The sequence below is a fragment of the Mycobacterium celatum genome, from assembly GCF_002101595.1.
GTDB lineage: Bacteria > Actinomycetota > Actinomycetes > Mycobacteriales > Mycobacteriaceae > Mycobacterium > Mycobacterium celatum.
The window spans coordinates 1-102,678 of sequence record NZ_LQOM01000044.1 but is presented as its reverse complement, the minus strand read 5'-3'; the positions used below and the strand labels follow the sequence as shown (position 1 = coordinate 102,678).

Here is a 102,678-nt window from a genome sequence, read left to right as displayed (position 1 = left end):
ATCGCATTACGCTGACCCGCCAACTCCGCCAACTCCTCAAACAACACCTCCACACGCTCGGCAGGGCTCAGCGCCGCGGCAGGCGAAGCGGTAGTCGACGACATAACCGCATCATTACAGCCAGGTCCGACAAGCCGCCGCCACCGATCCGCCCCGGTCGGTTGCTGATACGGCGATTCGGCGCGCAGGCTACGGTCGGCTTCGTGCGCCGGGCCGGAGCTGCCGGATACGGCGAGGTGAGTAGTACGGGTACTCCGGTCGTGTCATTCCCCAACCATCCCGCGTCGACGCCACCCTGACCGGGCGAATTTCGGTACCAGTAGACGAATAAAGGCCGCGGAACCCAATCCTTGCGCGCGTCTGTCTCAGGCTGCGCCTTGGCGTCAGCGCCGGATCTCATGTACTGCCGGCGTGTCGATTGAAAGGATGGGTTGATGCAGAGCCCGCATGCGATGCTGCGCCTCTTGGAGACGAAGCGACTCGGGCTGGCCCTTCAAGAGCCCGGTAATCACGGCGTCAGCGACGCCCTGTTCTATGGCTCACCCGGTGTCGAAGCCTCCACGCCGGCCCAGCTGCACCTGCAACCTGGCCACGTTTACGCCATGGAAGCCCCCGACGACCCCATCCAAAAGGTGTATGAGCTGAGGGCCATCGCCCAGGGCATCCCGATCGTCGGATCGTACGCAGACGCCGAGTTGGGCAACTTCGGCCCCAACCCAGCCACTAACCCCAACTTCACGCACTTGGCCACCGGTCCCTCCACACTGCCCGACGGCCGCAGCCTGGAAGGTGTGAGTGGGCCGCATGCACACAGCCAATACCCCCAACAAGGCGACAATGGCCAGCCCCGCACCAGCGGCTACAACATCGCCGCGGTGGTCGCAGGACTCAAGCCGATCGGCGGAAACTGAACACCGCGAGATGAAACAACACACCCGCCCCGTCCGCAGCCTTCTTCTGTCGACCGCCATCGCCGTCATCGCACTAGCTACATCAGGATGCCACGTGTCCCAGCCATACGAACCGACCCCGTCCACCGAGGCCGCAAAAGCCCTCGAGCAACTCAAAGCCCTGCCCTCCTTCGAGGACACCAAGACCCAAGTGCAGGCTGCGCTGAACGAAATCACCACGGCCGTAAGCAAAATAATTCCGTCGATCACCTGGGAAACGCTCGACGAAGGCTCTGGTGGAACCTGCATGCGGCCCTACGAGCAAACCGGCGGGAAAGACTACTTCCTGCCGAACGAAGTTGCGGAGAACGTCGCCGTGTCCGAGCAAGATTGGGCGAAGATCTTACAGATTGCGAAGGAGGCGGCCGCCAAGCTAGACGCCACCGAAACCCAGGTCATGAAAGACCAGCCCGGGAACCACGACGTAGGCTTCTACGGCCCCACAGGAATTTTCATCAAGATCTCGTACGGGGGCAACCTCGTTGTTTCCGGCTATACCGGCTGCCGACTACCGCACGGCAAGAAGTGACGCGCCCGCACTCTACCCAGGCTCCGCGGAAAACCTCCCGGGCCGTCGACACCGTTGTCACCGTGGTACTTATCCTGATTCAGGGTGGCATCGGGGCGCTGACGTTCGCAAGCCTCATCGTTTTGCCGATGACGATCGACGAGTGCGCTTATCAACCCTGCGGCGACGAGCAATGGATCACCGAGGGCATGGTGGGTAGCAATAGGCTCCGGCGTCGTCGGCATCTCCTTCGCATCGGCGGCATGGTTCTCCTTGGCCGACGCAAGGTCTCGTTTGGGCTGCCGCTATTTGGCCATTGTGCAGGTGTCACTAATCGCAGCCGCCTGGTTCATGGCAAGCGAAGCCGGCCCCATCACCTGAACTCGACGTCACACCACCGACCTCACGGTGCCCACAGTCGCCATGTCGACCGCGCACATCGGCATACCGACCGCCGCTGCCGAACCGACAACTCCGGATTACGGCTGTGCGAAGCCTGAAAAATGACCTACTTCGACCTGCCACCACCCAACGACAACGACGAACCCCCACCGTTTTAGTTGCGGCTCAACCGGTTACGGCTTGCGTCCCACGGTCAACTTGTCCCGCAACGTCATCGAGGCCACTGTGCCGCCGTCGCACAGGATGTCGGTACCGGTGAGATAGCCCGCTTTCTCGCTGGCGCAAAACGCCAGCAGCTCGGCGATCTCCTCGGCCTTGCCGAACCGCTTCAACGCGGCGTAACGGATCATTGCACCCGCTCCGCTTTGCTCTTCCAGCCTGCCCATCACAGTGTCGATCGACCCCGGCGAGACCGACAGGATGCGCGCCCCGCGACTACCGAATCGGGCCGCCTGCGACGTGCAATACCACCGGACGAAGCTCTTGCTGATGCTGTACGCCATGCCGGGTCGCGCCCTCTCCGGAACCAGGCCGCACACCGCCATCATCTTCTTCATGAACGCGTGCTCGTCGCGCAAAGCGGTCCCAAATCGCTTTGTCGGAACAAACGATTCAGGGAGCATATGTGCAGCCATGGAAGCAACGTTGACAATCGCGGAACCCTCACCGACGACCTTGAAGAAACTCTCGTTGACGTGGACCGTGCCCACCGCGTTGATCCGCATGATCATCTCGGCGCCGCCCATGCTTGGGCTCACGCCTGCGGTGTGTATGACGGAAGCAACGGTCCCCAAGGCGCTCGACGTCTCGACAAGTTCCGCGACGGACTCCCGATCGGTGATGTCGCAGACCACCGGCGTACAAGCGATGCCCGAGTCCTTGAGCTCGGCTGCCGCGGCGTCCAGCCGATCACGGTCGACATCGCTGATGACGACGGAGTACTCGCGGCCGACGATCTTCGCCGTGGCAAGTCCCATGCCGCCGGCGCCGCCGGTGATGACCGACACTCCGCGCATGGTCACGCAAGACCGGAGAGGATGACCGCGTTGCAGTCGGCGGCCGCCTGTCGCATCTTGGCGGCTTTCTGATAGCCCTCGGACTCGTACCAGGCGCGGGCGGCGTCGACCGATTCGAATTCCAGCACGACGGTCTGATCGCCGTGCCAGCTGCCCTCGAGCACTGCAGGAGCGGTGTCCACCGCCAGAATGTTGACGCCGGCCATCGCTCCGCCCGCCGCCTTAGCGTAGGCCTTCATCCCCTCCGGGTCTTTGATGGCTTCGGTGAGGATTACATATCCCTTTGGCACTGGATCTCCTTGTGTTAGAGGCTAACTCGCCTCGATGGCTTGCTCAGGGCAATCCTTGACGGCGTCGCGGACCGCGTCCTCGAACTCGGCGGGAATCTCGGACACGGTCACCACCGAATAGCCGTCGTCGTTGATTTCGAACACCGACGGGCAGATAGTGGTGCAGATCCCGTGCCCGCGACAGCGCTCCTCGTCGACTCTGGCCTTCACTGAGCGCCCTCCACGTCGAATTCCAGGTGCAGTTCGGTCAGACCGCGCAGGATATACGTCGGCACATACTGATAACGCCGCTCGCCGGCTGGCCCGTGCTTGCTCTCCGAAATCCTGATGTCGGTAGTGCGGTCGAGCAGCCGCTCGATCGCCACCCGCGTCTCGGCGCGGGCCAGCGGCGCCCCGGGGCAGCTGTGAATCCCCCGGCCGAACGCGATGTGCTGGCGCGCATTCTTACGAGCCGGATCGAAGGTGTCCGGGTTTTCGAAGCGGCGCGGGTCCCGGTTGGCCGCACCGTTTACCACCATAACCGTTGTGCCGGCCGGGATTTCGACCCCGCCCACGCTGGTCGACACTCGGGACAGCCGGAAGTCGCCCTTCACGGGACTCTCGATGCGCAGCGCTTCTTCGATGAAGTTCGGGATCAGGCTGCGGTCGTTGCGCAACCGCTCCTGGATGTCGGGGCGCTCGCCGAGGACTTGCAGCGCGGCGCCGAGCAGCCGCACCGTGGTCTCCTGGCCCGCCGAGAACACGTTGGTTGCGACGCGGGCCACGTCGGTCACATCGGGAACCGACCCGTCGGGGAACGTCGCGCTCGCCAGCCCGGTCAGCACGTCGTCGCGGGGCGCGCGGCGCCGGTCGGAGATGTAGTCCGAGAAGGTTCCGTAGAGGAACTCAAGTGGACTGTGCGACAAGGACTTTTCGCCGGTGCTGCCCACCCCGCCGCCGGCATTGCGGTGAATGCCTTTGACGAACTCGTCGCGGTCTTCTTCCGGCACACCGAGCAGATCGGCGATCACCAGCAGCGTGAACGGGCCCGCGAAGCCCTTGATGAAATCGCCCTCCCCCGGCGCCAAAAAATCATCGAGCACGCGATCGGCCAGCACCCACATGGCGTCCTCGTTTTCCTTGAGACGCTTGGGAGTGATCAACCGCATCAGCAGCGCACGGTGATTGGTGTGCACCGGCGGGTCGAGCGTGGGCAGCTGGTCGCTGAACGGCAGCTCGTCGCGGTGCTGCTCGATCAGCTCCGTGACGTCACCGCCCTCGAGCGGCACCGGAAAGCCGGGAAACGGACCGGTCACCGAGATGCACGACGAGAACGTCTCGGCGTTGTTGGCGACCTCGACGGCCTCCTCCCAGCCGGTCACCATCGTCACCCCGTGATGCGGTTCGCGGGTGACCGGGCACTTGCGGCGCAGCGCGTCGAAATAGGCGTAGGGGTTTTCGAGGAGCCGGTCGTCCCGGAAGAAATCCATCGCGGTCAAATCGTCCGCCATCTGCTGCTCCGTTCGCGCAATCTCGGCTAGTGAGAACGTCCCTCTCAGCTATGAGTATTACATTTCCATAGGGATCGCTTCGACGTCAACGGAGCGGAGCAGGCACCGGTTAGCCGGCCGGGATGAGGTCGGCCGCGACCGACGGGGACACCATCGCGCCGCTGCGGAAGGTCTCGGCATCGCCAATCGGGCGTGCCGGCACTCCGGCCGCGGCGAGGGCCTGAGCCTTGAACGCCTGCGCGGCGGCGCTGAGCCGATGCTGGACAAGTCCGACATTGTCGTTCAGCTCGGGCGGCCAGGTCTCGCCCCACAGGGTCACTTCGGTGACGCCGTGGTCGAGGGCCTGCAGCACGCCTTGGCGAACCCGTGAATCGCATCCGATGAGATCGGCGGCGGCGGCCAGTGTCTGCGGCCGCGGACGCCGGCCGACCGTCGCCAGCGCGTATTCGAGGTCGACGACCCGCGCGCCGAGAATTTGCAGCGGTCGCTCGTCGGGGTGGTCGGCGACCAGGACCGTCACGTCCCAGCCGGCCATCGCCCGGTCGAACAGCCAGCCGCCGGCGAACTTCACCACATCGACGACGTCTGCGGCGACCACATCGAGCTGGTATCTCATGTCGTTCTCGGCGGCGCCATGTCCCGAGCGAGCGATTCCGCGTACTCCTTGAAGGCTTCGGTCAGCGGTATCGAAGGGTCGAGCAGCCATGTGGTCTCCATTCCGGTGATGAAGGCGAGAATCTGCACCGCCTTGACGGTGACGTCTATATCCATACGGAATTGGCCGGCCTCCTGGCCGCGCCGGATGAGGCCGGTGATGATGCCGACGGCGTCTTGGTAACGGGTGAGCAGACGGTCGTGCAGCGGCGCGTCGGGGTCCATGTTCTCGGCGAGCAGCACGGTGTAGGTGCCCACCAATTCGGGTGAGCGGTGGAAGCGATCCGCCACCGCCGCGATTTCCGAAATCAAGTCGCCGGCGCGGTCCGCGTGGGCGTCGTCGTCGGCGTCGCGGGCATCGACCACCGCGTGCAGCAGCTGTTCCTTGGACTCGAAATGGTGCAGCAGGCCGGCCGGGCTGACGCCTGCCTCACGGGCGATCTGCGCCAATGTCGTATTGCGCCAACCGTTTCGGGTCAGCAGCCGCTGCGCGACCTTGAGAATCCGCTGTTTGCGATCCTCGCCCTTGGCCAGCAGCGTCTCATACGGCCGTGTGTCGGGCACCGGACTCCTTCGTCCAACTAACCGGTGGCGATCGCCAGCGCGGCGGAGCCGGGCGCAGCGGGTCGCCACCAACTAACCTAGTGAACACACAGTAGGTTGGTTTGGCGCGTGTGACAAGGGTCTCAGGCCGGTCATTTCCACCCGGCGATCACAGCCCGAGCGACTTGGCGATGATCACCTTCATCACCTCGCTCGTTCCCGCGTAAATGCGGGCCACCCGCGCATCGGTGTACAGCCGCGCGATCGGATACTCCATCATGTAGCCGTAGCCGCCAAACAGCTGCAGACAGCGGTCGACGACGCGGCCCTGCATCTCGGTGCAGAACAGCTTCACCCTCGCCGCATCCGCACCTGACAGCTGGCCCGCGACCAGTTCGGCGACGGCCCGGTCGCACATTGTCTGCGCGGCCTCGATCTCGGCGGACATCGCCGCCAGCTCGAACTTGGTGTTCTGGAATGACGCCACCGGGGTGCCAAAAGCCTTGCGCTCCTTGACATAGTCGATCGTGGCGGCGACGGCCGCCCGGGCCTGGGCCACCGACCCGACGGCGACGGTCATCCGCTCCTGCGGCAGGTTGTGGCCGAGGTACCCGAACGCCTCACCCTCCTCACCGAGCCGATTGGCCACGGGGACACGAACATCGGTGAATGACAACTCGGCGGTGTCTTGCACCTTGCAGCCCATCTTGTCCAGCGCCCTGCCCTTGACGAAGCCCGGCATTCCGTCCTCGACGACCAGCAGCGTCAGTCCGCGACGGCGGTTGTCCGGATCGGTCGACGTCCGCGCCACCACGATGACGAGGTCGGCCAGCAGGCCGCCGGTGATAAACGTCTTGGCGCCGTTCAGCACGTAGTGGTCGTCGTCGCGGACCGCCGTGGTGCGGATCCCGGCCAGATCCGAGCCGGTGCCGGGCTCGGTCATCGCGACCGCGGTCAGCAGCGTGCCGGCGGCCAGACCGGGAAACCAGCGCTGGCGCTGCTCGTCGTCGGCGTAGTGCAGGAAGTACGGCAGGATCACCTCGAGCTGCGTGCGGACGGTGCCCATCGTGACCAGCGCCCGGGCGGCTTCCTCTTGCAGGATGACGTTGTAGCGGTAGTCGTTCAGCCCCGAGCCGCCGTACTCCTCCGGGATGGCCATGCCCAACATGCCCAGCGCGCCGAGCTTTTCGAAGATCTCCCGCGGCATCCGGCCGGCCTTCTCCCAGTCGGCATAGTGCGGTTCGATCTCTTTTTCGACGAAATCGCGGGCCAGCCGCCGAAACGCCTCGTGGTCTTCGGTGAACAGATCTCGACGCATGTGTCAGGCCACCAGTTCCACCAGCGTGGCGTTGGCGGTGCCGCCGCCCTCACACATGGTCTGCAATCCGTAGCGAATCCCGTTGTCCCGCATGTGATATGCCATGCGGATCATCAACACCGCGCCGGACGCGCCGAGCGGGTGGCCCAGCGCGATGGCGCCGCCGAGCGGGTTGAGCCGGTCCGGTTCTGCGCCGGTTTCGGCGAGCCACGCCAGGGGCACCGGCGCAAACGCCTCGTTGACCTCGAACACGCCGACGGCGTCGAGCGAAATGCCCGCCTTCTTCAGCACTTTCTCGGTGGCCGGAATGGGGCCGGTGAGCATCAGCACCGGGTCCGCTCCGGTCACCGCGCCCGCGCGGTAGCGCACCAGCGGCGTCAATCCCAGCTCGATCGCCATCGCCGACGTGGTTACCAGCAGAGCTGCCGCCCCGTCGGAGATCTGCGACGAGTTCCCGGCGTGGATGACGCCGTCGTCGACGAACGCGGGCTTGAGCCCGGCCAGTTTCTCCACCGTGCTGCCGCGCCGCACCCCCTCGTCCTGGGTGACGACGTGGTCGTCGACGAACACCGGGACGATCTGCGCGTCGAACGCGCCGTTGTCCTGCGCGGCGGCGGCCAGTTCGTGCGAGCGCACCGAGTACTCGTCCAGTCGGGTGCGGGAAAAGCCCCATTTTTTGGCGATCATCTCCGCGGAGATCCCCTGGTTGAAGGAGAAATCGTTATAGCGCTCAAGGACTTTTGGCCCGTACGGCATGCCGGTGGCCCGGGCGGCGCCGAGCGGCACCCGGCTCATCACCTCCACGCCGCCGGCCACCACGACGTCCTGCTGGCCGGACATCACCGCCTGCACTGCGAAGTCGAGAGCCTGCTGGCTGGAACCGCACGCCCGGTTGATCGTGGTGCCCGGAATGCTCTCCGGCCAGCCCGCCGCCAGCACCGCGTAGCGACCGATGTTGCTCGACTGGTCGCCAACCTGCGACACACAGCCCCACACCACGTCGTCGACGATCCCGGGATCTATCCCGGTGCGCTGAACCAGTTCGTTCAGCACAATCGCCGACAGGTCCGCGGCGTGCATGCTCGACAGCCCGCCGTTGCGCTTGCCGACGGGGGTGCGCACCGCCTCGGCGATGACTGTTTCACGCATCTGTCTGCTCCGATCTCGAAACCGCCCACCGACCAGTAAACGACGGCTCCCGCTTCTCGGCGAACGCGGCATAGGCTTCCGCCGCGTCGGCGGTGGCGAAGTTGACGGTCTGCGCGCGGGCTTCGTTGGCCAGCGCGTCGCGCAGCGTCCGGTCGACGCCCTCGTTGAGCAGTGCCTTGGTTTGCGCCAGCGCAATCCGCGGCCCGGCCGCCAGGTTCTCGGCGAGGTCGGTGACGAAGGCGTCGATCTCGTCGGCCGACACCACCCAGGTCACCAGGTTCAGGGCTTGTGCTTCGTCGGCGTCGATCGTCTCGGCCAGCAGCGCGAGCCGCTTGGCCTGTTGGAGCCCAACAATTTTCGGCAACAACCACGACCCGCCCAGATCCACCGACAGTCCGCGTTTCGCGAAGATCTGGCAGAACCTCGATTCCGGGGTGGCCACCACGAAGTCGCAACCCAGCGCAAGGTTCCACCCGGCACCGACGGCCACGCCGGTCACCTTGGCGATCGTCGGCACCGGCAACTCGTGCAGCGCCAGTGCGACGTCGGTGAGTAGGCGCATCTTGTGCGCCGGATGGGTGTCGTCGAGCGTGGAGATGTCGGCGCCGGAACAAAACGCCCCGCCCGCTCCGGTGATCACCACCGCACGCACGCCGGAGTCGTTGCGGGCGGCGGTGAGCGCTTCGGCGAGCGCGATCCACAGCTCCCGGTTGATCGCGTTCTTGCGCCGCGGCCGGTTGAGCGTCAGCGTCCGTACACCGTTGTGGTCGCCGGACAGCAGCACGGGCTCAGGCATATGCCGGTCCGATGGCGCCTTGCGCACGCAGCGCGGTGATGTCGTCGTCGGCCAGGCCGAGCTCGGCGAGCACGGCGTCGGTGTGCTGCCCGAGTCCGGGGACCGCGCCCATCGGCGCCTGGTAGCCGGCGATGACGGGCGGCGGCAGCAGAGCCGGGATCGGGCCGGCCGGGGTGTCGACCTGGCGCCAGCGGTCGCGGGCGCTCAACTGCGGGTGTACCAGCACTTCGCTGGGAGTGTTGTAGCGCGCGTTGCCGATGCCGGCGGCGTCCGCGGTCTTCTGGATGTATTCAAGGTCGTGCTCGGCGCACCAGGCGCCGATGGCCTTGTCGAGGATGTCGCGGTACGCGACGCGGCCCGCGTTGGTGGCGAACCGGGGATCGTCGGCCAGGTCGTGCCGTTGCAGGATCTCGCGGGAAAGTCGTTGCCATTCCTGGTCGTTGGTGGTGCCCAGCACCACGGTCTGGCCGTCGGCGGTGGCATACGCGCCGTACGGCGCCACCGCGGGCGAGCTCATGCCGAGCGGCTGCTGGTCGATACCGGAGTGCTGCGTGTAGGTCAGCGGGTAGCCCATCAGATCCGTCATGGTGTCGAACAGGCTCACGCTCACGGCACGTCCGCCGCTTCGCGAATAGAGCAGCGCAAGGATCGACAGCGCCGAATACAGCCCGGTGCTGATGTCGGCCACCGGCGGGCCGGGCTTGGCCGGCGCGCCGGGATGACCGGTCACGGCGCACGCACCGGATTCGGCTTGGGCCAGCAAGTCATAGGCGCGTTTGTGCGACAGCGGGCCGCCGGCGCCGTAGCCGTCGATTTCGACGGCGATCACGTCCGGGTGCCGCGCCGCCAGATCATCGGGCCCGATACCGAGCCGCGCGGTGGAGCCGGGCGCCAGGTTGGACACCAGCACGTCGGCCCGGTCCAGCAGCCGGTGCAGAAGATCCAGCCCCGCAGGGGTTTTCAGGTCGAGTGTGACCGACTCCTTACCCCGGTTGGCCCAGACGAAGTGGGCGGCAAGCCCGTTGACGACATCGTCGTAGTGGCGGGCGAAGTCTCCGCCCTTGGGGTTTTCCACCTTGATGACCCTGGCGCCGAAGTCGGCGAGCACGCGGGTGCACATCGGAGCCGAGACGGCCTGTTCCAGCGCCACCACGGTGACTCCCGCGAGCGGCGCCTGTGATTCGGCCATCTACATCACCATGCCGCCGTCCACCGGCAGCACTTGCCCGGTGATGTAAGACGCTGCGTCCGAGGCGAGAAACACGAACGCGCCGGCGACTTCGTCGGGCTCGGCCCAGCGCTTGAGCGGGATGCGGTTCATCATATTGGCCGCGAATTTCTCGTTGGTGCGGATAGTTTCGGTCATCGGCGTGGCGGCCAGCGGGGCCAGCGCGTTGACGAGGATGTTCTTTGTCGCGAACTCGCGCGCAAGGGATTTGGTGAACCCGATGATGCCCGCCTTGGCCGCGGAGTAGTTGACCTGACCCAGCGTGCCGGTCAGCCCGGCGGCCGATGTGACGTTGATGACGCGCCCGGTGCCGTCGGTGGGAATGTAGGGCAGCGTGGCCTGCGTGCAGTTGAAGGCCCCCATGACGTGGATGTCGAACAACAACCGGAACGACTCCGGCGTGGTCTTCTCGAACATCGCCGGCCGCGTCACACCCGCGTTGTTCACCAGAATGTGCAGCTTGCCGTCGGCGAGGGCAGCCGCCTGGGCGGCCGCGGCGTCGGCCGAGTCGCGATCCGACACATCCAGCGCTGCGGCCTCCGCACGTCCTCCCGAGGACGAAATACGTTCTGCCACAGCGTTCGCCGCGTCCTTGTCGACGTCGGTGACAAGGACCGCCGCGCCCGCGTCGGCCAACGCCGCGGCCACGGCGGAGCCGATGCCGCCCGCAGCGCCCGTGACCAGCGCGGCGCGGCCGGACAGATCGAAATACCGGCTCATCAATAACTCCTCGGCAGTTTGAGCGTGTGCGATCCCAGGAAGTTCAGGATCATCTCCTGGCTGATCGGCGCGATCTTCATCAGTCTGGCCTCGCGGAAATAGCGGGCGACGTGGTATTCCTCGGCGTAGCCCATGCCGCCGTGGGTCTGCAGCGCTCGGTCGGCGGCGGTGAACCCGGCGTCGGCGCACAGGTATTTCGCGGTATTGGCTTCGCGCCCACAAGGTTTGCCGTTGTCGTAGAGCCAGGTGGCCTTGCGCAGCATCAGCTCGGCGGCGTCCAGCCGGGCCAGCGAGTCGGCCAGCGGGAACTGGATGCCCTGGTTCATGCCGATCGGCCGGCCGAAGACCTCCCGCTCGGTGGCGTATTTCACCGCACGGTCCAGCGCGACCCGCCCTATGCCGAGCGCCTCGGCGGCGATCAGCATCCGCTCCGGGTTCAGCCCGTCGAGGATGTACTGAAAACCCTTGCCTTCCTCGCCCACTCGGTCCTCGACCGGCACCTCCAGGTTGTCGATGAACAGCTCGTTGGAGGACACCGCGTTGCGGCCCATCTTGCGGATCGGCCGGACGTCGACCCGGCTGCGGTCCAGGTCGGTGAGGAACAGCGTCATGCCGTCGGTCTTCTTGGTGACCTCGTCGTAAGTTTGGGTGCGCGTCAGCAGCAGGATCTTCTCCGACTCCATCGCCTTGGAGATCCACACCTTGCGACCGTTGACGACGTAGTGATCACCCTGACGCTTGGCGAACGTGGTGATGCGCGAAGTGTCCAGCCCCGCACCGGGTTCGGTGACGCCGAAGCAGACGTGCAGATCACCGGTCGCCACCCGCGGCAGGGTGCGCGCTTTGAGCTCGTCGGAGCCGTGCACCACCACCGGCTGCATCCCGAAGATCGACATGTGGATCGAGCTGGCGGCGTTCATCCCGCCGCCGGACTTGGCGACCTCCTCGGCCAGCAGCGTGGCCTCGGTGATGCCCAGGCCGTGACCGCCGTGCTCGACCGGGATCGTCATCCCGAGCCAGCCGCCGTCGGCGATGGCGCGGTAGAACTCCGTCGGGAACTCGTGCGCCTGGTCGCGCTCCATCCAATAGTGGTCGTCGAACTTCGCCGCCAGCTCTGCGACCGACCTTCGGATCAGCTGCTGATCATCGGTCAGCTCGAAATCCATGCTCTACTCCTTAGCGCGAGAAGACGCAGAATCGCACGATTGTCGCCCGAAACCTGCGATTCTGCGTCTGCTCGTGCGGTATGGCGCGCGTCAGTCGGTGTTGCCGGTCAACGACTTGGCACTGGCAGCGAACTCCGCGAACGACGAGCCGGACCGCTCCTTGTGGTGGCTCAGCGCCCGGATCGAAACGTCATGCCCCTCAGCGGCTTTGCGCAGCGCGCCGACCGTCGCCTGCTCGCGGGAGATGTGGCTGAACGGGTCGAACGAGTACCAGCGCATCGCGTTCTCGTGGGTCATCTTGTTGATCTCGTCGTCGGGCACGTTGTTCTCCGAGAGCACCTCCCACAGCTCCTCGGGAGCGCCCGGCCACATCGAGTCACTGTGGGGGTAGTCGGCCTCCCAGCAGATGTTGTCGACGCCGATCATGTTGCGCAGCTTCACACCTACCGGGTCGGAAATGAAGCAGGTCAGGAAGTGCTCGCGGAACACCTCGGAAGGCAGCTTGCCGCCGAAGTTCTGATGCGTCCATGTCGAATGCATCTCGTAGGTGCGGTCCACCCGCTCCAAAAAGTAGGGAATCCACCCGGTGCCGCCCTCGCTCAACGCGATCTTGAGGTCCGGGTACTGCTTGATGGGCTTGGACCACAACAGATCCGCGGCCGCCTGCACGATGTTCATCGGCTGCAGCGTGATCATCACGTCCATCGGTGCGTCCGGCGCGGTGATGGCCAATCGGCCCGACGAACCGATGTGCACGTTGAGCACGGTGTTGGTGTCGCACAACGCTTTCCACAATGGGGTCCAGTAGTCGTCGTGGAAGCTGGGGTAACCCATCGCGGCCGGGTTCTCGGTGAACGTCAGCGCGTGCACACCCTTCTTCGACACCCGGCGGACCTCGGCGGCGCACTTCTCGGCGTCCCAGATCACCGGCAGCGCCATCGGGATGAACCGTGCCGGGTACGCCCCGCACCATTCGTCGATGTGCCAGTCGTTGTAGGCCTGCACCAGCGCCAGCGAGAAATCCGGGTCCTCGGTGGCGAACAGCCGCCCGGCGAAACCCGGGAACGACGGGAAGCAGATCGACCCCAGGATGCCGCCGGCGTTCATGTCCTTGACCCGCTCGTCGACGTTGTAGCAACCGGGCCGGATTTCGTCGAGGCCCTGCGGCTCCAGCCCGTACTCCTCCTTGGGCCGGCCGGCCACCGCGTTCAGCGCGACGTTGGGAATCACGGTGTCGCGGAACTGCCAGGTGTCGGAGCCGTCCGGGTTGTGCACCAGCCGCGGAGCGTCGTCGATGTACTTCTTCGCCAGGTGGTTCTTGAACATGTCGGGCGGCTCGACGATGTGGTCGTCGACGCTGATCAGGATCATGTCGTCTTTGTTCATTGGACGGTCCTTTCCATGACTATGAAAATTAGCTTCTCAGATCGCGAGAATCAACATCTTGCCCGGACCACCAGGGCGGTGCCCGTGATCCGACGGTACCCGCGAGCCGGCCTGTCCGGCTGTCGTTTGCGCAGGTGGCGACCACCTTCTTTGCCGGTATTGACCAATCGGCTGGATCGTGGAAATCTATTGGTCAAATATGAGAATATGATTCTCCAAACCGAGGAGGGCTCTATGCGTCTGTCCCCGCTACCGGCGGACGAGTGGGACGACGCCGTCCGGCACGCGGTGGCCGGCATGTTGCCCGAGGAACGGCGAAACCCCGACGATGCGGGCAACCTGCTGGCCACCCTGGTGCGCCATCCCGACCTGACCCGCGCATTTCTGCGGTTCAGCTTTTACCTGCTGTCGGCCTCCACGCTGCCGCCACGCGTCCGCGAGCAGGTGATCCTGCGGGTCGCGCATCGGCGGGGCTGCGCCTACGAATGGACGCACCACGTGAAGCTGGGCAAGAAAGCGGGGCTGTCGGACAGCGATATCTCCGCAATCCAATCCGGCGACCCGGCAGACGAATTCGACCGCGCGGTGGTGGGCGCGGTGGACGAGCTCGACGAGAAGTCCAACCTGTCGGATGCGACCTGGGCCGCGCTGAGCGAGCGACTCGACGAAAAGCAGCGGATGGATCTGGTCTTCACGATCGGGGGCTACACCGCACTGGCGATGGCGCTGAACACCTTTGGTGTCGAAGTGGAACAAGGCTAGGAACAAGAGAGGTAATACCGTGCCACATTTCACCAAGCCGGCTGCGGGAAGCTGGACGGAGAGCTATCCGGAACTGGGCACCGGGCCGGTGGACTACACCGACTCGATCGACCCCGCGTTTTTCGAAGCCGAGCGCGAGGCAATCTTCAAGCGGACCTGGCTCAATGTCGGCCGGGTGGAACGGCTGCCACGCACGGGCAGCTACTTCACCAAGGAGCTGCCGTCGGCCGGACCGGGCATCTCGGTGATCGTGGTCAAGACCAAGGACGGGTCGATCAAGGCGTTTCACAATGTCTGCCGTCACCGGGGAAACAAACTGGTGTGGAACGACTATCCGCATGAGGAGACCTCGGGTACCTGCCGCCAATTCACCTGCAAGTACCACGCCTGGCGCTACAGCCTCGACGGCGAACTGACCTTCATCCAGCAGGAGGACGAGTTCTTCGACGTCGACAAGAGCCAATATGGGCTTGCGCCGGTGCGCTGCGAGGTGTGGGAAGGGTTCATCTTCGTCAACCTCGACGACAACGCGCAGCCGTTGACGGATTACCTCGGCCGGCTGGCTAAGAGCATCGAGGGCTACCCGTTCCACGAGATGACCGAGACCTACTCCTACCGGGCCGAGGTCGGCAGTAACTGGAAGCTGTTCATCGACGCGTTCGTCGAGTTCTACCACGCGCCGATCCTGCACCAGGGGCAGTACACCAAGGAAGAAGCCGCCAAGATCCAAAAGTTCGGCTACGAGGCGCTGCATTACGAATTGGCCGGCCCGCACAATCTGCAGTCGACCTGGGGTGGTCAGGCACCGCCCCCGGACATGTCCATGGTCAAACCGATGGACCAGGTGTTGCGCAGCGGGTTGTTCGGCCCGTGGGACAAGCCGGAGATCATCGAGAACCTGGAGCTGCCACCGGGTGTCAACGTGAAGAGGGTGCCGCAGTGGGGCATCGACTCGTGGCTCTTCTACCCGAACTTCATGCTGCTGATATGGGAGCCGGGCTGGTTCCTGACCTACCACTACTGGCCTACCGCGGTGGACAAGCACATCTTCGAGTGCACGCTGTATTTCGTTCCGCCGCGTAACGCGCGGGAACGCCTGGCCCAGGAACTGGCCGCGGTGACGTTCAAGGAGTACGCGCTGCAGGACGCCAACACGCTGGAAGCGACCCAGACGATGATCGGCACGCGGGCCGTCAAAGAGTTCCTGCTGTGCGACCAGGAAGTCTTGATCCGTCATCTGCACAAGACGACCGCAGACTACGTGAAGGAGTACCGCAACAATGGCCACCGCAAGTAAGCTCCCGACCGAATTCGCGGACCTGGAGCCATTTTTGGAGTGGGATCTGGCCACCGAGCCGGAGCGCTACGCCAAACGGCTGGCCTCGTCGATGAGCGAGCTGCAGGAGTTCTACGACGCCGCCTTCCCCCGTCTCAACGACGTGATCGCCTACTGTGACAAGTTCCCATTGGATGACCTGCCCGAGGACGCCCGCACGCTCATGCATCTGATGCAGTCGCTGATCATGGTGTCGTTTCCGGTGGAGGCGTGGAAGCAACCACGAGTCCCCGACAGCGGCGCCGCATGGGTGGAGCTGGTCAAGGAACCGGTGATCTGAGCCGTGTTGACGCTCAAGGCAGCTGGGCTTCTCGACATCGACGCCGGCGAGATCGTCCGGCCGGGCGTCTTGCGGATCGACGGTGAGCGCATCGTCGGCGTCGGTGGCGCACCGGAAGGTGACGTGATCGACCTCGGCGACCAGATCCTGCTGCCCGGGCTGATGGACATGGAGGTCAACCTGCTGATGGGCGGCCGCGGGGAAAAGCCCGGGCTGTCCCAGGTCCAGGACGACCCGCCGACCCGCGTCTTGCGCGCGGTCGGCAACGCGCGCCGCACGCTGCGGGCCGGGTTCACCACGGTGCGCAACCTCGGGCTGTTCGTCAAGACCGGCGGCTATCTGCTCGACGTGGCGCTCGGCAACGCGATCGACGCCGGCTGGATCGACGGTCCGCGGGTGGTGCCGGCCGGGCATGCGATCACGCCCACCGGCGGGCACCTGGATCCGACGATGTTCGCCGCATTCGCACCCCACGTGCTGGACCTGACCGTCGAGGAGGGCATTGCCAACGGCATCGACGAAATCCGCAAGGCGGTGCGCTACCAGATCAAGCACGGCGCGCAGCTGATCAAGGTGTGCTGCTCGGGCGGTGTCATGTCAATGACGGGACCGCCTGGCGCCCAGCACTATTCCGACGACGAGCTGCGCGCGATCGTCGACGAGGCGCATCGCCGCGGCCTGCGGGTGGCCGCGCACACGCACGGCGCCGACGCCGTTCGGCATGCGGTGGCAGCGGGCATCGACTGCATCGAGCACGGCTTCCTGATCGACCACGACGCCATCGCGAGGATGGTCGAGCACGGCACCTTCCTGGTCACCACGCGGCGGCTGGCCGACGCGATGGATGTCTCGCACGCCCCGCCCGAGCTGCAGGAGAAGGCCGCCGAGATGTTTCCCCGGGCCCGCAAGTCGGTGCTGGCCGCCTATGAGGCCGGCGTCAAGATTGCCGTCGGCACGGACGCCCCGGCGATTCCCCACGGCCGCAACGCCGACGAGCTCGTCACGCTGGTGGAGCTGGGATTGCCGCCGCTGGCGGTGCTGCGGGCGGCGACGGTCACGGCGGCCGAACTGATCGACGCCACGGACCGGGGACGGCTGGCCGAGGGACTGCTCGCCGATGTCATCGGCGTGCCGGGAGATCCGTTGTCCGACATCAGCGTTACCCAGAATGTGCAGTTCGTCATGAAAGGCGGCAAGGTGTATGCCAACAAGAACTGACGACCTCGTCGAGATTCAGCAGCTGCTCGCCCGCTACGCGGTCACCATCACCCAAGAAGACATCGACGGGCTGGTGCAAGTGTTCACACCGGACGGCACGTACAGCGCCTTCGGCGAAACCTATTCCCTGGACCGGTTTCCCGTACTGGTGGACGCCGCCCCCAAGGGCTTGTTCCTGACCGCGACACCGGCGATCGAGCTGGACGGCGACACCGCGACCGGCACGCAGCCGCTGTGCTTCATCGACCATGCCACCCACGACATGCGGATCGGCTACTACAACGACACCTATGTGCGCACGGCCGACGGCTGGCGGCTGAAAACCCGCGCGATGACGTTCATCCGGCGCAGCGGCGCGCACGACTCCGGGCGGCCGCATGCCGTCGGGCGTCCACCTGCATGAAAGTCGAGCAGTTCCGGGCCGATCTGCGCGCCTGGCTCGACGAGAACGACCTGACGCCGGGGCCGGATCGTTCGCTGCAGGGAAACCTGCGTCAGCTCGCCCGGGTCCACCGGGCGCTATACGACGCTGACTGGATGCGATACGGCTGGCCCGTCGAAGTCGGCGGATTGGGCGGGCCCGCAATGCTTCGCGCGGTCGTCGGCGAGGAAGTGGTCGGCCGGGGCCTGGCCGAGCCGGGGCCGTATTCAATGGTCGAGGTTCTCGCCCCGACGATGATCGATTACGCCCCACCGGAACTCGCCGCGGAAATGGTGCCGCGGCTGCTGTCCGGCCGCGAGCAATGGTGTCAGGGCTTTTCCGAACCGGGTTCGGGTAGCGACCTGGCGTCACTGACCACCCGCGCCGTGCCCGAAGGAGACGACTGGATTGTCAACGGGCAGAAGGTGTGGACAAGCTTTGCCCAGTACTCGACCCGTTGCGTCCTGCTGACCCGGACCGCACCCGGCTACGGCGGCATCACGGCGTTCTTCGTCGACATGGACACCCCGGGCATCACCATCCGGCCGCTGCGCACCATGCACGGCGTCGACGAGTTCTGCGAGGTGTACCTCGACGACGTGGTGGTGCCCGGCGACCGGATGCTCGGCAAGCCGGGAGACGGCTGGCGGCTCGCGATGGACTTGCTGCCCTACGAGCGTTCCACCTGCTTCTGGCAGCGCATCGCGTACCTGTATGCGCGCTTCGACCGGCTGATCGCCGAGGCGACCGATACCGACGACTCCGCTTTGGGGGCAGCGTTTTTGGCGTTGCATACGCTGCGCTGCCGGTCCCGCGCCACCCTGCACCGGCTCGCCGACGGTGCGCGGCTGGGGCCGGAAACCTCGATCGACAAGGTCTTGCTGGCCGGCGCCGAGCAGCGCCTCTACGACACGGCCCGCGACCTGCTGCCCGGTGTGGTCGAACTCGACGAGTCGGAGTGGCGCACCGAGTACCTGTATTCCCGCGCGGCGACCATCTACGGCGGCACCGCCGAGATCCAGCGCAACATCATCGCGCGCCGGCTGTTGGATCTGGGCAAGGAGTGAGCGTGGACATCGAATCCTTGCAGCTGCTCGAGGAGGGGTTGCGCAAGACGATGGCCGGCGCTTCGGGCGGGGAGCTCGACGCGGCGTTGAGCGACCTCGGCTGGCTCGACATGCTCGACGAGATGCCCGACACTGCAATCCCTTTGGTGTTTCGTCTGCTCGGCGAAACCGGCGCCCACGCGCCGGTGCTCAACGACGTCGTGCTGCGCGCGGCCGGTCACGATAGCGGTGGAACAGTGCCGCTGCCGTACGCGGGCGGTTCGTGGGTCGTCTGGGACCGCAACGGTCCGCCCGGCCCGGCGCTCGGCGGCGATTTGCCGATACAGCGGGTGGCCGCGGGCGAGCCGGTGCCGCTGGCCGCCGGACGGCGCGCGCTGGGCTGGTGGCTGGTCGGCGCCGGCCGGGCGATGCTGTCGCTGGCCCGCCAACACGCCGTGGACCGCGTGCAATTCGGCCGGCCGGTCGCCTCGTTTCAGGCGATCCGGCATCGGCTCGCGGAAACTCTCGTCGCGATCGAAGGGGCGGAGGCGACGCTGCTGAGCGCGTCCGACGAGCTGGGTTGCCTACTGGCCAAGGCCGCCGCCGGCCAGGCCGCGTTGACCGCTGCCCGGCACTGCCAGCAGGTGCTCGGCGGGATCGGGTTCACCGCCGAGCATGAGTTGCATCGCCACGTGAAGCGCGTCCTGGTGCTGGACGGATTGCTCGGCAGCACAAGGGAACTCACCCGGGAGGCTGGAGCCATCCTGCGGGCCAACGGATCCGCGCCGCGACTTGTGCACCTCTAACCGCGAGCGTGCGTGTCCCCGGCCGACACGCCGCGCTCAACGCCGGGTTTGCGCACGCTCGCGCTCAGAGGTGCGTCAGTTAGCGGGGCAAGCCCAGGATCCGCTGGGCGATGATGTTGCGCTGGATCTCCGACGTGCCGCCGGCGATCGTGCCGGCGAAGCTGCGGAAGTAGCGGTCGAACCAACTGCCGTAGTGGGCGTCGAGGTTCAACGGGGCGTACGGACCGGTGACGTCGGGGTGAACCAGGCCGTCGGCGCCCGCGGCATTCAGCGCATGCTCGGAAGCAATCTGCACGGCTTCCGAGCCGAGCAGCTTCAGCACCGACATGCCGGCCACGTCCTCCTCACCACGGTCCGCGCGCGCAAGCGCTGCGGAACCCAGCAGACTCAATGCCTCGAAATCCATGGCTAGCGTTGCGTATTCGTCGCGTTCCACCACGCCCGACGGACAGAAATCGGCGATCAGTTCGCGCAGCCGGTCGGCGTAGCTCAGCCACAGCATCGTGCGTTCGTGACCCAGCGAGCCGTTCGCCACCCGCCACCCTTCGCCCAGTGGGCCGACCAAATTCTCGACGGGCACCCGCGCATCGCTGAAGAACACCTCGTTGAAATCGACGTCGTCGCGATCCGACGCCGATGCGAACGGCCGGCGCGTCACACCCGGGGTGTCGGTCGGGATCAGCAATACGCTGATGCCCTTGTGTTTTGGCGCGTCGGGATCGGTGCGCACGAACGTCAGCAGCACGTCGGCGTCGTGGGCACCCGACGTCCAGACCTTCTGCCCGTTGACCACGAAGTGATCTGCGTCGCGCACCGCCCGCGTCCGCAACGAGGCCAGATCCGAGCCCGCGCCGGGCTCGCTCATCCCCAACGCGGCGGTCATCTCGGCACGCAGAATCGGCACCGCCCACCGCTGCTTTTGCTCGTCGGTTCCGAACGACAGCACCGACGCCGCGATGATGCCGATGCCCTGTGGGTTGAAGCTCTGGTAAACCCGTCGCCGCGACAGCTCCGCCAAATGCACGTATTGCTGCAACACCGTGGCATTGCGTCCACCAAACTCCGGCGGGTTGCCGGGCACCAGCCAGCCGTGGTCGAACAACAGCCGCTGCCACTGCCGCGCCCACTCCGGAATATGCGCTGTCGAGCGGGGACGTTCGGCGGCGCTCGCTTCGTCGGGCGAATGCTCGTCGAGAAACGCCACGAATTCGGACCGGAACGCCTCGACCTCGGCGTCAAACGCGAGCTGCACGGCTACTCCTCGGCGACGGCGCCCGCCGCGGAGCATGTTGAGCATTTCGCTTCCGCGGACACGGCGAAGAGAATACTATTCTCACGATGAGAAAGTTACAATCTCGGACACGTCGTCCGTGAGGGGGTCTAGACACCAATGGCACGGCGTTCTCCGGTACAGTCCAATCATGTTCTCCCCTCACGGCAATCGTCCGGACCGCCGGTGACAAGCCCGAGCGAGGAGCCTGCCTGGAAGCAGCGCGCAGTCGAGCGGTCGATCAAGACGGCGAAGCTGCGGGCGGCGCAGCGCGTTCAACGCTTCCTGGACGCCGCCCAGGCCATCATCATCGAAAAGGGCAGCACGGACTTTACCGTTCAGGAGGTAGTGGACCGCTCACGGCAATCGTTGCGGAGCTTCTACCTGCAGTTCGACGGCAAGCACGAGCTGCTGCTGGCGCTGTTCGAAGACGCGTTGAGCCGGTCCGCCGACCAGATCCGCGCCGCGACCGCCAGTCACGCCGATCCCCTCGAGCGGTTGAAGGTCGCCGTCGAGTTGCTGTTCGAGGCGTCGCGCCCCGACCCGACGGCCAAGCGGCCGCTGTTCACCGACTTCGCGCCCCGGTTGCTGGTGTCCCATCCCGCCGAGGTCAAGGTGGCCCACGCACCGCTTCTGGCGTTGCTGACCGAGCTGATGGAAGAGGCTGACGCTGCCGGGCAACTACGCGCCGGCATCAGCCCCAAGCGGATGGCCGCGATGACCATGCAGACCGTGATGTTCATCGCCCAGTCCAGCGGCGGTACCGACGACGCGACGGTGCACCCCATCACCGCCGACGAGGTCTGGGACTTCTGCTCACGCGGATTCGTCGGCGAGAAGTAGGTTACCGCGGAGCGAGAATTCGGTTTACACTGACCCGACAAGTCGGCGAAATCGCTGCACGCGGTGTTCGAGCGGGAGGGCCGGGCCGACGAGCCTGTGCATGCACGTCGCCGAAGACGGCCCCGAGCACCAGAACAGCGATCCGGTTCCGCCCGTGCTGGGCGAAGAACACCGCGTCGCACTGGACCTCATTCCCTGGGAAACCCGCTCCGCCGACGACCTGGACGCGTCGGCCGCCGGTCCGCCGCAATTCGAAATGTGGATGCGCACACCGCCTGTCGATGCCGACCTGGCGCCCGCGCTGACCGCATACGCCACCGACCTCGCCCTCATCGGCACGGCGCTGCGCCCCCTGGAGGGTTTCAACCAGTGCGGCAACGGCACGGCCTTCACGTCCGCGGTCACCTCCCACACGCTGTGGTTCCACCGGCCGTTCCGAACCGACCAGTGGCTGCTGCTGCGTCAGCACAGTCCGGTGCTCGCGCATGGCCGCTGCTTTGGTCGTGGCGACGTGCGTTGCGACGACGGCACGCTGGTCGCCGCCACGCCCAGGAGGCACAGCTGCGTTTCTACCAGTGACGGTCGGGCGCAGGGGAATTCGTTCGCATATCGCACCATCATCCCGATTTGAGAATCGTATTCTCGGCTAATGAGAGCGTGAGATGACAGAAACGGATTCGACATTGACACTTCCCTCTCATGGATGACAGAGTTCAGGTGCATAGGGACGCAGGTCCCGCGAGAACGTGGTTCCGGTGAGAGGCAGCAATACCCGTGACAGTCAGCGCCACCAGCGAGGCCTATTACGACCCGTACAACCCGGAACTCAATGCCGACCCCTACCCCATGTTTCGGCGGCTTCGCGAGCAAGCGCCGCTGTACTACAACGAACAGCACGACTTCTACGCGCTGAGCCGGTTCGCCGACGTCGACGACGCACTGGTCGACCATGAGACGTTCAGCTCGGCGCGCGGGGCAATCCTGGAGCTGATCAAAGCCAATATCGAAGTCCCTTCCGGCGTCCTGATTTTCGAGGACCCTCCGGTGCACGACATCCACCGCAAGCTGCTCGCCCGGATGTTCACGCCACGCAAGATCAACGAGCTGGAAAGCAAGATCCGCGAATACTGTGTGCGTTGTCTGGACCCGCTGATCGGCGCCGACCGGTTCGACTTCGTCGCCGACCTCGGCGCGCAGATGCCGATGCGGGTGATCGGCATGCTGCTGGGCATCCCCGAAACCGATCAGGAAGCCATCCGGGATCGCTCGAACGCCACGATGCGCACCGAGGTCGGAAAACCGATGGACACCTCCGCGGCGTTCGGCACGGCAGAAGCCTTCGCCCAGTACATCGACTGGCGCGCCGAGCACCCGTCCGACGACATCATGACCGAGTTGCTGAACGTCGAATTCGAGGACGAGACCGGCACCACCCGCCGACTGACTCGCGACGAGCTGCTCATCTACGTCAACGTGGTGGCGGGCGCCGGCAACGAGACCACCACCCGCCTAATCGGCTGGACCGGCAAGGTGCTGGCCGAGCACCCGGACCAGCGGCGACAGCTGGCCGAGGACATGTCGTTGATTCCGCGGGCAATCGAGGAGTTACTGCGCTACGAGCCGCCCGCTCCACATGTGGCGCGGTATGTCACGCGGGACGTCGAATACTACGGACAGACTGTGCCCGCGGGCAGCGTGATGATGATGCTGATCGGCGCCGCCAACCGCGACCACCGCCAATTCCCGCCTGACGGCGACGTTTTCGACATTCATCGCGAGCTCCGCCAGCACCTGTCGTTCAGCGTCGGCACGCACTACTGCCTCGGATCGGCGCTGGCCCGACTGGAAGGGCGGATCGCGTTGGAGGAGGTCTTGAAGCGTTTCCCGGAGTGGGACGTCGACCTCACCGACGCCAGGCTGTCTCCGACGTCCACGGTGCGCGGCTGGGAATCGATGCCGGCTGTGATCTGCTGAGCCGCAGCAGGTTTAATACGTCAACGGAAACGAGGTAACGATGGCAGGGCGAGTCGAAGGCAAGGTCGCCTTCATCACCGGCGCGGCACGTGGCCAGGGCCGCAGCCACGCAGTGCGGTTGGCCCAGGAGGGCGCCGACATCATTGCGGTCGACATCTGTAAGCAGATCGACAGTGTGCAGATTCCGCTGTCCACACCGGAAGATCTGGCCGAGACCGCCGATCTGGTCAAGGGTCTCAACCGCCGCATCTACACCGCCGAAGTCGACGTGCGCGACTACGACGCGCTGAAGGCTGCGGTCGACGCCGGTGTGGAGCAGTTCGGCAGGCTTGACATCATCGTCGCCAACGCGGGCATCGGCAACGGCGGGCAGACGCTGGACAAGACCAGCGAACGCGACTGGACCGACATGATCGACGTCAACCTGTCGGGTGTCTGGAAGACCGTGAAAGCCGGTGTCCCCCACATACTTGCGGGCGGGCGCGGCGGTTCGATCATCCTGACCAGCTCGGTCGGCGGGCTGAAGGCATACCCGCACACCGGTCACTACGTCGCCGCCAAACATGGCGTGGTGGGGCTGATGCGGACGTTCGCAGTTGAGCTGGGACAGCACATGATTCGGGTCAACTCCGTGCACCCCACCAACGTGAACACGCCGTTGTTCCTCAATGAGGGGACGATGAAGCTGTTCCGGCCGGACCTGGAAAACCCCGGCCCCGACGACATGAAGGTCGTCGCGCAGATGATGCACACCCTGCCGATCGGATGGGTGGAACCCGAGGACATCAGCAATGCGGTGCTGTTCCTGGCCTCCGACGAATCGCGCTATATCACCGGTGTCACCCTTCCCGTCGACGCGGGTAGCTGCCTGAAGTAGCTAGAGTCCCGTTCTATGGACGGGTTTGACGGACGTGGCGCGGTGATCACCGGCGGCGCGAGCGGCATCGGATTGGCCACCGCACGCGAGCTCGCTCGCCGCGGTGCCGGCGTGGTGCTCGGAGACATCGAACAGGGTGCGCTCGACGCTGCCGTGAGCGGTCTGCGCGACGACGGGCTCGAGGCGCACGGCGTCGTCTGCGACGTCCGTCGGCGCGACGACGTCGCTCGGCTCGCCGATGAAGCGTTCCGATTACTCGGCGGCGTTCACGTGGTCTTGAACAACGCCGGCGTCGCAGTGGCCGGGCCGATCGCGCAGATGACGCACGACGACTGGCGCTGGGTGATCGACGTCGACCTGTGGGGCCCGATTCACGGCGTCGAGGCGTTCTTGCCCCGGCTCCTCGAGCAGGGCGAGGGCGGCCACATGCTGTTCACCTCGTCGTTTGCCGGGCTGGTGTCCAATGTCGGCCTTGGGCCCTATTCCGTGGCCAAGTACGGCGTTGTCGCGCTCGCCGAGGCGTTGGCGCGTGAAGTCAAACCGGACGGCATCGGGGTGTCAGTGCTGTGCCCGATGCTGGTCGCCACCAACATCGGCAACTGCGAACGCAACCGCGGCGCCGACTACGGAACGCCTGCGACGCAACCGGTTTCGGAGCCGGTCACCGTCGGGCAAGACGACGTCCTCTCCGCCGACGAGGTCGCCCGGCTGACCGTCGAGGCGATACTCGCCAACCGGCTCTACATCCTGCCGCACCGGGACTCGCGCGGCCCGATCCGCCGGCGGTTCGAGCGGATTGACCGCACCTTCGACGACCAGGCAGCCGACGGCTGGGCTCACTAATAGCGCGCCTGTTTCGCGTTGAGTCTGCGTCCACCAAGCGGGTTACTCGAACTTTCTGGTGGTGAGCGCAGAATCAACACTCGCCGCGAACTTTTCGACGAACTCGTCGGCGAACCTGGCGATCCCGTCGAGCGCTTCGCGCGTGCGCTGCCAGGGCGCCACGATGAGCCGGTCGATGCCGGCGGCCGCGGCGCGCCGCACGTCGTCCGCGGACGAGATCGGCACCGACGTGGTGACGCACGGTCTGCCGCTGCGCTCGTGCTCGGTCCACAGCCGGGTCAGCGTGCGCACCGAGTCCGGTATCCGGTCCAGCGTGTGGTTCATCGGCAGCCAGCCATCGCCGAATCGGGCCACCCGGCGCAGCGCGGCCTTGCCGTCGCCGCCGATGTGCAGCGGCGGCCCGCCCGGCTGAACCGGCTTCGGCTCGAACATGACTTCATCGAAATCGAAGAAACGGCCGTGATGCTCGATGCTGGGCTGGCTCCACAACGCGCGGCAGACCTGCAGTGCCTCGTCGACGCGAGCACCGCGGCTGTCGAAGTCCAGCCCGACCGCGTCCCATTCCTCACGCAACCAGCTGGCGCCGACCCCGAAATCGAAACGGCCGCCGGACACGATGTCGACAGTGGCGGCGGCGCGGGCGCTGACGAACGGATGGCGCAGTCCGATGTTGTAGACGTAGGTGCCCAGCCGGATGGTGCGGGTCTGCCCGGCAAGAAACGACAGGTAGTTCAGCGCATCGAAGATCGGCGTGTGCGGGGGGACCGGTGGGTGCTTATCGCCGCCGTGCGGGCTGCCGCTCATCGCGGCGGGCAACACCAGATGCTCGGGCAGCCACACCGACTCGAACCCCAACTGCTCGGCCCGCCGGGTCAGCTCGGGCCACAGCCCGGGATGCGCGCGGGCCAGCGGAATACCGAACTTCATTGTGCTTTGGCCTTTCTCGCGGCGCCCGGTGCTCGTCCGATGATGCCGTCGGCCTCCAGCTCGGCGATCTCGGCGACGGTCAACCCCAATTCGGTGAGCAGCTCATGGTTGTGCTGGCCCAGCAACGGCGCGGGCCGGCGATGGAATCGGTGCGGACCGGCGGCGAACCGGATCGGCACCGTGCTGTGCAGGACCGGGGGGTTCACCGGGTGCCCGACGTGTTCGAAGAAGCCGCGAAACGCAAGCTGCGGCAGCTCGGTTTGACGATGTGGCTGCATCACTTTCGCCACCGGCACGCCGGCGTCCCACAGGCGCCCGACGATCTCGTCGCCGCCGCGGTCGGCACACCAGGCGGCCAGGTGCTCGTCGATCAGGTCGTGTTGCGCTCGCCGTCCGGCCGCGGTGGCCAGCGCCGGGTCCGTCGCCCACTGCGGCCGGCCCAGCGCCTCGCACAACACGGTCCACTGCTCGTCGGTCGCCACGGCGATCGCCACCCAGCTGTCCAGGCGGCCGAATTCGTCGGCGTCGGCGGTGCGGTAGAGGTTCTGCGGCGCCGCAGTCGGCCCCCGGTTGCCCGCCCGCTCCAGCAGTGCCCCGTATGCCGAGTACTCGACGATTTGCTCGGCGGCGACGTTGATCGCCGCGTCGACCATCGCGGCTTCCACCAACACGCCCTGCCCGGTGCGGCGCCGGTGTTCCAACGCCAGCAGCAGCGCGTTGAGCGCGTGCACGCCGGCGTTGGGATCGCCGACCGAGTAGGGCTCGTAGGGGTTTCGGTCGGGATAGCCGGTCAACCAGCTCAGCCCCGATGCGGCCTCGATCACATAGGCGAACGCGGGGTCGTCGCGCCACGGCCCGTCGAGCCCGAAGCCGGGCATGCGCAGCAGGATCGCGTCGGCCCGCAACTCCTGGACGGCGGCGAAATCCACACCGATCTGGTCGAGCACCCGGGGCGTGAAATTCTCGACGATCACGTCGGACGTTGCGATGAACCGGCGCAACAGATCCCGCCCCGCGGAGGTCTGCAGGTCCAGCGTCACCCCCTTCTTGTTGGTGTTGAGCGCAGAGAAGATCGGCGAGCGTTCCCACCACTGTTCTTCGCTCGTCGGGATGCCGGCGATCAGCCGGGTACCGTCGGGTTTGGCGGTGGACTCCACGTGGACGACCTCGGCCCCGAGCATTGCCAGATAATGTGTGCAACAGGGACCAGCCCAGAACGTCGTCATGTCCAGCACGCGTAACCCGCTGAACGGCAAGCGATCCGAAGCGGGCCCGCAACCCTGTCGTCCCGACGGCTCGGCTCGGCGGTAGTGCGCGGTGTGCTCACCGAGCCGCGGCGCGGGCAGCGGCGCGCGCAGCAACGCCGGCGTCGTGCGGTACGGATGATCGGGCTGGCAGAACCCGTCGCGGGGATTCGTGGTGAACGACCGACGCTGCTGGAAGTGGTCCAGGCCGGTGATGTTTGCGCCGTTGGCCACCGGCGCGTTGGGGATCCGGAATGCGGTGGCCAGTTCGCGGATCTCCTCGACGGTATGGCTCGCCACCCATGTATAGATCTCGTCGGCTTTCTCGTTGGCCTGCTCGGTGATCGACAGCGGCGACTCCTCGTCGATCCACTCCTGGTGGCCGGTCATCGCGCACAGGTCGAACCACTGCTGGGCGGTTCCGCAGCCGACATCCACCAGGCCGTCTTTGGCGCGGGCGATGCCGGGGACGGTGAGCTTGCGGGCATCCCGCCACGGCCGGCCTAGCATCTCGAAATACGTGACCGGGTAATAGGTCAGGCCCAAGGCGGCCGTTTCCAGCATGGACAGATCAATGAGCTGACCGCCGCGCCGAAGAAAGGTCAGCGTCGCGGCACTCGCATAAGCGCCGGCGAAGTATTCCCCGATCTGCCCGCCGACGAACACCGGTGCGCGGTCCGGGGACCCGCGCCCCAGCCCGACGATTCCGCCCGACCAGGCCTGCAGGGTGAATTCGGTGGCCGCGCGGTCCCGCCATGGACCGTCCAGCCCGAACGGCGTGATCGCGGTGACGACGAGATGCGGGTGAGCGCGGTGCATCTCAGCCGGGGCAAAGGCGTCGGCAATCGTCGAGCCTCGCGTCCACACCACGGCGTCTGCCGACGCCAGCAGCCCGTTCACGAAGTCAGCGTCGGTCGCGGGGTCGGCGACCACGCTGTGCTTGGAGCAGGCAAGGAAGCTGAACAGCGCGCCGTCGGATTCGATCTGCGCGCCCGAGGCCGACCATCGGCGCAGCGGATCTCCTTGCGGTGACTCGACTTTGATTACCCGCGCGCCGGCGTCGGCCAGCAGTTTGGTGCAGTAGGCGCCGGCGATACCGCTGGAAAGGTCGACGACCGTGTCGCCGTTCAGCGGCTCCACCGGCTATCCCTTCTTCTTGTTCTTCTTGCGGCTGGATTTGCTCAACCGAAACTCCGGCGGGAACTTGCTGTCGTTGTCTTTGACCGCGTCGGTGAGCCCGGCGTCGATGGCGTCGTCGAGCATCAGGTCGTCGCCGTCGGAGGTGACGCCGCTGCCCATCGACTCGAAGAAGGCGCTCAGCAGGCTGCCCAGATATTCGCCCTGGTACTGCTTGACCACCTCGAAGAACATCTTCTGCATGAACACGGTGTCGGTCGGCCGGTTACGGGCGCACGCCAACGCGTATTTGTCGACCTCGGCCTCCAGCGCGTCGCGCGGCACCACCTTGTTCAAGAAGTTGCACTGGAACATCTCGTCGGCGGTGAAAGGCCTTCCGGTGAAGACCATTTCGGAAAACTTGCGCAGCCCCATCGTCTGGACCCATGTCCACATCCGCGGGCCCCACCCGTAATAGCGGAACGACGGGTGGCCGAACAGCGCGTCCTCGGACGCGATTACCAGGTCGGCATCGGCGGCCTGGTAGAAATGCCAGCCGTAGCAGTAGCCTTTCGCCTCGACGATGCTGATCTTCTTGAATTCCTGGAGCGCACGGTTACCGGCCTGCGAATTCGCGTACCACGCACTGATCGTGGCGCCGTGCCGGAACGATGCCTTCGGCGGGTATTGAATACCGCCATCTTCCAGCCGCAGCTCGGCAAGCCGGAAAGCAGGTGAGTCCTGGCCTTCCATGAACTCGGGAAGGTCGGCGCCGCTGCCGAAATCGTCGCCGACGCCGCGGATCACCACCACTTTGACATCGTCGTCGACGTTGGCGCCGCGCAGCAGATCTGCGTAACGCAGTCGCGCCGCGGCGGTGGGGGCGTTGAGAAACTCGGGACGGTCGAACGTGATCGTCGCGATCTTGGTCTTCGGATCCTTCGCGTAGCGGATGATCGCTTCCGGCGGCGGAACCTTGTCAGGCATGGACTACGCCTTGCCAAGACGGGCTCGACGTCAGGATCTCCGGTCCCTCGGCAGTGACCAGCACCGCCTCGCGGCCGAATACCGCGCCGACGCCGCGCTCCCAGACGTAGCCGGTGACCGCCAGCACCATGCCGGCCTCGAGCCGTTCTTCGGTCGCGGTGGCCGGCAGATGCGCCGACACCACCGGCGGGTCGAAGCCCATGCCCAACCCGCGCGCCACCGGCATGGGCGGCAGCGGCTCACCCGCGGCGTGATACGCCGACAGCAGCTCCGCGGCCGGCGCCCCCGGCTGGCATGCCTCATACAACCTGCGCCACAACAACTCCCACCTCCGGTACAGGTCGGCGGCGGCCTCATTTTTTCTGGCTTCGCCGACAGGCCAGGTGCGGCCCACCTCGCCGGTGTAGCCGCCGCCGAGCACGCCCGCGGAGAACGCCACCAGGTCTCCGGACCGGACCCGGCCGTCGTCGCTGCCGCGCCGCCACGGGTGCTCCCGCGACGTCACCCAGGCGGCGTCCTGCGTGGCCGGGGTGCTCACCCCGCCGGCCGTCATCGCCTCCAACAGCACACCGGCCAAGGTCTTTTCGGCAATCCCGGGCCGCAACTCGGCCACCGCCGCCGCCAGCGCCTGCTCGGCGACCAGAATGGCATCGCGCAAGGCGGCCACCTCCTCAGGAGTCTTGACGCGCCGGGCGGCACGCATGGCTGCCTCGCCGTCGACCAGCTCGGCGTTAGGGAACGCCACCGGCAGCAATTGGGCGAATCCTGGCGAAAGCGCATCGGTGCCAACACGTTTCGCCTCGCCCGCGCCGTCGATGCCCTGCAACACCGAGATGGTGTTCATCGGGTTCCAGGCGATGCCGTAGAGATTCTCGTGCGGGATGTCGTCGGGCACGCCCTCGTCCCAGGTGGACAGCAGATGGATGGCCCCGGTTTGCCGCACGACGACGCACGTCGGCCCGAACGGGCGGGTGCCGGCCACCCACAGTTGCGGCGCCCCCGCGACATAGCGGACGTTGGCTTGCCGCCCGAGCACCAGCACGTCGAGATCGTGCGCGTCCATCTGGGCCAGCGCGCGCTCGCGACGCCCGCAGCGCAGCGCCCTGTCGTCGGGCAGAACCTCAGTGGCCATAAGGGTCATAGGGGTAGTCGGTCAACCGGATCCAGCCTTCCTCGGTGATGACGATGATCTCTTCGCTGCGGTAGCCGCCTGTGCCGTCCTCCCACACCACCGGCTCGAGCACCAGCACCATTCCCGGCTCGAACACGAAGTTCTCGTCGAACTCGTCGCCGAGATCGGTTCCGATCATGGGTGTTTCGGCGGCGTTCACGCCGATCCCGTGCCCCAGGTAGAAGTGCGGCAGCCATGGCCGACTGCCGCCGTTGGCCTTCGTCGCAGCCCGGCCCAACTCCGCCGCGGTGGCACCGGGCCGGGTCACCTCGAGCACCGCGGTCATGATCTCCTGCCACCGGTAGAACTGCGCCTGCTGGCGCGCTGTCGGCTCGCGGCCGACCACCCAGGTGCGGCCGAAGTCCGAGCAGTAGCCGGCGTAGGTGATGGACACGTCGGTCCACAGAACGTCGCCGGCTGCCAGTTCACGCTCAGTTGTCAACAGCGGCAACGCCAAATCGCCGTGGGTGGTCCACACGCCTTCAGCCTTGCTCGAGGGCATCACCTGCCAGATCGGTTCGAGCATGCTGGCCATCGCGCCCAGTTCGAATGCCCGGCGCATGAAGCTCGCCGACAGGTCGATCTGCCGAATCCCCGGTGCGAGTGCGGCCTGCACGTCGACCATCGCCCGGTCGGTGATCCGGCACGCAGTGCGGATGCAGGCCAGCTCGTCGGGTGTCTTGATGACCTTGGCCGCGCCGATGACTTGCGCCGCGTCGACGGGCCGGCCCGCCCGGAACAGCCGCTGCTGCGCGCGGCGCATCGCCCCGGTCAACTCGTCGACCGCCACGACCGCATCCGTAGGAACCAGTTCGGCAACAGTGCGCGCGAAGTTTTCCACGCCCTCGTCGAACTCCAGATACACCGGGCCGTGCAGATGGTCGGCGGGCAGCCCCGATTCCGACGACGCGCCTTCACGGAACGGCAGGAACAGGTGTGGCCAGGGGTCGTCGGCGCGCACCAACGCGACCGGCCGCTCGACATAGGACAGCCCGGCATCTCCCAGCGGCCAGCTCACCCCGGTGGCGTAGACGACGTTGTTGTTGCCCAACAGGATCAACGCGTCCACACCGCGATCGGCCATCGCCGCGCGCAGCCGCGCACCGGTGTCGCGGCGCATCCGGTCAATATCCGGTGTGACTGGAATGTCGATCGCAGTGGTCACGAAAATGCCTCAGACACCCAAGAATTCACTGATGTTGCCGCTCACGATCTTTGCGGCGGCCTCGGACCCGACAGCATTGACGACCGCGGCCAGCGACTTCTCCGAATAGCCGTAGGTGCTTTCGTTGTGCGGATAGTCGGACGACCACATCACTTTGTCGACCCCGATCTTGTCGATGAGCTGCAGGCCCAGCGGGTCCACCATGAACGACGCGCTCATGTGCTTGTCCCAGTAATAGCGCACGTCGTGCTCGACCGGCCGGTTGAACATGTGCTGATACGACGCGACCAGGTGCTCGGCGTCCTGCAGAGCCCATGGCACCCAGGCGATCCCGCCTTCGAACCACCCGATCCGCAGCTTCGGATGGCGGTCGAGGATGCCGGCGAAGATGTACTTGGAGAACTGTTCCCGGAACCCGTCAATGTTGATCATCATGCCGACCACCACACTGTTGAACGCGCACGGGGTCTTCGGCGGGGTCTCGCCGATGTGGTGGGTGACCGGTAGCCCGGCCTCCTCGATTTCGTCCCACACCGGGCTCATCGCGTCACTAGCGTAGTCGATGACGTTGCCGTCGTCGTCCTTGCCGGGATTCAGCGGCAGCAGGAATGTCTTGAGGCCCAAGGATTTCAGCTCGGCAAGGGTGCGGCGGGCGCCTTTGGGGTCCCACCAGTTGATCAGCCCCGCACCGTAGAAGTGGCCGCCCGAACGCTCCTGCAGCTCGGCGATGTACTCGTTGTAGATGCGGAACGCGAGCTCGCGAAGTTCCTTGTCCGGGTAGTGGAACAGCGCCAGGATCGCGTTGGGGAACGCCAGCTCCTTCTCGACGCCGTCGTCGTGCAGCTCCTGGATGCGCGCCTCGATGTTGGTGCTGCCGGCGCCCGGAAGGTCGTCGTACTGCATCAGCACCGCGCTGAAATCACCCGGCAAAAACGACTGTCCCTTGCGGCCGAGCTGATAGGCGCCGTCCTCGTACCAGATCCGCGGCGCCTTGTCCTTGAGGTTCTCCGGGAAGCGCTCGTAGAAGATGTCCTCGGCGAGCGAAATGTGGTTGTCCGCAGAGAAAACCACCGTGCCTTCGGGCAGTCCGACGGTGCTGAGGTCGGCGTGACCGCGCCGATCCTTCGGTGCGCCGTAACCTTCGGGTGGATAGAGCGAGACGGTGCTCGTCACGATTGATCCTCCAATCGGATCGGCTCGAATTTCAGCGTAGTCATCTCACCAGGCCACCGGAAGCTCGTAGACGCCGTAGGCGAGACGGTCGTGTTTGAACGGAATCTCCTCGATCGGCACTGCGAGCCGTAACGTCGGGATGCGCCGCAGCAGTGTGTGAAAGACGATCTGCAGTTCCGCGCGGGCCAGCTGTTGACCCACGCATTGATGCCTGCCGTAACCAAATGCGACGTGCTGGCCCGCCGCCGGGCGGGACAGGTCGAGCTCACCCGGCCCGAGGAAGACCTTGGCGTCCCAGTTCGCCGGCGCCAGGTCGATGATGATGCCCTCGCCGGCACGGATTGTCTCGCCGGCGATTTCGATGTCCTCGATCGCGACGCGGCGCTGGCCGTTCTGGATGATCGACAGGTAGCGCAGCAGCTCTTCGACCGCATTGGCAATGACTTTCGGGTCGTCGGTGTCGCGAAGCACCGCCAACTGCTCAGGGTTTTCCAGCAGCGCCAGCACACCGAGGCCGATCATGTTGGCGGTGGTCTCGTGCCCGGCGATCAGCAGACCGGTGCCCAGTTGGGCGGCTTCGCGCACGCTGAGCTCGCCGGCCTTGACGCGCTCGGCCAGATCCGACACCGCATCCTCGGCCGGGTTGTCCATCTTGGTCTCGACCAGGTTGGCCAGGTACTTGGCCAGCCCGGCCGCACCCTTGGCGGTGTCCTCGCCGGTGGCGTACCGGGCGAGCCCGATGTTGGCGTGGCGCTGGAAGAACTCGGCGTCTTCGTACGGCACGCCCAGCAACTGGCTGATCACCAGCGACGGCACCGGCAACGCCAGGGCCGTGACGATGTCGGCGGGCTGTGGGCCGGCCAGTATCGCGTCGATGTGCTCGTCGGTGATCTGCTGGATCACCGGCCGCAGGCCCTCAACCCGCTTGAAGGTGAACGGCTTTGACAGCATGCGCCGGAATCGCGTGTGCTCCTCGGCGTCCGAGGTGAACACCGACCGTGGGCGCTTGTGCACGGTCGAGAGCATGCCCTCGTTCCAGTGCGGAAAGCCGGGCCGACGGTCGTCGACGCTGACCCGGGCGTCGGCGAACAGCGCCCGCACCTCCTCGTATCCCGTGATCAGCCACGGCGTGCTGCCATCCCAGATCCGCACCCGCGACAGCGGTTTGGCTTCCGCGAGCGCCATCACGTCCGGTGGCGGGGCGAACGGGCAGCCGCTGTCGCGGGCCATCGGGTATTCCGAGATGGCCTCGGTGAGGGTGTCGGACACGTCTCACTCCTCGATGTCGATGGCCGACGCGGGGCAGCCCGCGGCGGCGCTGCGGGCGCTCTCGGCCTGCTCGGGCGATGGGTTCTCGTTGAGCAGCACGACGACGCCGTCCTCGTCGCGCTGGTCGAAGATCTCGGGGGCGCGCATCACGCAGTTGCCCGACGACGCGCACTTGTCTGGGTCGACAATCACTCTCATCGACGTCCTCTTTCGCTCACCGGCGCCAGCCACAGCCCCACAATCGCGTCGATGAGACCGGATCCGGCCGCCTGCCAACCGGTTCGCGGCGCCGAGGCGTTCGCCGATGGCGGCGATCCGCTGCGCCCGGCAGCGCCGAGCTTGCGATCGCCGCTGGCCATTGCCCGTTCTCGATCGGCGCAGGTGTGCATCAACAGGTTGCGGGCCATCACGTTGCGCTCCGCCCGAACGTCGTGCGGAAGCTCGGGAAGGCAGCGGTTGATGCCGTCGATCACCTGCACCAGCGACGGCGACGTGAGCGCATCCTTGACGACGATGTTGTGATAGGCCGGATCGGTCATCACCTGCGCGGCGAAGCGCGCATACCAGGTGGGATTGCCCAGCGCCGCAAGATGATCGGTCAGCGGACGCACCAAACAGGCTACCCAGTCCCGCATTTCGGTCGAGTTGCCGATCTCGGCGACCATCTGCTCGCGCAGCAGTTCGATCGGCACCCGGTGCTTGTGCTCGATGGCCCGCACCAAATCGGTCTTGGTGCCGAAGTGGTAGCCGACGGCGGCGTTGTTGCCCTGGCCAGCGGCCTCACTGACCTGCCGGTTGGACACCGCGAACACGCCGTGCTCGGCGAACAGCCTCTCGGCCGCCGTCAGGATCGCCTCCTGCGTCGTGCCGGCCCGCTCGGTGCGCGCGGTCCTCGCCGTGGTCACGGGGTTAGTCAACCCCTCCCCGCGTATTAAGTCAAGCGATTGATTTAATCCCTCGGTGCGCCGCGCCGCCGGATCGGCTTACCGATCGAGGTGCCCCCGTCGACCGGCAGGACAACCCCGGTGACGTAGCGGGCGCGATCGCCGGCAAAGTAGAGCGCGGCCTCGGCGACGTCGTCGGGCGTGCCTTCGCGCTGCAACGGACGGTCGGCGCGCATCTGCTCGCGGGTCGTCCGTTGGAATCGCTCGAGTTGTTCGGGCGACATGCCGGTCGCCGAGGAGGCCAGCAGCGGGGTGGGGATGCTGCCCGGCGCGATGCAGTTGACCCGAATGTCGTAGTGCGCCAACTCGATTGCGGCGGATTTGGTGAACTGGATGACCGCGGCCTTGGAGGCCCGATACGTCATCACCCCGCCGCCGGCCTGGATCCCGCCGATCGACGACAGGTTGACGATCGAGCCGCCGCCGGCGCTCGCCATCTGACGCGCGGCGTCGCGCGTGCCCGCCATGACACCGAGCACGTTGACCCCCATCACGCGGTGGAAGTCGGCGAGGTCGTCCTCGAGGAAGCTGCGGTGCATCCTGCTGGAGATGCCCGCGTTGTTGACCATCACGTCCAGGCCGCCGAACCGATCGACCGCGAATGACACCAGAGCACCAACCTCGTCGGGCTCGGCGGTGTCGGTGCGACGGAAAGCGGCCTGTCCGCCATGCGCATCGGCGAGGGCGCTGCCGCGATCGGCGTCGATATCGCCGACGACCACCCGTGCGCCCTCCGACAGGAATCTCTCGACGATGCCGGCGCCGATACCCGATGCCCCGCCGGTGACGATTGCGACCTTGCCGGCTAACTCGTTGACCACACCGAAGAGTTAATCGGCGCGCTCTCGGTTAAGTCAAGTGATTGATTTAGCGGCGAGACGGGCGCCTGGTCGCCGCCGTTCGCCGAAAAACCACCTGGAGTTCTCGACTGAGAGGTCGTCGTGCTGATACGTTCGCCTCGGTGGGGCCCTTGATCAACGATGTGTCTATGCGGTGCCGGCCGAAAGCGGCAGCGGACCCACTGGCCGCGTGGTTCGGTCTGACCTGTAGGCGCGGTGAAAGTAGTCGTCACCTCTACTGTTCGAAGGAGCCGATTTGAAACTCAACGGATTTGGCACCGCGCTGGGTGTCATGGCCACCGGTGCACTGGTGTTGTCGGGGTGCGGCAGCGACAACAGTGCCAATCAGGGCGCGCCGGCACCCGGTTCGTCGTCCGCAGCGTCGTCGGCGAAGGTGAGTTGTGGCGGGACCAAGACGCTGAAGGCCAGCGGGTCGACCGCGCAAGCCAACGCGATGGCCCGCTTTGTCAACGCGTTCGAAACTGCGTGTCCGGGCCAGACTCTGAACTACACGGCCAACGGTTCGGGGGCCGGGGTGACCGAGTTCACCGGCAAGCAAACCGATTTCGGCGGCTCTGACGTGCCGCTGAGCACCGACGAGTCCAGCAAGGCGCAGGAACGCTGCGGTTCGCCGGCGTGGAACCTGCCGACAGTGTTCGGGCCGATCGCGGTCACCTACAACGTCAAAGGCATCGACAAGCTGGTTCTCGACGGGCCGACGGCGGCGAAGATCTTCAACGGCACGATCAAGACGTGGGACGACCCCGCGGTCAAGGGCCTCAACGGCGGCGCCAACCTGCCCGCCGAGCCGATTCACGTCGTGTTCCGCAGCGACGAGTCCGGGACCACGGCCAACTTCCAGGAGTATCTTGAGGCTGCCTCCGACGGCGCCTGGGGCAAGGGCGGCGGTAAGACGTTCAACGGCGGTGTCGGTGAGGGCGCCAAGGGCAACGACGGCACCTCGGCGGCGGTAAAGAACACCGAGGGATCAATCACCTACAACGAGTGGTCGTTCGCCCAGGCGCAGAAGCTGAACATGGCCCAGATCGTCACCTCTGCGGGCCCGGACCCGGTGTCGATCAGCAGCGACTCGGTCGGCAAGACGATCTCGGGCGCGACGATCAAGGGCCAGGGCCACGACCTAGTGCTCGACACCAACTCGTTCTACAAGCCGACGCAACCCGGCTCCTACCCGATCGTGCTGGCAACGTATGAGATCGTCTGCTCGAAGTACCCCGACCCCCAGGTCGGTACCGCGGTGAAGGCCTTCCTGCAGGCCGCCATCGGCCCGGGCCAGGAGGGCCTGGCGGACAACGGGTATATCCCGATCCCCGACAAGTTCAAGTCGAAGTTGTCGGATTCGGTCAACGCCATCTCCTGATCTTTCGGCATTCATGGCCCGACGATCACCGCCGCGTCCCGGCACGCCGGAGTCGACGGTGACCAGTGTGGAGGCTGCTCGGCGCGGCGACCGGCTGTTCAAGTCGGTCGCCGTCGCCGCAGGTTTGACGGTCGTGATCGCCATCGTGTTGATCGCGATATTCCTGCTGATCCACGCCGTCCCGTCGCTGCGCGCGAACCACACGAATTTCTTCACCAGCGCCCAATTCGACACCACAGACCCCGAGAATCTGGCGTTCGGTATCCGTGATCTGTTCATGGTCACGTTGCTGAGTTCGTTGTTCGCTCTGGTGTTGGCGGTGCCGGTGGCAGTCGGGATTGCGGTGTTCCTCACCCAGTACGCGCCAGCACAGTTGTCGCGTCCGTTCGGCGCGATGATCGATCTGCTGGCCGCGGTGCCCTCGATCATCTTCGGGCTGTGGGGAATTTTCGTGCTGGCGCCGCAGCTCGAGCCGTTCGAGCTGTTGCTCAACCGGGACCTGGGCTGGTTGTTCCTGTTCAAGAAGGGCAACGTGTCATTGGTCGGTGGCGGCACCGTATTCACCGCGGGTGTCGTGCTTGCGGTGATGATCCTGCCGATCATCTCGTCGGTGTCGCGAGAAGTGTTCCGGCAGGCGCCGCATCCGCAAATCGAGGCGGCGCAGGCGCTGGGCGCGACCAAGTGGGAGGTGATCCGCATGACCGTCTTCCCGTTCGGCCGCAGCGGTGTCATCGCCGCGTCGATGCTCGGTTTGGGCCGCGCGCTGGGCGAAACCGTGGCGGTGCTGATCATCCTGCGCGCGGCCGCCCAGCCGGGCAATTGGTCACTGTTCGACGGCGGTTACACCTTTGCCTCCAAGATCGCCTCGGCCGCAACCGAATTCAGTGAACCGCTGCCCACCGGGGCCTACATTGCCGCCGGATTCGTGCTGTTCGTGCTGACCTTCCTGGTCAACGCCGCCGCCCGCGCGATCGCCGGCGGAAAGGTCAACGGGTGAACGCGTAATGAGCACAGGCACGCTCGACCGACCGGTCAAGCAGAGCGCGTTTCGCCACATTAGCATCGGGCGGCGGATCAAAAACCAGGTCGCGACAACACTTTTCCTCGCTTCGTTCGTGGTTGCGCTGGTCCCGCTGGTCTGGGTGTTGTGGGTCGTCATCGCCAGAGGCTGGTATGCGGTCACCCGGTCCGGGTGGTGGACCCACTCGTTGCGCGGCGTGATGCCGGAACAATTCGCGGGCGGTGTCTATCACGCGCTGTACGGGACCCTGGCGCAGGCTGCGGTGGCCGCCGTCCTGGCCGTGCCGCTGGGATTGATGGTCGCGGTGTATCTGGCCGAATACGGACCCGATCGGCTGACCCGGTTGACCACTTTCATGGTCGACGTCCTTGCCGGGGTGCCCTCGATTGTCGCGGCGCTGTTCATCTTCGCGCTGTGGATCGCCACCCTGGGATTCGAGCAGTGCGGCTTCGCCGTGTCGCTGGCGTTGGTCCTACTGATGTTGCCGATCGTGGTGCGCTCATGCGAGGAGATGCTCAAGCTGGTGCCCGACGAATTGCGAGAAGCCAGCTACGCGTTGGGCATTGCGAAATGGAAGACGATCGTGCGGATCGTGTTCCCGGTCGCGCTGCCGGGCATCATCTCCGGGATCCTGCTCTCGATCGCACGCATCATCGGCGAAACGGCGCCGGTGCTGGTGCTGGTCGGCTACAGCCGCTCGATCAACTACGACATGTTCAACGGCAACATGGCCTCGCTGCCGCTGTTGATCTACACCGAGCTCGACAATCCCGAACACGCCGGCTTCCTGCGGGTTTGGGGTGCGGCGCTGACCCTGATCATCGTGGTGGTCGTCGTCAACCTGATCCCCGCGGCGGCCACCCGCCTGCTGGCCGCCCGCCGGCGCTAGACCTCGGCGGCGACCCGCCGCAGACCGTCGACAGATCAGGTCGGCGGCAGCTTCACCACCCGGTCGTTGCCGCGGTCGGCGATGTAGAGGTTGTGGTCCTTGTCGACCGCCACATCCAGCGGTGTGTTAAGCCCGTTGAAGGGCAGCACGGCGGGCTTATCGGCGCCCGGAGCCAACTTCACCACCTGGCTGTTGTCGTGCTCGGTCACGTAGACGGTGCCCGTGTCGTCGACCGCGATGCCCCAGGGCACCGACAAGCCGGTGAACGGCAGCTCGGTCTGGTTGGTCGACCCGGCGTCCAGCTTCACCACCCGGTTGTTGTCGGAGTCGGTGACATAGACGTTGCCGGCGGTGTCGACTGCGACGCCGTCGGGGTGATCGAGGTCGTTGAATGGCAGGTCGGTGGGGTTGCTCGACCCGGCGTCCAGCTTCACCACCCGGTTGTTGCCGCGGTCGGCGACGTACACGGCGCCGTTGCCATCGACCGCCAGTCCCTCGGGGTAATTGAGGCCGTTGAACGGCAGCTGCGTCTGGTTGTTCGACCCGGCGTCCAGCTTCACCACCCGGTTGTTGAAGTCGCTGACGTACACCGTGCCGTTGGCGTCCACGGCCACACTCTGCGGCTCGTAGAGGCCGGTGAAAGGCAGCACGGCCGGCTTGTCGGAGCCCGGAGCCAACTTGACCACCCTGCCGTACATGCCCTGGTTGGTGACATACACGTTGCCGGATTTGTCCAGCGCCACCCCGCCCGGAGAGAGGCGGAAGTTCAGGCCGTTGAACGGCAGCACAGTTTGCCCGCCCGCGTTCTGCGAGGGGTGCGACGGCCCGAACACCACGATTGCGACGGCCACCAGGACGCCGACGACCACGAGTGCGATAGCGCCGAGGATGGCCCAGCGCCTGCGGTGGTCTTCGGCTTCGGGCGCCTTGGTGAAGTCGGGTGCGCGCGCAGCGCTGCCCGCAGGCGCGACGGCGGGTTGGCTCTGCCAGCGGCTGCCGGTGTCGGGGGGCGGTGTCCACGCCGGCTGGGTCCAGGTGTCGGGGCGGGGACCCGAGCCGGTGGAATGGTCGCGGAAACCGGCCACCCGCGGATCGGCGGCGCTGCCCAGCAGCGTGGCATCCTCGCCTTGCTTGAGAATTGAGGTGGCCTGGTGCTGGTCGGTGGTGGTTAGGGCGTTGTGGGCGGCCACGGCCAGGTCCCCCGCGCTGCGATAGCGGTCCTCCGGGTTTTTGGCCATGCCCTTGGCGATCACCTCGTCCAGGGCGGCCGGCACCTCGGCGGGCCGCAGCTGGCTGGGCCGCGGAGCGGGCTGCATCAGATGCGCTGCGATCAGCTGTTCGATGCTGTCCACCCGGTACGGCGGTGCCCCTGTCAAACACTCGGCCAACACGCAGGCCAACGCATAGATGTCGGACCGGTAGGTGACCTCGTTGCCGGAAAACCGTTCCGGGGCCATGTAGTTGTAGGTTCCGATCGCAGTGCCGGTCTGGGTCAGCCCGGGATCGGTTGCGGCGCGGGCAATTCCGAAATCCACCAGGTAGGCGAAGTCGTTGCCGGTGATCAGAATGTTTTCCGGTTTGACGTCGCGGTGGGCCACGCCGGCGGCGTGGGCGGCGTCCAGCGCGGACGCGACCTGGCTCACGATCGCCACCGCCCGTGCCGGACTCAGCGGCCCGTTACGTGCCAGCAGGGCGCGCAGCGAGGTGCCTTCGATCAGCCGCATGTCCACGTAGAACTGGCCGTTGATCTCGCCGTAGTCGTGAATCGGCACGACGTGCGGCTCGGTCAGCCGGCCCGCGGTGTCGGCCTCGCGCTGCATCCGCGCGCGAAACTCCGGGTTGCCGGAGAATTGGGACGAGATCAGCTTCAGCGCTACCACCCGGTGCTTACGGGTGTCCTCGGCCTCGTAGACCTCGCCCATGCCGCCGCGCCCCAGCAGCCGCCTCAGCTGGTAGGGGCCAAACCACGTCCCCACCCGCGAACCTGGCTCGCTCACCGTCGACGCTCCCTTCGGTCAATCACGAGATGGCATTCACTGCCGTCTCGAGTTTCGATTGGAACGAACTCGGCAGCGGAATGTATCCGTACTGATCCAATCCTTCTTGCCCCGACCCAATTGTGGCCTGCATGAACGCCTTTACCGCCGTGCCCGTCGCGGGATCGGGGTACTTCGAGCAGACGATCTCGTAGGTCGCCAGCACCAGCGGGTACGCGCCGGACTGGGTCGGCTTGTAAAACGACGACGTGTCGACCACCAGATCGTTGCCCTGTCCTTTGAACCGGGCCCCGGCGATCGTCTTGCCGACCGATTCGGTGGTGATCGTCACCGGATCCGGGCCGGCCGACGTGATGATCTGCGCCATGTTCAATTGGTGGCCCACCGCATACGACCATTCGTTGTAGGTGATCGACCCGTCGGTGCTCTTCAGCGCCAGCGAGGTGCCGTCGTTGCCGACGGCGCCCTGGCCGACACCGCCGTTGAACGTCTCGCTGGCGCCTTTGCCCCACGCGCCGTCGGATGCGGCGTCGAGGTACGACTGGAAGTTGTAGGTGGTACCGGACTTGTCGCTGCGGAACACGACGTTGATCGGTGTCGCAGGCAGATTGGTGCCTTTGTTGAGCCCGGCGATCGCCGGATCGTTCCACATCGTGATTCCGCCGTTGAAGATCTTTGCCGTGGTCGGCGCATCCAGGTTGAGCGAACTGACGTTGTTGACGTTGTAGGTGATGGCGATCGGGCCGAACACCGCCGGCAGGTCCCAGGCCGGCGAGCCGCATCGCTGCTGGGCGCTGTCGGTCTCCCCCTTGGTTGGGTCCAGCGGCTTGTCGGAGCCGCCCAAGTCGGTGATGTTGCTGACGAACTGCTCCACGCCTTTGCCGGAGCCATTGGCGTCGTAGTCGAGTGTGTGGCCCGGGCACGCCCGAATGTAGGCGTAGACGAATTGTTCTATGGCGTTCTTTTGCGCGGTCGAACCGCTGGCCTTGAGCTTCTGTTTGCCGCCGCACTGCACGGGCACCGCCGTGGCGCTGGACGGCGTCGAGGAGTGGTGACCACCGCACGCCGAGAACACCAGTGCGCTCGCGGCCAACAGGCACATCGCGACGCTACATCGCTTGACCTTCACGCAGACCACCTTCCGTCGCATACCTGCGTCACTGCCCTGCAACAGAACGCCGAGCCTACCGACAACACTAGGCGTTTCGAGGATGAACGACCGGGCGTTTCGGCCCGCCGCAACTTCAGTACGTGCTGTTCAGCACGGCCTGCGGATACCATTGGCTGGTGTCGACCGAGGCTCTTGGTGGGCGGTTGCCCGAACTGACCGGCGACGCCAGAGCCGACCGCTGGCGTGAGCACCGCGCTGCGGTGCGGGCCGAGTTGGTCGAGGCGACGTTGCGGGCGATCGAGGAATACGGCCCGGACCTGTCCATCGACGACGTGGTGCGCACTGCCGGCGTGCCCCGGCCGAAGCTCTACCGGTTCTTCGCCGACAAGGACACGTTGTTCAGCGCGGTCGGCGAACGAGTGCAAGCGATGGTGCTCGAGCGTGTGGTGCCCCGGTTCAGTGAGGCCGGCACGGCGCTGGAGCTGGTCCGCTCGGCCGTGTCCACCTATATCGACCTGGTCGACGAGCGACCGAATCTGTTCCGCTTCCTGGTGGGGTCCCAGTTCACCGAGCGCCGCTCGACCGAGGCGTTGATCGAGGGAGGCAGGCCGCTGGCCAATGCCACCACCGAGGTGGTGGCGGGCATTGTGCGAGCCCGCGGCGGGCGGGCCGACGATCTCCAATACGCCGTCGATGCTTTGCTGGGCGGGGTGGCGCTCGGTGTGCTGCGCTGGCTGAACGAGCCGACGATCAGCAAGGCCGAGCTCGTCGAGCAGCTGACCACGTTCCTGTGGGGCGCGTTGTCTGCGACCGCCGCCGCGCGTGGGCTGGCCCTGGATCCGGACGAAAAACTGTCCTAGCGCTCCGACTCTTGCGGGCCGTCGTTGGCGCGCGGTACTGTGACGACAGGCACATAGTACTAGCAGTACTAGGTACTGAACGTTCGGAGAAAGGCCATCGGAGTCATGGCGAGCGCGACACGGTTCAGTTATCCGGCAACGAGGCGGATCCGCTTCCGATTCGGCGAGGACGAGACATACGGCAAGTACTTCGTCAACAACGACATGGTGTTCAGCCACTTCGTGGCCGGGCTGTCGGGGTCGTTCCCGCCGGGCGAGGAGGCATTCATCCGATCGGTGCGCCGGTACTCCGACCGCATCACGGATCCGGTGCTGAAGAAACGGGTCAGCGGCTTCATCGGCCAGGAATCCACGCATGGTCAGGAGCATCGCCGGCTCAACGAGAAGCTCATCGAGATGGGCTACCCGATCGGGTGGTGGGACTCGGAGTCGTTGAGGGACAAGCGGCTTCGGTTCGAAGAGTGGTTGGGTGGCCGACGGCACCTGGCGCTGACCGCCGCCGCCGAACATTATACGGCGGTGCTTGCCGAACGGGTGTTGTCCAGCCCTGAGGTTCAGGCGATTCCGGGTGACGCGGAAGTGTGGAACCTGCTGAACTGGCATGCCCTCGAAGAGTTGGAACACAAGTCCGTGGCGTTCGACGTGTATCGCGCGGTCGGCGGCTCCGAACGCGTCCGCATCACCGTGATGGCCGTACTGCTTGCGGTGATGATTCCGCTTACCACCGTCTTGCTGACGATCGGGCTGGCGCGCGACCCGATCGCACGGCGGCACCCGCTGCGGTTGCTCCGCGAGGCCTACGACCTGTACCGCGGTCCGTTCTTCAAAGGCTTGATCGGCCAGCTCGCGAAATACCTGCGTCCGGGCTTCCACCCCGACGACATCGACACCACAGCACTTTTGGAGCAGTGGCGCGAGGAACTCTTCGGCTCCGAGGGCGTTCTCGTCGACCACCTGAAGTAACCAAGGAGAAGATCGTCATGGGTGCTGTACAGCGGGCGACAGTCGAAAGCGTTTCCGCCAGAACGTATCCCCCGGTGCGTCGCATCCGGTTCCGCTTCGGCGACCCGCAGCCGATGAAGCGTCACTTCGTCGAGGGCGACATCGTGCTCAGCCACCTGACCGCGCTGCTGTCGGCGATATTCCCGCCCGGCGAGGAGGGGTTCATCAGGTCGGTGCGCCGCTTCGCCGATCAGGTGACCGATCCTGTGCTCAAGAAAAGAGTCGCCGGATTCATCGGCCAGGAGTCGGTGCACGGTCAAGAGCACCGGCGGCTCAACGAGCAACTGGTCGCAAAGGGCTATCCCTTGGTCCGCCTGTTCATGTTCGACCACGACAGCAGGCGCCACAAACTGCTGCTGCGTTATGAGAACCGGTTGCCGGGCTATCTGCATTTGGCGATGACGGCGGCGGCCGAGCACTACACCGCGACACTAGCGCAGCGCATGCTGACCGACGAAATGCAGGCGATCCCAGGCGATCCCGAGGTACGCCACCTGCTCAATTGGCACGCCATCGAGGAGCTGGAACACAAGTCGGTGGCGTTCGACGTCTACCGCGCGGTCGGCGGACCGGAGTGGATCCGCATCGGGGTGATGGCGGTGATCTACGTCCTCACCATCCCGGTCGTCACGGGCGGCGTGGCGCTGTCGATCATGTTGGACCCCACTGGCTGGCGCCCGATCACGGTGCTGCGCCAGACGATCGGCGTCTTTCGGGGGCCGCTGTTGAAAGGCCTGATGGCGGATCTGCGTAAGTACATGAGGCCGGGTTTCCACCCCGACGACATCGACACCAGCGAGCTGCTGGAAAGGTGGCGGCGGGAATTGTTCGGCACCGAAGGCGCCCTGGTCGACCACCTCAAGTAGAGCGATGATCCCAGATTACGAAGTCGTCGTCGTGGGGGCGGGCTTCGGCGGCATCGGAGCCGGTATCGCCCTGCAGCGACGAGGAATTCACGACTTCGTCATCGCCGACAAATGGGATCGGGTCGGCGGCACCTGGCACGCGAACACGTATCCGGGCGTGGCAGTCGACATCCCGACCTTCATCTACAGCTTCTCCTACGAGCAGCGCGGCGACTGGTCCCGGATCTTCACTCCGGGAGCAGAACTTCGCGACTACGCCGACGACATGGTGGACAAGTACGGCCTGCGCGAGAAATTGCGCCTGTCCACCACGATCACGTCGGCAACCTTCGACGAGACCCACAGCCTGTGGCGACTGACCACCGACGGCGACCGGAAGCTGACCGCACGGTTCGTCGTGATGGCGGTGGGCGGATTGGAACGCCCCAAGATGCCCGACATCCCGAGCCTCGACGAATTCGGTGGCACACTGGTGCACACGGCGCTGTGGGATCACGACGTGGAGCTGACTGGCAAGCGGGTCGCGGTGATCGGCACCGGAGCCACGTCGCTGCAACTGGTGCCCGCGATTGTCGACGACGTCAGCCACCTCACCGTGTTCCAGCGAACCCCGATCTGGGTGTTTCCCAAACCGGATGTCACGGTGGGTCCGCTGGGCCGGGCGCTGATGAGCCAACCGTGGATTCGATCGACCATCCGGATGGCCGGCACCGCGCTGACCGAGCTGGGCATGAGCGGGCTGTGGGCCGGGCCGCGGTGGCTGGTCGATGCCACCCGGCAACTAGGCGAAGCACCGGTGCGGCGCTGGATGCGCAGTCAGGTCAAGGATCCGGTGATCCGGGAAAAGCTGATCCCCCGGTACGGATTGGGCTGCAAACGCCCGTCGATGTCCAACGACTATCTGCGGACCTTCAACCGCGACGATGTCAGCCTGGTCACCGAGTCCATCGAGCGCGTCACCACCGACGGCGTGCGCACCGTCGACGGTGCCGAGCATCGGGTCGACGTCTTGATCTGCGCGACGGGCTTCCGGCTGTGGGACAAGGGGGCGGTGCCGCCCTTCCCGGTGGTCGGCCGCGACGGCGTAGAACTGGGACAGTTCTGGGAAGAGCACAGATACCAGGCGTATCAAGGGGTTTCGGTGCCGGGCTTTCCGAATATGTTCGCGATCACCGGACCCTACGGATTCGTGCTGGGCTCGTACCTGTGGATGATCGAGGCCACCTCGGCGCACCTGAGCCGCGCCATCGCGGAGACCAAGCGCCGCGGCGCCACCGTATGTGAGGTCCGCCAAGAGGCACACGACGAGTACTTCCGCAGCTGCCTGCGGCGTCAGCAGAAGAACTTCCTGTTCACCCCGACATGCGCGGGGTCGAACACCTACTACCTCAACAGCCACGGCGATTCACCGTTCCGTCCGTCAACCCATGGCGAAATGTACTGGCACAACCGGCATTACGACCTCGACGTGTATCGCTACAGCGTGGGTGCGCCGGCGGTGGCCAAAGCGAAGGAATTCGTGTGAAGCTCAACCGGCTGCAGCCGCGGGTCGTAGTGGTCACGGGCGCCGGCAGCGGCATCGGCCGGGCGACCGCGATGAGATTCGCCAAACTCGGTGCGCACGTGGTGGTCTCCGACCTCGACCTCGATGCCGCGCAGGCGACAACAGCGGTCATCCGCGGCCACGGCTACTCCGCCTCGGCCGCGCAGCTCGACGTCACCAAGCCCGACGAGTGGGATGCGTTCGCCTGCGACGTCCTCGCCGAGCACGGCTATACCGATGTGCTGGTGAATAATGCGGGCATGCTCGTCGGCGGCCCCTTCCTGGAGCTGACCCCGGCCGACTGGGAGCACCAGCTCGGCGTCAACCTGATGGGCGTGGTCTATGGCTGCCGGGCGTTCGGTGCCCAGATGGTCGAGCGCGGCAGCGGTCACATCGTCAACATCGCCTCGGCGGCCGCGTTCACCCCGACGCCGGTGATGTCTGCGTACTCGGTGTCCAAGGCCGGTGTGAAGATGCTGACCGAGTGTCTGCGCCTGGAGCTGGGGCCGAAAGGTGTTGGGGTCAGCGCTATTTGCCCCGGCGTGATCAACACGAACATCGGCGACCACGCGATCATGGTGGGCGTCGACGAAGCGCTGATCGATCGCGGCAAGCAGCTCACCAGGCAGCTGCAGGAATTCGCCGAGAGGCTGCCGTTCTCGCCGATGAGCCCCGATCTGGTCGCGCGGGCGGCCGTGCGCGGTGTGCGATTCGACCTCGCGGTGGTGCCCGTTCGCGCCGAAGCCTGGCTCGGCTACGTCATGCTGAGAATTGCCCCCGGCATAAACAGGACCATGGCCCGGCCGTTGTCGATCGAAAGGCTGGCGAAGCTCGGCGCCCGCCTCTCGTTGAGATCGCGCTCAGGGTCGTGATTTTCAGCAATCGACAGCCTTGAGCGCGATCTCAACGAGCCGGGGCCGGCGCGAGCATCTGCTTCCACCCGTCGTCACCGAGGTCGGTCGAATTCTCGAGGTTGTACTTGACCCCATCGGGCCCCACCACTTCCCCGCTGGACGGCAAATAGACGGCCGCGGGGCTGGACGGCGTGTAGACGCACGGGTTGGGCTGCTGTCCGTTGCACTGGACGGTGCCCGAACCCGGCCGGGACAGCGGATCGTTGACCGGCGGCGGCGTCCCGGGCACCCTATCGGCCTGTAGCGGGTTCAGTCCGTTGTTGACCGACGGCGCCGGTATCACCTGGCCGGGGTTGACCGGTTGATCACAGCGCGCCCCGGGCGCCGGGCAGTTACGAATCTGGTTGGGGTCGCCGTACCACGGGTTGGTGCCCAGCGGCACGTACGGTTTGGGGTCGCGGCACTCCCGCGGCGTCGCCGCACGTTTGCCCGGGACGTCGACGCACGGCAGGTTGCGCGCACCGCGCACCACATTGGCCGGAGTGTCTTGCGGGATCTTGCAATACGTGCCGGCCGGCAACGGCGCCGTGCTGGTGTCGGCGGGCGCTCGCCACTCCGATGCCGGCAGGAATCCGGTCAGGCACGGCGGCGGATTGTTGAGCGACAGGTTGAAGTCCATCAGCACGGACCCCGGGGCCGAGGCGATCACGGACTGCGCGATCGACCCGATCTCCGGCAAGAACACCAGCAACTGCTCGAGGCCCTTGTTGTAGCGCTTGAGCATGTCGGCAACGATCTCGAGGTTGGCCACCGTCTGCGGCAGTGCCTCCCGGACGTCGCTGAACACCTCGGCGACCTGATCGGCGGTCGGCGGAGCCTTCGACAGGATGCGTTGCAGGCTGGCGTCGTTCTGGGCGACCTGCGCCGTCAGCACGTTCAGGTTGTGGGACCAGCGTTCGATCGAATCGCCGGAGTTGACCTGGCTGTCGATGATCGGTGCGGAATTCTGGATGATGTCGTTGACGTCGGAGAGGTTGTTCTTGAAGTCGCCGACAACCGTCTGGGTCGAGTCGACCAAGCGTTGCAGCGCCGGCCCCATGCCGCCGACCGCTTGGGCGGTCTCGTCGAGCAGCGATCCGATCTTGTTCTTGGGTAACACAGACAGGCCGCGATTGGCGGCGTCCAGCGCGGGGCCGATCTCACTGGGCACCGTTCCCTTGGTGATGGTTTGGCCGGGCGAGAAGAACTTTCCCGGATTGCCGGTGGACACCAGGTCCAGGTATTGCTCGCCGACTGCCGACACCGAGTGCACGTTGGCCGTGGCGTCGACGGGGATTCGGTAACGCTTGTCGATGGACAAGGTGGCCCGCGCGCCCTTCACCGTCGGCTGAACCTTGGTAACCTTGCCGATCTGAATCCCGCGATAGGTCACATTCGACGTGCGATACAAACCGCCCGAGGCAGGCAGATCCGCTGTGAGCGTGTACTGGCCGATGCCGACAAGGCTTGGCAGCCGCAGGTAATACCAGCCCAGGGCAACCAGTGCGGCCACCGTCAGAATGGCGAACACGATCAACTGGTAGCGGATGAAGCGGGTCAACATCGGCTACTCACCCCGTTCCACCGGAGCGTCGGCAGGGTTGGGCGAGAACCTGATGTCGGGGACCATGGTTGCGGGATCGCGGCCCCACGACTGTTCGAGTGCGCGCAGCATTCCCGAGATTCCGGTTCCGGAAAAGACGGCATTGTCGATGGTGCTCAGCGTGAGGTCGAACGACCCGGAGACGTTGATGTAGTCGCCGCGCACGATCTTCGGCACGCTGTCGATGGTGAACGGCGGGGACAGCAGCAGCCCCAGGGCGTCCACCAAATACGGTGAGGCAAGGCCGAGTTGCTTCAGCGGCCGCTGCAGCAACTGCAGATCCTGATGCAGATCGCCCCGTGACGCCGACAGCGTCTGGTCGGCGACGTCGCTGAGCCGTCCCACCGCGTCGACGGCGTTGATGAACAGATCCCGCTGATCTGCGAAATGCTTTGCCAGCGGCGGGAACTCGGTGAGCGCCCGATCGATGACATCCGAGCGTCCGCCCACATAGCCCAGCAGCCGGTTGGTCGAATCGATCGCGTGGGTGACGTCGCCGCGCTGCTGGTTGAGCTTGGCGACAAAGGTGTCCAGCTTGTGCAGAAACTCCCGGAATTGCTGCGCGCGCCCGTGCAGCATGTTATAGACCTCGTTCTGGATCACCTCGAGGTTCGGAATCCCGCCGCCGCGCAACACCATCGCCAGGCTGGCCAGGGTCTGCTCGATCGACGGATAGGCCGATGCGTTCTTCAGCGCCATGGTGTCGCCGTCTTTCAGCAGCTGCGGCGACGGGTTCGGCGGCGCGGCCAGCTCGACGTGCTGAGAACCCAGCAGGCTGGTCTGGCCGATCTTGGCGGTGGCGTTCTTCGGCAATCGGACAGCCTTGTCCAGATCGATCGTCAGCGTGGCGACCCAGTTCTTCAGGTTGATCGCGCGCACGGTGCCGACAAAGACGTCGGCCACCAAGACCCGGCTGTTCCCGTTGAGCGCCAACGTATTCGGTATCTGCACGTAGACGGTGTAGGCGCCCGGTCCGCTACCCGGCCCGCCGGGCAGCGGCACGTTGGAAATCCCGCGCCAGTTCCCGCAGGACGTCAGCACCATCACGGCCACCAACAAGGCCAGCGCGCGTCGCGTCGCCCGCCTCATGATCCCGGTCCTGCCGGTCCGGGCGCCTCGGCGGCACCGAGCGGAGCTTCAGCCGGCGGCGGTGGCGCGGCCGCCGTCGGTGAGGGCAGCGGCTGCGGATACCACGGCGGCGGCAGCGGGTTGTTCTGGTCGTAGGCGTTCGGCGGGCCGGGCATGTTCTGTCCCGGCGGCGGCGGGGCGATGTCCGGGCCACCCATCAACTCCTCCAGCGACTCCGGCGTCAACAAGGCTGCCGTGGCCGGCCCGACCTGCACTCCTTGCATGCCCGGCGCGACAATCCAGCCCGGCTCGGAGTTCCGGTGCGACCACGGCGTATCCCGCGAAAAGATCCCGGGCACGGTGGTGTCCTTGTACCCAGGCGGCGGCTGCAGCCGCGGCTCGGAGTAGGCGACGTTCTTGGGCAGGGTGTCGGCGGAACTGAACAGGTTCATCCCGAACGGCGCGTAGTTGAACTTGATCGCGTCCAGAATCGGGGCCAGATACTGCGCACACAGTTCGGCGGACTCTTGATACCCCAGTCGGCTGCCGGCCTGAATTGCGCTGCAGATGAACTGCATTGGGTTCGCGAAGTTGACCAGCGCGGGCACACCGGTCAGGCTGCCGTGCGCGGGCTCGTAAATGCCCAGCACGTTGGCGGCCATGGTGGGCAGGATGTGTAGCGCGGTCTCCAAACCGTCCCTCGGGGTATCCTGCACGATCGCGGTGGTCGCCTCGGAGAGGTTGTTGACGTCGTGGGCCAGCACCTCGCGGTTCTCGTTGAAGAACGTGCGAGCCGTGTCCAACAGGTCGTCCGTCTGCTGGATCGCGTTGGCGGCGGCCTGATCTGAGGAGGTCAGGGCGTTCGTGAACTGGGCCAGGTCCTTGTTCAGCGCGACGAACTGCTGATCGTCTTCGTGCAGAGCGTTGACGAACAGCGCCAGGCTGCGGAGCACGGCGAAGAAGTCGCCGCGGCCCTCGTCGAGGGTGGTCAAGGCCTGCGACAGGTTGTCCAGCGTGGTGTTGATCTGCTTGCCCTTGCCGGCCAGCCCGTCGGCGAAGGATTCGACGATGTCGCCGAACGGGCCCTTGGGCTGTTCGGGTGTGGGGCCGAGTTTGTCGATGATGTTGGTGAATTGGTTGCGCAGGTCGTCCCATTCCACCGGCACCTGGGTGCGTTCGATGGGGATCACCGCGTTATCCGCGAGCACCGGCCCGCCCTTGTACGGCGGCTCGAGCTGGATGGCCCGCGACGCCACCAGCGTCGGGTTCAGGATCACCGCCTGCGCGTTGGCCGGCACCTTGTACCGGCTCTGGTAGTGAAAGGTCACTTTCATCTTGTCGCCGGCCGGCTCGATCTTGTCGATCGCGCCGACGCGAATGCCCATGATCTGCACCTTGTCCCCGGAGTACAGCGCGTCGGCCTGCGGAAAGTACGCCACCACAGTGGTATTCGTCAGCCGGTGATAGACCTGCCAGCCGACGAACGCCGCGATGAGACTCAGCAGCAGCACAGCCGAACCGATGACGACCGACGCCCGCGACAGTGAGGGCAGCCGCACGTTGTGGATGTCGAAGATGGTGCTCAATACTGGCCTCCGGTCCCATCAGGCGTGATGAACGGCGCTGGGAGTTGTGCACCGGGTCCGGGCGGCGCCGGCGGCCCCGGCGGCAGTCCGGGCGCGAACGTCGACGGCGGCGGCGTCGGGCCGGGCGGCCCCAACGGCTCGCTGCGCGCCCCCGGCGGCCCCGGCGCGATCGGCACCGGCGTGCCGGGAACGTCCGGCGGCGCTTCGCCTGGCCGGCCTGCGATCGGGATACCCGGAGTCGGCGGCAGACCGTTCGGGTTGGCGGGGGCGGGTCGCACGTCGGGTGCGCCGGGATACGGCCCGTTGGCCCCGAAGGGCCCCTCGCTTTGATCGACACCCGCGCACGGCATCGGATTACCGGGGCGCGGCAACAACTCCGGCGGCGGCGCGTACGAACACGGCGAGCCCGGCGCCACCGCGGGCCCCGGATGATCCGGGGTGCCCTCGGCCACCGGCGGCGCCGGTGGCGGCGCACCGTTGGGGAACCGGGTACCGTTGGGATCGGGGAACCGGAACGCCGGCAACCCCGCGCTGCGCCAGAAGTCCTCCGGATCGAGGCCGCGCTTCTTGAACGCCGCATCCACCCACGGCTGCAAAATCCAGTACGGCAACAGGTTTGCGACCATCACCTTGAAGTACGGGCCGGAGCCGACCGCCTCGCTCAGCGCCGCGGTGTAGTTCCGCAGCGTGGTCAGCACGGACGCCAGGTCGTTCTTGTGCTTGGCCAGAATGTCGGTGACAACACGCAGCTGCTCGAGCAGGTGGTGCAGGTTCGGGTTGTCGCGCATGAGCCCGCGCACCTGGGTTGAGAACGACGCCACGTTTCTCAGCAGCGCCTCGACGGCCCGACCGCGTTGGTTGAACGCGGCCAGCAAGGCCTGGGCGTTCACCAGCAGCGCGTTGATCTGTTTACTGCGGTCACCCAGGACATCGGCCACCTTTCTGGCCCGCTCGAGCAGGTGCCTGATCTCCTCGTCGCGCTTGCCCACGGTCTCGGAGAACTTGGCCACGCCGTCGAGTGCGGCGCTGAGGTGCGGGTAGGTCTGATCGATGGTGTGCGACAACACGTTCAACGATCGCTTGACTGTGTCGATGTCCCACCCAGCGGCGGCCTTGGTGACGTCGAAGAACGCGTCGTAAATCTGATATGGAGTGGTGCTTTGGCCAAGCGGCAAAACCCCTCCGGGGCGCAGCTTTTCGCTGCCGCGCTGCTCGATCTCGAGCACCTTCTTGCCCAGGATGGTCTCGGTCTTGATCGCCAGCCGGCTCTCGGTGCCCACGGTGTGGGTGCCGGTCGAGAACTTGATCAGAATGTGGTCGCCCTCGATTTTGAGGCTCTGCACAATGCCGACATCCTTGCCGGCGATGCGCACCTTGTCGTTCTTGCTCAGTCCGCCGGTGTCGGTGAACTGTCCGTAGTAGCTCGGGGTGGCGAACAGCATCGGGACACTGCTGAAGCTTTGGCCCACCCCGACGACGAGCAGCGCCACGACGATGGCCAGGGCGCCGATGCGGACCCGGTTCGCGGGTTCCAGCGTTCTCATTGCCTGGTGCACCTACCCGTCGGCTGCTGCCAGAGCCTGACCGTGCGGACCGGGCCGCCGGGCTGCAGGCCGTTGACCGTGAGGGACGCGTCGCAGAGGTAGAAGTTGAAAAAGTCGCCGTAGATGCCGCTGGCGCGGCCGATGCGATTGAACGCATCTGGCAGCTTCGACAACATGTTCTCGAGGCGGTCGCGCCCGTCGACAAGCGGCTGCGCGACGACCTCCAGGTGGCTCACGGTGTCGTGCAACAAGTTTCGGTTGTCGGCCAGCAGGTCGGCCACAGTTCCGGCAGCGTTGCTGATATGCGCGGTTCTGGTGGCCAGCGGATCGGCGCGGTCCTTCAACCCGGTGACCAGTTTCTCGACGTTGTCGACGGCCGCGTCGAACTCCTTGCGGTGCTTGACCGTGGTGTCCAACACCGTGTTCAGGTTCTTGATCACCTCGCCGATCGCCTCGTCACGCTGAGCCAGATGTTCGGTCAGCTGCGCGGTTTGGTCGAGGATGTCGTTGATGGTGCCGCCCTCGCCCTGGAACACGGTGATGATGGCTGACGCGAGGCTATTGACCTTTTCGGGATTGAGCGCCCGGAACAGCGGCTTGAAGCCGCCGATCAGCGCGTCCAGATCCAGCGCCGGCTGGGTCCGGGCGAGCGGGATGAATCCGCCGGGCGGAAGCACCCGTTCGGCGTTTTCGCCTGTGCCGCGGTCGAGTTCGAGATAGCGGTTGCCGATCAGATCTTGATAACGGATCGCCGCGGTCGTGGACTGGTACAGCTGGATGGAGCGGTCGACGGTGAACTCGACCCGGATTCGCTTGTCCCCGTCTATCAGGTCCACACTTTTGACCTTGCCGACCTCGACGCCCGAGGCGCGAACGAACTGGCCGGCGCGTAAGCCGCTGGCATTACTGAACTCTGCGCTGTAGCTGTCCGTCTTATCGAATCGCACCTGGCCGAAAACAATCACGATGACTGCCGTGAACAACAGCTGCACCGACGCGATGGCGGCGAGTCGGATAACGGTTCCGCGGATTTTCATGGGTTGATCGTGTTCTCCCCGTACTGGCGTCCCCACACGTATTCGGTGGCGAGGGGCTGGCTGATTTCGAAGTGGTTGTACGGCGCGATGCTGTTGCCGGTGTCCATCACCAGATAGGGCGCCGGCCACAGGTCCCGGGTGATCGGCTGCCAGCAACCCGCCGAGCCACCGGGTCCGCCCCGGGCGTTCACTCGCGGCAGGTTGTCGGGATAGACGTACGGGTTCTCCGCGCCGTTGAGCGAAACACCAAGCCGCGCAGAGTAATTGTTACCGCTTTCCAGCTCCGCGATCCTGGGCACGAGTTTGGCGAAGTTGCGGAATGTGCAGAGGATCTCGGGGCTGTAGGTGTCGAGCAGGCGGCCGGTGGGCACCAGATCGGCGAGGAGGCGCTGCAGGTAGGGGCCGGCCTTCTCGAACGTGTCTGCCGCGGTGTTGGCGAAGCCGGTCGCGGCCAACAGTGCGGCATCCACGTCGGCCTGCTGGCGGTTGAGGGTTCGTGCGGTGGTGATCGCATTGTTCAGGGCGTCAAAGAGGTTCGGTGCGTTGTCGGCATAGATGTCACCCAGTGCGGCGAGCTGCTGGATGTCGTGGCGGATTGTCGGCATCTGCGGATTGACGTCGTCGAGGATCGCGTTGCCGTTGACGATCGACTGGCCGAACTTGTCGCCCAGCCCGCTCAGCGCCTGCGCGGCCGCGGACAGAGTCAGGTTCACCTTGACCGGGTCGACCTTCTCCGCGATCTGGGTGAGCGTCTCGAACAGGGTGTTGAATTCGGTGGTCACCGAGATCGCGTTAATCTCGTGCTGCGGTGTGATCCGTTGCGGTGACGGGTTTTGCGGCGATGTGAACGACACGTATTTGTTGCCGAATACCGTCGTCGCCTGGATCTTGGCCTTGACGTTGGACGGAATCAATTGCACGTACTGCGGATCCACGTCGAGGGTGAACTTGGCGGCCGGCTCGCCGTCGTGCTGAACCTCGGAGATCTCCGCCACCCGGCCGATACTCACGCCGTTGAAGGTGACCTTGGAGCCGCGATCCATCACCAGGCCGGCCCGGCCGGCCAGCATCGTCAGCCGTGTCTTGGGTGTGAAGTTGCCGCGAAACTGCCAGTAGGTCAACGAAAGTACCAGTGCGCACGCCAGCAATAACCCCAGGCCCGCCACCAGGTCCGGCCAGCTTCGCGTCTTGCGTTCCTTGATCGGAATCGTCATGGCGGCTACACCGTGAGGTTGAAGTTCGGGTCGACGCCGTAGAGCGCAAGCGAGGTCAGCAGGACCACGATCACGGTCGACACCAGCGAGAAACGCATCGACCGGCCGACCGCCTCGCCCACCCCGACCGGACCGCCGCTGGCGGTGTATCCGTAATAGCAGTGGGTGATCATCACGATCACCGCCATGACGATGACCTCCGCCCCCGACCAGAACACGTCCTCGGTGCGCAGGAATGTCCGGAAGTAGTGCTCGTAGGTGCCGACCGACTGTCCGTAGAACAGCGTCGTGACGGTCTGTCCGGACAGAAACGACATGACGAGTGCCATCGCGTACAGCGGGACGACCACCACCAGCCCCGCCATCAGACGGGTCGACACCAGGAACGCGATCGACTTGATGCCCATCACCTCGAGGGCGTCGATCTCCTCGCTGATCCGCATGGCGCCCAATTCGGCTGTGGCGCCGGCACCGACGGTCGCCGCCAGCGCGACGCCGGTGACGACCGCGGTGACGACGCGGACGTTGGCCAGCGCTGCGAAGAATCCGGTGAACGCCTCGACGCCGATGTTGCCCAGCGACGCGAAGCCCTGGATCGCGATCAGCGAGCCGCCGGACAGCGTGGTGAAACCGATGATCGACGCGGTGCCGCCGATGACGGCCATCGCGCCGGTGCCCATGCCGATCTGGGCGATCAGCCGCAGGGTCTCCCGGCGGTAGCGGCGCAGCGCCCACCCGATCGACCAACTGCCGGCGAGCGCGAACCGGGTCATCTGCCCGGCCCGGCTGATGGCCCGAGTGACACCGCCGACATAGTGCTCGACGCTGGCGGTGGTGCGCGGGTAACGGGCGCGTATGACTGTGGCAGTGGACATCTCAGCGGCCCGTTCCGAACCGCACACCGATGGTCGTCAGCACCACGTTGACCGCGAATAGCGCGAGCACGCACAACACCAGCGTCTCGTTGACCGCGATGCCGACGCCCTTGGGACCGCCCTTGGTGGTCAGGCCGCGGTAGCAGCCCACCAAACCGGCGATCACCCCGAATATCGCCGACTTGACCATTGCGATGACCACTTCGGGCAGACCGGTGACCAGCGTCAGCGTGGCGAGATAGGCGCCGCCCGAGACGTTTTGGAGCTTGACGCCGAAAAAGAAGCCGCCGATCAGGCCGATGGTGATCACGGTGCCGTTGAGCAGCGTGGCGACGAAGATGGCGGCGACGACCCGCGGCACCACGAGCCGGTGGATCGGGTCGATCCCGAGCACCTCCATCGCGTCGATCTCCTCGCGGATGGTGCGGGCACCCAGGTCGGCGCAGATGGCCGTCGACCCGGCCCCGGCGACTACCAGCACGGTGGTCAGCGGCCCCAGCTGGGTGACCGCGCCCAGCGCCGCGCCGGCACCGGACAGGTCGGCGGCGCCGAACGCCGACAGCAGGGTGTTGAGCGTGAAGACGATCAGCACGGTCAGCGGGATCGAGACCGCGATGGTGGGCAGCAGCGCGACCCGCATGATGAACCAGCACTGGTAGATGGTTTCGCGCCAATGGAAAGGCACCCGGAATAGCGCCTTCCCGGTCAGCACACACATCCGGGCGAAACCACCGACCGTCGCCAGCGGGGGCGTGAGCTGGTCGCGGACGTACTCGGTGATCCGCGTCGACGTGGGTGTCGCGGTCGTCACCGCTGCGTCGCCGATCTTCTGGGGTGCGTTGGGCAGCAGGCTATGTGACAACACACGTTTCCCATAGGCCACACTATGTAGCAAAAATCACATCAAACCCACGAGACACGCTGCAGTCGTCGGAACGAAGTCAATGGCGATTCTCGACAGTTCGCCGGACGTTGATGCCTTTTAGATGCAGATGTAAATTTGATGTATGATTCGCACGCAAATCCAACTGCCGGATGAGCTTTATCGTGACGCCAAGCGAGTTGCGCAGGAGCACGAAATGACCCTTGCCGAGGTCGTGCGTCGCGGGCTTGAGCACATGGTGCGGATCTACCCGAAACGCGACGTGGCGGGCGATGCCTGGCAGCCGCCCGCCCCGCGTCGGCTCGGCCCGTTTCGGGTGTCCGACGACGCGTGGCGCGAGCTCGCCAACGAAGCGTGAGTGGCCGTGCTCTCGATCGATACGAATGTCCTGCTGTATGCCCAAAATCAGGATTGTCCCGAACATGCCGCCGCCTCAAGGTTCCTCGTCGAGTGCGCAAGTCGGACCGACGTCGCGGTCTGTGAGCTCGTGCTCATCGAGCTGTATCAACTGCTGCGGAATCCGGCGGTGGTGACGCGACCGCTCGATGGCCCCGAGGCAGCAGAGGTCTGTCAGGCGTATCGCCGTAACCGGCTGTGGGCGCTCATCGAGAATGCCCCGGTGATGAACGATGTATGGGTACGGGCGGCCACGCCCGGAATTGCTCGTCGGCGCCTATTCGACGCGCGACTGGCGCTGACATTGCGCCACCACGGTGTCGATGAGTTCGCCACGCGAAACATCAACGACTTCAACGACTTCGGGTTCTCGCGGGTGTGGGATCCGATCACGCACGGAGGAAGTCCAGAAGTAGCTGGTTGACGATCTCCGGTTGCTCGATCTGTGGACAGTGGCCCGCCGCCTCGACCACCGCCGAGCGACCGTCGGGGATTTGGTCGGCGATTTCTTTGGCCCAGCCGAGCGGCAGCAGCTTGTCGCATGCGCCCTCGACGACCAGCGTTGGAACCGAGATGCGTCCGTATGCCCGCTGACTCGACGGCGCAGGCGGCGGGGGCGCGCCGGGCCGGCGAAACCGCGCCGCCGCGACGGCCTCCCAGGCACCGGGCGCGGTGGCCGATTCGTGGCGTCGCCGCACATACTCGTCGTCGGCCGGGTAGGCGGGATCGGAAAACAGCGCCTCGACGATGCGGCGCATGCCCTCGCTAGTGGCGTCGTAGTCGTACAGCGCTTCCATGTGCTGGTTGCGCTGGATCTCGCCGCCGCCGCACATGGTCACGATGCTGCGCGCCGGCAGCAGCGGCGCGTCGGAGGTGGCGTCGACGAGCAGGTTGATGGCACCCATCGAGTTACCGACGAAATGTGCCGATTCGACGCCCATTTCGGCGCAGAACCGCGCGACGTGGCGGATCCGCATTCCGCGTCCGTCGTTGAAGTCGACGACTTTGGCCGTCTCACCGAAGCCCAGCATGTCCGGCGCCAGCACACGGTAATGCTCGGCGAGCGCGGGAATAGTGTGCTCCCAACCGATTTCGGCGCTGGCGCCGAATTCTCCGCCGTGCAGCAGGACCACCGGCTCGCCGGCGCCGGCTTCCAGATAGCTGGTGACCAGCCCGTCGACGACGACGGTCCTGCGCTGCCAGGAGTTCATGCCGTGCCCGGGGCCGATCGCGCGAACGTGAGCACCTGCGAGGCCAGCAGATCCAGCTGCGCCCGCACCGCGGCGTCCGCCAGTCCACCGGCCTCGTCCCAGATCTGGTCTGCCGAGTTGATCGCGACGCCCAGCGGAGTCGGCCAGGCGCGCAACGCATGACCGATCGCCCGGAGCTGATCCAGCGTGCCAACCGCCGCCTGCCACCCGTAGGCGCAGCTGATACAGCCCCACGGCTTGTTGTCGAGATAGACCCGGGAGTCGTCACGCATATCCTCGATGTAGTCCAGCGCGTTTTTCACCAGCCCGGAGACCCCGCCGTGGTATCCGGGTGACGCGACGACGACGGCATCGGCCTGCCGCAATGCGCCGATCAACTCGACGGCTTTGTCGGTGCGGGCCGGATCGTGCGGGTTGTACATCGGCAGCTCGATGTCCTCGCCGCAGTACAGTTTGGTGCGGCCGCCCTGGCGCTCAACGGCTTTTAGGCAGTGCCGCAAGGCCCGCTCGGTCGACGAGTTCGATCGCAGCGTGCCGCCGACCCCGACCACCAGTGGCCCAACAACTTGTGTCATCTTCATCCCTACTTGATCGCGATCGGATTCACCGGCGAGCCCACCGCACCGACGACCCTCAACGGCGGCGCGACGAGCTGAAACTCGTAGACGCCGTCGGCCGCGCAGTCCGCTGCCAGCGCGGTCAGATCCCAGTACTCGCCGAGCATCAGGCCCATGTCGCGCAGGCACAGCATGTGCATCGGCAAAAAGGTTCCCTCAACACCGGACACCGGGTCTTCGACCATCAGGTTGTCGGCGGCCACCGCCGCCACGTCGTGGTCGTGGAACCACGAGGCGCAGCGCCAGTCCAGTCCCGCACCCGGCTCACTGCCGTCACCGGTGACCAAAAACCGTGCCCACCAACCGGTCCGGATCAACACGATGTCGCCCCGGCCGATCGTCACGCCCTGCGCGCGGACGACGTCGTCGAGCTCTTCGGGCGTGATCGGGTTGCCATGCTCTAGAAAGGTGTCCGCGCCGCGATGCCGCACCAGGTCCAGCAGCACACCGCGCGAGGTGATGCCCTTGCCGTCGACCTTGTCGATGCCGCAGTGAAAGGCGCCGTAGCTGGTGACCGAACTGGCCGGGAAGCCGTTGTAGAGCTGGTCCTCGTAGTACACGTGGGACAGCGCATCCCATTGGGTGGCTGCCTGCAGCGGCATGATGATCATGTCGTCGTTGAAGCGCAGCAGGCCGTCTTCGAAATAACCGCTCACCTCTTGCGCGACCGAGTTGCGGGTCCACTTCGGCCCGTACTGCGCCAGGGTGGCGGCGTCGCCGCCGTCGACGGTCATGACGTGGATCGGGTTGTGCCGGAACTGAAACGCTCCCTGCGGGCCGGCCGAGCCGAAGTCCACACCGAGCGGGAACACTTTGCCGTGCTTGACCAGGCTTGCGGCGTGGGCGACCTTGTCCGCGTCGATGAAGTTCAAGGTTCCCAGCTCGTCGTCGTCGCCCCAGCGGCCCCAGTTGCTGACCTCGCGCGCGAGCCGGCGAAAGTCGCTCAGGCCGGCCATGACGCGCGTCCCTCCTCGAGTTCGGCGGCGACCGCCGCACCGACAGTCCCGCCGTCGACCCAGATGACCTGGCCCGAAATATAGCTGGCCGCTTGGCTGTTCAGGAACACCAGCACCGACGCCTGCTCCTCGGGTTCGGCGACCCGGCCCAGCGGCTTGGGGATGTCGTCGAGGTATGCCTGGCCGTACGTGGAGCGCAGTTGGTCGAGTATCGGGGTGTCGGTGACGCCCGGGCCGGTGCAGTTGATCCGGATGCCCCGGGCACCGAGGGCGGCGGCGGTTGTCATGGTGTAGAGGATGACGGCTTCTTTGGACAACCGGTAGCCCCCGCCGGCCAGCGCGTCGGGATGGCGGCGGCACCAGTCGATTCCCTCCGGCATGGTTCTGGTGTTGAGCAGTCCGGCCACCTGCTGTTGGTGATCGCGGTATCCGGCCGCCGCCAGCGAGGACACGCTGACCACCGACGAGCCGGGCGGCATGGTGGGGCTGAGCGCCTCGGTGAGGTGGCGCAGGCCAAGGAAGTTGACGGTGACGACGAGCAGTGGATCACCGATGCCGGAGGAGACGCCCGCGATGTTGAACAGCGCGTCGACTCCGGCGCCGATCGACGCGACGGCGCGGTCGATCAATTCGGCGTCGGCGAGGTCCACCTGGTGAAACTCCCCGACCTCGAATGCGGGCCGCCGCGTGTCCAATCCGACGACGTCGGCGCCGAGCTCGGTGAGTTGGTGCACGACGTGCGCACCGATTCCCGACGCGCAGCCGGTGACCACCACGCGGCGGCCGTCGTATCGCCAGAGTTCGTCGGTCACTGACGCTGTTCTTTGGCGCGTTGCGCCGCCTGAACCCGGCCCTCGTTGATCTCGGCCATCGCCTCGGGAATCTCGCTCGCGGTGAACTTCCCGCCGCGACCGGTAGGCAGGCCGCCGAACGAGTAGCCTTCGTCGAATTCCGGTGCCGTGGACGCGGTCCGGCGGGCCTCGATCTTCTCGACGACCGGCTCCAACCGCTTTGCCTTGTCGGCCACCGCTTTTGCGTCGCGTTCGATGAACTCGGGCAGTACTTCCTTGCCCATGATCTCGATGGACTCCATGGTGCCTTCGTGGCTGCGCGGGTTGAGCAGCAAGATGATCTCGTCGACGCCGCTGTCCTCGTAGCCGCGCAGGAACTCCCGCACCGTGGCCGGCGAGCCGATCGCCCCGCGCCCCGGCCCGTAGGCCAGCGTCGGATCCTTCTCGACCTCTTCGAGGTAGCGCTCCCAGACGCCGGTCCGGCCCGGCGTGTGCACACCGGTCATGTAGTAGTGCATGATCCCGAACGAGAAGAAACCGCCGCCTTTTCCGAGCCGTTGCAGCGCCTGCTCGTCGGTCTTGGCGACCATCATCGACAGGTCGCCACCAATGGCCAGGATGTTCGGGTTGATCGCCGGGGTGACCGGGACGCCGTTCTCCTCGAATTCCTTGTAGTACCCGTTGACCCGCTCGGTCAGCGGCCCCGGACCGGTGTAGGCGAAACTCAGTGCGCCGATGCACTTTTGAGCGGCCATCTGGACGGTGGCCGGCCGGGTGCAGGCCACCCACACCGGCGGATGCGGCTTTTGCATCGGTTTGGGGATCACGTTGCGGGCCGGCATCTCGATGTGTTCGCCTTTGAACCCGGTGAAGGGTTCTTCGATCATACAGCGGATCGAGACCTCGAGCGCCTCCTCCCACTGGGCGCGCTTGTCGGCGGGATCGATGCCGAAGCCGCCGAGTTCGCCGACCGACGAGGATTCTCCGGTGCCGAACTCGACGCGTCCGTTGGAGAGCAGATCCAGGGTAGCGATCCGTTCAGCCACTCGGGCGGGGTGGTTGACCACCGGCGGCAGATGCATGATGCCAAAACCCAGCCGAATGTTCTTGGTGCGCTGGCTGGCGGCGGCCAGGAAGATCTCCGGCGCGGTGGAATGGCAGTACTCCTCGAGGAAGTGGTGCTCGGTCAGCCACACTGTGGAGAAACCGGCCTTGTCGGCGGCCTCCACCTCGTCGAGGCAGTCCTGCAGCAGGATCCGCTCGTCGTCGGGCGTCCACGGGCGGGGCAGGGCGAATTCGTAGAACAGTGAGATTTTCACTGGTTACCTCCAATAAGCGTTGACCGTTGGCTTACAAGGTGTTTGGCCGCGACGTAGCCGAACGTCATGGCCGGTCCGATGGTGGCGCCGGCGCCGGCGTAGCTGCGGCCCATCACCGGCGCTGCGGTATTGCCCACCGCGTACAGGCCGCGCACCACACTGTCGTCGGCGCGTACCACGCGGGCGTGCTCGTCGGTGCGCAAGCCGCCCGACGTGCCGAGGTCGCCGAGAATGATCCGGAACGCGTAGTAGGGCGGCTTGCCCAGTGGATACAGGTTGGGATTGTCCAGGGTGGGATCTCCGTAATAGTTGTCGTAAACGCTGTCACCTCTGTTGAAGTCGTCGTCGTGACCCTTGCGGGCCAGCTCGTTGAATCGTGTCGCGGTGTCTTGCAGCGCGGCGGCGGGGACGCCGATCTTGGCGGCCAGTTCCGCCCAGCTGGTGGCGGACCTGACCACGCCAGAGTCCAGCCAGGCGTGCGGAACTTTGCGGCCGGTGGGCACCGGCGCTTTGGGGACCTTCGGTAACGGAAGATGTCCGGCGATGACATAGCGGTTCCAGGACCGGTGGTCGGTGATCAGCCAGCACGGGATGTGGGTGACACCAGTCTTTTGACCCTCGAGCATGGCGTGGCCGAAGTCCATGTAGGGCGCGGCCTCGTTGATGAAGCGTTTCCCGACGCCGTTGACGATGAACTGGGACGGCATCATGCGTTCGTTGAGCATGAATTGCAGCCTGCCGTCGGGCCATTGGATGGCGGGGAACCACCACGCTTCGTCGAGCAGGTCGGCGGCAGCGCCTACCTGCTGGCCGGCGCGGATGCCGTCGCCGGTGGCCGCGGGGTTGCCGAAGCTCCAATCTTGGTCGATGACCGGCTGGTGTTCTTTGCGCCAGGCCAGGTCGTGGTCGAATCCGCCGGTCGCCAGAATGACGCCGCGGCGGGCGTAGATCTGCCGTGGCGCACCGTTTTTGACTACCATAGCCCCGGTCACCGACCCGTCGGCGTCGGTGATCAGCTGGGTCATCGGCGAGTTCAGCCACAGTGGAATGCCGCGATCTTTCATCGCCAGGCGCAGCCGCGCCGCCAGCGACTGTCCGATGGCCGCCATGCGGTCGCCGAAAACCCGGGCCCGCACCATCCGCCACACCAGCTTGGCCAGCACCGCCTTGCCCGCCCACGATTGACGGACCTGATAGAAGGAGCGGAGCTCTTTGGGGCCCAGCCAGATTCCCCGCGGCGCCAGCGCCAGCGGCTGCAGCAGGTGCTGCTCGTCGGGCCCCAGCGTGCGCAGGTCGATCGCGGGCACGTTGATCGTGCTGCCCAGCTCCGAGCCGCCGGGCAACTCCGGGTAGTAGTCGGCGTAGCCGGGTTTCCAGACGAATTCGAACCACGGGCTGAGTTGCTCGAGGAACTCCATCATCTGCGGCGCCGCCTCGACGTACCGGCGGATCCGGGCGTCGCTGACCAGGCCGTCGGTGATGCGGCGCAGGTACTCGACGACACCGTCGGGCGACGGGGTGTAACCCTCGCGGCGTTGCGCCGGCGCTCCGGGCACCCAGATGCCGCCGCCGGACAGTGCGGTGGAACCGCCGAAATACGAAGCCTTTTCGACGACGAGGGTGTCCAACCCGGCGGCCTCGGCCGTCAGCGCGGCCGTCATGCCGCCGCCGCCGGAGCCGACCACCAGGACATCGACCTCATGAATACCGCCGAGCGTGAAGTTAGGTTCACACTCGGGTGTCGAACGTGAACCTAACTTCACACTCGCGTCCCTAGCGTGGCTCACACCGGCACCGCCGTCCTGATCGCGAAACCGGCGATGAGCTCCGCGGCCTCCTTGTAATAACGCACCGTGGTCCGGTATGGCCCTGCGGCCGCGAGAGCGGCGAAAGCGGCGACCCAGGTGCGGATTTCGTGCGCGGAGTTGCCGCCCTCGTGGGTGATGAACGAGTTGGACCAACCGTCGAGGTCGGCCAGCTGTCCGGAGTCGACGATGTCGAGGAAGCGGTGATCCCAGGCCGGGTTGATCGGTTGGCGGTCGCTGGTGCCGTCGGCGTAGCTGCGGGCAGCATCGATCACGGCCGCCTGGCGGGCCTGTCGCTCCTCGGCGGTCATCCGGCGGTTCCGCACACTGACCGGCGGATCATGCGACAGCCCACCGGATCCCAGCACCAGCACCCGCTTCTCGAGGCCGATCAAATGGTTGCCGACTGCCTCACCGAGCGCCCGGGCACGTTGCAGTGGTCCCAACGGAGTGGCGACGGAGTTGATGAAGATCGGGATCACCGGTCGGGCGGTCGCATCACCGAACAGTTTCTCCAGCGGCTGGACGGTACCGTGGTCCACTTCCATGCACGCGGATATCGCGATGTCGACGCCCGCGGCAAGAATGGCTTTCGCGCAACTAGCCGCAAGCGCATCGGAAACATCGAGCGGGCCGGCGTAGGTGTTGTAGTCGCCGACACCCTCGGCGGACGTTCCGATACAGAACGGCGGCATCAGCTTGTAGAAGAACCCGTTGTAGTGATCCGGCGCAAACACCACGGCGAGTTCGGGGTCGAAATCGTTGACGAAGTCGCGAGCCTGCGCGAGTGCGGCGTCGATGTCATCAAGGAGGTCCTGCGACGGCCCTGGCAGATTCAGTAGCGGGCTGTGAGACATACAACACAGGGCTAGCGGCACGGTTTCCTCCCGGAGTCAAGGTGAGGACGTCGAAGATCTTGGCGCTCAGCTCGGGTGCGAGTTGGGCGATGCAGGCGCCGGCGATGCAGCGATCGGGGCGCAGGAACAACACAGATTCCTGATGGGTGTCGAACCAGGCTTTCAACTCACCGTCGCGGTCTCCGACGATCACCACTTCGGGGTCGTCGTGTCCGCTCCAGTGCAGCTGTTCGAGGGGCCGCGCGGCGACGAACCGTGCACCCAACGCCTTCCAGTCCGCGAACGCCTGTGCGCCAAGGATTTCCCTGGGATTGTTGTTCCAGCACAGCACGGCGAAACCGATGCCCAGTACATCGTCGAGCATGACGTTGCAATGATGGCGGGTGTCCACCCGGGGTTGCACGAACAGCGTGCCGACCGGCGAGTTCGGCGTGGTGTGCACGACGGCGCCGTGCTCGTAGCGGGGCATCGGCTTGAACCGCATCTCGAGCACATACCGCTTGAGCGAGGGCACAATTGACGCCGATCGCACCAGCAGGTCGCGGGCGGCGGCGACCCGGCGGTTGGTCGGTGAGATGACCCGGCCCACCATCGTGGACAGGTCGATCATCGCCCGGGCGTGCTTGCGGCGTTCCGCGTCGTAGGTGTCGAGCAACGCGTCGTCGGCCTGACCGTTCAGCACTGCGGCCAGTTTCCAGCCGAGGTTAGCGGCGTCCCGGATACCGCTGTTGTAGCCCTGGCCCTGCCATACCGGCATCAGATGCGCGGCGTCGCCGGCCAACAGCAGCCGACCCCGGCGGAACGCGCCGGCGATCCGGGAGTGGTGGGTGTACACCCGGTGGCGGATCACGTCGACGCGGTCCGGGTGTGGCACGAACGGCGCGAGCATGCGCGCGAGAAACGCCGGATCCTCGGCCTGTTCGTCGGATTCGTCGGCGTGGATCATGAACTCGAACCGGCGAATCCCGTGCGCGATGGAGATCGACGCGTATGGGCGCTCGGGGTCCGCACCGACCTCGCTGTTCGGATGACCGAGCGGATCGTTGGCCAGGTCGATGACCAGCCAGCGGGTCGACGAGGTGGTGCCGTCGAAGGACACGCCCATCAGCCGCCGGGTGGTGCTGCGCCCGCCGTCGCAGCCGACGACGTAACGTGCGCGCAGAGGCTCCCCCTCGCCGAGTTCGACTGTCACTGCGTCGGAGGTCTGCGTGCACGAGGTCATCGGGCGCTCCCACCACACCTCAACGTGCTCGAATCTGTCCAAGCCGCGCAGTAATTCGGCGTCGACCAGCGGCTGCACGAACCCATTGCGTTTCGGCCAGCCGAATCGGGCGTCGGCCGGCGCCATCTCGGCCAGCACGCGCCGCTTGGCGTCGACGAACCGTAGGATCTGGTTGGGCACAGTGTGCGGCAGGATCGCGTCCACCAGGCCGATCGCCTGGAAGGTGCGTAACGCCTCGTCGTCCAGACCGACGCCGCGGGGATAGTCGATCAGCGACGCACGCTCGTCGACAACCAGCGTCCGAACGCCCTGCAGGCCAAGGATATTGGCCAATGTCAACCCGACCGGGCCGGCCCCGACCACGACGACGTCGACGTCGGTTGTCATGAGCGTCCCAGCAGGAAGTCGAGATGGAGCCGGTTGAACGTCTTGGCGTCCTCGTACTGCGGCCAGTGCCCGCAACCCGGCATCACTTCGAAGCGCGCACCGGGGATCATCGAGGCGATCCGGCGGCCCTCGTCGACGTCGGCGGTGGGGTCGTCGCTGGTCCACAGCACCAGGGTGGGCGCGGTGATGGCGCCGTACTCAGCGGGACCGAGCAGGTTGCGGGCCCGGATCTGCGGATCCTGCAGCGCCATGATGTCGCGCATCGCGGCGGCGAAACCCGGTTGCCGGTAGACGCGTTGGCGGCTGGCGACCAGATCGTCGTAGTCCTTGGACTTGTCGGCCATCAGCCACTTGATCCGCGCCTGCACGGTCTCCCAGCTCGGGTTCTCGGCCGCTGCCATTGACAGCGTGATAATCCGTTGCATCACTTCGGGATCGGCCTGTGAACCGCCGGCGGTGTTGAGCACCAGCCGGTCGACCCGGTCCGGGTGGTCGATGGCGGCCCGCGCGGCGACCCAGCCGCCGAGCGACTCACCGGACACGTGGGCACGCTGCGCGCCGATCGCATCCAGCACCGCCATCAGATGCTCGACGTAGTGCGATATTTCGAGGGGATGGCCGGGCTTGTCGGTATAGCCATGGCCCAGCATGTCGATCGCCCAGGTGGAGAAGTGCTCGGCGTGCGCCTCCAGGTTGCGGACGTATGCCTCGGCGTGACCACCGGAGCCGTGCAATAACACAAGCACCGGCCTGTCATCCGCGTCGCCGGCATGCAGATAGCGGGTTCGGACGCCGTCGGCGTCCAGGTAGCCCTGCTCGAACGGGACACCCTGCAGGTCGCTCCAGACGCTCTCGTACTCCGCCACCCGCTTCCTCTCTGGCCGGAAACTTAGTTCTCGTTTTCGGCGAGCCGTGTGTGCTAAAATCGCACACTGATGTGCACTATGTATAGAGCATCACTCTCCAGTGCTGGTGTGTCAAGGACGCGACCGTGAACGGCTCGCAGACCTTGGCCCGGGGGCTCACGGCGCTGCAGTTGGTGGCCGAGGCCCCGACGGGCCTGTCGGTGCAGCAGGTCGCCGACGGCGTCGGGGTGCACCGCACGATCGCCTACCGGCTGCTCGGCACGCTGGCCGAGTTCCGATTGATCGCCAAGGGTGACGACGGGCGGTACCGCCCGGCGGCGGGACTGGCGGTCCTGGGCGCGTCGTTCGACCGCAACATGCGCCAGCTGAGCGTGCCCACGCTGCGGGCGCTGGCCGACGATCTGGGCACCACGGTGTCGTTGCTGGTGGCCGAGGGCGACCAGCAGGTGGCGCTCGCGGTGATCGTGCCCACCCAGGTCGCCTACCAGCTGGCATTCCACGAGGGCAGCCGCTACCCGCTGCACCGCGGCGCCGCCGGCATCGCGCTGCTGGCGAGCATGCCGCCGCGTCCCGGGGAACGCGACCTCGTCGCGCGGGCCCGCGAGCAGGGCTGGGTCGTCACCCACGGCGAGATCGAGCCGAACACCTACGGCCTGGCGGTGCCGGTCCATCGCCAACCGCCGTCGCCGCCAACCTGTATCAACCTGATCTCGCACCGCGAGGACGTCGTGCTGCGCGGCAAGGACGCAGTGATCAAGGCGGCCAAGGAATTGTCGGCAATTCTTAGCTGAAAGGACGTTCGATGCCTTCCTGGGACCACGAAGTCGACGTCGTCGTGCTCGGCAGCGGCGGCGCCGGCCTCACCGCCGCGCTGACCGCGGCCGCCAACGGCGCCTCGGTGGCTGTGTACGAGAAGGCGCCGACGGTGGGCGGCACCACCGCGGTGTCGGGCGGTGTGGTGTGGATTCCCGCCCATAACCGTTGTCCCGACGGCGAATTGACTGTTGACGACGCTTTGAGCTACCTGCGTGCACAGTCTTTCGGATCGATGGACGAGCCGCTGGTCGAGACCTTCGTGCGGACCGGCCAGGTGATGCTCGATTTCGTCGAGGCGCACAGCGGCCTGCGCTTCGAAATCGCGACCGGCTTCCCCGACTACAAACCCGAACTGCCCGGCGGGCGGCCCTCCGGCGGCAGGTCTTTTTGCGCCGCGCCTTACGATCTGGCGCAGTTGGGCGAGTGGCGTGACCGGATCACGGCGTTTCCCGCGGACTGGTCCAATGTCGGGTTCGACGCCGAGACCCGCGCGCGGCTGCACGCCGACGTCGACGAAGGCGCCGACTTGTGCGTGGCCGGCACCGCGCTGATCGCCGGGCTGCTCAAGGGATTGCTGGATCTGGGGGTGACGCCGTGCACCAACGCGCGCGCCGAGGAGCTGGTTGTCGACGGTGATGGCATCGCCGGCGTGCGGGTGGGCTCGCGCATGGTCCGCGCTCGGCGCGGCGTCGTCCTGGGCACCGGTGGATTCGAGTGGAATCCCGCGTGGGTCAAGGCTTTTCTGCGCGGACCGATGCACGGTGCGGTGTCGCCGCCGAACAACACCGGCGACGGCCTGCGCATGGCGATGGCGCACGGCGCCGAGCTGGCCAACATGGGCGAAGCGTGGTGGGTGCCGATCGTGCGAATTCCAGGTGACACCATCGACGGGCATCAGCGCAGCCGCAGCGTGCGGCTGGAACGCACCCGTCCGCGCAGCATCATCGTCAACCGGGCCGGCCGCCGGTTCGTCAACGAGGCCTGCGACTACAACTCGATGGCCGGTGCCTTCCACTACCTCGACCCGCGCGACGGCTACGTCAACGATCCCGCGTGGATCGTCTTCGACTCGCTGCACCTCAAACGCTACGGGTTTCTCGGCGTTGCTCCGGGGGGGCCGGTCCCCGATTGGTTCTGCGCCTCAGCCGATTTCGCCGAACTCGGCACCAAGACTGGCATCGACGCCGACGGGCTGGCCCGCACCATCGAACGCTGGAACCGCAACGTCGCCGACGGATCGGATCCCGAATTCGGCCGCGGCTCAAGCGCATACGACGGCTACTGGGGTGACGAGCGCGCCTCCACCCTGGCTGGAAAGACACTGGGGCCCATAGACACCGCCCCCTACTACGCGGTGCCGGTGTCGGTCGGCGCGATGGGCACCAAGGGCGGGCCGCGCACCGACCGCGACGGGCGGGTGCTGCATGTCAGCGGCGCGCCGATACCGGGGTTGTTCGCCGCCGGCAACGCGATGGCCGGGGTGACCGGGCGCGCATATGGCGGCGCCGGCGGAACTATCGGCCCAGCAATGGTTTTCGGCTTCCGCGCCGGCCGCTATGCGGCGACCGGCGAGTCGCTGAATGTCTAGCGAGGTGCGGTAACGCGAAAGCCCAGCAACTCGGCAGCCTCCGCCATTCGCACGTCGTAAGTGACGATCTCGCGGAGGTCGTCGCGGAACTGCTGTGCGGTTGCGAGGTGGACCGCGTCGAGCGTTCGCAGCTCGGTCGGCAGGATCGTCGCGGCGGCGCTAATGACCCGGTTGTTGATGCGGACAAGGTCGATCCTCTTGAGAACTTGCCGGCCATGCGCCACGACGTCGTCTCCTTTCGCGGCCGCTGCACGGAGCACCTCCGTGCGGGCAAGCGCGCTCGATACGAGTGTTCGGCGCCGAAGATAGCGACGCAGCGCCGCTGATTCTGCCTCTCGGTCAACGAGCTTCACGATTCCCGACGAGTCGAGATACGTGAGTCTCATAAACGATCGCTGCGCTGCCGCTCCAGCACCGCCGACAAAGGTTCGCTTCGCTCCGGCAACTCGATGGGGTCGGGCAGGTCGTCAAGGCTTCCGGTCGCAGGCTCGATCTCGCCGCTTGCCAACATCCGCTCGTATGGGCCGCCCTCCGGCATCGGCGACAGCAGGGCTACAGGCCGACCGCGATCGGTGATCTCAATCGTTTCGCCGGCCTCAACGCGCCGGAGGAGTTCGCTGGCCCGCTGTCGAAGCTCACGCACACCCACGGAACTCATGTGCTAACTGTAGCACTTCGACTGGTTCGGAGGCGCTGGCTGAACGGCCTAATTCATCTCCTGCGCCAGCGTCCAGGCCATTTGCGCCAGCTCGCGATAGCGCTCCCGGAAAGTCGCCGCACGGGAATCCGCTGCGTTGCCGTCGATTCCGCGCCGATAGACGCCGGCCGCGATCGATGCCAGCCGGAACATGGAGAACACGACGAAGACGTCGAGCGACTCCGGCACCTCCCGGCCCACGTGCCGACAATAGCTGGCGACGAACGCATCCTGGTCGGGGATGCCGGTACCGGCAAGGTCCTCGCCCGCCACCCCACTTCGGCCGCCGGCGTCGTCGGGCGGCAGGTGGTACGTCAGGCAGGCATAGGCCAGGTCGGCCAGGGGATGTCCGGTGGTCGCGAGTTCCCAGTCCAGCACCGCAACCACGCGCGGCTCGGTCGGATGGATCAGCACGTTGCCCAACCGGTAATCGCCATGGGCGATGCACGGCGGTTCGTCGTCGGTCGGCAAGTGTTCGGGCAGCCAGCCCGCCAGCATGTCCATCGCGGGCATGTCCTCCACCCGCGCGGCTTGCCACTGCCTGGTCCACAACGCCACCTGCCGCTGCATGTAACCGTCGGGCTTGCCGAATCCCTCGAGGCCGACCGCGCGCCAATCCACCCGATGCAGCGCCGCGAGCACGCAGGCCAGATCCTCATAGATCGCGGCGCGGTGCTCGGGCGTGCACTCGCGCAGGACACGGTCCGGAAAGATCCGTCCGGGCACGTAGTCCATGACGAAGAACGTTGTGCCGATTACTGATTCGTCTTCGCAGAGCAGTCGCATTCTTGGCACGGGGACGTCGGTGTCAGCCAACGCGGCCATCACGCGGTATTCGCGCTCCACCTCGTGGGCCCGGGGCAGTAGGGTGCCGGGTGGCTTCTTGCGCAGCACGTACTCGCCGGCGGCGGTTCTCAAGTGAAACGTCGGATTGCTCTGGCCGCCTTGAAATTGACGAACTTCCATTCCGGTGTCGAACCCCGGCAGCCGCGCGTCCAGATAGCGTTGCAGCGCGGCTTCGTCGAACTGGTGAGCCGGCAAGACCGGCACCAGTTCCGCCATGCCATCCATCTACGACGCCTCCATGAATCGGCGGGTCAGGCGGACCAGTTGAGAACGTAGCGTGTCGTCGTCGACGTCGGCGACGAGGGGATGCATCACTCCGACGGCGATCGCGCCCGACAACATTGCCGCGGTCACCCGGGCGTCGTCGCCGGCGTCGCCGACCAGCACGCTGTAGAGCCGTTGGATAAACTGCTGGAAGGGCTGGTGCTCGGCGAGTAGACGCACGATGACGGGATCGAACTGCAGCGTGCTCGCCGCGCCGCGGCGCTCGACCGCCACATCGATGACCCGCTCCAGTAGCATCTCGCGCGCCCGCGTCCCGTCGTCCTCGGCTTCGGCGGCCTCCAGCGCCTCCTCGAGGCCGCCGAGTTCGCGTTCGGTGAGGGCGATGACGATCTCGTCCTTGGTCTTGAACTGGTGGTAGACCGCGGCCTTGGTGACACCGATGTCGTCGGCGATCATTTGCAATGACGTTCCGCCGACACCGTTTTCGGCGATCAGTCGCAGTGCGGCGTCCAGGATGCGGGTCTGCGCCGCGCTGCGCTCGATTGATCGGAGCCTTGCGGCCCGGGTAGCCACCACCCCGTAAGGGTAGCCGATCGGCTATTGACCGTCGGCTAGCCGATCGGCTAGGTTCACCGGCATGTCGACTGTCGCCGAAGCACAGCAGGCGCCTCCGACAGTGAGTCTTCGCGGGCAGTGGATTTGTTTGTGGATGACTCCGGTCGTCGGCGTCGTGCTGCTCGTCGCGTTCTTGGCGTTCCCGGGCTTCCTTCCGCCGATGTCACCTCAGATGACGGCGGGTCAGGTTGCCGAATTCTACGCGCACAACACGACGATGATCCGGTTCAGCATGATCACCTACAACCTGTTCGGCATCATGCTGATCCCGCTGTTCGCGCTGATCGTCGTCCAGATGAAGCGGATGGCCACCCCAAACCAGGTGCTCGCGTACTGTTACCTGACCGCCGCGGTCAGCGGTGCGACGCTGTTCGCGCTCGCCGATATCTTCTGGCTGGTGGCCGCTTTTCGGCCGGAACGCGATCCGCAGTTGATCCAGCTCCTCAATGACCTCGCCTGGATCACGTTCATTGCACCGGTCGGCATGCTGGTGGTGCAAAACCTCTGTTTGGGGCTTGCCGTCTACCTGGATGCCCGTGCGCGGCCGGTCTTTCCGCGATGGGTGGGCGCCTTCAGCTTGCTGACCGCCGCCGCGATGGCCCCTGCCGCGGGTGCGGCGATATATCGGACCGGGCCGCTGGCCTGGAACGGCGCAGCGTCGTTCTGGCTGCGGATCGGCGCGTTCACGTTGGACGTCGTGGTGATGTTCTTCGTGCTGCGGGCTGCGCTGCGGCAGCAGGCCACCGAGGAGACGGCGACACCATGACCGACACGGCGACGCCGCGAAGCAATATCGATCTCCGGATTGCCTTTTGGGTGGTTCCGGCCTTTTACACCTTGTTCGGGCTGATCTTCGTTCCGCTCACCCGGGTGATGCCGCCGCCGCGGCCCGATGTCACCGCGGAGCAGATGGGCAACTTTCTTCATCAGCATGCGGTGACGATCCAGATCGGCTTCGCGCTGTTGATGGTCATCATCGGCTTTGCCGGCGTCGCGAACGGCATCGTCGTCTTCGAGATCAAACGGATGTCGGTCAGCCCGGTGTTCGCCTACGCCTATCTGGGCGCCCTGGCTGTCGGCGCGCTGCCGGGCTGCCTGATGGCCGCAATATCCTTCCTGGCGGCGGTCTTTCGTCCCGACCGCGACCCCGAGATTGTGGCGTTGCTGTATGACTTGACGTTCCTGTCGTTCGTCGGATCGCTGGGCTGCTTCTCTGCCGCCTACCTGGTGTTCGCAATCGCCATCCTGCTGGACACCAACGGCGTCTTCCCGAAATGGCTGGGCTACATCTCGATTTGGCAGATCGTGACGGAGCTGCTCGCGGCTCCGGTGTTCATCTTCCGGTCCGGGCCACTCGCCTGGAACGGCTCGATCAGCTTCTGGATGGGCACTGCCATCTTCGGGTTCTGGGAAGTATGCCTGATCGTGCTGCTGAAGATGGCGGTTGACCGTCAGCCCGTGGGTGAGTTGGTGCAGGACTGATGACGGATACTCGAGTCGACGTCGGCCGCAAGCCGCAAGCGCATCTGCCCGGCGACGGCAGCATGTGGATGTTCGTCCTCGGCGACCTGATCATCTTCGGCGCTTACTTCGTCATCTTCATGGTGTACCGCACGCAAGAGCGAGGGTTGTTCCTTGCGTCGCAACAACATCTCAGCCTCAACGTCGGCGTCGTCAATACCTTGGTGCTGATCGCCAGCTCCTGGTTTGTCGCGCGCGGTGTTCAAGCGGCCCGCGCAGGAGAACATGCCGGTGCGGTGCGGTTTATCGTCGGCGGCGGCGCCTGCGGTGTGCTGTTCATCGCGATCAAGGTCTATGAATGGTCGTCGAAAATCGGTCAGGGGCTGACGTTTCCGCACAACGACTTCTTCATGTTCTATTACCTGCTGACCGGTGTGCATCTGTTCCATGTGCTGCTCGGCCTGGTGATCCTGGGTGTGGTGGTTGCCAATTCGCGAGATCCGGGTCGCCGGCGGGTGTCGGTGGCGGAGGCCGGCGCAACCTATTGGCACATGGTCGATCTGCTGTGGATCGTCATTTTCGCGCTGCTGTACGTGATGCGTTGAAGCAATGAGCACAACTGTCCGGCTTACCTCCGTGTGGCTGATCCTGTCGGCGATCACTATCGCCGCATGGTGGCTGGCGCCCGGCCATGCGCACGCGGCTGCCGGCGCCAGCGTCCCCATCACGATCGCCGTCCTGGCGATGGCACTGATCAAGGTGCGCTTGGTGATTCAGCAGTTCATGGAAGTGCGCACCGCTCCCGGCTGGCTGCGGTTGTTCACCGACGCGTGGCTCGTGGTTCTGTGGGGGACGGTACTGGCAATTTACCTTTGGTGAGCAGACCCAAAGTTACCCATTTACCGGCGTGTCGGGGGGACTTTGCGTCTGCTCGCGCAGGAGTTGTGCGGCTGCCGTGTAGGGGTCGTCGCGGCCGTCGGCGACCGCATCGGCCAGCCGGTCGAGATCGGGGTGCGTACGCAGCCGGGTTTGCGCCAGCGACAGGATCTGGGCCCGTGCGCGGGCCAACCGGCGCGCGCGGTTGTCGGCGCGGTGATGGGCGTCGATGGCCTCCATCAACTCCGCGAGGCCTTCGCCCTTCGCGGCGACGAGGCTGAGAATCGGCGCCTTGGTCTCGGCCCGCAGGTCGCGAACCGTCTGCTCCGCACCCTCCCTGTCGGCCTTGTTGACCACCACGATGTCGGCGACTTCCAACAGCCCCGCCTTGGCCGCCTGCACCGCGTCCCCGGCGCCCGGGTTGAGGATGACGACGGTCGGATCGGCGACGGCGGCGATCTCGATCTCCGACTGGCCGACGCCCACGGTCTCCAGCAGCACCACGTCGTAGGCCAATGCGCCCAGCAATAGGATGGCCGCGGGAACGGCGGCGGCCAGGCCGCCCAGGTGGCCACGGGTGGCCAGCGAACGGATCAACACCTCGGAGTCGTTGATATGTCTGGTCATTCGGATCCGGTCGCCCAGCAATGCGCCACCGCTGAACGGCGACGACGGGTCGACGGCCAGCACCGCCACCCGCAACTCCCGCTGCCGGTAGGCCCCCACCAGGGCCGCGATCGTCGTCGACTTACCCGCGCCGGGCGGCCCGGTGATACCGACGACGCCTACCTTCGACGGCCCCAGGGTTTGCAGCACCTCGTCGCGGCGCTCACCCTCGACCAGGCTGAGCAATCGGCCGGCCGCCCGCGGTGATCCGTTGCGCGCCGCCGCGATCAGCTCGGCGATGTTCATCTATGGGAGTTTATGGCGCGGGGACCTCGATGACGGTCGCGGAGCCCATACCGCCGCCGGCGCACATCGCGGCGACGCCGAAACCGCCACCGCGCCGCCGTAATTCGTGTACGAGCGTCACCAGCATCCGGGCTCCGGTCGCCGCGACGGGATGTCCGAGCGAGCAGCCACTGCCGCTGACGTTGACCCGGTCGGGATCGATGTCGAGCAGTTTGACGGTGGCCACGCACATCGACGCGAACGCCTCGTTGATTTCGAACAGGTCGATGTCGGACAGTGAAAGCCCGGCCCGGGCAAGCGCTTTCGGGATTGCCTCGACAGGCGCCAGGCCGGTCGACGCGGGGTCCACGCCCACCGAGGCCCAGGAACGGATCGTCGCAAGCGTCGACAGACCCAATCGATCGCTGGCGACGGTCAGCACCGCAGCGCCGTCGTTGGCGCCGCAGGAGTTACCCGCGGTAATCGAGAAGCCCTCGATCTCCGGATGCAACGGCTTGAGCGCGGCCAGCTTTTCCATCGTGGTGTCCCGGCGCGGATGCTCGTCGACCTCGAACAGACCGTGCGGCGTCTCGATCGGGACAATCTCCTCTTTGAAGCGGCCCTCGTCGATCGCGGCGATCGCGTTACGGTGTGACCGCAGCGCCCAGGCGTCCATCTCCTCGCGGCTGATCCCGGCGGTGACGGCCGCGTTCCAGCCGACCGTAATCGACATATCCATGTTGGGAGCGTCGGGGCGATCAGGGTGGGTGGGCGGAAACCAGTCGACCCATTCGCCGTCGACCTGCATCCGCGATCGTGGCGACGTGGACGCGGAGTTGACTCCCCCGGCGATGATCAGCTGATCCATGCCGGCGCGCACGCTGGCCGCCGCGCTCTGCACCGCCGCCTGGCCGGCCGCACAATGCCGGTTTTGGGCCAGGCCCGGCACCGCGGTCAGCCCCGCGGTCAGCGCGGCGTGCCGGGCCAGCACCCCGCCGCCGTAAAGGCCCTCGCCCAAAATCACGTCGTCGACCGGAACCGAGTCCAGCCCCGCCGCGGCCTCGGACACCACATGATGCGCGAGATCGTAGGCGCTGGTGTCGCGCAGCGTTCCCTTGCGCGCCGTGCCGATGGGAGTGCGCAGGGCGGACACAATGACGGCTTCGGGCACAGGTCGCCTCCTTGCAAACGGTATGAGAACATTATTCTCTCATTTCGAGAGTATTAGTTGCAAGGAGAGGGAACAGCGATGCAGATCAGTGGGAGTTCGGCGCTGGTGGTCGGCGGCGCCGGCGGCCTGGGCGAGGCCACCGTGCGCCGATTGCACACCGCGGGAGCCAAGGTGGTCATCGCCGATCTGGCCGACGACAAGGGCAAGGCGCTGGAAAGCGAGCTCGGCGCCCGCTATGTGCGCACCGACGCCACCAACACCGACGACGTGCAGGCCGCGCTGGCCGAGGCGGAATCGCTTGGCCCGCTGCGGATCTCTGTCGACGCGCACGGCGGCCCGGCAAGCGGCGGCCGGCTGGTGGGCAAGGACGGCAGCCCGCTGGATCTGGACGGTTTCAAGACCACCATCGACGTGTATCTGACCGGCGTCTTCAACGTGATGCGTCTGGCCGCCGCGGCGATGGCCCGCCAGGAACCGGTCGACGGCGCGCGCGGCGTCATTGTCAACACCGCATCGATCGCGGCCTACGAAGGGCAGATCGGCCAGCTGCCCTACGCGGCCGCCAAGGGCGGCGTCGTCGGCATGACGCTGGTCGCGGCGCGCGACCTCTCGCCGCTCGGCATCCGCGTCGTCACCATTGCCCCGGGTACATTCCTGACCCCGGCCTACGGGCAGGCGGGCGACCAGTTGGAGGCGTACTGGGGTCCGCAAGTGCCCTTCCCCAAGCGGATGGGCCAGCCGGCCGAGTACGCCGCGTTTGTGCAGAGCATCGTCGAAAACGATTACCTCAACGGCGAAGTCATCCGGCTCGACGGCGCGCTGCGGTTCCCGCCGAAGTAGTCGTCAGCCGCTCGAGTGTGAAGCTGGTTTCACGCTGCGCATCGAGCGTGAACCTCGCTTCACGCTCGGCGGCATCAGTTCTTGCCGGCGGTCAGCTTGGCGACGATCGAGCGGAAGTCCTCTGTCTGGAAAGACTGGTTCTCGGCAGTCAGCGCGAAGTCCAGGGTGGCCAGCACCGCGCGTTCGAGATGCACGTTGAGCACCCGCTTGGTGCTCTCGACGGCCTGCTGTGGCAGTTCCATGATCCGCTTGGCGCAGGCCACCGCCTCGGCGACGGGATCATCGGCCAAATGGTTGGCCAGCCCGAGCTCGACGGCCCGCTGTGCGGAGATCCGCACACCGGTCAGCGCGTACTCCTTGGCCAGCAGCAGGCTGATGTGCAGCGGCCAGGTCAGCGGTCCACCGTCGGCCGCGACCAGCCCGACCTGCACATGCGGATCGGCCAAGTAGGCCTCCTCGGCAATGTAGACAATGTCGCTCAAGGCGACCAGGCTGCAGCCAAGCCCGACAGCCGGGCCATTCACCGCTGCTACCACCGGGATTCGGCAGCGTGCCATCCCCAGCACGATTTCGCGACCGTCGGCGATGGTCTTGGCCCGCAGGTCGGCGTCCTGCGCCAACTCGGCCAGGTAGTGGAAGTCGCCGCCGGCCGAGAAGGCCCGGCCGCTACCGGTGATCACGGCGGCGCGCGCCGTCCGGTCGTCGCTCATCCGCTGCCACAGCCGCGCCAGCCCGTTGTGCAGGTCGTCGTTGACCGCGTTGAGCGCTTCGGGCCGGTTCAGCGTGATGATGCGCAGTGGCCCGTCGGCGCAAACGTCGATTTCCGGCGGCATGTCGTACACGTCAGACTCCTTTTATGGTCGTGACCCGCTTCACCCGGGCTTCGCCCGCGTTCGCGATCACTCCTCCCTTTATGGTCGTGACCCGCTTCACCCGGGCTTCGCCCGCGTTCGCGATCACTCCTACAATCCCAAGATTCGTGAGGCGATGATGTTCTTCTGGATTTGCGATGTCCCGCCCATTACGCTTTGCGCCCGGCTGTACAGGTAGGCGCTGAGCAGGTCGGGATCCTCGGTGCCGCCGACAGCCAGCGCGGCGTGGCCGACGGACTGCTCTACCCAGGTCATCAGCAGCTTGTCCAGCGAGCCGTCCGATCCGTGCGACACGCCGTCGAGTTGTTCGGACAGCCGTCGGCGCACGTGGTGGGTCAGCATCTCGGTTTGTACTGCGGCCCAGGATAATTCGGGCGACGGCGGGCCGTCGCAGCGCGCAGCCATTTCCCGCACGAGTTTGCCGTAGCGGGCCGCGTAGCCCAGCGTCGACGGTTCGCGTTCGTGTCCCACCACCGTCATGGCGATCGCCCAGCCCTCGCCGGGAGCGCCGACCATCTGGTCAGCGGGCACCGTCGCACCGTCGAAGAACACCTGGCCGAACTCGGTGGTGACGCCGTTGATCATCCGAAGCGGACGTTGCTGTACGCCAGGCTGTTTCATCGCGATGACGAACGCCGACAGGCCCTTGTGTCTGGGTGCGTCCGGGTCGGTGCGGGCCAGCAGCAGACACCAGTCGGCGACGTCGGAGTAGCTGGTCCAGATCTTGTGTCCGTGTACCACGTAGTTGTCGCCGTCGCGGGTGGCGGTGGTGGTCAGCGACGCGAGATCCGAGCCGGCGCCGGGCTCGGAAAAGCCCTGGCACCACCGCTCGGTGCCGTCGATCATGCCGGGCAGGAAGCGCCGCTGCAGTTCCTTGCTGCCGTGTCGGCCCAGCCCCACCACGAGATAGCCGAGGCTGGGCCGCGGCGGCGCGCCGGCGCGGGCCAGTTCTTCGTCGACGATGACGTCGTAGACCGGCGGTAGCTCCTGTCCGCCGTATTCGCGCGGCCACGACAAGCCGAAGAAGCCGCCCTGATACAGGGCGCGATGCCATTCACCCTGGCGGGTCCAGTACTCGTCGCCCGAGGTTGCAAACTCCTTGGCGTGCAACGCAAGCCAGGATCGCAGCCGGTCGCGGAAGGCGGCTTCGGCCGCCGAGTCACGAAAGTCCAATGTCGATCTCCTCCAGCTTCACGGGCCACAGCTCGGTGGATGTCAGAGCACGCCGCAAGAAGACATGCGCCAGGCACTCCCAGGTATTGCCGATACCACCGTGCACCTGAATTGCGGTCTCGCAGACGGTTTGCGCGGCGCGCGCACAGTAGATCTTGGCCACGCGGGCCGCCCGGATGGCGTCAGCGAGGTCGAGTTCGTCGACCGCCCAGGCGGCATGCCGCAATACGCTCACCGAGCCCTCGATCAGCGCAAGGCTTTCGGCCAGCAGATGGGCGACGGCCTGATACGAGCCGATCGGTTTGCCGTACTGCTCACGGATTTTCGCGTAGTCACAGGCCAAAGTGTGCGCTCCCCGCGCGGCGCCGACCAGGTCCGCCGACGTGGCGGCCAGCGCCAGCGCCAGCCATCGTCCGGCGGCGCCGGCAGATACCTCGCCGAGGGGCACCGCCGTCCCCTTCAGACCGGCGTTGGCTCTGGTCAAATCGGCACCGGCTCGGATGTCGCCGACGTCGACGGCCGACACCGTCCTATCCCGTAAGAGCAACGCCCTTCGGTATCCCCGCGCGTCGACCGCATGATCGCCGTAGGCAATCGTCGCCGCATCGCCCCCGACGTGCCGGGCCAGTTCGTCGGCCAACACAGGACCCAGGAAAGGCGCGTCCACCAGCCCGCGACCGAATTCCTCGGCGACGATCGCCACCTCGACGCCGGAGGCGCCGTCGGAGCGCAGCGACCGCCAGCCCGTCGCCGCAATCTGCTTGTCCAGCCGCGCGATTCGCTCGCCGTCCTCGAGCGCCTGAACCGATCCGGGTCCAAGGTCGTCGGCCAGTTTGGCGGCGGCGTCGCGCAGTTGCTGTTGTTCAGCCGTCAGACGGACATCCATACTTCTCCTTCAGCACTCGGCGCAGCACCTTGCCCGAAGGCAGCCGAGGAATATCGGACACGAACACCACGCGGCTCAGCCGTTTGTACGACGCCAGCTGCTCCGCCACCCGGGTGATGAGTTCCGCGGCGTCCGTCGGACGGTTGGTGGCGACGGCGGCGACGATTGCCTCCCCGTTCACCCCGTCCGGAACGCCGAACACCGCGCAGTCCTTGACGGCCGGATGGGCGTGCAACACCTGCTCGATTTCCGCGGGCGCGACCTGGAACCCGCGCACCTTGATCATCTCCTTGGACCGGTCGGTGATCCGCAGCCAGCCGCCGCCGTCAAGGTAGCCGACGTCGCCGGTGCGATACCAGCCATCGCACAACGCATCTCGCGTGGCAGCGCACGGCAGGTAGCCGGCCATCAGCGACTCCGAGCGGGCCTGGATCTCGCCGACCTCGCCAGGGCCAACGGGCTCAGCGGTGTCCAGCGACGCCACCCGCACCTCGACGCCGGGCACCGGCCGCCCGACCGAATCCAGCCGCGCACCGTCGAGCGGGTTGCAGGCAATGACGGGCAACTCGGTTGTGCCGTAAGCGGGCACCCACCCGACACCGGTGCGCCGGGTCACGGTTTCGGCGACGGCTCGGCTGACCGGGGTGGCGCCCCACATGATGAACCGCAGCGACGACAGGTCATAGGACTCCAGCTGTGGATGCGATGCGAGCGCCAATGCTATTGGGGCAACGGCTATCTCGACGGTGATGCGGTCGGCCTCGATGTGCCGCAGCATGGTGTCGACGTCGAACCGGCGGTGTAGCCGCATCCACACACCGGTCTCGAGCGCGGTGACGATGTTGAGCAGCCCGAGGATATGCGATGGGGGCGTGGCGATTTGGATGCGGTCACGCGACGTCAACTGCAGCGCGCTACGCCAGTGCCGCACGGCGGCGCACAACGACGCATGGGTGTGCCGAACGGCTTTGGGTAGCCCGGTGGTGCCCGAGCTGAACACCAGTAGCGCATCGGTGTCCCGTGGTGGTGACCCGGACGCCGGCTGTCCGGGTGTTATCGGCTCGTCGAGGTGCAACATCGGCATCAGGTCCGCGAGCACCGGGTGGTCCCCGACCGCATGGGACGGGTTCGTCAGGCCCAACGCATGCTCGACCTCGGTACGCTTCCAGGCCGGGCTGACCAGCACCACCGCCGCGGCCAGCCGCCAGACGGCGTGCAGCGCGACGACGAACTCGGGCCGGTTCGACGCCATCAGGGCCACCCGCTCGCCCGCCGTCACTCCTCTTTTACGCAGCGTGGACGCCAGGCCGTCGGCCAGCGCGTCGAGGCGCGGCAGGCTATAGCTGCGCTCCTCGAACACGAGCGCGGTGGGCTCGCGGGCGTCCCGTCCAAGCATTGAGAAGATCCTATCAGTTTGAGAGAATACTATTCTCTGCAATGAAGAACGCAAGTATGGAAGGGGGTGGCAATGGCGGAGCTGCACGCGTTTCACCAGGCGACGGTGACCCGGATCATCGAGGAGACCGCCGACGCGCGGACCTTCGTGCTCGAGCCCCATGACCAGCCCTTTTCCTACCGCGCTGGCCAGTTCTGCACCTTCCGGGTCAGCGTCGACGGCGAGCAGCTGTACCGGTCGTATTCGATGTCCAGCGCGCCGGAGGCCGACGCCGAGCTGATGACCACGGTCAAGCGGGTACCCGGCGGCAAGGTGTCCAACTGGCTGATCGACAACGTTTCCGAGGGCGACGAGCTGACGATGACGCGCGCGGCCGGAACGTTCTGCCTGACGCCGACCGCCGCGCCGTTGCTGGCCTTCGCCGGCGGCAGCGGTGTCACCCCGATCCTGTCGCTGGCCAAGAGCGCATTGGCGACGACGGACCGCTCGGTGCGGGTGCTGTGCGCCGACCGCGATCGGGCGTCGGTGATCTTCGACGCGGTGATGGACGAGCTTGTCGAACGCTACCCGGGCCGGTTGTCGGTGGTGCGTCATCTCGACGCCGAGCACGGGCTGATCGACGCGGCCGCGGTGAGCGACTTCGTCGGCTCCGACGCCGACGCCGACAACTACGTGTGCGGGCCCGAGGGCTTCATGGCCGTGGTGCGCTCCGCGCTGCCGGGGCCGGGGCGGGTGTTCGTCGAAGACTTCGACGCGACGCCGCCGACTAAGCCGCCGGCTGCTGTCGACAGCGCCGAGGCGGGCGGCACGGTGACGATTTACCTTGAGCGCAAGAAGGTTTCGGTGCCCCGCGTCGCCGGTGAGACACTGCTGGAAAGCGCGCGACGGGCCGGGCTGGCGCCGCCGTTCAGCTGCGAGGCCGGCAACTGCGGGACGTGCATGGCCAGGCTCACCGAGGGCAGCGCGACGATGCGGGTCAACGACGCGCTCGAGGAGGACGAGGTGGCCGACGGCTACATCCTGACCTGCCAGGGCGTGCCGGATACGGCGAACGTCACCGTGCGGTACGAGTAGTACCTGGCTCCTGACGACGCTCTGTTCTATCGTGAGTTAGTGAGATGACTAACTCAGCGGCCACAACTAATCGACCGGGCAAGCGAGAGCGGTTGGTGGCCGCCGCGTGCGAGTTGGTGTATCGCCAGGGCGTGGCGCGCACGACGCTGGCCGACATCGCCCAGGCGGCCGACGTGCCAGTAGGCAACGTCTACTACTACTTCAAGACCAAAGACGACATCATCGCAGCTGTCGTGCGAGCGCGCGCAGATCAAATCGAGTCGGCGCTCGCCGCACTGGAGCGACGGCATCGCAGCCCCAAGGGGCGGCTCAAGGGCTTGATCGGATTGCTGGCCGAGCAGGCAAACTCGATGGCCCAATACGGCTGCCCACACGGGACTTTGTGCTCGGAGCTGGCCAAGCACACGGCAGACCCGCTTGCCGCGCCGCTCATGCAGATCCCCCTTGCGTGGGCCGAGCAGCAGTTTCGCGCCATGGGGCGGCGCGACGCCCCCGACCTTGCGATCGAGTTGGTCAGCGCCTATCAGGGAAGCGCGGTGCTGGCCAGCGCGCTGGCAGAACCCGAGCTCATGGCTCGCCGAACACGTCGCCTCGAGAAGTGGATCGACGCACTGGGTGCGTGACCAACCGGAAGGGAACCCCAATCATGACCGAGCTTTCCGCGTTCGCCGACCTGATGTCAGCCGATCACGGGCTATGCGTGTTCAGCACGTTGCGGCGTGATGGCAGCATCCAGTCGTCGGTGGTCAATGCCGGTGTGCTGCAACACCCGTTGACCGATGCGACGGTTGTCGGGCTGGTGGCTATCGGCGGCTCCCGCAAACTGGCCCACCTCCGTGTCGATCCGCGGGCAACGGTCGTCGCCAAGGCCGGCTGGCAATGGGCCGCGGTCGAAGGCACGGCAGAACTGATCGGACCCGACGACCCCCACCCCGATGTCGATGACGAGCGGCTGCGGTTGCTGCTTCGCGAAATTTTCACCGCAGCGGGCGGGACCCACGACGACTGGCCGACCTACGACCGCGTGATGCGTGAGGAGCGCCGAACTGCAGTTCTTATCTCCCCCAACCGGATTTACGCGAACCCCACATGACGCGAGACCAGGTGCTCGCGATGTGCGCAAGCCTTCCCGAAGCGGTCGAGGACTATCCCTTCGGAGACGGTGTTGCGGTGTTCAAGGTCGGCGGGCGCATGTTTGCCCTGGTGTCATTGGGCGGCGATCCGGGCAGCGTCAACCTCAAGTGCGACCCGGACATTGCCGTGGACCTGCGCGTGCGACACCCCGCGGTTCGGCCCGGCTATCACCAGAACAAGCGCCATTGGAATACCGTCGAGTTGGACGGTTCGATAGCCGACGACGAGCTTCGCGAGATGATCGACCACTCCTACGAGCTGGTGGTGAGTGGTCTGCCACGAACGGACCGGCGTCGGCTGCTCGGCGACAACTAACCCGTTGCAGCCCTAAGTGTTTCGGCGACGACGCGACCGGTGTCGCGCAACGGCCGGGTGCTTCGTTGGCTGCGGCTCAGCATGATTGCGCCTTCCAGGCTGGCCAGCGCGAACATCGCGAGACGGCGTGCCCGGACAGGTTTGACTCCCTCGCTGATCAGCTGGGCGGCTACCCGCGAGCGCCACGCGTCGAAAACCGCTTCGCTCGCCTGGCGTAGACTTTCGTTGGTGCTGGCGATCTCACAGGCCAGAGTCCCGATCGGGCAACCATCGGCGAAGTCGGACTCTTCCAGAGCGTGGGCCGCCCAGCCGAACCACTTGGTCGCGGCCTGGCCGATATCACCGGATTCGGCGAACACTCGGTCGAGCAGCTGTTCGTAGCGCTCGGCCGTATGCGCAATGGCTTGCAGCGCAAGGTCTTCCTTGCCGCCCGGAAAGAAGTAGTACAGCGAGCCGATCGGACCGCCGCTCTCCGTGACGATTTGTTTGAGCCCGGTGCCGCTGTAGCCCTGCCGGCGGAACAGTCCGGCAGCCGCGGTCAAGAAGCGTTCCCGCGTGGGCGCGCTCATGATCGCATCGGGATGGACTCGATGATGCGCCGCGCGGTCTGGCCCTCGATCGCATACGCGCTGAGGGCTTCGCACTCGAGTTGGTCGCCCAGCCGCCGACCGACGACGTCGAGCACGGTCTGCTTGGCCGAGCGCACCGCAGACTGCTCGTGACCGGCGATCCGCTCCGCCAGAGTCCGGGCGTGGCTCATCAGCTCGTCGTGGGCAACAATGCGGGTGACGAGATTGACCTGCAATGCACGCGCGGCGTCGATCGGCTCGCCGCTGAGTTCCAAATCCAGCGCGACCGCCACGCCGCACGCGTCGACCAGCCGGGAAATGCCGCCGTCGCCGTGATGAAAACCCAGGCCCACCAGTGGCGCGCCGAACATCGCCTGCTCCGAGGCGATCCGGATGTCGCAGGCCAGCGCCAGCTCCAAACCCGCGCCCAGCGCCCACCCGTTGATCGCACCGATCACCGGCTTGGCAATGCGCATCCCCCGCGTAAGGCCACCGAAACCGATGCCTTTGGCGTTGCGGCGCACGGCCGCGGCGTCGGCGTCGAGCCATTGCGCAAACCAGGTGTTGCGGTCGGCACCGGCACAGAATGCCGTGCCGACGCCGGTCAGGATCGCCACATCGACGTTGTCGTCGTCGCCGAAGTCCCCCCAAATCTGCCGCAGCCGTTGATCCATAGCCGGGTCGATCGCGTTGCGCGCCTCTGGGCGGTTCAGCGTGATGGTCGCGATGCGGTCCTGCTTGTCGTAAGTGACGTGGTCCATCCACGCAGATTATATAAAACGTTCTACTAGCACAAGGGCCAAAGAAGACTGGCCGTCGCGGCGCTACGAGCAGACGCAGCCGCCTGCTTCGCCCGGCCCTAACAACTGACAACTGCCGGGGCGAGTTGCTCGAGTTGGTCGATTCCCGCTTCGAAGTCGCTGCCGACCGGCAACAGCAGGGTCACGTGATCCGCACCGGCGGACCGGTGTTCGCAAACCTTGGTCGCGACGGCCTCGGGGTCGTCCGGGTCTGCCTGCACCCCGACCACTAGGAGCTTGTCCGGACCGATCGTCCGCCTGACCTGCGCGGTGGATTCCGGGGGCAGCATGGCCGGTAACGCGCCATCCGCGATCTCGCCCGCGAGCGCGACCATTTTTGGGCGGTTGGCGGCAATGATCCGGGGGTAGGCCACATCTGGCGCGGGTGGCCAGGCCGGGTCGTCCATTCGGTCCAGATAGTCGCGCATCGTTGCCAGCGGGCTGCCGAACTCCCGGCCGACGCTGGTCGCTTGCTCCGGGTACCCCACGCCCAGGCCGAGGACGAACCTGCCCGGAAACGCTTGGGCCAGTTGAGCCGCCGCGGCGTGCATGGTCTGCGCTGGCCGGGCCCAGATATTGGCGACGCAGGTGCCGAACACCATCCTCTCGGTGGCAGCCAGCAGAACCGCCAGTTGCACGAGGGCATCCTTACCAATCACTTCGTTGGTCCAAGTAGCTTGATAGCCGGCTTCTTCCAGCCTGGCCACTGCCTGGCGCTGCAGGTCGGTTGAGGGGGTGCTGGTGAACGAGACCGGTAGACATACACCGACCGTTCCCAATGAGTGTTTCATGGTCAGTCCTTAAAGTAGTGGCCCGTTTCGAGGTCGTCGATGAGCCCCGGCTGTACGGGGTGCCAGTCCAGCCGGTTTTGGGTAAGGGTGCTCGAAGCAGGGAGGTCCATCGCGAAAATTCCGCCGATGAAGCCGAAGTGATCGAAAGCGCGCTCTGCGGCAATGGAATTCACCGGCAGCCCTAGATGCCGGCCGATGACCTCGGCAATATCGCGAACGGGCACACCCGCGTCGCCGACTGCGTGCAGCCGCGCACCGGCCGGAGCGCCTTCTAGGGCCAGCCTGAACAGGTGGGCGGCGTCGAGCCGGTGCACGGCGGGCCAGCGGTTGGATCCGTCGCCGGGGTAGGCCGAGACACCCTTGACGCGTGCGGTGGCGATGAGCTGCGGAACGAAACCGTGATCGCCGGTGCCGTGTACCGACGGTGGCAGCCGCACCACCGAGACGCGCACGCCGCGGTCGGCGAACGACAGTGCTTCCTCGGAGGCGCGTGGGAAGCCCGGGTCGGCGGCATCTTCTTCGGTCGCCGCGCGACCTGGCGTGGAAACGGCGATACCGGACGCGACCACGAACGGGCGATCGGACTCGACGAGCGCCTCGCCCATCGCCTCGATCGCACGACGATCCGTCTGTGCCGCACCGGCGTAGTCGGAGAAGTCGTGAATGAACGCGGTGTGGACGACGCCGTCGGCGGCAGCCGCACCATCGCGCAAACTGCCCAGGTTGTCGAGGTCTCCGCGGTGCACTTCGGCGCCCGCGGCTGTCAATGATGTGGCGGTCGCATCCGAACGGGCAAGACCGACGACCTGATGGCCAGCGTCGATGAGCTCCCGAACGACCGCCGAGCCGATGAACCCTGTTGCGCCGGTGACAAAGACGCGCATGATGTACTCCTTGACCTAACAGTCGGTAGATGAGTCAACGGTGCAGCCGAACGTTGCACATTGTCCAAGATCTGTTTCGCATCATTCAATGCCTTTCAGGTATCACCAAAGTTCAACCGGTGTATTGGCTGCCGATCGGCGGGTAGGCAGCGTTACGATCGACGTATGTCCGAGCTGCCAGCGGCCGACCTCGATTTGCGGTTGGTCCGGTACTTCGTTGTGGTGGCCGACCATCGGCACTTCGGCCGCGCCGCCGCTGCCCTGCGGGTGGCACAGCCGTCGTTGAGCCGGCAAATACGCCGGCTGGAACAGCAAGTGGGCGCACGCCTGCTGGACCGCACTCCGCAGGGCAGCAAGCTCACGGAAGCGGGCGAAGTGTTCTTGCCGCGGGCCAAGGCACTGCTGCGATCAGCCGGGCAGGCCGCGGCGCAGGCCCGCGCTGCCGCCGAGCCCAGCCGCGTCACCATCGGCTACACAATGGGAGTAATCGTCACGCCGGCGGTGCGCGAATTGCGCCGTCGGCATCCTGACGCGGATGTGCGTGCGGTCCATGTGGATTGGGATCAACCGCGTGCGGCGTTGCTCGACCATCGGGTAGACGCGGTGGTGACTAGGCTGCCTTTTCCGACCGACCAGCTGCATGTGACGATCCTCTACGACGAGCCTCGGGTGCTGCTGGTGCCGACAGATCATCGTTTGGCGGGCAAGGAATTTGTCACTCTCGACGACATTGCCGACGAGCCCATGCCGCGGATACGCGATTCCGATCCGGTGTGGAGTGCGTTCTGGCGCGCCGAACCGCGGCCCGGCGGGCGGCGCGCACCCGATGGACCGTTTATCGACGCGCTGGAGGACAAGTTCGAACTGATCGCGTCCGGGCAGGCGGTGGTTATCTCGGCCGGGATGCACGCCAACGCCATTCGCCCCGACATCACCGCGATTCCTTTGGAGGGCGTCGAGCCCAGCCACGTCGTGCTGGCCAGCCGTGCCGGTGACCGCAGCCGGTTGGTGGCGGCGTTTCGCAAGCTGGCCGAGACCTACCTCACCGGGACGCCTGAGCAGACGTAAGACGCCCAGACACGCCGTGCGTGCGGGGACTTTCGCGTCTGCTCGGTCTACTTCGGCGGCGGGCGGTAGTCCGGCTGATAGTCGGCGATACGGATCGGGTTGCCGACCAGGCGGAAATCTCCCGCAGTGACAACGATCTCCGGGGTGGCCTTCAACGCCTCGGGCAGTGTGCGCACAGCAGCTGCAGGTATGCCGAGGGGACGCAGTCGGGCTTCCCAACTCACAGCGGTGTCGGTGGCCAACGCCGCCGCGACCACCGCGCGCACCTCGTCGGCTCGCGCCACCCGCTCGGCCATCGTCTCGAAGCCCGCGATACCGGCCTCACCCGCGAACGATTTCCAGAACCCGTCGTGGGTGATGAACAGCGCAAGGTAGCCGTCGGCGGTCGAGAACATCTGTGCGGGAACGTAATACGAGTGTGCACCGTAGGCTCGGCGCTGGGGCTCGACGCCGTCGTTGAGATACGCCGACGCGTGGTAGTTGAGCTGAGAGAGCATCACGTCGCGCAGCGACACATCCACTTGACCGCCGCGGCCGGACACGATCTGTGCCAGCAGCCCGAGCGCCGCCGCGAGACCGGTGGAATTGTCCGCCGAGGAGTAGCCCGGCAGGGTCGGCGGCCCGTCGGGATCACCGGTCAACGCCGCCACCCCGGTAGCAGCCTGCACGACGTAGTCGAACGCCGGGTCGTCGCCGCCGTTCAGCCCGAAACCGGTGATCGCGACACAGACGATCCGCTCGTTGTAGCGGCGCAGCGCCTCGTAGGTGAGGCCGAGCCGGCGGATCGCCGACGGTTTCAGATTGACCAGCAGCGCATGGGATTCCGCGACGAGCTGGCCCAGTCTGCCTTGGCCCTCTTGAGAGTTGAGGTCCAGTCGGATGCTGTCCTTGTTGCGATTCAGGCTGGCGAAATAGCTGTCGCTGACCTTCCGGGAGATCTCGCCGCCGGGCGGCTCGATCTTGGTGACCTGCGCGCCGAGGTCGGCCAACAGCATGGTCGCGTACGGACCGGCCAGCATGGTGCCGACCTCCAGGATCCGGATACCGGCGAGCGGCGCCGTCATCGCACCTCGGCGCCCAGCGCCGCAATGACTTCGCGGGTGCGGCGTTTGGACGCGATCAGCTCATCGCGGTTGTCGCCGAGAGGCAGGAGCCGTACCGACAGGTCGGTCACCCCGGCGTCGGCGAATCGGCGGAACCGCGCCAGGATGGCCTCCTCGTCGCCGGCCGCGCAGATGTCGCCGACGTCTTTGGCGTCGCCGTAGCTCAGCAGCCGTTGATAGTTCGGCGACACCTCGGCTTCGCCCAGGATCCGGTTGGCGCGCTCCCGGGCTGCGTCGACTTCGCTTGGCGCGCAGACGCACACGGGAAGCCCGGCAACGATCCGCGGGGCCGGGCGGCCCGCGTTGTCGGCGGCCTTGGTGATCCGCGGGACCACGTGTTCGGCGCAGGCGCGTTCGTCGGCCATCCACAGCACGGTGCCGTCGGTGCGCTCTCCCGCGAGCGTGAGCATCACCGGGCCGAGCGCAGCGATCAGCACCGGCAGCGGAGCCACCGGTGCGAGGTCCAGCGGGTTGTGCACCGTGAAGGTCTCGTTCTCGACGTCGACCGGGCCGGGTCCGCTGAAGGCGGCGGCGAGCACGTCGAGGTAGTCGCGGGTGTAGGCGGCCGGCCGCTCGTAGGGCAGTCCGAGCATGTCACCGATGATCCAGTGATGCGATGGCCCCACACCAAGCGCCAGCCGCCCCCCGGCAGCGGCATGCACCGATAACGCCTGACGGGCCAACGCAATCGGGTGTTGGGCCTGCAGCGGCACCACCGCGGTGCCCAGCTCGATCCGGGTGGTGCGCGTCGTCATCAGCGCAACAGCCGTCAGCGCGTCGAAGTCGTTGGGCACCTGAGGAATCCAGGCGGTGTCCATGCCCACGGACTCGGCCCACTCGATGTCGTCGAGCAGCTTGGTGACCTTGCGGGCCGAATCGCCACGCTCGGCGCCGATCATTACTCCGAGACGCACGATTCCTCCTCGGTGGGTTCGGGGACGCCGGTCAGCTTGCGGATCTCGCGCACCAGGACGTCCAGGGGCGTCCCGGTGGGAAAGACTGCCGCGGCACCGGCATCCAGCAGCTTGGGTACGTCGGATTCTGGAATCGTGCCGCCGACGACCACAGCGATGTCGCCCGCGTCGGCCGCCCGTAGCGCCTCGATGGTGCGGGTGGCGAGCGCGACGTGCGCACCGGACAGGATGCTCAACCCGACGAGTGCCACGTCTTCCTGCACGGCGATCGATGCGATGTCCTCGATGCGCTGCCGGATGCCGGTGTAGATCACCTCGAAGCCGGCGTCGCGCAACGTGCGCGCGACGATCTTGGCGCCGCGGTCATGCCCGTCCAGGCCGGGCTTGGCGACCAGAATGCGTACTGCCATCTAAAACACCACCGGCTGTTCGAATTCGCCCCACACCGCTTTGAGCGCGGAGACCATCTCGCCGACAGTGCAGTAGGCATTGGCACAGTCGATCAGTTTGTGCATGAGATTGTCGGTCCCTTCGGCAGCGAGCGACAACGCGGCGAGGCTGGATTGCACTGCGGCCGAATCTCTTTCCGCCTTGACCTTGGACAGCCGTTTGAGTTGCAGATCGCGCCCTTCCGGGTCGAGCTCGTAGGTGGCGATCTCGGGTGGCGGCTCGGGCGTGACGAACCGGTTGACTCCGACCACCGGCCGCTCACCGGATTCGATTTCCTTATGGATCCGGTAGGCCTCGTCGGCGATCAGCCCCTGCAGATAGCCGTCCTCGATGGCGCGCACCATTCCGCCGTGCTGCTCGAGGTCAGCCATGATCTCGACGATGCGGGCCTCGGTCTCGTCGGTCAGTGCCTCGACGAAGTAGGAGCCGCCGAGCGGATCGGCCACCCGCGCAACACCGGTTTCGTGGGCCAGGATCTGCTGGGTGCGCAGCGCCAGCGTGGTCGTCTCCTCGGTCGGCAGCGCAAACGGCTCGTCCCAGGCGGCGGTGAACATCGATTGGACTCCGCCGAGCACCGCAGCCATCGCCTCGTAGGCCACCCGGACGACGTTGTTGTGGGCCTGGGGGGCATACAGTGATGCCCCGCCACACACGCAGCCGAACCGGAACATCGAGGCCTTGTCCGTCTTGGCGCCGTAGCGTTCCCGCACGATCGTCGCCCAACGTCGCCGTCCCGCACGGTATTTCGCGACCTCTTCGAAGAAGTCCCCGTGGGTGTAGAAGAAGAACGAAATCTGCGGCGCGAACTCGTCGATGCTCATCCGGCCGCGTTCGACCACGGTGTCGCAGTAGGTGACCCCGTCGGCCAGTGTGAACGCCATCTCCTGCACCGCGTTGGCGCCGGCGTCGCGGAAATGCGCCCCGGCCACCGAAATCGCGTTGAACTTGGGGACTTCCGCGGCGCAGAACTCGATGGTGTCGGCGATCAGCCGCAGTGACGGCTCGGGCGGCCAGATCCAGGTGCCGCGCGATGCGTACTCCTTGAGGATGTCGTTTTGGATGGTCCCGGTCAGCTTGGCCCGCGGCACACCTTTGCGCTCGGCGGCGGCAACGTAGAACGCCAGCAGGATCGCCGCCGTGCCGTTGATCGTGAAGCTGGTACTGATCTTGTCCAGCGGGATGCCGTCGAAAAGGATCTCGGCGTCGGCGAGGGTGTCCACGGCGACGCCGACGCGGCCGACCTCCTCGCCGACCTCGGGATCGTCGGAGTCGAAGCCGCACTGGGTGGGCAGGTCCAGCGCCACCGACAACCCCGTTCCGCCCTGCTCCAGCAGGTAGCGGTAGCGGCGGTTGGATTCTTCGGCGGTGCCGAACCCGGAGTACTGCCGAAACGTCCAGAGCTTGCCGCGGTAGCCGCTGGCGAAATTGCCCCGGGTGAATGGATAGGTGCCCGGTGGCGGCGGCTCGGCACCATGGTCCCCCGGCCCGTATACGGGTTCCAGCGGGATGCCGGATGAGGTCTGAGTCTGGTTATCCATCGACTGATAACGTACTTGCAAAAAAAGAGAATGCCAATACCGGGTCCTGTTGACCAGGCCAAAGGAGAAGGATGAGCACTTTTCATGACCGCACGGTGGTGATCTCCGGCGCCAGCCGCGGGATCGGCCTGGCGATCGGTATCGCCGCCGCCCGGCAAGGTGCCAACGTGGTGCTGCTGGCCAAGACCGACCAGCCGCATCCCCGGTTGCCCGGCACCGTGCACACCGCAGCCGCGGAGGTGGAAGCCGCCGGCGGCAAGGCGCTGGCTGTTGTCGGCGACGTACGCCGCGAAGAGGACGTGCAGCGTGCCGTCGACGCCGCGGTCGAGCGGTTCGGCGGGGTGGACGTCTGCGTGAACAACGCCAGCGCGATCGCCACCGACCCCACCGAGAACCTCTCGGCCAAGAAGTTCGACCTGATGCAAGAGGTCAACATTCGCGGCACCTTTCTCCTGACCCGAACCTGCCTGCCGCGCCTGCGGACCTCGTCGAACCCGCATGTGCTGACGATCTCGCCGCCGGTCAACATGAACCCGCGCTGGCTGGGCGCCCACACGGCCTACACGCTGTCGAAGTACGGGATGACGCTGCTGTCGCTGGGCTGGGCGGCCGAATACGCCGACGACGGGATCGCGGTGAATTGCCTGTGGCCGCAGACATATATCGCGACCGCCGCGGTGACGAACATGCCCGACGGCGACCGGCTCGCGTTGTCGTCGCGCAGTCCGGAGATCATGGGCGATGCGGCCGTCGAGATCATCTCGCGTCCCGCACGAGAGGCGACCGGCAACTGTTTCATCGACGCGGACGTGCTTGGCGGCGACCTGTCGCGGTATGGCGGCGGAGAAGAGCCGATTCCGGACCTGTTTTTGGATTAGGTCTTCCGGCAGAGGATTTCGCCATGCGGGATCGCCAGCCAGCCGTCAGGGGCTGCGGCCCACTGGCGCCAGGCGGAGGCGATTTCGGTGAGTTCTGCAGTGGTCGCCATCCCTGACTCGACGAGCTGGCGGGCCAGGGCCGACTCGAGAATTCGGTCGGCCCACATGCCACCCCACCAGTCTCGGTCGTCCGGCGTTGCGAAGCACCAGATTCCGGCGGTAGGGGTGATGTCGCCGAACCCGGCCTGTTGGGCCCAGGACAGCAGGCGCCGGCCGGCGTCGGGTTCACCGCCGTTGGCGCGAGCCGCCTGCTCGTAGAGGTCCAGCCAGCGGTCGAGTGTGGGAAGTTGCGGATACCAGGTGAATCCGGCGTAGTCGGCGTCGCGCGCGGCGACGATACCGCCCGGCGCGCACACGCGTCGCATCTCCCGCAGGGCCGCAACCGGATCGGCGACGTGCTGCAGCACTTGATGGGCGTGCACGACATCGAATGTGCCGTCGTCGAATTCGAGCGCGTGCACGTCGGCTGTGGCGAACCTGAGGTTGCTCAGGGTGCGCGCCCGTGCGTCCGAGCGCGCCGCAGCCAATGCGTCGTCAGCGATGTCGACGGCGGTGACCTGACCGGGCGCGACGCGTGCGGCGAGGTCGACGGTGATGGTCCCGGGCCCGCAGCCAATGTCCAACAGGGAGATCCCCTGGCGCAGATGCGGTAAGAGGTAGCCCGCGGAGTTCTCCGCCGTGCGCTGGCGATGAGAGCGCAGCACCGACTCGTGGTGGCCGTGGGTATAGACGGCGTCGTGGGTCATGGCCCTACCGTATGTGAAGTCAGTTGACCGGGACGTCGAGGATCGGGCGGTCGACGGTGGAGCCGGGGCCGTCGAAATGCCACCACTCGCCGGAGTACACCGTCAGTCCGCCGGTGCTCATCGCGTCGCGCAGTCGTGCCCGGTTCGCCTGCGCGGCGGCGCTGACTCCGTCGGTGGCTGAGGCGTGTGCTCTCGGAGTGAAGTCGTCGAAATCGGTTCCCATGTCTGCGAAGCAGCGTCTCTGAGGTGGGCACTGCGTGCTTGCCGTCGTCACGTCGACCGAGCGGCCGGCCTCGTGGCTATGGGCGTACTGGCCGGGGCGCGCCACCCATGCGGGGTTCGGCACAACCTGGAACATGCGGACCTGAACGTCGTGCGGCCGATAGCAGTCCCAGAAGACGAGGGCCTGTCCCTGCCGACGCAATGCATCGGCGGCCGTCACGAGACCCGATGCCATGGATTCGTGCACCAGGCAGCGCGCGTCGGCCGGATACAACGCTGTGCCGGTGAAATTGTTGGGCGTCGCATAGCGCAAGTCGATGATCGCGTCCGGAACGAAGCTGCGGACGTCGACGAATCCCGCCGCTTGTGCCTTCCCGCCCACCGGCGGGACGTCGGCGTTGGCGTGGGCGCAGCAGGTACCGCAAGCGAGGAGTAGCAGTGCGACGAGTGCGCGTCGGGCGATGAGCATTTCCGCATTGTCCAGGGACGGCCGGTGAAGCAGACTTGTACTGAGCATGCTAATGTATGAGCATGCCATCGTTCGAGCATCGGCTGCAGATTTTGCTGGACGACGAGCGTCATCGGCGGATTACCTCGCTCGCACGCGAGCGGGGGGTGTCGGTGGCAACCGTGGTACGCGAGGCCATCGACCGCGGCCTCGCGAGCCCCGCCGGGCGCCGGAAGTCCGCGGGCCGCCGCGTTCTCGATGCTCCCGACACGCCGGTTCCTGACCCGCGAGAGCTGAAGGAGGAGCTGGAGACTCTGCGGGCGCACCGCGGATGATCGTGCTCGACACGACAGTGCTCGTTTATGCGAAGGGCGCCGATCACCCGCTTCGGGATCCCTGTCGCGAGTTGGTCATGGCAATCGCCGACGAGGACATCGAGGCCACCACCACGGCTGAGGTAATCCAGGAATTCGTCCATGTTCGTGCCCGCCGCCGCGGCCGCAACGATGCCGTCACCCTTGGCAGGGACTACGTGGAATTGCTCTCACCGCTGCTGACGATCACCCGCGATCAGCTGCGGCGCGGCCTGACCCTGTTCGAGACGACTCCGCGGCTGGGTGCCTTCGATGCCGTGCTCGCCGCGTCCGTCGCCGAAACCGGCGCAACCGCGCTCGTCTCTGCCGACACCGCATTCTGCGACGTGCCGGATATCACCCACATCGTCCCTGACGCGGACGGAGTCCGCAGATTGCTCGAAAAGCCTTGACTGGACGCGTCGCTCACATAGAAGCCGTGAAGCTTGGTGGCCAGGGCCGGGATCGAACCGGCGACCTTCCGCTTTTCAGGCGGACGCTCATACCGACTGAGCTACCTGGCCGGAAGGCACATGTGCCTCGCCGCGATGGCGACCCTGACGGGACTCGAACCCGCGACCTCCGCCGTGACAGGGCGGCGCGCTAACCAACTGCGCCACAGGGCCTTGTTTCATCTGCACCGCGTCGCCGCGTCGCTGTACCCCCTACGGGATTCGAACCCGCGCTACCGCCTTGAAAGGGCGGCGTCCTAGGCCGCTAGACGAAGGGGGCCAGAACCGAATCTCTCCGGGGTACTCGCAACATGGTGACGTTGTGAGCCAGGCCAGCTTAGGCCACTGCGGACCGAATCCTCAAACGAGCTCCCGCCAAGGACGCAGTATCCTGTGCCTCGCGCCCCTATAGCTCAGTTGGTAGAGCTACGGACTTTTAATCCGCAGGTCCCAGGTTCGAGTCCTGGTGGGGGCACTCTTGTCTGTGTATGACCTCGGCTGATGGTTGACATTTCAGCTTCGGGTGATGCCTGACAGTGTTTCGGCTGATTGTTGGCCGTGACCGTCTGAGTTGGCCCCACTAGGACGGCTTGAAGTGGCTCCACTTGTGTGGCGGCGGGGTGTCGTTGTGACGGTCTGTTTTGCCCCCACTTTGCGACACGCCGGAGAGTTGTGACGGCATCCGATCGCTCCCTTGTGTTCGAAAGTCGGGCGGGACTACGCGTTTCGGCGTGCCGCCGGTCGTATTGATGCGGTCGGTCACGAGAGCCGGGCGTCAGATCGTCGACTTATGGGGCCGGTGCCGGCGGCCGCGTGCACAGCCGCAAACGCTCCAGGCAGCAATCCGGCACTGGTCAAGCAAGGTCCGGGGCGTCGTGGCGTCGAACACCGGCCCGGGCCAACGACTGGCACGCCCACAGCGAGAACGGAATGACGACGGTCGGCGCGGTGACCACTCCCGGGGTATAGCCGCGGTTGGCCGCTGTGAGCGCCAGATGGCCGACACCGTGCACGCCGAAACCCAGCAGCGTAGCTTGATTCAACCTTGATCCCCCGCCCGTGTGCGCACCGCCACCGCGCGCAGCCCGTCTTCTTCCTTGGCTTGTTGAACGACAGCCTTGGCAGCCTGGCCCGGGCTCATAAAACACGAGACGCCCGATGGTTCCGCGGAGAGCATGCCCGGCAGCCAGCGCCGATGCTGCTCGTTGGATCCGCATCATCAAACCGGCGAATGTGCTGCAGATCACCGCCGAGCACCGTTGACCTCAGTATGACCAGCGCGCCGAGACGGCTACCCGCCGCTTCCTGGTCGACGCCGCCCACGAGCTGCGCACTCCGATCGCCGGTATCCAGGTCGCCGCCGAACAACTCGCCAGCAGCGCCAGCCAAGACGAAGACGACCCTGCGGCCCGCCGCCAATACCACCGCGCCAACTTGTTGCTCTCGGATGCCCGCCGCGCGGCACGGTTGGTCGCCGACACGCTGGATCTCAGCCGGATTGACGCCGGGGTGCCGCTGGATCTGCAAGACACCGACCTCACCGCCATCGTCAACGCCGAAGCCGACCGGACAACCATGCTGGCGCCACAGCTGACGATTAGCCGCACCGGACTCACCGCACTGACGATCCGCGCTGATCCGACCCGGTTGGCGCAGATCCTGTCGAACCTCCTGGATAACGCCCGCCGGCACACGCCGCCCGGCGGCCGCATCACCATCGACCTAAACCGCCGCGACGAGACTGGCCTCGAGGTGGCCGAGGTGACCATCACCGACACCGGCCCGGGCATTCCCAAGGAGCAACGCGAGCGCATCTTCGAACGACTGGTGCGCCTGGATACCGCCCGCACCCGCGATCACGGCGGCGCAGGCCTGGGTTTGCCGATCGCCCCCGCGCTCGCCCGCGCCCACGGCGGCGACCTGACCTGCCTACCCCACGAAGGCGGCGCTCAATTCCGGCTCAGCCTGCCCACCGGTGGGGGCCGGTCGTGAGGAAGCGGCGAGTCGCGACATAGCACTGGGGCCAACACGCCTGAATGAACGTGCTAACGGTCCTCAGCCCACAACTGCTCGGTGAGGTCCTGAAAGGTTGCCAGCGCGACATTGTCGTCGGCACGCACCAGCGCCGACTTGCTCATTCGGGCTCGCACGATCGACACCTCGTGGTGATTGAGTTCGACGAGTTCATCGGCATAGGCACGCATCACATCGACCACTGACTGATCGGCAGGCAGGTTGTAGAAAATGCTGTGGACGTCAGTTCGCGCATTGTGTCGTCACTGTGACCCAGCATGGCGGCGAATGCCGTGTTGGCGAACAGGATCGCGCCGTCGGGGCCGATAGCAAGGACCGGAATCGGCAGCCGCTCTAGAACCACCATGGCGGGCATTTGCTCGAGGGTGTCGCCAGGCAGTTGGCCGGCTTGCCCGCGGCGTCTTCGCTCCACGCGCAGGTCCTCGTTGGAGGAGGTCGACCGGCCGGCATCATCACCCATTCAATTCGCTCCGGCCACACGCACCTTGGATCACTTCCCCCCGGCCCGACCCGCCGGCATTCGGTTGCGGTCGCCTGCCCGCGAGTAACAAAGATATGCGATGGCGTCGTGGAATGTGTTGAAACCGCCGCGGATTTCCGGACGACCGGGGGCACCTAGCGGTTGCGTCTTCAACGTCGCAGACATGTGTAAGCCGTGGGGCAACCGCCTCAGTGCCGCACATAATACGGCACACGGATCGACCAACAATACGACGTCATCGACCCCCTGCTGGCACTTAAAGTAGATAAGCCGTTAAGAGCGCTGGTTTTTCGAGATCCACAATCGGGTGAACCCAGTTCATCGCCGCGGTCGGCGGGTAGATCAGGGCAAGGAATCTCCGGCGAATCCGCGGCACGGGTGTACCTCGAAGGTGAATACGCCTGCCACCACGCCGGGGTCGTCGTTCATGATCGCAGTGGTGTCCTCGACTGTCGCGGTGAATACCCTGACGGCCCAAATCTCGGAACCGTCGAGCACCGTGAACGCTGCTGCCATCATCCCAGCGTCGCGCAGTCCGAGATTGCGCCGACCGTGCTCCCACATGAGCGCCGGTGCCCTATTGTCGCCGCAGTTGGGCCCCGGCTTGAGGACGACGAGGCTGAACGACCTTGCGGTGGACAGTAACTCGTTCATCTGGTCGTCGGTGAAGGTCTTCATCAGCACCTCCTTTCTCAGCCCGCAAGCCGCTTCTGCGATGATCGCGCTGGCGGCCGGCTCATGCCTTGGGTGATTTCGCGTTCACCACGGGCGGTTGATGGCCGATGCTCGTGAGCGCTACTCGGATTGGGCGAGCAGAGTGTAGATCTCGCGGCGGGCGTTTTTGAGGATGGTGAGGACGCGCTGTTGTATTTCAGCGGTGGTCGCGTAGGCGGCTTGCGCCACCGCGCCGCTCAGTTGAGCCAACGCCGTACGCAGGTTGTCCTGATCTGAGTCGACGCCCTCCCTGAATTGCTCCCAGGGTGGGGTCTTGATTTTCTCAGCCGCTCGTCGTCCTTGGTCGGTCAGCTCGAAAAGCTTTGTGCTTCCCTCACTTTCAGAGCTGGCGATCAGTCCCTCGTCGTCGAGCAGTTGCAGTGTGGGATACACCGAGCCGGGGCTGGGCCGCCATAAATCCCGGGTGCGTTCGGCGATCTGCTGAATCATTTCGTAGCCATGCATGGGGCCTTCTGTGAGCAGGGTCAGGATGGCGGCGCGGACGTCACCAGGGCGGACGCGGCGGGCGCGACCGGACCCGCGCCGCCGGCTGCGGGCGCCTGGGCCGAAGCCCAAACCAAAACCAAGGCCGGGCCCGAAACCGAAACCAGTGCCGGGCCCGAGGCCAAAATCCGGTTCGGGCCCAGGCTCGTCTCGACCGTGGCCGGGGCCGTGCTCATGCGGCGGCGGCGGGGGGTGGCCAGGCCCGTGTTCGTGCGGTGGCGGCGGCGGGTGGCCGGGATGTTTTTTCGCCCCGGGCACCTTTTTGCCCGGGGCCTTCTTGCCGGGCACCTTCTTGCCCGGGGCCTTCTTGCCGGGGGCTTTCTTCGGGCCGGGGCCGTGCTCGTGGGGAGGTCCTGGATGGTGGCCTGGGCCGTGCTTGGGGCCAGGGGCAAGCCGGGGGTGGGGACCGTGGCCGGGGCCTTCACCGGGTTCGAATTCGGATTCGTCGTCGTAGTCGGGCTCGAGCTCGTCTTCCTCGTCGTAGTCGGGTTCGAATTCAGATTCCTCGTCGTAGTCGGGTTCCAGTTCGGATTCCTCGTCGTAATCCCACTCGACGGGACGATCGCCCCGGTAAAGGTCGAGGTCGTCTCGGTGCGGTCCGCTGGCTGCGGGCCCTGCTTCGTGAAGCGCAACCCGGTGCTCGGGGAGCGATTCGAGGTCGACCGGAGCATCGTCACCGGCGTCGTCGGGCTCGCCGTGGGCCAGTGGGTCGTGTCCTTCTGCCTTGCCCTTCTTGGTTCGCCCGCGCCGGGGACCGTGGGGTTCTTGTGGTTCGTTCATGGTCATCTGTCCCTTCCCGATGAAATACCGATACACACCTACGATACAGAAAGATATATCGGTCGCTATCGTTCGGGCAAGGGTTTGGTGGATAATTTCCTTGTGGCAGTTGTCGGCGTCGAAGGCTGGTTTGCGGGGTTCATGGTCGACGGCGCGCAGCCGCAGTCACCCGCCGGGGTCGCTGCGTCGGGCAGTGGAACGCCGTCGTCGTCCGGGCGGTGTCGATCCACCGGTATGCCGCTGGGGGCCCCGTGGCTGGGCGACCGCGCTGGCAGGCGGGCATCGGTGTCACCTACCGCGGTGAGCATGACGGGGCCGGCTGGATCGGTTACGCCGCGCGTTTCTGGCATCGCAAGCAGGTAGAGGGCCAAGCCGACGGCGGCGATGGCGCCCAGCGACAGGAACGCCGCGTGGTAGCCGGCGGTGACCACGACCCAGCCGGCGGCGAAGTTCGACAATGATGCGCCCACGCCCCAAGCGGTGGTAATCGCCGCCAGACTGACATTGAACCGGCCGGTTCCATGGGTGACGTCGCGGACGATCAGCGGGAACAACACCCCAAAGATGCCGGCTCCCACACCATCGAGTAGCTGCACGCCGACCAGCCAAAAGGAGTTATCCGAGAGCGTGTAAAGGAACCCGCGCACGGTCAACACCGCAAAACCCACCAGAAAGATGGGCTTTCGTCCCCAGGTGTCGGCCTTAACCCCGGCGACATAGGCCACCGGCACCATCACGAGCTGGGCGGCCACGATGCAGGCCGACATCAGTGCGGTGCCGATGTGTTTGTTATGCAGCGCGAGCTCTTGGCCGACCAGCGGCAGCATGGCGGCGTTAGCGAAGTGAAACATCACGACCACGGCGGCGAAAATCAGCAGTCTGCGGTTGTGCAGCAGCACCGCGAATCGTGACGGTTGCTGGTGGGGCTCGGCAGATGCGTGGGTCATGCCGCGCGCCACGTCGTGGTCGATCGCGTCGTGCGGGATGCGCAGTGTTGCCATCACACTGATTACCGCCATCGCGGCCAGCACCCAAAACACCACTACGGGCCCGAAGAGAAAGGCCAGTCCGCCGGCAGCGGCAGCGGCCGTGGCCGTTCCGGCATGGCGGAACGACTCGTTGCGCCCAACACGTCTGGAGAACAATCTCGGCCCGACAACACCCAACGTGATCGCGGCCAACGTCGGAGCGAACACCGAGCCGGCGACCCCGGTGAGCGCTTGCAAAAACGAGATCGAGTAAAATCCGGGAAACAGCGGCATCGCCAATGCCCCGGCACTCACCGCCACCGCACCGCCAATGACCAGCGCCCGTTTCGCGGTCGTCTGGTCGACCAGCGCGCCGACCGGGGTCTGGGCCACGATCGCGGCGATGCCGCCGATCGCCATGACGAACCCGATTGAGGCCTGGTCCCAATGATGGGTCAGCAGAAGGTATATCGATAGGTACGGACCTAAACCGTCACGTACATCGGCCAACGAGAAACTCAGCAAGTCCAGTGCGCGCGATGTGCGCCGGGACAGCACCTCAGCGAGGGTCGACATGGCCGTTCACAGCACCACCAAGCGCCCGCCTGGGCCCCCGCGCGGCCTGAAAGGTAAGGCGATCACGGGTGGTGCTCCTCTAACCGGGCGCGGCGTGTTGGTGCCGATGGCCGCGGGTCCGCCCCCGCCGGCACAGCGGCCTCAATGGGGTTGATGTTGCCGGGGTATGTGTGGGCCGCTTGGGCCGGCGTCGCTTCAGTGCTTAACGTCATGGGTGGTCCGGTATCGCATGTTCTGTAGGTCTCGATCCGAGACGCTAGCCAGCCAAGTTGAAATGAATCTGAAGAAAACTGGACTCGACACACACCCGGCTTGATCCCCCGATCTGCCCTTCACGTAGCCCCAGCCCTGCCCGCCGGCACGGCGACCGAGTCTGCGAAGGTCAAGCGTGATCAGCTGAATCCGCTCGGGTCTCCCGGGGAAGAAGAACAACTATTGTCCACCCTGCCGGTGTTGCCGGCCGCTGGCCAAGTCCGGAGGCGTGGTGTAAGAGTTCGCTCGATCGCGTGACCCTTCGGCTGGCAGTTTAGGCGGTCAGGGCT

General features: G+C 66.1%; 104 protein-coding genes, 4 tRNA genes and 4 pseudogenes. 41 read left to right on the top strand and 71 right to left on the bottom strand.

Annotation, left to right across the window (positions count from 1 at the left end):
• Nucleotides 1-482: 482 nt before the first annotated feature.
• Nucleotides 483-911 (top strand): annotated as a pseudogene (locus AWB95_RS19175) (alpha/beta hydrolase); the annotation flags it as partial.
• 10 nt (nt 912-921) lie between these two features.
• Entirely contained in the window at nt 922-1,479 is a 558-nt protein-coding gene (locus AWB95_RS19170; protein ID WP_232315505.1) for an LppA family lipoprotein, read from the top strand.
• A gap of 554 nt (nt 1,480-2,033) precedes the next feature.
• Here AWB95_RS19170 and AWB95_RS19165 read toward each other — a convergent pair.
• The 13 genes from AWB95_RS19165 to AWB95_RS19105 all read right to left on the bottom strand — a co-directional run bounded on the left by AWB95_RS19165 (nt 2,034) and on the right by AWB95_RS19105 (nt 13,616).
• A complete protein-coding gene (locus AWB95_RS19165) occupies nt 2,034-2,876 on the bottom strand; it encodes an SDR family oxidoreductase (RefSeq protein WP_062538689.1) in 843 nt (280 codons plus the stop codon).
• Between the two features lie 2 nt (nt 2,877-2,878).
• The gene (locus AWB95_RS19160) at nt 2,879-3,166 is read right to left on the bottom strand and encodes a DUF1330 domain-containing protein (RefSeq protein ID WP_062538690.1); all 288 of its coding nucleotides are present in this window, start codon (nt 3,164-3,166) and stop codon (nt 2,879-2,881) included.
• A gap of 21 nt (nt 3,167-3,187) precedes the next feature.
• Nucleotides 3,188-3,376 carry a ferredoxin gene (locus tag AWB95_RS19155; RefSeq protein WP_062538691.1) on the bottom strand — a complete coding sequence of 63 codons (189 nt, stop codon included), beginning with the start codon at nt 3,374-3,376 and terminating at the stop codon, nt 3,188-3,190.
• The gene (locus AWB95_RS19150; RefSeq protein WP_062538692.1) at nt 3,373-4,656 is read right to left on the bottom strand and encodes a cytochrome P450; all 1,284 of its coding nucleotides are present in this window, start codon (nt 4,654-4,656) and stop codon (nt 3,373-3,375) included. Before AWB95_RS19150 ends, AWB95_RS19155 begins: the two co-directional genes overlap by 4 nt.
• A 109-nt stretch (nt 4,657-4,765) precedes the next feature.
• Nucleotides 4,766-5,272 carry a hypothetical protein gene (locus AWB95_RS19145; protein WP_062538693.1) on the bottom strand — a complete coding sequence of 169 codons (507 nt, stop codon included), beginning with the start codon at nt 5,270-5,272 and terminating at the stop codon, nt 4,766-4,768.
• Nucleotides 5,269-5,874, bottom strand: coding sequence for a TetR/AcrR family transcriptional regulator (locus AWB95_RS19140; RefSeq protein WP_062538694.1), 606 nt, complete (start codon nt 5,872-5,874; stop codon nt 5,269-5,271). Before AWB95_RS19140 ends, AWB95_RS19145 begins: the two co-directional genes overlap by 4 nt.
• A 148-nt stretch (nt 5,875-6,022) precedes the next feature.
• Nucleotides 6,023-7,171: an acyl-CoA dehydrogenase family protein gene (locus tag AWB95_RS19135; RefSeq protein ID WP_062538695.1), complete on the bottom strand. Its 1,149-nt coding sequence runs from the start codon at nt 7,169-7,171 to the stop codon at nt 6,023-6,025.
• Between the two features lie 3 nt (nt 7,172-7,174).
• Nucleotides 7,175-8,320: a thiolase family protein gene (locus AWB95_RS19130; RefSeq protein ID WP_085168516.1), complete on the bottom strand. Its 1,146-nt coding sequence runs from the start codon at nt 8,318-8,320 to the stop codon at nt 7,175-7,177.
• A complete protein-coding gene (locus tag AWB95_RS19125; RefSeq protein ID WP_062541787.1) occupies nt 8,313-9,116 on the bottom strand; it encodes an enoyl-CoA hydratase/isomerase family protein in 804 nt (267 codons plus the stop codon). Before AWB95_RS19125 ends, AWB95_RS19130 begins: the two co-directional genes overlap by 8 nt.
• Nucleotides 9,109-10,305: a CaiB/BaiF CoA transferase family protein gene (locus tag AWB95_RS19120; RefSeq protein WP_062541788.1), complete on the bottom strand. Its 1,197-nt coding sequence runs from the start codon at nt 10,303-10,305 to the stop codon at nt 9,109-9,111. The genes AWB95_RS19125 and AWB95_RS19120 overlap by 8 nt, the downstream gene beginning before the upstream one ends.
• Complete coding sequence (locus AWB95_RS19115) at nt 10,306-11,064, bottom strand: SDR family NAD(P)-dependent oxidoreductase (RefSeq protein ID WP_085168515.1); 759 nt, start codon at nt 11,062-11,064, stop codon at nt 10,306-10,308.
• A complete protein-coding gene (locus AWB95_RS19110; protein ID WP_062540896.1) occupies nt 11,064-12,230 on the bottom strand; it encodes an acyl-CoA dehydrogenase family protein in 1,167 nt (388 codons plus the stop codon). The genes AWB95_RS19115 and AWB95_RS19110 overlap by 1 nt, the downstream gene beginning before the upstream one ends.
• 90 nt (nt 12,231-12,320) lie before the next feature.
• Nucleotides 12,321-13,616: an amidohydrolase family protein gene (locus tag AWB95_RS19105; RefSeq protein WP_062540895.1), complete on the bottom strand. Its 1,296-nt coding sequence runs from the start codon at nt 13,614-13,616 to the stop codon at nt 12,321-12,323.
• Nucleotides 13,617-13,850: 234 nt separating this feature from the next.
• Here AWB95_RS19105 and AWB95_RS19100 point away from each other — a divergent pair, with 234 nt between their 5' ends.
• Genes AWB95_RS19100 through AWB95_RS19070 form a run of 7 tightly spaced genes read left to right on the top strand, consistent with a single transcriptional unit; the run spans nt 13,851 to nt 19,485 of the window.
• On the top strand, nt 13,851-14,378 hold the full coding sequence (locus AWB95_RS19100) for a carboxymuconolactone decarboxylase family protein (protein WP_062540894.1): 528 nt from the start codon (nt 13,851-13,853) through the stop codon (nt 14,376-14,378).
• A gap of 19 nt (nt 14,379-14,397) precedes the next feature.
• Complete coding sequence (locus tag AWB95_RS19095; RefSeq protein WP_062540893.1) at nt 14,398-15,675, top strand: aromatic ring-hydroxylating oxygenase subunit alpha; 1,278 nt, start codon at nt 14,398-14,400, stop codon at nt 15,673-15,675.
• Nucleotides 15,659-15,994 (top strand): hypothetical protein, encoded by a 336-nt coding sequence (locus AWB95_RS19090; protein ID WP_062540892.1) that lies wholly within the window; start codon nt 15,659-15,661, stop codon nt 15,992-15,994. Before AWB95_RS19095 ends, AWB95_RS19090 begins: the two co-directional genes overlap by 17 nt.
• A gap of 3 nt (nt 15,995-15,997) precedes the next feature.
• Nucleotides 15,998-17,212 (top strand): metal-dependent hydrolase family protein, encoded by a 1,215-nt coding sequence (locus tag AWB95_RS19085; protein ID WP_062540891.1) that lies wholly within the window; start codon nt 15,998-16,000, stop codon nt 17,210-17,212.
• Nucleotides 17,196-17,615: a nuclear transport factor 2 family protein gene (locus AWB95_RS19080; protein ID WP_062540890.1), complete on the top strand. Its 420-nt coding sequence runs from the start codon at nt 17,196-17,198 to the stop codon at nt 17,613-17,615. The genes AWB95_RS19085 and AWB95_RS19080 overlap by 17 nt, the downstream gene beginning before the upstream one ends.
• A complete protein-coding gene (locus AWB95_RS19075) occupies nt 17,612-18,700 on the top strand; it encodes an acyl-CoA dehydrogenase family protein (RefSeq protein WP_085168514.1) in 1,089 nt (362 codons plus the stop codon). Before AWB95_RS19080 ends, AWB95_RS19075 begins: the two co-directional genes overlap by 4 nt.
• Before the next feature lie 50 nt (nt 18,701-18,750).
• Complete coding sequence (locus tag AWB95_RS19070) at nt 18,751-19,485, top strand: acyl-CoA dehydrogenase family protein (protein ID WP_085168520.1); 735 nt, start codon at nt 18,751-18,753, stop codon at nt 19,483-19,485.
• 79 nt (nt 19,486-19,564) lie between these two features.
• On the opposite strand, the gene AWB95_RS19065 is transcribed toward AWB95_RS19070, so the two are convergent.
• The gene (locus tag AWB95_RS19065) at nt 19,565-20,737 is read right to left on the bottom strand and encodes an acyl-CoA dehydrogenase family protein (protein ID WP_062540047.1); all 1,173 of its coding nucleotides are present in this window, start codon (nt 20,735-20,737) and stop codon (nt 19,565-19,567) included.
• Between the two features lie 204 nt (nt 20,738-20,941).
• Here AWB95_RS19065 and AWB95_RS19060 point away from each other — a divergent pair, with 204 nt between their 5' ends.
• From AWB95_RS19060 to AWB95_RS19040, 5 genes are all read left to right on the top strand, one after another.
• Nucleotides 20,942-21,598 carry a TetR/AcrR family transcriptional regulator gene (locus AWB95_RS19060; protein WP_062540046.1) on the top strand — a complete coding sequence of 219 codons (657 nt, stop codon included), beginning with the start codon at nt 20,942-20,944 and terminating at the stop codon, nt 21,596-21,598.
• Nucleotides 21,599-21,698: 100 nt separating this feature from the next.
• On the top strand, nt 21,699-22,229 hold the full coding sequence (locus AWB95_RS19055; protein ID WP_062540045.1) for an acyl-CoA thioesterase: 531 nt from the start codon (nt 21,699-21,701) through the stop codon (nt 22,227-22,229).
• Nucleotides 22,230-22,372: 143 nt separating this feature from the next.
• Complete coding sequence (locus AWB95_RS19050) at nt 22,373-23,572, top strand: cytochrome P450 (protein WP_062540044.1); 1,200 nt, start codon at nt 22,373-22,375, stop codon at nt 23,570-23,572.
• 40 nt (nt 23,573-23,612) lie between these two features.
• Nucleotides 23,613-24,449: a mycofactocin-coupled SDR family oxidoreductase gene (locus tag AWB95_RS19045; protein ID WP_062540043.1), complete on the top strand. Its 837-nt coding sequence runs from the start codon at nt 23,613-23,615 to the stop codon at nt 24,447-24,449.
• 15 nt (nt 24,450-24,464) lie between these two features.
• Nucleotides 24,465-25,292 (top strand): SDR family NAD(P)-dependent oxidoreductase, encoded by an 828-nt coding sequence (locus AWB95_RS19040; protein ID WP_062540042.1) that lies wholly within the window; start codon nt 24,465-24,467, stop codon nt 25,290-25,292.
• A 42-nt stretch (nt 25,293-25,334) separates the two neighbouring features.
• On the opposite strand, the gene AWB95_RS19035 is transcribed toward AWB95_RS19040, so the two are convergent.
• The 10 genes from AWB95_RS19035 to AWB95_RS18990 all read right to left on the bottom strand — a co-directional run bounded on the left by AWB95_RS19035 (nt 25,335) and on the right by AWB95_RS18990 (nt 36,109).
• On the bottom strand, nt 25,335-26,219 hold the full coding sequence (locus AWB95_RS19035; RefSeq protein ID WP_062540041.1) for an LLM class F420-dependent oxidoreductase: 885 nt from the start codon (nt 26,217-26,219) through the stop codon (nt 25,335-25,337).
• Nucleotides 26,216-28,603 (bottom strand): CaiB/BaiF CoA-transferase family protein, encoded by a 2,388-nt coding sequence (locus tag AWB95_RS19030; RefSeq protein WP_062540040.1) that lies wholly within the window; start codon nt 28,601-28,603, stop codon nt 26,216-26,218. Before AWB95_RS19030 ends, AWB95_RS19035 begins: the two co-directional genes overlap by 4 nt.
• 3 nt (nt 28,604-28,606) lie before the next feature.
• The gene (locus AWB95_RS19025) at nt 28,607-29,566 is read right to left on the bottom strand and encodes an enoyl-CoA hydratase/isomerase family protein (protein WP_062540039.1); all 960 of its coding nucleotides are present in this window, start codon (nt 29,564-29,566) and stop codon (nt 28,607-28,609) included.
• On the bottom strand, nt 29,559-30,698 hold the full coding sequence (locus tag AWB95_RS19020; RefSeq protein WP_085168513.1) for a M24 family metallopeptidase: 1,140 nt from the start codon (nt 30,696-30,698) through the stop codon (nt 29,559-29,561). The genes AWB95_RS19025 and AWB95_RS19020 overlap by 8 nt, the downstream gene beginning before the upstream one ends.
• Nucleotides 30,688-31,857, bottom strand: a complete 1,170-nt coding sequence (locus AWB95_RS19015) for a M24 family metallopeptidase (RefSeq protein ID WP_084707293.1) — start codon at nt 31,855-31,857, stop codon at nt 30,688-30,690. The genes AWB95_RS19020 and AWB95_RS19015 overlap by 11 nt, the downstream gene beginning before the upstream one ends.
• A gap of 54 nt (nt 31,858-31,911) precedes the next feature.
• Complete coding sequence (locus AWB95_RS19010) at nt 31,912-32,973, bottom strand: amidohydrolase family protein (RefSeq protein WP_180276007.1); 1,062 nt, start codon at nt 32,971-32,973, stop codon at nt 31,912-31,914.
• Nucleotides 32,974-33,120: 147 nt separating this feature from the next.
• Nucleotides 33,121-34,305: a cytochrome P450 gene (locus AWB95_RS19005; RefSeq protein ID WP_169714709.1), complete on the bottom strand. Its 1,185-nt coding sequence runs from the start codon at nt 34,303-34,305 to the stop codon at nt 33,121-33,123.
• A 42-nt stretch (nt 34,306-34,347) separates the two neighbouring features.
• The gene (locus AWB95_RS19000; RefSeq protein ID WP_062541275.1) at nt 34,348-34,542 is read right to left on the bottom strand and encodes a ferredoxin; all 195 of its coding nucleotides are present in this window, start codon (nt 34,540-34,542) and stop codon (nt 34,348-34,350) included.
• Entirely contained in the window at nt 34,539-35,249 is a 711-nt protein-coding gene (locus AWB95_RS18995; RefSeq protein WP_084707295.1) for a TetR/AcrR family transcriptional regulator, read from the bottom strand. The genes AWB95_RS19000 and AWB95_RS18995 overlap by 4 nt, the downstream gene beginning before the upstream one ends.
• Nucleotides 35,250-35,293: 44 nt before the next feature.
• Nucleotides 35,294-36,109: an SDR family oxidoreductase gene (locus tag AWB95_RS18990; RefSeq protein WP_062541277.1), complete on the bottom strand. Its 816-nt coding sequence runs from the start codon at nt 36,107-36,109 to the stop codon at nt 35,294-35,296.
• A 274-nt stretch (nt 36,110-36,383) separates the two neighbouring features.
• Here AWB95_RS18990 and pstS (AWB95_RS18985) point away from each other — a divergent pair, with 274 nt between their 5' ends.
• From pstS (AWB95_RS18985) to pstA, 3 genes are read left to right on the top strand one after another with little or no spacing between them, the layout of a single operon-like run.
• Nucleotides 36,384-37,508, top strand: coding sequence for a phosphate ABC transporter substrate-binding protein PstS (pstS, locus tag AWB95_RS18985; protein ID WP_062541278.1), 1,125 nt, complete (start codon nt 36,384-36,386; stop codon nt 37,506-37,508).
• 13 nt (nt 37,509-37,521) lie between these two features.
• Complete coding sequence (gene pstC, locus AWB95_RS18980; protein WP_084707297.1) at nt 37,522-38,505, top strand: phosphate ABC transporter permease subunit PstC; 984 nt, start codon at nt 37,522-37,524, stop codon at nt 38,503-38,505.
• Nucleotides 38,506-38,512: 7 nt separating this feature from the next.
• A complete protein-coding gene (gene pstA / locus AWB95_RS18975; protein WP_062541280.1) occupies nt 38,513-39,418 on the top strand; it encodes a phosphate ABC transporter permease PstA in 906 nt (301 codons plus the stop codon).
• Nucleotides 39,419-39,453: 35 nt separating this feature from the next.
• Here the strand turns inward: pstA and AWB95_RS18970 are convergent, their stop codons facing one another.
• A complete protein-coding gene (locus AWB95_RS18970; protein ID WP_085168511.1) occupies nt 39,454-41,415 on the bottom strand; it encodes a serine/threonine-protein kinase PknD in 1,962 nt (653 codons plus the stop codon).
• A 22-nt stretch (nt 41,416-41,437) separates the two neighbouring features.
• On the bottom strand, nt 41,438-42,565 hold the full coding sequence (pstS, locus tag AWB95_RS18965) for a phosphate ABC transporter substrate-binding protein PstS (RefSeq protein WP_062541184.1): 1,128 nt from the start codon (nt 42,563-42,565) through the stop codon (nt 41,438-41,440).
• Nucleotides 42,566-42,702: 137 nt separating this feature from the next.
• On the opposite strand from pstS (AWB95_RS18965), the gene AWB95_RS18960 reads away from it, so the two are divergent.
• From AWB95_RS18960 to AWB95_RS18940, 5 genes are all read left to right on the top strand, one after another.
• A complete protein-coding gene (locus AWB95_RS18960; protein WP_062541191.1) occupies nt 42,703-43,386 on the top strand; it encodes a TetR/AcrR family transcriptional regulator in 684 nt (227 codons plus the stop codon).
• 105 nt (nt 43,387-43,491) lie between these two features.
• Complete coding sequence (locus AWB95_RS18955; protein ID WP_062541185.1) at nt 43,492-44,349, top strand: metal-dependent hydrolase; 858 nt, start codon at nt 43,492-43,494, stop codon at nt 44,347-44,349.
• A gap of 17 nt (nt 44,350-44,366) precedes the next feature.
• Nucleotides 44,367-45,254 (top strand): metal-dependent hydrolase, encoded by an 888-nt coding sequence (locus AWB95_RS18950; protein WP_062541186.1) that lies wholly within the window; start codon nt 44,367-44,369, stop codon nt 45,252-45,254.
• A 4-nt stretch (nt 45,255-45,258) separates the two neighbouring features.
• On the top strand, nt 45,259-46,779 hold the full coding sequence (locus AWB95_RS18945; RefSeq protein ID WP_062541187.1) for a flavin-containing monooxygenase: 1,521 nt from the start codon (nt 45,259-45,261) through the stop codon (nt 46,777-46,779).
• A complete protein-coding gene (locus tag AWB95_RS18940; RefSeq protein WP_062541188.1) occupies nt 46,776-47,669 on the top strand; it encodes an SDR family NAD(P)-dependent oxidoreductase in 894 nt (297 codons plus the stop codon). The genes AWB95_RS18945 and AWB95_RS18940 overlap by 4 nt, the downstream gene beginning before the upstream one ends.
• Nucleotides 47,670-47,700: 31 nt before the next feature.
• Here AWB95_RS18940 and AWB95_RS18935 read toward each other — a convergent pair whose 3' ends face one another.
• From AWB95_RS18935 to AWB95_RS18900, 8 genes are read right to left on the bottom strand one after another with little or no spacing between them, the layout of a single operon-like run.
• Complete coding sequence (locus AWB95_RS18935) at nt 47,701-49,254, bottom strand: virulence factor Mce family protein (RefSeq protein ID WP_062541189.1); 1,554 nt, start codon at nt 49,252-49,254, stop codon at nt 47,701-47,703.
• A gap of 3 nt (nt 49,255-49,257) precedes the next feature.
• On the bottom strand, nt 49,258-50,382 hold the full coding sequence (locus AWB95_RS18930; protein ID WP_062541190.1) for a virulence factor Mce family protein: 1,125 nt from the start codon (nt 50,380-50,382) through the stop codon (nt 49,258-49,260).
• Complete coding sequence (locus AWB95_RS18925; RefSeq protein ID WP_085168510.1) at nt 50,379-51,947, bottom strand: virulence factor Mce family protein; 1,569 nt, start codon at nt 51,945-51,947, stop codon at nt 50,379-50,381. Before AWB95_RS18925 ends, AWB95_RS18930 begins: the two co-directional genes overlap by 4 nt.
• The gene (locus tag AWB95_RS18920) at nt 51,944-53,491 is read right to left on the bottom strand and encodes an MCE family protein (protein WP_085168509.1); all 1,548 of its coding nucleotides are present in this window, start codon (nt 53,489-53,491) and stop codon (nt 51,944-51,946) included. Before AWB95_RS18920 ends, AWB95_RS18925 begins: the two co-directional genes overlap by 4 nt.
• Nucleotides 53,488-54,528, bottom strand: a complete 1,041-nt coding sequence (locus AWB95_RS18915) for a virulence factor Mce family protein (RefSeq protein WP_062540090.1) — start codon at nt 54,526-54,528, stop codon at nt 53,488-53,490. Before AWB95_RS18915 ends, AWB95_RS18920 begins: the two co-directional genes overlap by 4 nt.
• Entirely contained in the window at nt 54,525-55,742 is a 1,218-nt protein-coding gene (locus AWB95_RS18910) for an MCE family protein (RefSeq protein ID WP_062540091.1), read from the bottom strand. Before AWB95_RS18910 ends, AWB95_RS18915 begins: the two co-directional genes overlap by 4 nt.
• 5 nt (nt 55,743-55,747) lie before the next feature.
• The gene (locus AWB95_RS18905; protein WP_062540092.1) at nt 55,748-56,617 is read right to left on the bottom strand and encodes an ABC transporter permease; all 870 of its coding nucleotides are present in this window, start codon (nt 56,615-56,617) and stop codon (nt 55,748-55,750) included.
• A 1-nt stretch (nt 56,618) separates the two neighbouring features.
• Nucleotides 56,619-57,335, bottom strand: a complete 717-nt coding sequence (locus AWB95_RS18900) for an MlaE family ABC transporter permease (protein WP_085168519.1) — start codon at nt 57,333-57,335, stop codon at nt 56,619-56,621.
• 289 nt (nt 57,336-57,624) lie between these two features.
• On the opposite strand from AWB95_RS18900, the gene AWB95_RS18895 reads away from it, so the two are divergent.
• Nucleotides 57,625-57,858, top strand: coding sequence for an antitoxin (locus AWB95_RS18895; protein ID WP_085168508.1), 234 nt, complete (start codon nt 57,625-57,627; stop codon nt 57,856-57,858).
• Between the two features lie 6 nt (nt 57,859-57,864).
• On the top strand, nt 57,865-58,320 hold the full coding sequence (locus AWB95_RS18890; protein ID WP_085168518.1) for a type II toxin-antitoxin system VapC family toxin: 456 nt from the start codon (nt 57,865-57,867) through the stop codon (nt 58,318-58,320).
• On the opposite strand, the gene AWB95_RS18885 is transcribed toward AWB95_RS18890, so the two are convergent.
• From AWB95_RS18885 to AWB95_RS18845, 9 genes are all read right to left on the bottom strand, one after another.
• Entirely contained in the window at nt 58,286-59,107 is an 822-nt protein-coding gene (locus AWB95_RS18885; RefSeq protein WP_085168507.1) for an alpha/beta fold hydrolase, read from the bottom strand. The two genes, AWB95_RS18890 and AWB95_RS18885, sit on opposite strands and share 35 nt — an antisense overlap.
• The gene (locus AWB95_RS18880) at nt 59,104-59,682 is read right to left on the bottom strand and encodes an NADPH-dependent FMN reductase (protein WP_062539992.1); all 579 of its coding nucleotides are present in this window, start codon (nt 59,680-59,682) and stop codon (nt 59,104-59,106) included. Before AWB95_RS18880 ends, AWB95_RS18885 begins: the two co-directional genes overlap by 4 nt.
• 8 nt (nt 59,683-59,690) lie before the next feature.
• Nucleotides 59,691-60,680, bottom strand: a complete 990-nt coding sequence (locus AWB95_RS18875; protein ID WP_062539986.1) for a cyclase family protein — start codon at nt 60,678-60,680, stop codon at nt 59,691-59,693.
• A complete protein-coding gene (locus tag AWB95_RS18870) occupies nt 60,668-61,492 on the bottom strand; it encodes a coniferyl-alcohol dehydrogenase (RefSeq protein ID WP_062539987.1) in 825 nt (274 codons plus the stop codon). The genes AWB95_RS18875 and AWB95_RS18870 overlap by 13 nt, the downstream gene beginning before the upstream one ends.
• A complete protein-coding gene (locus AWB95_RS18865; RefSeq protein WP_062539988.1) occupies nt 61,489-62,790 on the bottom strand; it encodes an LLM class flavin-dependent oxidoreductase in 1,302 nt (433 codons plus the stop codon). Before AWB95_RS18865 ends, AWB95_RS18870 begins: the two co-directional genes overlap by 4 nt.
• Nucleotides 62,787-64,496, bottom strand: a complete 1,710-nt coding sequence (locus AWB95_RS18860) for an FAD-binding protein (RefSeq protein ID WP_269745734.1) — start codon at nt 64,494-64,496, stop codon at nt 62,787-62,789. Before AWB95_RS18860 ends, AWB95_RS18865 begins: the two co-directional genes overlap by 4 nt.
• 77 nt (nt 64,497-64,573) lie before the next feature.
• On the bottom strand, nt 64,574-65,452 hold the full coding sequence (locus tag AWB95_RS18855) for a 3-carboxyethylcatechol 2,3-dioxygenase (protein WP_062539989.1): 879 nt from the start codon (nt 65,450-65,452) through the stop codon (nt 64,574-64,576).
• Entirely contained in the window at nt 65,400-67,061 is a 1,662-nt protein-coding gene (locus tag AWB95_RS18850; protein ID WP_062539990.1) for a bifunctional 3-(3-hydroxy-phenyl)propionate/3-hydroxycinnamic acid hydroxylase, read from the bottom strand. Before AWB95_RS18850 ends, AWB95_RS18855 begins: the two co-directional genes overlap by 53 nt.
• Nucleotides 67,058-67,927 (bottom strand): alpha/beta fold hydrolase, encoded by an 870-nt coding sequence (locus AWB95_RS18845; protein WP_062539991.1) that lies wholly within the window; start codon nt 67,925-67,927, stop codon nt 67,058-67,060. Before AWB95_RS18845 ends, AWB95_RS18850 begins: the two co-directional genes overlap by 4 nt.
• A gap of 125 nt (nt 67,928-68,052) precedes the next feature.
• Between AWB95_RS18845 and AWB95_RS18840 the strand changes: the two genes are divergently transcribed.
• A complete protein-coding gene (locus AWB95_RS18840) occupies nt 68,053-68,718 on the top strand; it encodes an IclR family transcriptional regulator (RefSeq protein WP_238600925.1) in 666 nt (221 codons plus the stop codon).
• Nucleotides 68,719-68,729: 11 nt separating this feature from the next.
• Entirely contained in the window at nt 68,730-70,331 is a 1,602-nt protein-coding gene (locus tag AWB95_RS18835) for an FAD-dependent oxidoreductase (protein WP_062538916.1), read from the top strand.
• Here AWB95_RS18835 and AWB95_RS18830 read toward each other — a convergent pair.
• From AWB95_RS18830 to AWB95_RS18815, 4 genes are read right to left on the bottom strand one after another with little or no spacing between them, the layout of a single operon-like run.
• Nucleotides 70,328-70,717: a type II toxin-antitoxin system VapC family toxin gene (locus AWB95_RS18830; protein WP_062538917.1), complete on the bottom strand. Its 390-nt coding sequence runs from the start codon at nt 70,715-70,717 to the stop codon at nt 70,328-70,330. The genes AWB95_RS18835 and AWB95_RS18830 overlap by 4 nt on opposite strands.
• Nucleotides 70,714-70,989, bottom strand: coding sequence for a type II toxin-antitoxin system Phd/YefM family antitoxin (locus AWB95_RS18825; protein ID WP_062538918.1), 276 nt, complete (start codon nt 70,987-70,989; stop codon nt 70,714-70,716). The genes AWB95_RS18830 and AWB95_RS18825 overlap by 4 nt, the downstream gene beginning before the upstream one ends.
• Before the next feature lie 48 nt (nt 70,990-71,037).
• A complete protein-coding gene (locus AWB95_RS18820) occupies nt 71,038-72,090 on the bottom strand; it encodes a phosphotransferase (protein WP_232315531.1) in 1,053 nt (350 codons plus the stop codon).
• Nucleotides 72,091-72,099: 9 nt separating this feature from the next.
• Complete coding sequence (locus AWB95_RS18815) at nt 72,100-72,672, bottom strand: TetR/AcrR family transcriptional regulator (protein ID WP_269745712.1); 573 nt, start codon at nt 72,670-72,672, stop codon at nt 72,100-72,102.
• Nucleotides 72,673-72,736: 64 nt separating this feature from the next.
• Between AWB95_RS18815 and AWB95_RS18810 the strand changes: the two genes are divergently transcribed.
• From AWB95_RS18810 to AWB95_RS18795, 4 genes are read left to right on the top strand one after another with little or no spacing between them, the layout of a single operon-like run.
• Nucleotides 72,737-73,480 (top strand): hypothetical protein, encoded by a 744-nt coding sequence (locus tag AWB95_RS18810; RefSeq protein WP_062538921.1) that lies wholly within the window; start codon nt 72,737-72,739, stop codon nt 73,478-73,480.
• Complete coding sequence (locus AWB95_RS18805; protein WP_062538922.1) at nt 73,477-74,196, top strand: hypothetical protein; 720 nt, start codon at nt 73,477-73,479, stop codon at nt 74,194-74,196. The genes AWB95_RS18810 and AWB95_RS18805 overlap by 4 nt, the downstream gene beginning before the upstream one ends.
• A complete protein-coding gene (locus AWB95_RS18800; protein WP_062538923.1) occupies nt 74,196-74,780 on the top strand; it encodes a cytochrome c oxidase subunit 3 family protein in 585 nt (194 codons plus the stop codon). The genes AWB95_RS18805 and AWB95_RS18800 overlap by 1 nt, the downstream gene beginning before the upstream one ends.
• Nucleotides 74,781-74,811: 31 nt before the next feature.
• Nucleotides 74,812-75,054 carry a cytochrome C oxidase subunit IV family protein gene (locus tag AWB95_RS18795; RefSeq protein ID WP_306306544.1) on the top strand — a complete coding sequence of 81 codons (243 nt, stop codon included), beginning with the start codon at nt 74,812-74,814 and terminating at the stop codon, nt 75,052-75,054.
• A 12-nt stretch (nt 75,055-75,066) separates the two neighbouring features.
• On the opposite strand, the gene meaB is transcribed toward AWB95_RS18795, so the two are convergent.
• Entirely contained in the window at nt 75,067-75,963 is an 897-nt protein-coding gene (meaB, locus tag AWB95_RS18790; RefSeq protein WP_062538925.1) for a methylmalonyl Co-A mutase-associated GTPase MeaB, read from the bottom strand.
• Nucleotides 75,964-75,973: 10 nt separating this feature from the next.
• A complete protein-coding gene (locus tag AWB95_RS18785; protein ID WP_062538926.1) occupies nt 75,974-77,113 on the bottom strand; it encodes a thiolase family protein in 1,140 nt (379 codons plus the stop codon).
• 78 nt (nt 77,114-77,191) lie between these two features.
• On the opposite strand from AWB95_RS18785, the gene AWB95_RS18780 reads away from it, so the two are divergent.
• Complete coding sequence (locus tag AWB95_RS18780; protein WP_045374300.1) at nt 77,192-77,953, top strand: SDR family NAD(P)-dependent oxidoreductase; 762 nt, start codon at nt 77,192-77,194, stop codon at nt 77,951-77,953.
• A 74-nt stretch (nt 77,954-78,027) separates the two neighbouring features.
• On the opposite strand, the gene AWB95_RS18775 is transcribed toward AWB95_RS18780, so the two are convergent.
• From AWB95_RS18775 to AWB95_RS18760, 4 genes are all read right to left on the bottom strand, one after another.
• Nucleotides 78,028-78,795, bottom strand: a complete 768-nt coding sequence (locus AWB95_RS18775) for an enoyl-CoA hydratase/isomerase family protein (RefSeq protein ID WP_062538927.1) — start codon at nt 78,793-78,795, stop codon at nt 78,028-78,030.
• Between the two features lie 120 nt (nt 78,796-78,915).
• On the bottom strand, nt 78,916-79,998 hold the full coding sequence (locus tag AWB95_RS18770; protein ID WP_062538633.1) for an acyl-CoA dehydrogenase family protein: 1,083 nt from the start codon (nt 79,996-79,998) through the stop codon (nt 78,916-78,918).
• Nucleotides 79,985-80,884 carry an acyl-CoA dehydrogenase family protein gene (locus AWB95_RS18765; protein WP_062538634.1) on the bottom strand — a complete coding sequence of 300 codons (900 nt, stop codon included), beginning with the start codon at nt 80,882-80,884 and terminating at the stop codon, nt 79,985-79,987. Before AWB95_RS18765 ends, AWB95_RS18770 begins: the two co-directional genes overlap by 14 nt.
• Complete coding sequence (locus tag AWB95_RS18760; RefSeq protein ID WP_062538635.1) at nt 80,862-82,280, bottom strand: class I adenylate-forming enzyme family protein; 1,419 nt, start codon at nt 82,278-82,280, stop codon at nt 80,862-80,864. The genes AWB95_RS18765 and AWB95_RS18760 overlap by 23 nt, the downstream gene beginning before the upstream one ends.
• A gap of 72 nt (nt 82,281-82,352) precedes the next feature.
• Here AWB95_RS18760 and AWB95_RS18755 point away from each other — a divergent pair, with 72 nt between their 5' ends.
• Genes AWB95_RS18755 through AWB95_RS18740 form a run of 4 tightly spaced genes read left to right on the top strand, consistent with a single transcriptional unit; the run spans nt 82,353 to nt 84,803 of the window.
• Nucleotides 82,353-83,354 carry a ferredoxin--NADP reductase gene (locus AWB95_RS18755; RefSeq protein ID WP_062538636.1) on the top strand — a complete coding sequence of 334 codons (1,002 nt, stop codon included), beginning with the start codon at nt 82,353-82,355 and terminating at the stop codon, nt 83,352-83,354.
• Between the two features lie 44 nt (nt 83,355-83,398).
• A complete protein-coding gene (locus tag AWB95_RS18750) occupies nt 83,399-83,977 on the top strand; it encodes a TetR/AcrR family transcriptional regulator (RefSeq protein WP_062538637.1) in 579 nt (192 codons plus the stop codon).
• A gap of 23 nt (nt 83,978-84,000) precedes the next feature.
• Nucleotides 84,001-84,447, top strand: a complete 447-nt coding sequence (locus AWB95_RS18745; protein WP_062538651.1) for a TIGR03618 family F420-dependent PPOX class oxidoreductase — start codon at nt 84,001-84,003, stop codon at nt 84,445-84,447.
• A complete protein-coding gene (locus AWB95_RS18740; protein ID WP_062538638.1) occupies nt 84,444-84,803 on the top strand; it encodes an MmcQ/YjbR family DNA-binding protein in 360 nt (119 codons plus the stop codon). Before AWB95_RS18745 ends, AWB95_RS18740 begins: the two co-directional genes overlap by 4 nt.
• Here AWB95_RS18740 and AWB95_RS18735 read toward each other — a convergent pair.
• The 4 genes from AWB95_RS18735 to AWB95_RS18720 all read right to left on the bottom strand — a co-directional run bounded on the left by AWB95_RS18735 (nt 84,800) and on the right by AWB95_RS18720 (nt 87,847).
• On the bottom strand, nt 84,800-85,372 hold the full coding sequence (locus AWB95_RS18735) for a TetR/AcrR family transcriptional regulator (protein WP_062538639.1): 573 nt from the start codon (nt 85,370-85,372) through the stop codon (nt 84,800-84,802). The genes AWB95_RS18740 and AWB95_RS18735 overlap by 4 nt on opposite strands.
• Nucleotides 85,369-86,133 (bottom strand): enoyl-CoA hydratase/isomerase family protein, encoded by a 765-nt coding sequence (locus tag AWB95_RS18730; protein WP_062538640.1) that lies wholly within the window; start codon nt 86,131-86,133, stop codon nt 85,369-85,371. Before AWB95_RS18730 ends, AWB95_RS18735 begins: the two co-directional genes overlap by 4 nt.
• Nucleotides 86,134-86,231: 98 nt before the next feature.
• Nucleotides 86,232-86,963 carry an LLM class flavin-dependent oxidoreductase gene (locus AWB95_RS18725; RefSeq protein ID WP_062538641.1) on the bottom strand — a complete coding sequence of 244 codons (732 nt, stop codon included), beginning with the start codon at nt 86,961-86,963 and terminating at the stop codon, nt 86,232-86,234.
• Nucleotides 86,964-86,965: 2 nt separating this feature from the next.
• Entirely contained in the window at nt 86,966-87,847 is an 882-nt protein-coding gene (locus AWB95_RS18720) for an SDR family oxidoreductase (protein WP_062538642.1), read from the bottom strand.
• 165 nt (nt 87,848-88,012) lie between these two features.
• On the opposite strand from AWB95_RS18720, the gene AWB95_RS18715 reads away from it, so the two are divergent.
• Nucleotides 88,013-88,915, top strand: coding sequence for a LysR family transcriptional regulator (locus tag AWB95_RS18715; RefSeq protein WP_062538643.1), 903 nt, complete (start codon nt 88,013-88,015; stop codon nt 88,913-88,915).
• A 47-nt stretch (nt 88,916-88,962) separates the two neighbouring features.
• Here the strand turns inward: AWB95_RS18715 and AWB95_RS18710 are convergent, their stop codons facing one another.
• From AWB95_RS18710 to AWB95_RS18695, 4 genes are read right to left on the bottom strand one after another with little or no spacing between them, the layout of a single operon-like run.
• Nucleotides 88,963-89,979: a CaiB/BaiF CoA transferase family protein gene (locus tag AWB95_RS18710; protein WP_062538644.1), complete on the bottom strand. Its 1,017-nt coding sequence runs from the start codon at nt 89,977-89,979 to the stop codon at nt 88,963-88,965.
• Nucleotides 89,976-90,932 carry an LLM class F420-dependent oxidoreductase gene (locus tag AWB95_RS18705; protein WP_085168505.1) on the bottom strand — a complete coding sequence of 319 codons (957 nt, stop codon included), beginning with the start codon at nt 90,930-90,932 and terminating at the stop codon, nt 89,976-89,978. Before AWB95_RS18705 ends, AWB95_RS18710 begins: the two co-directional genes overlap by 4 nt.
• A complete protein-coding gene (locus AWB95_RS18700; protein WP_062538645.1) occupies nt 90,917-91,342 on the bottom strand; it encodes a cobalamin B12-binding domain-containing protein in 426 nt (141 codons plus the stop codon). Before AWB95_RS18700 ends, AWB95_RS18705 begins: the two co-directional genes overlap by 16 nt.
• Complete coding sequence (locus AWB95_RS18695) at nt 91,343-92,920, bottom strand: methylmalonyl-CoA mutase family protein (RefSeq protein ID WP_085168504.1); 1,578 nt, start codon at nt 92,918-92,920, stop codon at nt 91,343-91,345.
• Nucleotides 92,921-92,991: 71 nt separating this feature from the next.
• Here AWB95_RS18695 and AWB95_RS18690 point away from each other — a divergent pair, with 71 nt between their 5' ends.
• Nucleotides 92,992-93,798: an SDR family oxidoreductase gene (locus AWB95_RS18690; protein ID WP_062538646.1), complete on the top strand. Its 807-nt coding sequence runs from the start codon at nt 92,992-92,994 to the stop codon at nt 93,796-93,798.
• Here the strand turns inward: AWB95_RS18690 and AWB95_RS18685 are convergent.
• Nucleotides 93,795-94,604 (bottom strand): methyltransferase domain-containing protein, encoded by an 810-nt coding sequence (locus AWB95_RS18685; RefSeq protein ID WP_062538647.1) that lies wholly within the window; start codon nt 94,602-94,604, stop codon nt 93,795-93,797. The genes AWB95_RS18690 and AWB95_RS18685 overlap by 4 nt on opposite strands.
• 19 nt (nt 94,605-94,623) lie before the next feature.
• Nucleotides 94,624-95,295 (bottom strand): M15 family metallopeptidase, encoded by a 672-nt coding sequence (locus AWB95_RS18680; protein WP_084706931.1) that lies wholly within the window; start codon nt 95,293-95,295, stop codon nt 94,624-94,626.
• A 62-nt stretch (nt 95,296-95,357) separates the two neighbouring features.
• Between AWB95_RS18680 and AWB95_RS18675 the strand changes: the two genes are divergently transcribed.
• Nucleotides 95,358-95,609: a ribbon-helix-helix domain-containing protein gene (locus tag AWB95_RS18675; RefSeq protein ID WP_099539671.1), complete on the top strand. Its 252-nt coding sequence runs from the start codon at nt 95,358-95,360 to the stop codon at nt 95,607-95,609.
• Nucleotides 95,606-96,040 (top strand): type II toxin-antitoxin system VapC family toxin, encoded by a 435-nt coding sequence (locus AWB95_RS18670; protein ID WP_062538649.1) that lies wholly within the window; start codon nt 95,606-95,608, stop codon nt 96,038-96,040. Before AWB95_RS18675 ends, AWB95_RS18670 begins: the two co-directional genes overlap by 4 nt.
• A gap of 34 nt (nt 96,041-96,074) precedes the next feature.
• On the opposite strand, the gene AWB95_RS18665 is transcribed toward AWB95_RS18670, so the two are convergent.
• From AWB95_RS18665 to AWB95_RS18655, 3 genes are all read right to left on the bottom strand, one after another.
• Nucleotides 96,075-96,151: transfer RNA gene (locus tag AWB95_RS18665), tRNA-Phe, on the bottom strand.
• Nucleotides 96,152-96,176: 25 nt separating this feature from the next.
• Nucleotides 96,177-96,253: transfer RNA gene (locus AWB95_RS18660), tRNA-Asp, on the bottom strand.
• 33 nt (nt 96,254-96,286) lie between these two features.
• A tRNA-Glu gene (locus AWB95_RS18655) sits at nt 96,287-96,359 on the bottom strand.
• Between the two features lie 122 nt (nt 96,360-96,481).
• On the opposite strand from AWB95_RS18655, the gene AWB95_RS18650 reads away from it, so the two are divergent.
• Nucleotides 96,482-96,554 (top strand) — tRNA-Lys (locus AWB95_RS18650).
• A gap of 379 nt (nt 96,555-96,933) precedes the next feature.
• Here the strand turns inward: AWB95_RS18650 and AWB95_RS23525 are convergent.
• Complete coding sequence (locus AWB95_RS23525; protein WP_198157745.1) at nt 96,934-97,122, bottom strand: HXXEE domain-containing protein; 189 nt, start codon at nt 97,120-97,122, stop codon at nt 96,934-96,936.
• A 232-nt stretch (nt 97,123-97,354) separates the two neighbouring features.
• Between AWB95_RS23525 and AWB95_RS18640 the strand changes: the two are divergent.
• A pseudogene (locus tag AWB95_RS18640) lies at nt 97,355-98,071 on the top strand (sensor histidine kinase); the annotation flags it as partial.
• Nucleotides 98,072-98,124: 53 nt separating this feature from the next.
• On the opposite strand, the pseudogene AWB95_RS18635 reads toward AWB95_RS18640, so the two are convergent.
• The 4 genes and pseudogenes from AWB95_RS18635 to AWB95_RS18620 all read right to left on the bottom strand — a co-directional run.
• A pseudogene (locus tag AWB95_RS18635) lies at nt 98,125-98,468 on the bottom strand (PAS domain-containing protein).
• A gap of 468 nt (nt 98,469-98,936) precedes the next feature.
• Nucleotides 98,937-99,272, bottom strand: coding sequence for a hypothetical protein (locus tag AWB95_RS18630; RefSeq protein ID WP_062540988.1), 336 nt, complete (start codon nt 99,270-99,272; stop codon nt 98,937-98,939).
• A gap of 117 nt (nt 99,273-99,389) precedes the next feature.
• Nucleotides 99,390-100,070, bottom strand: a complete 681-nt coding sequence (locus AWB95_RS23520) for a PadR family transcriptional regulator (protein ID WP_238600926.1) — start codon at nt 100,068-100,070, stop codon at nt 99,390-99,392.
• An 836-nt stretch (nt 100,071-100,906) separates the two neighbouring features.
• Nucleotides 100,907-102,136 (bottom strand): annotated as a pseudogene (locus AWB95_RS18620) (MFS transporter); the annotation flags it as partial.
• Nucleotides 102,137-102,678: the final 542 nt, after the last annotated feature.

Bases quoted from the DNA above. Each gene is read 5' to 3' on its own strand.
- AWB95_RS18630 (WP_062540988.1), bottom strand. From the start codon at position 99,272: ATGAAGACCTTCACCGACGACCAGATGAACGAGTTACTGTCCACCGCA.
- AWB95_RS19075 (WP_085168514.1), top strand. From the start codon at position 17,612: ATGAAAGTCGAGCAGTTCCGGGCCGATCTGCGCGCCTGGCTCGACGAG.
- AWB95_RS18950 (WP_062541186.1), top strand. From the start codon at position 44,367: ATGGGTGCTGTACAGCGGGCGACAGTCGAAAGCGTTTCCGCCAGAACG.
- AWB95_RS18955 (WP_062541185.1), top strand. From the start codon at position 43,492: ATGGCGAGCGCGACACGGTTCAGTTATCCGGCAACGAGGCGGATCCGC.
- AWB95_RS18855 (WP_062539989.1), bottom strand. From the start codon at position 65,452: ATGTCTCACAGCCCGCTACTGAATCTGCCAGGGCCGTCGCAGGACCTC.
- AWB95_RS19115 (WP_085168515.1), bottom strand. From the start codon at position 11,064: ATGAGCCGGTATTTCGATCTGTCCGGCCGCGCCGCGCTGGTCACGGGC.
- AWB95_RS18760 (WP_062538635.1), bottom strand. From the start codon at position 82,280: ATGCTTGGACGGGACGCCCGCGAGCCCACCGCGCTCGTGTTCGAGGAG.
- AWB95_RS18805 (WP_062538922.1), top strand. From the start codon at position 73,477: ATGACCGACACGGCGACGCCGCGAAGCAATATCGATCTCCGGATTGCC.
- AWB95_RS19090 (WP_062540892.1), top strand. From the start codon at position 15,659: ATGGCCACCGCAAGTAAGCTCCCGACCGAATTCGCGGACCTGGAGCCA.
- AWB95_RS18900 (WP_085168519.1), bottom strand. From the start codon at position 57,335: ATGTGTGTGCTGACCGGGAAGGCGCTATTCCGGGTGCCTTTCCATTGG.
- AWB95_RS19145 (WP_062538693.1), bottom strand. From the start codon at position 5,272: ATGAGATACCAGCTCGATGTGGTCGCCGCAGACGTCGTCGATGTGGTG.
- pstC (WP_084707297.1), top strand. From the start codon at position 37,522: ATGGCCCGACGATCACCGCCGCGTCCCGGCACGCCGGAGTCGACGGTG.
- AWB95_RS19000 (WP_062541275.1), bottom strand. From the start codon at position 34,542: ATGAGAGTGATTGTCGACCCAGACAAGTGCGCGTCGTCGGGCAACTGC.
- AWB95_RS18720 (WP_062538642.1), bottom strand. From the start codon at position 87,847: ATGCGCGTCTTTGTCACCGGCGCAACAGGGTTCATCGGCTCGGCGGTC.
- AWB95_RS18875 (WP_062539986.1), bottom strand. From the start codon at position 60,680: ATGGCCGGCCTGAGCGACTTTCGCCGGCTCGCGCGCGAGGTCAGCAAC.
- AWB95_RS19100 (WP_062540894.1), top strand. From the start codon at position 13,851: ATGCGTCTGTCCCCGCTACCGGCGGACGAGTGGGACGACGCCGTCCGG.
- AWB95_RS18830 (WP_062538917.1), bottom strand. From the start codon at position 70,717: ATGAGACTCACGTATCTCGACTCGTCGGGAATCGTGAAGCTCGTTGAC.
- AWB95_RS18750 (WP_062538637.1), top strand. From the start codon at position 83,399: ATGACTAACTCAGCGGCCACAACTAATCGACCGGGCAAGCGAGAGCGG.
- AWB95_RS18880 (WP_062539992.1), bottom strand. From the start codon at position 59,682: ATGACACAAGTTGTTGGGCCACTGGTGGTCGGGGTCGGCGGCACGCTG.
- AWB95_RS19080 (WP_062540890.1), top strand. From the start codon at position 17,196: ATGCCAACAAGAACTGACGACCTCGTCGAGATTCAGCAGCTGCTCGCC.
- AWB95_RS18825 (WP_062538918.1), bottom strand. From the start codon at position 70,989: ATGAGTTCCGTGGGTGTGCGTGAGCTTCGACAGCGGGCCAGCGAACTC.
- AWB95_RS19005 (WP_169714709.1), bottom strand. From the start codon at position 34,305: ATGGCCCGCGACAGCGGCTGCCCGTTCGCCCCGCCACCGGACGTGATG.
- AWB95_RS19130 (WP_085168516.1), bottom strand. From the start codon at position 8,320: ATGCGTGAAACAGTCATCGCCGAGGCGGTGCGCACCCCCGTCGGCAAG.
- AWB95_RS19120 (WP_062541788.1), bottom strand. From the start codon at position 10,305: ATGGCCGAATCACAGGCGCCGCTCGCGGGAGTCACCGTGGTGGCGCTG.
- AWB95_RS18780 (WP_045374300.1), top strand. From the start codon at position 77,192: ATGCAGATCAGTGGGAGTTCGGCGCTGGTGGTCGGCGGCGCCGGCGGC.
- AWB95_RS18820 (WP_232315531.1), bottom strand. From the start codon at position 72,090: ATGGCGGAACTGGTGCCGGTCTTGCCGGCTCACCAGTTCGACGAAGCC.
- pstS (WP_062541184.1), bottom strand. From the start codon at position 42,565: ATGCGACGGAAGGTGGTCTGCGTGAAGGTCAAGCGATGTAGCGTCGCG.
- AWB95_RS19015 (WP_084707293.1), bottom strand. From the start codon at position 31,857: ATGCGCCGCGACACCGGTGCGCGGCTGCGCGCGGCGATGGCCGATCGC.
- AWB95_RS19070 (WP_085168520.1), top strand. From the start codon at position 18,751: ATGGCCGGCGCTTCGGGCGGGGAGCTCGACGCGGCGTTGAGCGACCTC.
- AWB95_RS18690 (WP_062538646.1), top strand. From the start codon at position 92,992: ATGAGCACTTTTCATGACCGCACGGTGGTGATCTCCGGCGCCAGCCGC.
- AWB95_RS18835 (WP_062538916.1), top strand. From the start codon at position 68,730: ATGCCTTCCTGGGACCACGAAGTCGACGTCGTCGTGCTCGGCAGCGGC.
- AWB95_RS19110 (WP_062540896.1), bottom strand. From the start codon at position 12,230: ATGGATTTCGAGCTGACCGATGATCAGCAGCTGATCCGAAGGTCGGTC.
- AWB95_RS19135 (WP_062538695.1), bottom strand. From the start codon at position 7,171: ATGCGTCGAGATCTGTTCACCGAAGACCACGAGGCGTTTCGGCGGCTG.
- AWB95_RS19125 (WP_062541787.1), bottom strand. From the start codon at position 9,116: ATGCCTGAGCCCGTGCTGCTGTCCGGCGACCACAACGGTGTACGGACG.
- AWB95_RS18910 (WP_062540091.1), bottom strand. From the start codon at position 55,742: ATGACGATTCCGATCAAGGAACGCAAGACGCGAAGCTGGCCGGACCTG.
- AWB95_RS19025 (WP_062540039.1), bottom strand. From the start codon at position 29,566: ATGCCTGACAAGGTTCCGCCGCCGGAAGCGATCATCCGCTACGCGAAG.
- AWB95_RS19150 (WP_062538692.1), bottom strand. From the start codon at position 4,656: ATGGCGGACGATTTGACCGCGATGGATTTCTTCCGGGACGACCGGCTC.
- AWB95_RS18895 (WP_085168508.1), top strand. From the start codon at position 57,625: ATGATTCGCACGCAAATCCAACTGCCGGATGAGCTTTATCGTGACGCC.
- AWB95_RS18730 (WP_062538640.1), bottom strand. From the start codon at position 86,133: ATGGACCACGTCACTTACGACAAGCAGGACCGCATCGCGACCATCACG.
- AWB95_RS19045 (WP_062540043.1), top strand. From the start codon at position 23,613: ATGGCAGGGCGAGTCGAAGGCAAGGTCGCCTTCATCACCGGCGCGGCA.
- AWB95_RS19105 (WP_062540895.1), bottom strand. From the start codon at position 13,616: ATGAACAAAGACGACATGATCCTGATCAGCGTCGACGACCACATCGTC.
- AWB95_RS19035 (WP_062540041.1), bottom strand. From the start codon at position 26,219: ATGAAGTTCGGTATTCCGCTGGCCCGCGCGCATCCCGGGCTGTGGCCC.
- AWB95_RS19055 (WP_062540045.1), top strand. From the start codon at position 21,699: ATGCACGTCGCCGAAGACGGCCCCGAGCACCAGAACAGCGATCCGGTT.
- AWB95_RS18945 (WP_062541187.1), top strand. From the start codon at position 45,259: ATGATCCCAGATTACGAAGTCGTCGTCGTGGGGGCGGGCTTCGGCGGC.
- AWB95_RS18765 (WP_062538634.1), bottom strand. From the start codon at position 80,884: ATGGATGTCCGTCTGACGGCTGAACAACAGCAACTGCGCGACGCCGCC.
- AWB95_RS18905 (WP_062540092.1), bottom strand. From the start codon at position 56,617: ATGTCCACTGCCACAGTCATACGCGCCCGTTACCCGCGCACCACCGCC.
- AWB95_RS18700 (WP_062538645.1), bottom strand. From the start codon at position 91,342: ATGGCAGTACGCATTCTGGTCGCCAAGCCCGGCCTGGACGGGCATGAC.
- AWB95_RS18710 (WP_062538644.1), bottom strand. From the start codon at position 89,979: ATGACGGCGCCGCTCGCCGGTATCCGGATCCTGGAGGTCGGCACCATG.
- AWB95_RS18675 (WP_099539671.1), top strand. From the start codon at position 95,358: ATGCCATCGTTCGAGCATCGGCTGCAGATTTTGCTGGACGACGAGCGT.
- AWB95_RS18885 (WP_085168507.1), bottom strand. From the start codon at position 59,107: ATGAACTCCTGGCAGCGCAGGACCGTCGTCGTCGACGGGCTGGTCACC.
- AWB95_RS18810 (WP_062538921.1), top strand. From the start codon at position 72,737: ATGTCGACTGTCGCCGAAGCACAGCAGGCGCCTCCGACAGTGAGTCTT.
- AWB95_RS18695 (WP_085168504.1), bottom strand. From the start codon at position 92,920: ATGGATAACCAGACTCAGACCTCATCCGGCATCCCGCTGGAACCCGTA.
- AWB95_RS18685 (WP_062538647.1), bottom strand. From the start codon at position 94,604: ATGACCCACGACGCCGTCTATACCCACGGCCACCACGAGTCGGTGCTG.
- meaB (WP_062538925.1), bottom strand. From the start codon at position 75,963: ATGAACATCGCCGAGCTGATCGCGGCGGCGCGCAACGGATCACCGCGG.
- AWB95_RS18680 (WP_084706931.1), bottom strand. From the start codon at position 95,295: ATGCTCATCGCCCGACGCGCACTCGTCGCACTGCTACTCCTCGCTTGC.
- AWB95_RS18725 (WP_062538641.1), bottom strand. From the start codon at position 86,963: ATGAAACACTCATTGGGAACGGTCGGTGTATGTCTACCGGTCTCGTTC.
- pstA (WP_062541280.1), top strand. From the start codon at position 38,513: ATGAGCACAGGCACGCTCGACCGACCGGTCAAGCAGAGCGCGTTTCGC.
- AWB95_RS19170 (WP_232315505.1), top strand. From the start codon at position 922: ATGAAACAACACACCCGCCCCGTCCGCAGCCTTCTTCTGTCGACCGCC.
- AWB95_RS18755 (WP_062538636.1), top strand. From the start codon at position 82,353: ATGGCGGAGCTGCACGCGTTTCACCAGGCGACGGTGACCCGGATCATC.
- AWB95_RS18850 (WP_062539990.1), bottom strand. From the start codon at position 67,061: ATGACAACCGACGTCGACGTCGTCGTGGTCGGGGCCGGCCCGGTCGGG.
- AWB95_RS18715 (WP_062538643.1), top strand. From the start codon at position 88,013: ATGTCCGAGCTGCCAGCGGCCGACCTCGATTTGCGGTTGGTCCGGTAC.
- AWB95_RS18745 (WP_062538651.1), top strand. From the start codon at position 84,001: ATGACCGAGCTTTCCGCGTTCGCCGACCTGATGTCAGCCGATCACGGG.
- AWB95_RS18920 (WP_085168509.1), bottom strand. From the start codon at position 53,491: ATGAGAACGCTGGAACCCGCGAACCGGGTCCGCATCGGCGCCCTGGCC.
- AWB95_RS18735 (WP_062538639.1), bottom strand. From the start codon at position 85,372: ATGAGCGCGCCCACGCGGGAACGCTTCTTGACCGCGGCTGCCGGACTG.
- AWB95_RS18670 (WP_062538649.1), top strand. From the start codon at position 95,606: ATGATCGTGCTCGACACGACAGTGCTCGTTTATGCGAAGGGCGCCGAT.
- AWB95_RS18915 (WP_062540090.1), bottom strand. From the start codon at position 54,528: ATGAAAATCCGCGGAACCGTTATCCGACTCGCCGCCATCGCGTCGGTG.
- AWB95_RS19165 (WP_062538689.1), bottom strand. From the start codon at position 2,876: ATGCGCGGAGTGTCGGTCATCACCGGCGGCGCCGGCGGCATGGGACTT.
- AWB95_RS18800 (WP_062538923.1), top strand. From the start codon at position 74,196: ATGACGGATACTCGAGTCGACGTCGGCCGCAAGCCGCAAGCGCATCTG.
- AWB95_RS19040 (WP_062540042.1), top strand. From the start codon at position 24,465: ATGGACGGGTTTGACGGACGTGGCGCGGTGATCACCGGCGGCGCGAGC.
- AWB95_RS18740 (WP_062538638.1), top strand. From the start codon at position 84,444: ATGACGCGAGACCAGGTGCTCGCGATGTGCGCAAGCCTTCCCGAAGCG.
- AWB95_RS18935 (WP_062541189.1), bottom strand. From the start codon at position 49,254: ATGTTGACCCGCTTCATCCGCTACCAGTTGATCGTGTTCGCCATTCTG.
- AWB95_RS19020 (WP_085168513.1), bottom strand. From the start codon at position 30,698: ATGGCCACTGAGGTTCTGCCCGACGACAGGGCGCTGCGCTGCGGGCGT.
- AWB95_RS18930 (WP_062541190.1), bottom strand. From the start codon at position 50,382: ATGAGGCGGGCGACGCGACGCGCGCTGGCCTTGTTGGTGGCCGTGATG.